Source organism: Kosakonia sp. PSU_27, from assembly GCF_039409795.1.
Classification (GTDB): Bacteria; Pseudomonadota; Gammaproteobacteria; order Enterobacterales; family Enterobacteriaceae; genus Kosakonia.
The window spans coordinates 57,672-173,014 of record NZ_JBCIVK010000001.1 but is presented as its reverse complement, the minus strand read 5'-3'; the positions used below and the strand labels follow the sequence as shown (position 1 = coordinate 173,014).

At 54.2% G+C, this 115,343-nt stretch carries 112 protein-coding genes and 1 pseudogene (2 of these 113 cut by a window edge); 41 read left to right on the top strand and 72 right to left on the bottom strand.

Annotated features, from left to right (window positions below; translation table 11 throughout):
- The 25 genes from tssI to AAIG26_RS00730 all read right to left on the bottom strand — a co-directional run.
- Positions 1-1,534 carry the 5' portion of a type VI secretion system tip protein TssI/VgrG gene (gene tssI / locus AAIG26_RS00850; protein WP_343179379.1) on the bottom strand. It extends 395 nt beyond the left edge of the window, so 1,534 of the gene's 1,929 nt are visible here — the first part of the coding sequence; it begins with the start codon at positions 1,532-1,534; its stop codon lies beyond the left edge, outside the window.
- A gap of 60 nt (positions 1,535-1,594) precedes the next feature.
- Positions 1,595-1,972, bottom strand: a complete 378-nt coding sequence (locus tag AAIG26_RS00845) for a DcrB-related protein (RefSeq protein WP_016495669.1) — start codon at positions 1,970-1,972, stop codon at positions 1,595-1,597.
- A 142-nt stretch (positions 1,973-2,114) separates the two neighbouring features.
- Complete coding sequence (locus tag AAIG26_RS00840) at positions 2,115-3,587, bottom strand: serine/threonine-protein kinase (protein ID WP_343179378.1); 1,473 nt, start codon at positions 3,585-3,587, stop codon at positions 2,115-2,117.
- Positions 3,588-3,613: 26 nt separating this feature from the next.
- Entirely contained in the window at positions 3,614-6,232 is a 2,619-nt protein-coding gene (tssH, locus tag AAIG26_RS00835; RefSeq protein WP_343179377.1) for a type VI secretion system ATPase TssH, read from the bottom strand.
- Between the two features lie 113 nt (positions 6,233-6,345).
- Complete coding sequence (gene tssG / locus AAIG26_RS00830; RefSeq protein WP_045509790.1) at positions 6,346-7,389, bottom strand: type VI secretion system baseplate subunit TssG; 1,044 nt, start codon at positions 7,387-7,389, stop codon at positions 6,346-6,348.
- Positions 7,386-9,257: a type VI secretion system baseplate subunit TssF gene (tssF, locus tag AAIG26_RS00825; RefSeq protein WP_269231191.1), complete on the bottom strand. Its 1,872-nt coding sequence runs from the start codon at positions 9,255-9,257 to the stop codon at positions 7,386-7,388. Before tssF ends, tssG begins: the two co-directional genes overlap by 4 nt.
- A gap of 2 nt (positions 9,258-9,259) precedes the next feature.
- Positions 9,260-9,829 (bottom strand): type VI secretion system baseplate subunit TssE, encoded by a 570-nt coding sequence (tssE, locus tag AAIG26_RS00820; RefSeq protein WP_160269750.1) that lies wholly within the window; start codon positions 9,827-9,829, stop codon positions 9,260-9,262.
- The gene (locus AAIG26_RS00815; RefSeq protein ID WP_343179376.1) at positions 9,822-10,634 is read right to left on the bottom strand and encodes a type VI secretion system accessory protein TagJ; all 813 of its coding nucleotides are present in this window, start codon (positions 10,632-10,634) and stop codon (positions 9,822-9,824) included. The genes tssE and AAIG26_RS00815 overlap by 8 nt, the downstream gene beginning before the upstream one ends.
- A 9-nt stretch (positions 10,635-10,643) precedes the next feature.
- Positions 10,644-11,633 carry a hypothetical protein gene (locus AAIG26_RS00810; protein ID WP_343179375.1) on the bottom strand — a complete coding sequence of 330 codons (990 nt, stop codon included), beginning with the start codon at positions 11,631-11,633 and terminating at the stop codon, positions 10,644-10,646.
- A 20-nt stretch (positions 11,634-11,653) separates the two neighbouring features.
- Entirely contained in the window at positions 11,654-12,448 is a 795-nt protein-coding gene (locus AAIG26_RS00805; protein ID WP_016495661.1) for a protein phosphatase 2C domain-containing protein, read from the bottom strand.
- Positions 12,445-14,250: a type VI secretion system-associated FHA domain protein TagH gene (tagH, locus tag AAIG26_RS00800; RefSeq protein WP_249881599.1), complete on the bottom strand. Its 1,806-nt coding sequence runs from the start codon at positions 14,248-14,250 to the stop codon at positions 12,445-12,447. Before tagH ends, AAIG26_RS00805 begins: the two co-directional genes overlap by 4 nt.
- Positions 14,251-14,379: 129 nt before the next feature.
- Positions 14,380-15,216 carry a lysozyme inhibitor LprI family protein gene (locus AAIG26_RS00795; protein ID WP_016495659.1) on the bottom strand — a complete coding sequence of 279 codons (837 nt, stop codon included), beginning with the start codon at positions 15,214-15,216 and terminating at the stop codon, positions 14,380-14,382.
- A gap of 97 nt (positions 15,217-15,313) precedes the next feature.
- A complete protein-coding gene (locus tag AAIG26_RS00790; RefSeq protein ID WP_045509804.1) occupies positions 15,314-16,108 on the bottom strand; it encodes a lysozyme inhibitor LprI family protein in 795 nt (264 codons plus the stop codon).
- Positions 16,109-16,111: 3 nt separating this feature from the next.
- On the bottom strand, positions 16,112-16,945 hold the full coding sequence (locus AAIG26_RS00785; protein ID WP_045509807.1) for a peptidoglycan-binding protein: 834 nt from the start codon (positions 16,943-16,945) through the stop codon (positions 16,112-16,114).
- Positions 16,946-17,148: 203 nt separating this feature from the next.
- Positions 17,149-17,631: a type VI secretion system tube protein Hcp gene (locus AAIG26_RS00780; RefSeq protein ID WP_016495656.1), complete on the bottom strand. Its 483-nt coding sequence runs from the start codon at positions 17,629-17,631 to the stop codon at positions 17,149-17,151.
- A 249-nt stretch (positions 17,632-17,880) separates the two neighbouring features.
- Positions 17,881-18,318 carry a Rap1a/Tai family immunity protein gene (locus AAIG26_RS00775; RefSeq protein ID WP_016495655.1) on the bottom strand — a complete coding sequence of 146 codons (438 nt, stop codon included), beginning with the start codon at positions 18,316-18,318 and terminating at the stop codon, positions 17,881-17,883.
- A gap of 39 nt (positions 18,319-18,357) precedes the next feature.
- On the bottom strand, positions 18,358-19,860 hold the full coding sequence (gene tssC, locus AAIG26_RS00770) for a type VI secretion system contractile sheath large subunit (protein ID WP_016495654.1): 1,503 nt from the start codon (positions 19,858-19,860) through the stop codon (positions 18,358-18,360).
- A gap of 3 nt (positions 19,861-19,863) precedes the next feature.
- Complete coding sequence (tssB, locus tag AAIG26_RS00765; protein WP_016495653.1) at positions 19,864-20,388, bottom strand: type VI secretion system contractile sheath small subunit; 525 nt, start codon at positions 20,386-20,388, stop codon at positions 19,864-19,866.
- Between the two features lie 74 nt (positions 20,389-20,462).
- Positions 20,463-21,476: a type VI secretion system protein TssA gene (gene tssA / locus AAIG26_RS00760; RefSeq protein ID WP_313627209.1), complete on the bottom strand. Its 1,014-nt coding sequence runs from the start codon at positions 21,474-21,476 to the stop codon at positions 20,463-20,465.
- An 11-nt stretch (positions 21,477-21,487) separates the two neighbouring features.
- Positions 21,488-22,198, bottom strand: coding sequence for a type VI secretion system-associated protein TagF (gene tagF, locus AAIG26_RS00755; RefSeq protein ID WP_016495651.1), 711 nt, complete (start codon positions 22,196-22,198; stop codon positions 21,488-21,490).
- An 18-nt stretch (positions 22,199-22,216) separates the two neighbouring features.
- On the bottom strand, positions 22,217-25,828 hold the full coding sequence (tssM, locus tag AAIG26_RS00750) for a type VI secretion system membrane subunit TssM (RefSeq protein WP_343179371.1): 3,612 nt from the start codon (positions 25,826-25,828) through the stop codon (positions 22,217-22,219).
- Positions 25,829-25,831: 3 nt separating this feature from the next.
- Positions 25,832-27,070 carry a DotU family type VI secretion system protein gene (locus AAIG26_RS00745; RefSeq protein WP_016495649.1) on the bottom strand — a complete coding sequence of 413 codons (1,239 nt, stop codon included), beginning with the start codon at positions 27,068-27,070 and terminating at the stop codon, positions 25,832-25,834.
- A 17-nt stretch (positions 27,071-27,087) separates the two neighbouring features.
- The gene (gene tssK, locus AAIG26_RS00740) at positions 27,088-28,431 is read right to left on the bottom strand and encodes a type VI secretion system baseplate subunit TssK (RefSeq protein ID WP_016495648.1); all 1,344 of its coding nucleotides are present in this window, start codon (positions 28,429-28,431) and stop codon (positions 27,088-27,090) included.
- Positions 28,432-28,455: 24 nt separating this feature from the next.
- Positions 28,456-28,962 carry a type VI secretion system lipoprotein TssJ gene (gene tssJ / locus AAIG26_RS00735; RefSeq protein ID WP_016495647.1) on the bottom strand — a complete coding sequence of 169 codons (507 nt, stop codon included), beginning with the start codon at positions 28,960-28,962 and terminating at the stop codon, positions 28,456-28,458.
- A gap of 23 nt (positions 28,963-28,985) precedes the next feature.
- Positions 28,986-29,477 carry a hypothetical protein gene (locus AAIG26_RS00730; RefSeq protein WP_016495646.1) on the bottom strand — a complete coding sequence of 164 codons (492 nt, stop codon included), beginning with the start codon at positions 29,475-29,477 and terminating at the stop codon, positions 28,986-28,988.
- Between the two features lie 982 nt (positions 29,478-30,459).
- On the opposite strand from AAIG26_RS00730, the gene AAIG26_RS00725 reads away from it, so the two are divergent.
- Positions 30,460-32,181 carry an alpha,alpha-trehalase gene (locus AAIG26_RS00725; RefSeq protein WP_097405797.1) on the top strand — a complete coding sequence of 574 codons (1,722 nt, stop codon included), beginning with the start codon at positions 30,460-30,462 and terminating at the stop codon, positions 32,179-32,181.
- Between the two features lie 69 nt (positions 32,182-32,250).
- On the opposite strand, the gene AAIG26_RS00720 is transcribed toward AAIG26_RS00725, so the two are convergent.
- Positions 32,251-32,505: a GlsB/YeaQ/YmgE family stress response membrane protein gene (locus tag AAIG26_RS00720; RefSeq protein WP_016495644.1), complete on the bottom strand. Its 255-nt coding sequence runs from the start codon at positions 32,503-32,505 to the stop codon at positions 32,251-32,253.
- A 210-nt stretch (positions 32,506-32,715) separates the two neighbouring features.
- Here AAIG26_RS00720 and AAIG26_RS00715 point away from each other — a divergent pair, with 210 nt between their 5' ends.
- Positions 32,716-33,447: a flagellar brake protein gene (locus AAIG26_RS00715; RefSeq protein WP_016495643.1), complete on the top strand. Its 732-nt coding sequence runs from the start codon at positions 32,716-32,718 to the stop codon at positions 33,445-33,447.
- Here the strand turns inward: AAIG26_RS00715 and emtA are convergent, their stop codons facing one another.
- On the bottom strand, positions 33,448-34,059 hold the full coding sequence (emtA, locus tag AAIG26_RS00710; protein ID WP_016495642.1) for a membrane-bound lytic murein transglycosylase EmtA: 612 nt from the start codon (positions 34,057-34,059) through the stop codon (positions 33,448-33,450).
- Between the two features lie 100 nt (positions 34,060-34,159).
- Between emtA and ldcA the strand changes: the two genes are divergently transcribed.
- Positions 34,160-35,071 carry a muramoyltetrapeptide carboxypeptidase gene (gene ldcA, locus AAIG26_RS00705; protein WP_343179370.1) on the top strand — a complete coding sequence of 304 codons (912 nt, stop codon included), beginning with the start codon at positions 34,160-34,162 and terminating at the stop codon, positions 35,069-35,071.
- A 123-nt stretch (positions 35,072-35,194) separates the two neighbouring features.
- Complete coding sequence (locus tag AAIG26_RS00700; protein ID WP_016495640.1) at positions 35,195-36,928, top strand: potassium/proton antiporter; 1,734 nt, start codon at positions 35,195-35,197, stop codon at positions 36,926-36,928.
- 15 nt (positions 36,929-36,943) lie between these two features.
- Here AAIG26_RS00700 and dadX read toward each other — a convergent pair whose 3' ends face one another.
- Together dadX and AAIG26_RS00690 are read right to left on the bottom strand one after the other, a co-directional pair.
- A complete protein-coding gene (dadX, locus tag AAIG26_RS00695) occupies positions 36,944-38,014 on the bottom strand; it encodes a catabolic alanine racemase DadX (RefSeq protein WP_097405795.1) in 1,071 nt (356 codons plus the stop codon).
- Between the two features lie 18 nt (positions 38,015-38,032).
- A complete protein-coding gene (locus AAIG26_RS00690) occupies positions 38,033-39,373 on the bottom strand; it encodes a D-amino acid dehydrogenase (protein WP_343180298.1) in 1,341 nt (446 codons plus the stop codon).
- A gap of 277 nt (positions 39,374-39,650) precedes the next feature.
- Here AAIG26_RS00690 and AAIG26_RS00685 point away from each other — a divergent pair, with 277 nt between their 5' ends.
- Positions 39,651-41,183, top strand: a complete 1,533-nt coding sequence (locus AAIG26_RS00685) for a SpoVR family protein (RefSeq protein WP_016495637.1) — start codon at positions 39,651-39,653, stop codon at positions 41,181-41,183.
- 33 nt (positions 41,184-41,216) lie between these two features.
- Here AAIG26_RS00685 and fadR read toward each other — a convergent pair whose 3' ends face one another.
- Positions 41,217-41,936: a fatty acid metabolism transcriptional regulator FadR gene (fadR, locus tag AAIG26_RS00680; protein ID WP_016495636.1), complete on the bottom strand. Its 720-nt coding sequence runs from the start codon at positions 41,934-41,936 to the stop codon at positions 41,217-41,219.
- A 332-nt stretch (positions 41,937-42,268) separates the two neighbouring features.
- On the opposite strand from fadR, the gene dsbB reads away from it, so the two are divergent.
- Positions 42,269-42,799 (top strand): disulfide bond formation protein DsbB, encoded by a 531-nt coding sequence (dsbB, locus tag AAIG26_RS00675; protein ID WP_016495635.1) that lies wholly within the window; start codon positions 42,269-42,271, stop codon positions 42,797-42,799.
- Positions 42,800-42,892: 93 nt separating this feature from the next.
- On the top strand, positions 42,893-43,138 hold the full coding sequence (locus AAIG26_RS00670; protein WP_343179369.1) for a hypothetical protein: 246 nt from the start codon (positions 42,893-42,895) through the stop codon (positions 43,136-43,138).
- A gap of 27 nt (positions 43,139-43,165) precedes the next feature.
- On the opposite strand, the gene AAIG26_RS00665 is transcribed toward AAIG26_RS00670, so the two are convergent.
- From AAIG26_RS00665 to AAIG26_RS00655, 3 genes are all read right to left on the bottom strand, one after another.
- Positions 43,166-43,612: a YcgN family cysteine cluster protein gene (locus tag AAIG26_RS00665; RefSeq protein ID WP_020454068.1), complete on the bottom strand. Its 447-nt coding sequence runs from the start codon at positions 43,610-43,612 to the stop codon at positions 43,166-43,168.
- Positions 43,613-43,704: 92 nt separating this feature from the next.
- Positions 43,705-44,364, bottom strand: coding sequence for a fumarylacetoacetate hydrolase family protein (locus tag AAIG26_RS00660; protein ID WP_343179368.1), 660 nt, complete (start codon positions 44,362-44,364; stop codon positions 43,705-43,707).
- Positions 44,365-44,510: 146 nt separating this feature from the next.
- Complete coding sequence (locus AAIG26_RS00655; RefSeq protein ID WP_045509846.1) at positions 44,511-44,786, bottom strand: YcgL domain-containing protein; 276 nt, start codon at positions 44,784-44,786, stop codon at positions 44,511-44,513.
- A 122-nt stretch (positions 44,787-44,908) separates the two neighbouring features.
- Between AAIG26_RS00655 and minC the strand changes: the two genes are divergently transcribed.
- Genes minC through minE form a run of 3 tightly spaced genes read left to right on the top strand, consistent with a single transcriptional unit; the run spans position 44,909 to position 46,706 of the window.
- The gene (minC, locus tag AAIG26_RS00650; RefSeq protein WP_020454071.1) at positions 44,909-45,601 is read left to right on the top strand and encodes a septum site-determining protein MinC; all 693 of its coding nucleotides are present in this window, start codon (positions 44,909-44,911) and stop codon (positions 45,599-45,601) included.
- A 22-nt stretch (positions 45,602-45,623) separates the two neighbouring features.
- Positions 45,624-46,436: a septum site-determining protein MinD gene (gene minD, locus AAIG26_RS00645; RefSeq protein WP_017456991.1), complete on the top strand. Its 813-nt coding sequence runs from the start codon at positions 45,624-45,626 to the stop codon at positions 46,434-46,436.
- 3 nt (positions 46,437-46,439) lie between these two features.
- Positions 46,440-46,706: a cell division topological specificity factor MinE gene (minE, locus tag AAIG26_RS00640; protein WP_017456990.1), complete on the top strand. Its 267-nt coding sequence runs from the start codon at positions 46,440-46,442 to the stop codon at positions 46,704-46,706.
- A gap of 89 nt (positions 46,707-46,795) precedes the next feature.
- Here the strand turns inward: minE and rnd are convergent, their stop codons facing one another.
- The 5 genes from rnd to AAIG26_RS00615 form a co-directional block, all read right to left on the bottom strand.
- Positions 46,796-47,923 (bottom strand): ribonuclease D, encoded by a 1,128-nt coding sequence (gene rnd / locus AAIG26_RS00635; RefSeq protein ID WP_114413865.1) that lies wholly within the window; start codon positions 47,921-47,923, stop codon positions 46,796-46,798.
- A 69-nt stretch (positions 47,924-47,992) separates the two neighbouring features.
- Entirely contained in the window at positions 47,993-49,678 is a 1,686-nt protein-coding gene (fadD, locus tag AAIG26_RS00630; RefSeq protein ID WP_020454073.1) for a long-chain-fatty-acid--CoA ligase FadD, read from the bottom strand.
- A gap of 206 nt (positions 49,679-49,884) precedes the next feature.
- Positions 49,885-50,478 carry a Slp/YeaY family lipoprotein gene (locus tag AAIG26_RS00625; protein WP_343179367.1) on the bottom strand — a complete coding sequence of 198 codons (594 nt, stop codon included), beginning with the start codon at positions 50,476-50,478 and terminating at the stop codon, positions 49,885-49,887.
- Positions 50,479-50,514: 36 nt separating this feature from the next.
- Positions 50,515-51,210, bottom strand: coding sequence for a tRNA (adenosine(37)-N6)-threonylcarbamoyltransferase complex dimerization subunit type 1 TsaB (tsaB, locus tag AAIG26_RS00620; protein WP_343179366.1), 696 nt, complete (start codon positions 51,208-51,210; stop codon positions 50,515-50,517).
- Positions 51,211-51,268: 58 nt separating this feature from the next.
- Positions 51,269-53,179, bottom strand: coding sequence for an ATP-dependent DNA helicase (locus AAIG26_RS00615; protein WP_343179364.1), 1,911 nt, complete (start codon positions 53,177-53,179; stop codon positions 51,269-51,271).
- Between the two features lie 113 nt (positions 53,180-53,292).
- Between AAIG26_RS00615 and AAIG26_RS00610 the strand changes: the two genes are divergently transcribed.
- Positions 53,293-53,637 (top strand): Rid family hydrolase, encoded by a 345-nt coding sequence (locus tag AAIG26_RS00610; RefSeq protein WP_020454077.1) that lies wholly within the window; start codon positions 53,293-53,295, stop codon positions 53,635-53,637.
- On the opposite strand, the gene AAIG26_RS00605 is transcribed toward AAIG26_RS00610, so the two are convergent.
- On the bottom strand, positions 53,638-53,820 hold the full coding sequence (locus AAIG26_RS00605; protein WP_017456983.1) for a YoaH family protein: 183 nt from the start codon (positions 53,818-53,820) through the stop codon (positions 53,638-53,640).
- 84 nt (positions 53,821-53,904) lie between these two features.
- Here AAIG26_RS00605 and pabB point away from each other — a divergent pair, with 84 nt between their 5' ends.
- From pabB to AAIG26_RS00585, 4 genes are all read left to right on the top strand, one after another.
- Positions 53,905-55,257, top strand: a complete 1,353-nt coding sequence (gene pabB / locus AAIG26_RS00600) for an aminodeoxychorismate synthase component 1 (protein WP_343179363.1) — start codon at positions 53,905-53,907, stop codon at positions 55,255-55,257.
- Positions 55,258-55,260: 3 nt separating this feature from the next.
- Entirely contained in the window at positions 55,261-55,839 is a 579-nt protein-coding gene (locus AAIG26_RS00595) for a CoA pyrophosphatase (RefSeq protein ID WP_020454079.1), read from the top strand.
- 174 nt (positions 55,840-56,013) lie between these two features.
- Positions 56,014-57,378, top strand: a complete 1,365-nt coding sequence (gene sdaA, locus AAIG26_RS00590; RefSeq protein WP_044489386.1) for an L-serine ammonia-lyase — start codon at positions 56,014-56,016, stop codon at positions 57,376-57,378.
- Between the two features lie 158 nt (positions 57,379-57,536).
- Positions 57,537-59,135 carry an EAL domain-containing protein gene (locus tag AAIG26_RS00585; protein WP_045509876.1) on the top strand — a complete coding sequence of 533 codons (1,599 nt, stop codon included), beginning with the start codon at positions 57,537-57,539 and terminating at the stop codon, positions 59,133-59,135.
- A gap of 3 nt (positions 59,136-59,138) precedes the next feature.
- Here AAIG26_RS00585 and yoaE read toward each other — a convergent pair whose 3' ends face one another.
- Positions 59,139-60,698 carry a CNNM family cation transport protein YoaE gene (gene yoaE, locus AAIG26_RS00580; RefSeq protein WP_097405783.1) on the bottom strand — a complete coding sequence of 520 codons (1,560 nt, stop codon included), beginning with the start codon at positions 60,696-60,698 and terminating at the stop codon, positions 59,139-59,141.
- Positions 60,699-61,155: 457 nt separating this feature from the next.
- On the opposite strand from yoaE, the gene manX reads away from it, so the two are divergent.
- The 5 genes from manX (at position 61,156) to mntP (ending at position 65,302) form a co-directional block, all read left to right on the top strand.
- Entirely contained in the window at positions 61,156-62,118 is a 963-nt protein-coding gene (manX, locus tag AAIG26_RS00575) for a PTS mannose transporter subunit IIAB (protein ID WP_020454083.1), read from the top strand.
- A gap of 63 nt (positions 62,119-62,181) precedes the next feature.
- Complete coding sequence (locus tag AAIG26_RS00570) at positions 62,182-62,982, top strand: PTS mannose/fructose/sorbose transporter subunit IIC (RefSeq protein ID WP_017456976.1); 801 nt, start codon at positions 62,182-62,184, stop codon at positions 62,980-62,982.
- Between the two features lie 12 nt (positions 62,983-62,994).
- The gene (locus AAIG26_RS00565; protein ID WP_020454084.1) at positions 62,995-63,846 is read left to right on the top strand and encodes a PTS mannose transporter subunit IID; all 852 of its coding nucleotides are present in this window, start codon (positions 62,995-62,997) and stop codon (positions 63,844-63,846) included.
- Between the two features lie 55 nt (positions 63,847-63,901).
- Entirely contained in the window at positions 63,902-64,360 is a 459-nt protein-coding gene (locus AAIG26_RS00560) for a DUF986 family protein (RefSeq protein ID WP_343179362.1), read from the top strand.
- A gap of 375 nt (positions 64,361-64,735) precedes the next feature.
- Positions 64,736-65,302, top strand: a complete 567-nt coding sequence (mntP, locus tag AAIG26_RS00555) for a manganese efflux pump MntP (RefSeq protein WP_045511389.1) — start codon at positions 64,736-64,738, stop codon at positions 65,300-65,302.
- On the opposite strand, the gene rlmA is transcribed toward mntP, so the two are convergent.
- From rlmA to mgrB, 6 genes and pseudogenes are all read right to left on the bottom strand, one after another.
- Complete coding sequence (gene rlmA / locus AAIG26_RS00550) at positions 65,299-66,114, bottom strand: 23S rRNA (guanine(745)-N(1))-methyltransferase (protein ID WP_343179361.1); 816 nt, start codon at positions 66,112-66,114, stop codon at positions 65,299-65,301. The two genes, mntP and rlmA, sit on opposite strands and share 4 nt — an antisense overlap.
- A gap of 140 nt (positions 66,115-66,254) precedes the next feature.
- Positions 66,255-66,464 carry a transcription antiterminator/RNA stability regulator CspE gene (gene cspE, locus AAIG26_RS00545; protein WP_001062678.1) on the bottom strand — a complete coding sequence of 70 codons (210 nt, stop codon included), beginning with the start codon at positions 66,462-66,464 and terminating at the stop codon, positions 66,255-66,257.
- A gap of 41 nt (positions 66,465-66,505) precedes the next feature.
- Positions 66,506-66,618: pseudogene (locus AAIG26_RS00540) on the bottom strand (DUF2627 domain-containing protein); the annotation flags it as partial.
- A 511-nt stretch (positions 66,619-67,129) separates the two neighbouring features.
- The gene (locus AAIG26_RS00535) at positions 67,130-68,119 is read right to left on the bottom strand and encodes an MBL fold metallo-hydrolase (RefSeq protein WP_343179360.1); all 990 of its coding nucleotides are present in this window, start codon (positions 68,117-68,119) and stop codon (positions 67,130-67,132) included.
- Positions 68,120-68,137: 18 nt separating this feature from the next.
- Positions 68,138-68,425, bottom strand: a complete 288-nt coding sequence (locus AAIG26_RS00530) for a YebO family protein (protein ID WP_269230801.1) — start codon at positions 68,423-68,425, stop codon at positions 68,138-68,140.
- Between the two features lie 74 nt (positions 68,426-68,499).
- On the bottom strand, positions 68,500-68,643 hold the full coding sequence (mgrB, locus tag AAIG26_RS00525) for a PhoP/PhoQ regulator MgrB (protein WP_017456969.1): 144 nt from the start codon (positions 68,641-68,643) through the stop codon (positions 68,500-68,502).
- 161 nt (positions 68,644-68,804) lie between these two features.
- Here mgrB and AAIG26_RS00520 point away from each other — a divergent pair, with 161 nt between their 5' ends.
- Positions 68,805-69,044, top strand: a complete 240-nt coding sequence (locus tag AAIG26_RS00520; protein ID WP_343179359.1) for a YobH family protein — start codon at positions 68,805-68,807, stop codon at positions 69,042-69,044.
- A 50-nt stretch (positions 69,045-69,094) separates the two neighbouring features.
- On the opposite strand, the gene kdgR is transcribed toward AAIG26_RS00520, so the two are convergent.
- Entirely contained in the window at positions 69,095-69,886 is a 792-nt protein-coding gene (gene kdgR, locus AAIG26_RS00515) for a DNA-binding transcriptional regulator KdgR (protein WP_045511376.1), read from the bottom strand.
- Between the two features lie 177 nt (positions 69,887-70,063).
- Between kdgR and AAIG26_RS00510 the strand changes: the two genes are divergently transcribed.
- Positions 70,064-71,437: an MFS transporter gene (locus AAIG26_RS00510; protein ID WP_343179358.1), complete on the top strand. Its 1,374-nt coding sequence runs from the start codon at positions 70,064-70,066 to the stop codon at positions 71,435-71,437.
- A gap of 178 nt (positions 71,438-71,615) precedes the next feature.
- Here AAIG26_RS00510 and htpX read toward each other — a convergent pair whose 3' ends face one another.
- The 4 genes from htpX to AAIG26_RS00490 all read right to left on the bottom strand — a co-directional run bounded on the left by htpX (position 71,616) and on the right by AAIG26_RS00490 (position 76,039).
- Positions 71,616-72,497, bottom strand: coding sequence for a protease HtpX (gene htpX / locus AAIG26_RS00505; protein ID WP_044489388.1), 882 nt, complete (start codon positions 72,495-72,497; stop codon positions 71,616-71,618).
- Positions 72,498-72,690: 193 nt separating this feature from the next.
- Positions 72,691-74,739 carry a carboxy terminal-processing peptidase gene (gene prc / locus AAIG26_RS00500; protein WP_045511371.1) on the bottom strand — a complete coding sequence of 683 codons (2,049 nt, stop codon included), beginning with the start codon at positions 74,737-74,739 and terminating at the stop codon, positions 72,691-72,693.
- Positions 74,740-74,758: 19 nt separating this feature from the next.
- Positions 74,759-75,445: an RNA chaperone ProQ gene (gene proQ / locus AAIG26_RS00495; protein ID WP_020454095.1), complete on the bottom strand. Its 687-nt coding sequence runs from the start codon at positions 75,443-75,445 to the stop codon at positions 74,759-74,761.
- Between the two features lie 96 nt (positions 75,446-75,541).
- Positions 75,542-76,039: a GAF domain-containing protein gene (locus tag AAIG26_RS00490; RefSeq protein WP_017456962.1), complete on the bottom strand. Its 498-nt coding sequence runs from the start codon at positions 76,037-76,039 to the stop codon at positions 75,542-75,544.
- Between the two features lie 132 nt (positions 76,040-76,171).
- Here AAIG26_RS00490 and yebS point away from each other — a divergent pair, with 132 nt between their 5' ends.
- The 5 genes from yebS (at position 76,172) to AAIG26_RS00465 (ending at position 82,229) form a co-directional block, all read left to right on the top strand.
- Positions 76,172-77,455: a membrane integrity lipid transport subunit YebS gene (gene yebS / locus AAIG26_RS00485; RefSeq protein ID WP_343179357.1), complete on the top strand. Its 1,284-nt coding sequence runs from the start codon at positions 76,172-76,174 to the stop codon at positions 77,453-77,455.
- On the top strand, positions 77,424-80,057 hold the full coding sequence (locus tag AAIG26_RS00480) for an MlaD family protein (protein WP_343179356.1): 2,634 nt from the start codon (positions 77,424-77,426) through the stop codon (positions 80,055-80,057). The genes yebS and AAIG26_RS00480 overlap by 32 nt, the downstream gene beginning before the upstream one ends.
- A 78-nt stretch (positions 80,058-80,135) precedes the next feature.
- The gene (gene rsmF / locus AAIG26_RS00475) at positions 80,136-81,575 is read left to right on the top strand and encodes a 16S rRNA (cytosine(1407)-C(5))-methyltransferase RsmF (RefSeq protein WP_343179355.1); all 1,440 of its coding nucleotides are present in this window, start codon (positions 80,136-80,138) and stop codon (positions 81,573-81,575) included.
- A 117-nt stretch (positions 81,576-81,692) separates the two neighbouring features.
- Complete coding sequence (locus tag AAIG26_RS00470; protein WP_017456958.1) at positions 81,693-81,932, top strand: YebV family protein; 240 nt, start codon at positions 81,693-81,695, stop codon at positions 81,930-81,932.
- A gap of 105 nt (positions 81,933-82,037) precedes the next feature.
- Positions 82,038-82,229: a YebW family protein gene (locus tag AAIG26_RS00465; protein WP_017456957.1), complete on the top strand. Its 192-nt coding sequence runs from the start codon at positions 82,038-82,040 to the stop codon at positions 82,227-82,229.
- On the opposite strand, the gene pphA is transcribed toward AAIG26_RS00465, so the two are convergent.
- Complete coding sequence (pphA, locus tag AAIG26_RS00460; protein ID WP_343179354.1) at positions 82,230-82,874, bottom strand: protein-serine/threonine phosphatase; 645 nt, start codon at positions 82,872-82,874, stop codon at positions 82,230-82,232.
- Between the two features lie 174 nt (positions 82,875-83,048).
- Here pphA and AAIG26_RS00455 point away from each other — a divergent pair, with 174 nt between their 5' ends.
- On the top strand, positions 83,049-83,996 hold the full coding sequence (locus tag AAIG26_RS00455; RefSeq protein WP_343179353.1) for a VirK/YbjX family protein: 948 nt from the start codon (positions 83,049-83,051) through the stop codon (positions 83,994-83,996).
- A gap of 895 nt (positions 83,997-84,891) precedes the next feature.
- Here the strand turns inward: AAIG26_RS00455 and AAIG26_RS00450 are convergent.
- The 3 genes from AAIG26_RS00450 to yobA are packed head-to-tail and all read right to left on the bottom strand — an operon-like array spanning position 84,892 to position 86,496.
- Positions 84,892-85,230: a YebY family protein gene (locus tag AAIG26_RS00450; RefSeq protein ID WP_044489676.1), complete on the bottom strand. Its 339-nt coding sequence runs from the start codon at positions 85,228-85,230 to the stop codon at positions 84,892-84,894.
- A gap of 18 nt (positions 85,231-85,248) precedes the next feature.
- A complete protein-coding gene (gene copD / locus AAIG26_RS00445; RefSeq protein ID WP_343179351.1) occupies positions 85,249-86,121 on the bottom strand; it encodes a copper homeostasis membrane protein CopD in 873 nt (290 codons plus the stop codon).
- The gene (yobA, locus tag AAIG26_RS00440) at positions 86,122-86,496 is read right to left on the bottom strand and encodes a CopC domain-containing protein YobA (RefSeq protein WP_020454105.1); all 375 of its coding nucleotides are present in this window, start codon (positions 86,494-86,496) and stop codon (positions 86,122-86,124) included.
- 137 nt (positions 86,497-86,633) lie between these two features.
- On the opposite strand from yobA, the gene AAIG26_RS00435 reads away from it, so the two are divergent.
- A complete protein-coding gene (locus AAIG26_RS00435) occupies positions 86,634-86,864 on the top strand; it encodes a DNA polymerase III subunit theta (RefSeq protein WP_020454106.1) in 231 nt (76 codons plus the stop codon).
- A gap of 11 nt (positions 86,865-86,875) precedes the next feature.
- On the top strand, positions 86,876-87,538 hold the full coding sequence (gene exoX / locus AAIG26_RS00430) for an exodeoxyribonuclease X (protein WP_020454107.1): 663 nt from the start codon (positions 86,876-86,878) through the stop codon (positions 87,536-87,538).
- On the opposite strand, the gene ptrB is transcribed toward exoX, so the two are convergent.
- From ptrB to AAIG26_RS00410, 4 genes are all read right to left on the bottom strand, one after another.
- Complete coding sequence (ptrB, locus tag AAIG26_RS00425; RefSeq protein ID WP_343179350.1) at positions 87,520-89,595, bottom strand: oligopeptidase B; 2,076 nt, start codon at positions 89,593-89,595, stop codon at positions 87,520-87,522. The two genes, exoX and ptrB, sit on opposite strands and share 19 nt — an antisense overlap.
- A gap of 78 nt (positions 89,596-89,673) precedes the next feature.
- Positions 89,674-90,333: a tellurite resistance TerB family protein gene (locus tag AAIG26_RS00420; protein WP_020454109.1), complete on the bottom strand. Its 660-nt coding sequence runs from the start codon at positions 90,331-90,333 to the stop codon at positions 89,674-89,676.
- A 94-nt stretch (positions 90,334-90,427) separates the two neighbouring features.
- Entirely contained in the window at positions 90,428-90,778 is a 351-nt protein-coding gene (gene yebF, locus AAIG26_RS00415) for a protein YebF (RefSeq protein ID WP_097405767.1), read from the bottom strand.
- Positions 90,779-90,836: 58 nt separating this feature from the next.
- Positions 90,837-91,175, bottom strand: a complete 339-nt coding sequence (locus tag AAIG26_RS00410) for a YebG family protein (RefSeq protein ID WP_313626170.1) — start codon at positions 91,173-91,175, stop codon at positions 90,837-90,839.
- A 131-nt stretch (positions 91,176-91,306) separates the two neighbouring features.
- Here AAIG26_RS00410 and purT point away from each other — a divergent pair, with 131 nt between their 5' ends.
- Positions 91,307-92,485: a formate-dependent phosphoribosylglycinamide formyltransferase gene (gene purT, locus AAIG26_RS00405; protein ID WP_269230794.1), complete on the top strand. Its 1,179-nt coding sequence runs from the start codon at positions 91,307-91,309 to the stop codon at positions 92,483-92,485.
- 219 nt (positions 92,486-92,704) lie between these two features.
- On the opposite strand, the gene kdgA is transcribed toward purT, so the two are convergent.
- The 3 genes from kdgA to zwf form a co-directional block, all read right to left on the bottom strand.
- Entirely contained in the window at positions 92,705-93,346 is a 642-nt protein-coding gene (gene kdgA / locus AAIG26_RS00400) for a bifunctional 4-hydroxy-2-oxoglutarate aldolase/2-dehydro-3-deoxy-phosphogluconate aldolase (protein WP_020454113.1), read from the bottom strand.
- A gap of 38 nt (positions 93,347-93,384) precedes the next feature.
- Complete coding sequence (gene edd, locus AAIG26_RS00395; RefSeq protein ID WP_269230793.1) at positions 93,385-95,196, bottom strand: phosphogluconate dehydratase; 1,812 nt, start codon at positions 95,194-95,196, stop codon at positions 93,385-93,387.
- Positions 95,197-95,430: 234 nt separating this feature from the next.
- A complete protein-coding gene (zwf, locus tag AAIG26_RS00390) occupies positions 95,431-96,906 on the bottom strand; it encodes a glucose-6-phosphate dehydrogenase (RefSeq protein ID WP_020454115.1) in 1,476 nt (491 codons plus the stop codon).
- Positions 96,907-97,248: 342 nt separating this feature from the next.
- Between zwf and AAIG26_RS00385 the strand changes: the two genes are divergently transcribed.
- Both AAIG26_RS00385 and pyk read left to right on the top strand, forming a co-directional pair.
- Positions 97,249-98,118, top strand: a complete 870-nt coding sequence (locus AAIG26_RS00385; RefSeq protein ID WP_017456940.1) for a MurR/RpiR family transcriptional regulator — start codon at positions 97,249-97,251, stop codon at positions 98,116-98,118.
- Positions 98,119-98,244: 126 nt separating this feature from the next.
- A complete protein-coding gene (gene pyk, locus AAIG26_RS00380) occupies positions 98,245-99,687 on the top strand; it encodes a pyruvate kinase (RefSeq protein ID WP_017456939.1) in 1,443 nt (480 codons plus the stop codon).
- Between the two features lie 50 nt (positions 99,688-99,737).
- Here the strand turns inward: pyk and lpxM are convergent, their stop codons facing one another.
- The 3 genes from lpxM to znuA all read right to left on the bottom strand — a co-directional run bounded on the left by lpxM (position 99,738) and on the right by znuA (position 103,128).
- The gene (gene lpxM, locus AAIG26_RS00375; RefSeq protein WP_343179349.1) at positions 99,738-100,709 is read right to left on the bottom strand and encodes a lauroyl-Kdo(2)-lipid IV(A) myristoyltransferase; all 972 of its coding nucleotides are present in this window, start codon (positions 100,707-100,709) and stop codon (positions 99,738-99,740) included.
- A 130-nt stretch (positions 100,710-100,839) separates the two neighbouring features.
- Positions 100,840-102,168, bottom strand: coding sequence for a murein DD-endopeptidase MepM (gene mepM / locus AAIG26_RS00370; protein WP_044489393.1), 1,329 nt, complete (start codon positions 102,166-102,168; stop codon positions 100,840-100,842).
- A 15-nt stretch (positions 102,169-102,183) separates the two neighbouring features.
- Complete coding sequence (gene znuA / locus AAIG26_RS00365; protein WP_343180297.1) at positions 102,184-103,128, bottom strand: zinc ABC transporter substrate-binding protein ZnuA; 945 nt, start codon at positions 103,126-103,128, stop codon at positions 102,184-102,186.
- 78 nt (positions 103,129-103,206) lie between these two features.
- Between znuA and znuC the strand changes: the two genes are divergently transcribed.
- Entirely contained in the window at positions 103,207-103,962 is a 756-nt protein-coding gene (gene znuC, locus AAIG26_RS00360; protein WP_313626174.1) for a zinc ABC transporter ATP-binding protein ZnuC, read from the top strand.
- On the top strand, positions 103,959-104,744 hold the full coding sequence (gene znuB / locus AAIG26_RS00355; protein WP_020454120.1) for a zinc ABC transporter permease subunit ZnuB: 786 nt from the start codon (positions 103,959-103,961) through the stop codon (positions 104,742-104,744). The genes znuC and znuB overlap by 4 nt, the downstream gene beginning before the upstream one ends.
- A 39-nt stretch (positions 104,745-104,783) precedes the next feature.
- Here the strand turns inward: znuB and ruvB are convergent, their stop codons facing one another.
- From ruvB to AAIG26_RS00340, 3 genes are all read right to left on the bottom strand, one after another.
- Complete coding sequence (ruvB, locus tag AAIG26_RS00350; protein WP_045511323.1) at positions 104,784-105,794, bottom strand: Holliday junction branch migration DNA helicase RuvB; 1,011 nt, start codon at positions 105,792-105,794, stop codon at positions 104,784-104,786.
- 8 nt (positions 105,795-105,802) lie between these two features.
- Complete coding sequence (gene ruvA / locus AAIG26_RS00345; RefSeq protein WP_020454122.1) at positions 105,803-106,414, bottom strand: Holliday junction branch migration protein RuvA; 612 nt, start codon at positions 106,412-106,414, stop codon at positions 105,803-105,805.
- A 98-nt stretch (positions 106,415-106,512) separates the two neighbouring features.
- The gene (locus AAIG26_RS00340; RefSeq protein ID WP_020454123.1) at positions 106,513-107,394 is read right to left on the bottom strand and encodes an SDR family oxidoreductase; all 882 of its coding nucleotides are present in this window, start codon (positions 107,392-107,394) and stop codon (positions 106,513-106,515) included.
- Positions 107,395-107,489: 95 nt separating this feature from the next.
- Here AAIG26_RS00340 and AAIG26_RS00335 point away from each other — a divergent pair, with 95 nt between their 5' ends.
- Entirely contained in the window at positions 107,490-108,308 is an 819-nt protein-coding gene (locus AAIG26_RS00335) for a helix-turn-helix transcriptional regulator (RefSeq protein WP_343179347.1), read from the top strand.
- 26 nt (positions 108,309-108,334) lie between these two features.
- Here the strand turns inward: AAIG26_RS00335 and ruvC are convergent, their stop codons facing one another.
- The 4 genes from ruvC to aspS all read right to left on the bottom strand — a co-directional run bounded on the left by ruvC (position 108,335) and on the right by aspS (position 112,005).
- Positions 108,335-108,856 (bottom strand): crossover junction endodeoxyribonuclease RuvC, encoded by a 522-nt coding sequence (ruvC, locus tag AAIG26_RS00330; RefSeq protein WP_020454125.1) that lies wholly within the window; start codon positions 108,854-108,856, stop codon positions 108,335-108,337.
- A gap of 37 nt (positions 108,857-108,893) precedes the next feature.
- Complete coding sequence (locus AAIG26_RS00325) at positions 108,894-109,634, bottom strand: YebC/PmpR family DNA-binding transcriptional regulator (RefSeq protein WP_045511314.1); 741 nt, start codon at positions 109,632-109,634, stop codon at positions 108,894-108,896.
- Positions 109,635-109,781: 147 nt separating this feature from the next.
- A complete protein-coding gene (nudB, locus tag AAIG26_RS00320; RefSeq protein ID WP_020454127.1) occupies positions 109,782-110,225 on the bottom strand; it encodes a dihydroneopterin triphosphate diphosphatase in 444 nt (147 codons plus the stop codon).
- A 1-nt stretch (position 110,226) separates the two neighbouring features.
- Complete coding sequence (aspS, locus tag AAIG26_RS00315; RefSeq protein WP_343179345.1) at positions 110,227-112,005, bottom strand: aspartate--tRNA ligase; 1,779 nt, start codon at positions 112,003-112,005, stop codon at positions 110,227-110,229.
- 263 nt (positions 112,006-112,268) lie between these two features.
- Here aspS and AAIG26_RS00310 point away from each other — a divergent pair, with 263 nt between their 5' ends.
- The 5 genes in view from AAIG26_RS00310 to cmoB are tightly spaced (at most 52 nt apart) and all read left to right on the top strand, a layout consistent with a single transcriptional unit that may run on beyond the window.
- Complete coding sequence (locus tag AAIG26_RS00310; RefSeq protein ID WP_343179344.1) at positions 112,269-112,835, top strand: hydrolase; 567 nt, start codon at positions 112,269-112,271, stop codon at positions 112,833-112,835.
- Positions 112,832-113,650 carry a DUF72 domain-containing protein gene (locus AAIG26_RS00305; RefSeq protein ID WP_343179343.1) on the top strand — a complete coding sequence of 273 codons (819 nt, stop codon included), beginning with the start codon at positions 112,832-112,834 and terminating at the stop codon, positions 113,648-113,650. Before AAIG26_RS00310 ends, AAIG26_RS00305 begins: the two co-directional genes overlap by 4 nt.
- Before the next feature lie 52 nt (positions 113,651-113,702).
- Positions 113,703-114,098 (top strand): MAPEG family protein, encoded by a 396-nt coding sequence (locus tag AAIG26_RS00300; protein WP_017456923.1) that lies wholly within the window; start codon positions 113,703-113,705, stop codon positions 114,096-114,098.
- A 39-nt stretch (positions 114,099-114,137) separates the two neighbouring features.
- The gene (cmoA, locus tag AAIG26_RS00295; RefSeq protein ID WP_045511305.1) at positions 114,138-114,878 is read left to right on the top strand and encodes a carboxy-S-adenosyl-L-methionine synthase CmoA; all 741 of its coding nucleotides are present in this window, start codon (positions 114,138-114,140) and stop codon (positions 114,876-114,878) included.
- Positions 114,875-115,343 carry the 5' portion of a tRNA 5-methoxyuridine(34)/uridine 5-oxyacetic acid(34) synthase CmoB gene (cmoB, locus tag AAIG26_RS00290; protein ID WP_020454132.1) on the top strand. The gene runs 503 nt beyond the window's last position, so only the first 469 of its 972 coding nucleotides appear in the window; it begins with the start codon at positions 114,875-114,877; its stop codon lies off the right edge, out of view. The genes cmoA and cmoB overlap by 4 nt, the downstream gene beginning before the upstream one ends.

The window sequence follows — 115,343 nt, the reverse complement described above, 5'->3', positions numbered from 1 at the left end:
TGTGCGTTTCATCATTCTCGACATCTACATCAAAATTTCGCTCTGCGTGCAGCCACACCTGCTCTTCGCCCGCCTTGTCTTCAAAGCGCAGGGCGTTGGCGTTATCGACCGAACCATCTTTCGAGCGGCTGAGGAAGCCCATCTGCGTGGCAGCAGCAGGTAATGCCCACGGCGGCATACTCGCTTCGTTATAGACACGCCCGGTAACGATCGGCCGGTCCGGGTCGCCATTGATAAAGTCGATCACCACTTCGTCGCCCACGCGTGGGATCTGCACCCCGCCGAAACCCTGCCCCGCCCAGGCACTCGACACGCGCACCCAGCAGGAGCTGGTGTCATCGCCTTTCGCCAGACGATCCCAGTGGAATTTCACCTTCACCCGGCCATATTTATCCGTCCAGATGCTCTCGCCCTGCGGGCCGACCACTTTCGCCGTCTGCGGCCCGTAGGTTTTCGGCCACGCCGTCACCGCCGCCGGGCGGAACACCACCGACGACGGAATGACGGTGAAATCGATGCGGTGCACCGTTTCGCCGTCGGAGCCGCTGGCATAGCGGTTTTCCTCGAAAAAGTAGTTCGCTTCGGTGGTCAGGTACTCGCCGTTATCGCTGAAAAACGGCGCGTTATACAGCGCAAAGGTGTTTCCCGGTGCGACACCAACCGCCGTGGCGGTGCCCTGAATCTGCTGGTGCTCCACCTGCCAGCGCTCCTGGCGGATACGCGCGTAATACTCCCCGTGACCGTGCTCAACAAAACGCCCCGGCCAGTCGTACACGTCAATGCTGCCCGGCTGCGGTGATGCCGGGTTCTGCCGCGCCTGGAACAGCCACGCGTTCGGCTTGCGGAAGTCGTAATCGTCGAGGCTGTAAATGCCCGGCGTCACGCTGTCCTCCAGCGCCCACTGGCTGATACCCTCTTCATCCGTGCTGCCGCCGGACGGCGTCTGGTGATAGGGAATGGTTTCATAGCCGCTGAAGGGCTGATGTTCGGTCGCCGCGTCGGTCAGCACCAGCACATGGCGGTCGGCTTCGTGGCGGAAATGGTAGGCGATGCCCTCAAGCTCCATCAGACGGCTGATGAAATCGAGGCTCGATTCCTGGTACTGCACGCAGTAATCCCAGGTGCGGTAACTGCCGGTCAGCTTATCTTCCACGTTCACCTGATATTCGCCGAGCAGCGTTTTCACAATCTGCGGCGCAGTCTGGCCCTGGAAGATACGCAGGTTGCGGTCGCGTTTCATCGGCCACAAATCCGGCTCCACGGTGAGCTGGTACACCGCGTAACGCGTCCCCGAAAGTTCAACGGCGCTCACCGCCACGCGGGTGATTTTGCCGTTGATATAGCGCGTGCCCGTTCCCTGGGTGGGAATATTGATGGTTGCGGATTGCCCCAGCAGCTTGCTGCGGTCTGCCCGCGCATCGGTGCCCAGTACCGTCAGCGCCAGCGTAAATGACTCGGACAGCGCTTCGCGCCCGGAGAGTTTCCAGAAAAGTAAGCCCCCGACGGGTAACGTCGCCGTGATTCTGTTCTGCATAACGAGAGATCCCTACTCAATGTCTGTCAACGGCAATCAGCGCACGGTAAAACCTGCACGCTATTTTGCGCGATGAAATTTAATACTCTGGATGATTTGTTGATATTGCTTTTGATGTTCTTCGCTGAATTCGCCAGGGCAGGTACCCACGTAGCTCACCATTTTTTTCCCGGCGGGATCGTCGAGCAAAATTAACGTCTGGCGCTGGAAGATAACGTGGTTGTCATTTTTAAACTGGTAGAAGAGCTCCACGGCGGGATAACCATCAACTTCCAGCATTTCCGACGATTCAAGATGAAAATCGATGAGCGTCATCTCCAGCTCACGCGTTTTTCGGGCAGCGAGGGCGTGAACTTTATCGTCAGCTTTTGCATTACTTCGCGATACGACAAACGTAAATTCACCGCCACCCTGATTGCTGTGTGTTAATAAATTCATAGTTCTGTCTTTTTAATATAACGAGCGAGACGAGCGTTGTTATTGCAACAAGAAGACATTGCATCAGCATGCAATGTGAAAAGTGACGCGCGCGGGAATGGCTTCCCGCGCGCTGCCGGGCGCTAGCCCGGAGGAACCATCACTATTGTGCTTGCGGGTTAATAAGCCAGGTGCCTGGCTGCCCAATAGTAATAGTCTGGCTGCGGGTCTGACCGTTGCCCTGCAGTACCAGGTTGTAACGCCCCGGTTGCAGCTTCAACGAGGCAAAACCGTTGGTGGCCGGAGAAACAGACTGCGCTTCGCCATTCAACGTCAGTTTTTCACCCTCGTTCATACGCACAAAAATCTGCGCTACCGGCTCCTGTACCGCAGGCGCAGTGGTCTGGCTTTGTGCCTGCGTCTGCGTGGTTTGCGAAGGCGTTGCTGCAGGTGCGGTGGTTGTCTCCTGCACGCTCTGGCGCAGCGGTTCAGCGGCCTGCTGCGTGGTCTGCTGCTGATCGCTGTTACTGGCGTTCTGCGTCGCCGCCGTGTCCGGCGAGGAATTCCCGCCAAACAGCACCGCCCCCGCAATCACCCCAACGATCACGCCAGCGGCTACCAGCCCCGGCACTTTGTAACGCTTCACGCTACTCAGCGCATCGGTTTTTTCCGTCGTTTCTTCCACCGGCACCAGCATGGTACCCGGCTGTTTTACGCTCATGACGTCGTCGATCCCGGCGACCGGCATTTCAATCAGCGCGGCGAATTCATCCACCGTTTGCGGACGGTCTTCCATTTTCAGCGACAGCGCGCGATCCACCGCCTGCAACAGCGTATGCGAATACCCCGGCAAACCACGCTGCGTCAGGGGAACATAGGTGTCCTGAATGCTGCGCACCACGCTTACCGGCGGCGGTGAGCCAATAATCAGCGTGTGCAGTACCGCGCCAAGGGCGTAAATATCGGTCCACGGCCCCTGCTCGCTTTCATTGTCGTCGGTGTATTGCTCAATCGGCGCATAGCCCGGACGCAGCATGGTTTCGGTTTCATCGGATACCGAACCAATACTGCGACGCGCAGAGCCGAAATCGAGCAACACCGGCAGGCCGTTATCCTGAATCTGGATGTTATCCAGCGAGATATCGCGGTGCAGATAGCCTTCGTCATGAATGGTTTTGATAGCACCCAGCAGCATCGGCAGCATGCGGCGGATCCACGCTTCATTAATCAGCGTCGGGTTCTTTTCACGCAGGCGGGAAAGCGTGGTGCCGCTGTAAAACACCGTTCCCATGTAGGCGGTGTCGTTCTGCACCCAGAAGCGCAGCACATGCAGCAGGTTCGGGTGGTTGAAGCGCGCCAGCAGACGCGCCTCCTGAATAAAACTGTTCAGCCCGGCGGTAAATGCTTTACTGAAGCGCTCGCTGCGCAGCACCAGCGTCATGTCATCATTACGTACCGCCAGCGACGACGGCATAAACTCTTTAATCGCGATGGTTCGCTCAAGCTGGTGATCCTTGGCGCGATAGACGATGCCAAAACCACCGCCGCCGATCACTTCTAAAATTTCAAACTCGTTGAAGCGATATCCCGGTGGCAGTGCATTCGGTACACTCCGGTTGTTATCGTGATCCGTCATATTGGAAAACTCTCTTGATAATGGCTTTACGCCGCAAACTGACAGTGAAACTCACCCTGCTCAAACGTGACCCGTAAGCGCTTATATTGCTCGTCGCGCGCGCTGGCGTCGAGTAATAGCTGGCTCATCAGCGGCAGCAGTGTATTAGTAAGGATGGCGTCCACCATACGGCCGCCTGATTCGACTTCCGTGCAGCGGGCAACAATTTGTTCCACCACGCTGTCGTCCACTTCCGACACAATCCCGTGGTTGTCCGCCAGACGGCGCTGAATGCGTTTAAGCTGCAGGCGCACAATCATCGCCAGCATCTCGTCGCTGAGCGGGTAGTACGGCACCACCAGCAAACGGCCCAGCAGCGCGGGCGGGAAAACCTGCAACAGCGGCGGGCGCAGCGCGTCGCGCAGGGCGTCCGGTTCCGGCATCAGTTCCGGATCGGCGCACATGCCGGTAATCAGCTCAGTCCCGACGTTGGAGGTGAGAATAATAATGGTGTTACGGAAATCAATATGGCGGCCTTCGCCATCTTCCATCCAGCCTTTATCGAACACCTGGAAGAAGATTTCATGCACATCCGGGTGGGCTTTTTCGATCTCATCGAGCAGCACCACGCTGTAAGGACGGCGGCGCACCGCTTCGGTTAACACACCGCCTTCGCCGTAACCCACATAACCCGGAGGCGCACCTTTCAGCGTGGAAACCGTATGTGCTTCCTGGAACTCACTCATGTTGATGGTGATAACGTTCTGCTCGCCGCCGTACAGTGACTCCGCCAGCGCCAGCGCGGTTTCGGTTTTACCGACACCGGACGGGCCGCACAGCATAAAGACGCCTACCGGTTTGTTCGGATCGTCCAGGCGCGCACGCGAAGTCTGCACCCGTTTGGCAATCAGTTCCAGGCCGTGGCGCTGTCCAATTACGCGTTCGTTCAGGGTATCGGCCAGTTTTAACACCGCGTCGATTTCGTTTTTCACCATCCGGCCCAGCGGGATGCCGGTCCAGTCGGAAACCACGGCGGCGACCACGTTGGCATCCACCGAGGTAAACAGCAGCGGCGCGTCGCCCTGTAGCGCACGCAGTTCGGCCTGCTGTTGCGTCAGCGTGGCGCGTAAATCGGCCAGCGCCTCTTCCGGCGAAGTGTGCAGCTGCGCGCGCAGCGCAATAATCGCGTCAACCAGCGCCTGCTCCTGCTCCCAGCGCGCCGTCAGTTCGTCGCGTTGTTGCGCCAGGTTTTCCAGCTCGACCTGCAATTTTTCCACGCGATCGCTTTCACCGGTCGCCATTTTCGCTTCACGGTTGGCTATCTCAACTTCCACGTCCAGCGCGGCGATGCGGTGCAGGCAATCTTCCAGCTGCGGCGGCGGAGAACTTTGGCTTACCGCGACGCGCGCACAGGCGGTATCAAGCAGCGCAACGGCTTTATCCGGCAACTGGCGCGCCGGAATGTAGCGGTGCGAAAGTTTCACCGCCGCGACAACCGCTTCATCCAGCAGCAGCACGCGGTGGTGTTTTTCCAGGGCGGAAACGGTGCTGCGCAGCATCAGAACGGCTTTTTCTTCGTCTGGTTCGGCGACTTGTACGGTCTGGAAACGGCGGGTCAGCGCCGGATCTTTCTCAATGTATTTTTTGTATTCCGCCCAGGTGGTCGCCCCGATGGTGCGAAGCTGACCACGCGCCAGCGCCGGTTTCAGCAGGTTGGCGGCATCGCCCGTACCCTGCTGGCCGCCGGCGCCAATCAGCGTGTGAATTTCGTCGATAAACAGAATGATCGGCGTCGGGCTGGATTGCACTTCGTTAATCAGCGACTGTAAACGCGCTTCAAATTCGCCCTTCATTCCCGCGCCCGCCTGCAACATGCCAATATCCAGCAGCCACAGTTGCACATCCACCAGCGGTTCCGGCACATCACCTGCGGCAATGCGCAGCGCCAGTCCTTCAACCACCGCGGTTTTACCGACGCCCGCTTCACCGGTCAGCAACGGGTTGTTCTGGCGGCGACGCATCAGGATATCGACCATCTGGCGGATCTCTTCATCGCGCCCCACTACCGGGTCGATTTTGCCGTCGCGCGCCCGGGCGGTCAGATCCTGACCATACTGCGCCAGCGTGCCTTGCTGCTGCGGTACGCCTGCGCCTGCGTCATCGTTCAGCGCCACGGTGACTTGCTGACTCTCTTTGCTGTTAGCGAAAATGGCGTCGAAGTTATCCAGCAACGCATCGGCGCTGATACGCTCAAACTGCGGCGAAATGCCTTTCAGCACGTTTGCCAGACTCCAGGTTTTCAGGATCCCGGCCAGCAGATGGCCGCCACGAATGCGCGTCACGCCATATTTTAACGAGCCATATACCCACGCGCGTTCAACGGCGGTATCAATGTGTTCTGACAAGTCGGAAACCGAACTTGCGCCGCGCGGCAGTTTGTCCAGCGCCGCGACGATATCGCGCGTCAGCGCCTCTTCATCCAGCGAAAAGTGGCGAATAACCTGTTGCAGATCGCCGTCCGTCTGTTGCATCAGTTGATGCAGCCAGTGAACCAGCTCCACATACGGGTTGCCACGCAGCTTGCAAAAGGCGGTGGCGCTTTCCAGCGAGGTAAATAACAGCGTATCGAGTTTGCCGAACAGAACGGCGCGGCTGATTTCTGACATGAGTTCATCCATTATTCATAATTAGTGTGCAGCCATCCTTACAAGCCAGCTCGTCGCGCGATACGACATGCAGGATGTGTGCGTACGTCAGACCAGGAAACTAACAACGGAGGTTACCCCTCCGGGCTGAAAACCAAATCTCCTCGCGCCTGTGGCCTGGGCTGTGTACCAAGCCAGGCGCTGTAACCCAGACGCCCGGCTCCACCAAGCGTGGCACCAGCGACATCTTCACTGCGCAAAATCACTTTCACCGCCCACTGGTACTCAATGCCCAGATACTGGCGCACCCAGTCGCGTAGCGCGGTAACCCACTTTTCACCCGGCATAAAGCGCCGGTAGGTATCGACGTTAAGCGGGCCAATTTCGATGCGAAACTTATGGCACACATCGCGTACAGCCTCGCCAAGAAACGCCGATTGCCCGAGGCGCGGCGCGTGTCGCCCGCCCTGTAAGCGCGCGCGTTCACGTTCACTGAGCGGCATCCACTGCGGCACGTTTTCGACAATGGTGACCGGCACGTTGAAATAGCTGCGCAGGATCTTCGCCAGCCCTTCCGGGTCGCGCCCGTTGCGGGTCAGATGCCCGGCCAGGGCAAAGCGGGCGTGCGGGCTTAAGCTGCCTTTTTCCAGTTGTCCTGGCTGCCCCATGCCGATCAGCGAGGCGATGTACTGCTCAAAACGTTTGTTATCCTGGCGATCCAGCGAAACGGTCGGCTGCGCATCGGCCCAGGCGCGGTAAAACAGCAGCGCCAGGCGGTGATGAAAAAGATCGGCGAAGGCGCTCAGGCTGTCATCCTGGTGGTGCGCGATACGTTCGCTGGCGTATTCAGTCAGGTGAACCGGCAGCGGGCCGTTGGGGCCAAACAGGCCAAAACTGAGAATCGAGACGTCATACAGCGACGAGTTTTCGCGTTGGCGCACGCTTGACAGCGTCGACGGCGCAAAGCCAAGTGAGGGGGTTTGACCAATGCGCAACGGCTCAAAACGCGGCAGCGGCGCGCGACCCAGCGGGTAACGCTCACCGCCACGCGCATCGACGCGGCGCAGCAGCGTAAACAGATCATAGCGCCACGGCGTCGCCATTACGTTTTGCCAGAATGCCTCCGGCAGCGCACTGGCGCGCGTAATGACCGGCGCGCTGCTCAGCGTTTCGGTCATATCAGCGCCCTCTTGCCCATGCGCGGCGGCCAGTAACCCACTTCCCCGCGCTGCTGGCTCTTAAGCGTGAACTCGGTAAAGCTGTTCATGCCCACCAGACGGGCAAAAACGCGCTCCAGCACGCTGCCAAACAGGTACGGACTGAAGCCGGAGAACGCCTGCTCATCGACCGTCAGGGTAATGCCAATACCGCGCGCGAAAACAATCGGTCCCGGTTCCGGCACGCGGCGATGTACCGGTTCGAGCACGCAGTGGCGCACGCCTTCGATCTGACGCGCGACCGGCGCTTCCGCCAGCCGGGTATAAAGCCCCAGCAACTGGCGCAGCGCCGCAGCGCCTTCGCCGTCTTCGCCATCCATCAGGCTTAAATAGTTCATCTGCAACTGGCTGATCAGCCGCCAGGTGCTCAACCCTTCTGCCAGCGCCGGACGCGGCGGTGTCGGGCCTTTGCGCAGTTGTAATGTTTTAACCGGCAGCGAATCCGGCAACACAAACTGACCAATCTCCTGCTGCAACATCAGCGGCAAGTCGCGGCTGGTGCACAGCACTTCGGCGGTGATGTAGCGTAACTCTTCCCGCCACGGCGCATGCTGTTCATCCACCAGCGAGGCGAACACTTCCGAACCGATGTAGCCGGTACGCGTGCCGTAACGCTGCGCATGTTCCGATAACGCACGCTGTTCACGGCGCAGCGAAAAGTAAGCCCCGTAGTTGCCTTCGTCCTGGCTCCAGCTACTCCAGAACGGGCGAAATGTTTGTTCATCACGCTGACCGTCGATGCTGGCGTGAATTTTGGTAACGGCGTAGATCTCGTAATCCAGCGGACGAATGTTATCGACCACCAGATGGTACTCATGCAGGCTGTCGCTCAGTTTCTGGCGTTCCGCCACTTTCGGGAACAGGTTAATTACCGGCGTGCAGTGCAATGCGAGGTGGCTTTTATCCACCACCCGTTCAAGCTGCGCATCGGCTTTGTCGAGCAGAATGATGATATCGAAAGACTTCGCTTCGCCACTTTGCGCCAGCATCGTGCGCAAGCCATGCAGGCTGATAAACAGGAAACGCGACGGAAAAGCAAAGTACTCCTGCAACAGGCGGTAGCCGTCAAAATTGCGCAGATCATCCGGCAGCAGTGCCTGGTCTGCGCTGAACCCTTCCTGGCGCAGCGCATCGTCGGCCAGCACCAGCGGCGGGGTTTTCTGCCCGTTCGCCTGGCACAGGATGCCGACCTGATGCTCCATCACCAGCTCGAGGAGCTTCAGCGCCTGCATATCCGGGCCGCTTAAAAAGAACTCCAGACGGTCGAAATCAAGATGGCTGAGGTTTACCGGGCCGTCGCAACTCAGGCGAATACGCAGTGCGCTTTGCGCCCCGCGCTGGCTTAAACCGACCTGCGCCAGCGGCAGATCGGCGGGCACGCCGCCCAGTTCCACCTGGCTGATTTTCAGCGGCAGCAGCGTGACATCATGCGCGGTGGTGTAACTACAGGTGACGCCGTTCTTTTTCATCACCTGGCTGTCCATCATGGTGCCGCGCGGCACCACAAAACCGTTGCTCAAATCGCCTTTCGCGCTGTCCGGTTGCAGTTCGGCAATCGCCATGGACGGCGTGGGCGCAAGGTAATTCGGCGCGACCATTTCCAGCAAACGCTGGGAGAAACGCGGGAACTCGGCGTCCATTTTTAACTGCACACGCGAGGTCAGAAAGGCAAAACCTTCCATCAGGCGTTCGACATACGGGTCAGAGACGTCCATGCCGCGCATACCCAGACGCCCGGCAACTTTCGGGTAGCGTGCGGCGAATTCCTGACCCATTTCGCGCAGCCAGGCCAGTTCGCGGTTGTAATATTCGAGTAATTTGCTGTCCATCGTTACCCCGCGTCTTTCAGCTCGAAATGCCCGTTTTCCAGATCCACATCGGTACGAAACAGGAACTCCAGCGGATAAGGCACGCACCACAGGCGGCCTTTGATCTCAATCGACAGGACGTTATGCAGATCCAGCGATTTAGTATCGGAGATGCAGCGCACCTGCAATCCTTGCGGAAGAATGCGCGGTTCAAAATGCAAAATCGCGTCGGTCAGTTTGCGCTGGATATCCTGCCATTCGATATCCGACATGCGCTTGCCCGCCAGCGGCGACACGCCAAAGTTCACCACCGAACGCCGCACCTGGTCAAAACCGGAGAGATCCTGTTGCGCCTCGTTATTAATGGTGTTGAACAGCCACTGCAAATCGCGCAGCACATGGCGGCGCAGCGCGGAGTGCGAAACCAGATTGTTGTTCACCGGCTCCTGCACTTTATCCGGCGCGTCATCCGTGAGGCGATCGAGCAGCGAAGGCTGCATTTTATCGCGCGCGCCAACGGTCTCTTTCCCGCGCCGCGAGCGCCAGCCGCTACGCAGCAGGTCGCTCTCTTCATCATGCGCAGAGTTACTCATCTGCGGCTTCCACGTTAAAGCTGACGGTGGCGAGATCGAGCAGCGAATATTCGGCGCTGTCGTTAAGCCACACTTTTTGCCCCTGCCCGATATAGTGCGGCGCACCACCTGGCAACGGCTGCCATTCGGTGACGCGACACAGCTTAAAGCGGTCATCGGCATTCGCATCCAGCGGGTAACGCGCCGGGATCTGGCACACCTGTTCGCTGCCATCCTGCAAGCGCACCAGCGTGTGACGCCATACTAAATCGGTGACGCTGGCCGGGGGCTGGAACTGCATGGCGGAAATGGCGCTGAACGGCAGCCAGAAATAACGGCCATTGACGATAGCTTCGCAGACCGGGCCAAAGCGGCAATCACCGTCCATCAGCCAGTCAAAGTGCAGCGTTTGACCGTCCTGCGTCGTCAACTGCCCGGGGTTGGCGTCGGCCATTTCCAGCGCGGCTTCACGATCTGCGCTGGCATTCGCCGCTTCCGGCTCCAGCGCGCTGACCATTGATGCCAGCCACGGCCATTGTTGATCCGGCGTAACCGGACGCGCGCGACCGGCCATCACGTCCGCACGCTGGCGTTCGCCTTCAATGGCTTGTTCCAGCAGCGTAACGGTTGGCTGTGCCTGCGGTTTTAACGCCTGCCAGCTTTTTAACTGCGCCAGCGCGCGCGACCAGTTGCCATCAAGGCACAACAGTTGGGCGAACGCGGCGCGCAGATCGGCGTCGCCCGGCTGCGTGCGGATACGGCTTTCGAGCTGCGCCAGGCTTTCCCGCAACGATTCGCCCGCCAGTTGTTGAAACAACGTGTTCATCGCCGCTCCTTAATTAACCGTTTTATAGGTGCCAACCGCCGGGTTGCGCAGCTGCGGGTGCAGCGAGTCAATCAGCAAAATATTCAGGTGCGTACCCGGTTCAAACCACGGCGTCCACGCTTTGCGCACTTCTTCAATACGCGCCTGTAAACGCGCCGGGTCATTTGCCACGTCGCGTGAGATTTCCACCGCCACGGTGCCATTCGCCTGCCAGCCATTCAGGCTGTCAACATACGGCAGGATCATCCAGCTCTGCGCCAGCGTACCTTCGCTGACCACCATACGTTCGTTGTTGACGGTGGTGATCAACAGGCGATCTGCATCGACACTGGCATTCAGGCCACTGACCGGGAAACCGTGTACGAAGGTCATGGTGATTTTCTTTTCCACGCCGTTGCTGAGTTGCGTCACCACGCTGCGACCGTTCAGCCAGCCGCCCTTCTCACACTTGCCATCTTCTTTGGCGGGAATAAACAGCGCGGGCGTACCAGCGCCGCCCTGCCAGAAGGTGCGCAGGTGGCAGCCATCCTGCAAGGTGAACTCCTGCCACGGCGCACGGCTGGCGGGCGGCGAGAGATCTTCGGCGCGTCCGGTAGGGGCAACCAGCCCGGCGCTCGGGGTTGCGGCAGGCGCGGTAGTCGCACCGGTTGAGGTGACTACCGGATCCCACTCTTTGGCTTTATCGGCGGTGCCTTCAGCCAGTGTCGTGCCTTGTGGGTCGGTCAGTTTCCAGCGCACCTGCGTCAGCGTGCCGCACTGGTTTTCCAGCAGCGCGCCAAGACGCGGTAAAAAGCTATTCAGTACCGAGGGTTTTTTATCGCCGCTGGCGACAATGCGCAGCGGCAGCGTCTTCGCACACCAGCTTTTTGGCGTGTTATCGGCGACGTTATCGATCCAGACATCCAGTTTTTGCGAAGGCGATTGCACGATGCGGTAGTTTTCTGCCTGCACGCTGCCACACACTGCCAGCAGGGCCAAACCCGGTAGCCAAAGTTTCATAAAAGTCCTTGTAAGCTGTATCAATCACGAAGAGGGAAAAACTGCGCGGCTTCAGAGAGCGTATGCAAAAGCGTCGTCTCCTGAGGCGTGCCCATCCACACCGCTACGGCGCTATAGTTGTCCTGCTGGGTCTGCGCCCCGACACCGTTTTTCAGCAGGATTTGATTCATCAACGTCAGCCACTCATCCGGCGTGTTCACCATGTGCAGCGACTGTTGCATCTGCTCCTCGGTGACGCCGTGCCAGAAACCATCCGTGCACAGCAAAAAAGCATCGCCATCTTCAATCGGCACCACATCACTGTAGCTCGGTTCACGCTCATCCTCGCCCAACCCCAGCGCGAAATAGAGCAAGTTACCGTTGATACCTTCGGTCTGGTGCCCGGCGTCTTTCATCTGCTGGACGAGGCTGTGATCGGTGGTGACGTGGTAAAGCCAGCCGCGACGAAACAGATATAACCGGCTGTCACCCGCGTGCGCCCAGTAGGCGAGCTGGTAATCGCGATCGATAAACAGGCTCACCATGGTGGTGCCCATGCGGTGATAATCCTGCACCGCTTTTTGCTCTTCGCGGATGGCGCGGTTCGCGCCATTCACGTACTGACGAATGTACTGGGCATTGAGGTGCTCGTCACCGTCGAACCGGGTGATAATGGCGTTTCGCGCCAGTTTCGCCGCCACGTCACCGCCGGGTAAACCGGCGATGCCATCGCAGACCACAAAGCAGGCGGCGCGCTCGCCGATGGTTTCCCCGGTCTGATCCTGATTACTGGCACGTTCGCCCTGTCGCGAAATAGAGGCCGTGCTGATATTCATTCTTCCGATCCGCTTTGTGAGTCTTTGTACTGGTTGACTTCCATGTCGTAAGCGTGGAGAAACGCTTCGCCAAACAGGGTGTGGAAGTCATCGTCAATCTCACCGGCCGTCTGGGCGTAAGTACGAACGTAGTAATCCCATAGCGCGGCTTTACGGTTGGAGAGCACGCCAAGCCGCGCGGTTGCGCCGTCGCGTTTGGCGTCATCTTCCAGTTGCTCCGGATTAAACTGCTGCAACATGGCGGCGATAATGGCGCGAATACCGGAGATCATCCCCAGCTGGTGCGCCTGTAAATCGATCAGCGCGTCACGCACCGATTTTTTCGGCGGCATAAAACCAGGCATACGCGTACCGAACATCTGCATTAATACGGTTTTACCCGACGGCAGCAGTTTGAACGGGTTGTTGGCGTCATCCAGCACCATGGTCATGTCCGCTTTTACACCGCGTTTCAGAATAGAACGCGACGACAACAGCGCAACCGTGCCCTGCGAGAACATGCTCAGCATCTGACCGAACTGGCGCATGTTTTCTTTATCGAACTGCGGCACCGGCTGCATGTCGCTCAGTCCCATGCCTTCAAGCAGCGCATCAAGCAGCTCACCCTTCAGCACATCACCGCTGTCGCCGGTGCTGACTGATGGCGTGCTCTTCGTGCCATTGCTCTGGACCGGATCGATACGCAGACGCCCTTTCGGCGTTTGCGCCGCGCTGCGCTGCACCGCCTGCGGTGTTGGCAGCGTGATACCAGCATAATCCTGCGGCTCCTGCACCTCTTCCGGCGCGGAGAGCGGCGCGTCGTCGGCAAACAGCGGCGTCGAACTTAAATCTTCCGGGCGCAGCTCGGTAATAATCGGCTGAGCGGTTGGCGGCGGTTCCGGCGTGTTGAGATCGGTAATGATCGGCTGCGGTTCAGCCGGTTTCTGCGCCGCCAGTTCATCGGCATGCGCCAGCGGCACCGCGCCGCTCAGCAGGCCAAGCGGATCGTCGCTGCGGGTTTGCTTCGTGCTACCGCTACCGCCAAACAGCGCCAGCGGATCGAGTTCGTCGCTATCCGGCGTGTGCGATTTTTGTGTCGGTTCAACCGGCGGCACCAGCGCAGAAGGCGTGGAATCGTTGAAGATGCTGTCGTTTTTAAACAACTGCTCGTCGTTAAACAGCTGATCCGAGGCCAGCGATTTCGGCGTCACCAGCGGTTCATTGTTATTGAGCAGCGACAGCGGATCTTCCGGGTTGCGCTCCGGCCCTTTCGGCGCGGCGAACGGGTTAAGATTTTGCGCTTCCTGCGGTTTCGCACGGCTGCTGGAGATGCTGTCGGAGATGGAAAACTCCTGCATCAGGCTGTCCCAGATTTCCGTCGGCACGGACGCCGGTGCACCTTCTGGCGCGTTTTTCTGCGCCGGAGCAGGTGCCGGTTTCGCCACCTGCGGCTGCGCTGGCTTCGGATACATCTCTTCCGCCATACGGGTGACAGGACGGGTATCCTGGATCAGATCGGTGACTTCAATACGGTACTCATCGATGCCAAGAATATCGCCATCCTGCAGCTCAACCTGACGCCCACGTTCAAGGGGGATGTCATTCAGTACGACGCGGGTCACGTTGCCACGGTTGGTGACGCGGCACTCGCCATTGCCGGCGATATGGACAATCGCCTGCAAACGTGAAATGGAACGGTCGTTGTCCGGCAGCACCAGATTGTTGTCCGTGCCGCGGCCAATGGTGCCGCCCGGGGGATAAAAGTCGCAGCTACTTTGTGGCGGCTGATGACCGGGTTTACTGGTAATAATAGTGAATCGCATCGCGTATTCCTGCTGGAGTTATGTGCACTCAAACGGTGCCGCTTTAGCTAAAACGGCTGCGTTTGAAGACAAGCGAAAAGAAGGTCGACGTTCGCGAACCCGGCGCAGCCACCGGATAAGTCTCTTGTTTTACTGGATTTTACTGACCAATTCAAAGGTCCGTTCTTGCATCGATTTTGTTAAGCAGGCGGCGTCTGTCTGGCACTGGTTGCGTTTTTTAAGCCAGTCGCGCTGCGCTGCTTTCATGCCCGCCAACGTGGCTTTATCCGCCGGGTCAATTTCTTGCTGTTGCTGCAACTGAATAGTGTAGGCATCGGTCACGCTGCGATCCCAGGCCGCCAGTTCATTGTCACCACAAATCGCTTGCTCGGTGGCGCTTAGCTTAGCGTTACAGGAAAAACGGGGCGTAATTTTTTCATCAGCCGTCACGCGTTTCAGCACAAAATAGCTGTTGTCATTCCCGTACATCAGCAGCTTATCGGCAGATAACAACGCTACCCAGTTACCGATGGATTCGCCATCCGGCCCCAGGTGTCCTTGCTGGCATTGCAACACAATTGGGGTGATTTTCTGCATGCCTTGCCCGTTCAAACCGAAATCTTCTGCAACAGGAATTTTGGGCGGAAAACGGCGCTCGCCGGAGGTTTTTACTATCGCTTCATTAAGCGTCATCGGCGATTGCTGAAGGTATGCGGGTTGCTGGCAATCAATGTTCAGCGCCGCGTCGCCACTTACCGCGTGGTTATCAAAACGAACCACGCGGCCAACATAGCTGGGATCGTTGACTTTGGTATAGAAGGAGATGGTGGCTTGCGTATCCGTTGAATTGGCAATAATGCGCCAGGGTCCCGAAATAGAGGCTGGCGCTTCTGCTGCGCTGGCCGCGCAGTGACTCAACGAAACCAGTGCGGCTAAGGCGACACACTTTACGCGCGCCGGGGTGAACCGAATGATGCTTCCTGTCATGTTTTTCCCTGCCATCTCATCCAGTGGCGTACATGCAATACCGACAACGTCTTACTGCTTACAGGGATGGCAGCCCGCCATCCCCTTATGACACGACTCAGACCCCATCCAGGCTGTGCGCCAGCGTTTCCAGTCGATCGTTCATCGATTTTTTCAGACATTGCACATCGCCATTGCAGCTATTGCGCTGGCTTAACCAGGCTTTCTGTTGCGATTGCAGTTTGTTTTCCAGATCGTTATTGCCAAGCGAGGCGGCTTCTTTACGAAACGCTTTGTACGAACGGGCAACGCTGTTATCCAGGGCCGCCAGCTCGCGATCGCCGCAAATCGCTTTTTCCGGCGCGGAAGCGGCTTTTGCACAATCAAACGATGCCTGCGGTTTGCTGTTTTTATCCACCGGCTTGAGCAAAAGGATGGTGCCATCCGTCCAGTTCAGCAGTAAGCGCTGGTTGACGAACGCCAGGCTGGCATCGCTGCCCGCATCACCGTTGGCAAAGTGACCGGATGCGCAGGTAATGTTCTCGACCTGCGTTTTCGCGCTCCCGTCTAATCCCAGCTCATAGGTTTTTGCCGCGTCTTTCTCCGGGATGGACTGCGTGGCAGCAACCCAGGCATCCAGCGTGCTGCTGCTTTCTTTCATCGCGGGTGACTGGCAATTCGAGCCGCCCGGCAGCGTAGTGCTGATGCCTTGCGGTGTCACGCTCAGAAAGCGCCCGACAAGGCGATCATCGTTGAACTGATAGTTCAGGGTGCGTTCTGTTTCGGTATTAATAAACGCTTTCTCAACCTGCCACTCGCCCTGTACCGGTGAATTGCCTGCCTGCACCGCCGAAGAGAACAACGCCAGGCAAGTCATGGTTGCCGCTACGATCTGTTTAGTGTGAGTCGTCATTGATCAATTTGTCCCGTAGTCGCCGTTTAAGAAAAGATTCACTTCAAAATTACGACGATTAATCAAACCCTTCATAACTTTGTGTTTACTGGTGTTCGCGCGTTTAATTTCCGTCATCGCATCAGAGATCTGCCCGCGATTGATAAAACCAAACACGTTGTTCAGCCGCCCACCTGGGTTATACGCAAAGGAGACCAGCGCGTCGAATTCATACTGCTTCAGCGGCACAAAAATACCATTTCTCACCGCGTTAACGTACGGCGGAACGGTGGCGCGCAGTAAATTTGTCTCCTGATCGGCGGTAAGACGCACCAGTTTCGCGTTATCGGCGACAAACTGGCTGGCCTGGTCATCATGCAATCTGGCGGCTTTACTGATTTTTTCCGCGGTTATCGCATCGATGCCGATTTCAATCATTTTCGCTTTGATAGATTGCTCTGAGCGCTCTTTCATGTCGTAGCCCGGCCCGAGCGTCACGCCGCTTGCGCCGCCTGGCCAGTGCAGGTAACAACTTTTGTTTGCCCAGGCTTCGCGATGAAAAATAAAGGTCATGCCACTGGCGGAGATATCCATCGCACCGACAGCCTGTCGCCCGGCGCTGCCGGAAATCGGCGGCTGTGGCGCGCGGGTGGTGACCGGTTTTCCCAGTGCAGCAAGGGTGCGTCGCCCGACAATTCCATCGACGTGTAAATTCTGTTTCGCCTGGAATTGTTTGACAGCCATTTCGGTTTTTAAGCCGAAAATACCATCTTCACCGACTTTCGCTCCCGATTTATTCAGCAGCTGCTGTAGCTCTTTAACATTCGTACCACGATCACCCTTGCGCATAACACTCATTCGTTCATCCTCAAATTATTCTTTAATTTTTATACGCACTCAAAAGAAACAGCTTTCATAAAAGCGGCTGCGTTTGAGTAGCAAATTATTTTGTTGGGGATAACGCGACTAACCCGATATAAAAAAGAGAGAAAAAATTAATAATTAAATCGTCATTTGCCAGAAAAAAAACAAGGTGAGCCCTTGCGGGCTCACCACAGCGATTACGCTTCTTTGTTTTCTTTGATGTTCCAGCCAGCGGTGGTTTCAGCACCTTTACCGCCGGAGGAGGACTGCTCCCAGTACTGCTGTTTCACTTTCGCAGCCTGGAATGCATAGGTCACACCTACGGTGTCGCCGTTGTCAGCACCGGTGTACTGAACGGAAGTCACCAGCACGTCTTCCAGCGTGATGCGCGCATACTCAACCTGCTGGCCGCCTGCTTTGCAGACAGACAGCTCAACTTTGGTCAAGTGTTTGCCGCTGGCGCAATGTTTCAGGATAGCCGTCGTGGATTTATCAATGAGTGCGTTAACATGCAGGTCATTAAAATTGACTTTACCGGCACCGCCGCCACCGCCAACGCTCATGTTCCCAGGTTGTGAAGCACCCCAGGAAAAAGATGTGATATCAGTCCAGCCGGTGTGGTTAGAGTCTTTAGATTCACCCGTAACTCCATCGACCTTCAGAAACATATCAATAGCCATAATATTTACTCTTCGTTAATGATAAATATTGCTTTCGAAAAAGCGCTTATATGGCAAACGGGTAAGCATGGGGCCGAATAAAACCGTCCATATTTTACCTCTGCCTCGTTCGATTCTGAAAAGATTATGCATCTGTTCAGAAACACTCATTCCCTCGGGGGAGAGAAAGAATTCATCACATCCTGACGCCAATATAACGCCGTGGCGTTACGGAAATAGCACTATCAGCGCTCAGATAATTCGCTCGCGTTATTTATTTTGCGATGATTTGCTATTTTCGCAGCCGCCGTGATGCTGAGTCATCGCTTCGATAATTAACCTCGACGCGCGCTCCTGCTTCAACCTTTGCGGTGGCAAGTCGCGAAAATAGCGATACACAATTTCATGTAGCGTGGTGGATTTAAACCGTCGGTAACTGCACCAGACCGTCCCTTCCGTGGTATCCAGCACACCCAGTAAATAGAGATCGGCTTTAATGCGCTCGCGCTCGTTGCTTTTGGATGTCCAGGCGTTAAAAAAACGCTCGCCGCGCATATTCACATCCTGGCTGGTAAGCAACGTCGGGTCGCGCAAAAAATTGGCCGTATCATCTTGCGGCAACGCCTGTGCGCGCGGTGTGTAATCCTGTTCTGCCCAACCGAGCGTTGAGCAGAACAACAGACCGACTAACATAATACGATGTCGCATCGTCACATCCTTGTGGTGAGCGGTGTCAGCCTGTCTGGCTTACGCCTCTTTGGTTTTCAGCGACGGCAGTTTGGATACCAGACGCAGAGAAACGGTCAGACCTTCTAGCTGGTAGTGCGGACGCAGGAAGAATTTCGCCGCGTAGTAACCAGGGTTATCTTCGATTTCCTGCACCTGCACTTCTGCCGCAGCCAGCGGTTTACGCGCTTTGGTTTCCTGCGAGGAGTTCGCCGGGTCGCCGTCGACGTAGTTCATCACCCAGTCGTTCAACCAGCGTTCCATTTCGTCACGCTCGCGGAAGGAGCCGATTTTGTCGCGCACAATGCACTTCAGGTAGTGCGCAAAACGGCAGCAGGCGAACAGATACGGCAGACGGGAAGCGAGACGTGCGTTAGCGGTCGCGTCGGCGTCGTGGTACTCCATCGGTTTTTGCAGCGACTGTGCGCCAATAAAGGCGGCGAAGTCGGAGTTTTTACGATGGATAAGCGGCATAAAGCCGTTTTTCGCCAGTTCTGCTTCGCGACGGTCGCTGATGGCGATCTCGGTCGGGCACTTCATGTCCACGCCGCCGTCATCGCTCGGGAAGGTATGGCATGGCAGGTTTTCTACCGCACCACCGGATTCCACACCGCGAATCGAGGTACACCAGCCGTACTCTTTGAAGGAACGGTTGATGTTGGTCGCCATCGCGTAGGCCGCGTTCGCCCACGAATAGTTGTTGTGGTTCGCGCCATCGGTCTCTTCTTCGAAATCGAAGCTGTCAACCGGGTTGGTGCGGATACCGTACGGCAGACGCGACAGGAAGCGCGGCATGACCAGGCCAAGGTAACGGGCATCTTCAGATTCACGCAGTGAACGCCAGGCGGCGTATTCGGTGTTCTGGAAGATTTTTGTCAGATCGCGCGGGTTCGCCAGCTCCTGCCAGGACTCCATCTGCATCACGCTTGGTGCAGTACCGGTAATGAACGGGCAGTGTGCCGCCGCGCCGATGCGCGCCATTTCGCCCAGCAGTTCGACATCCTGCGGGCTGTGGTCGAAGTAGTAGTCGCCAACCAGGCAGCCAAACGGTTCGCCACCGAACTGTCCATACTCTTCTTCATAGATTTTTTTGAACAGCGGGCTCTGGTCCCAGCCCACGCCTTTGTAGCGTTTCAGGTTACGGCCCAGTTCCTGCTTGGAGATGCTCATAAAGCGAATTTTCAGCATCTCGTCGGTTTCGGTGTTGTTCACCAGATGACTCAGACCGCGCCACGCGCTTTCCAGTTTCTGGAAATCTTCGTGGTGGATGATCTGGTTAATCTGCTGCGACAGCTTTTCATCAATCCCGGCAATCAGGTTCTGAATGGTGCGATAGGTATCGCTGGAGAAGGTGACGGTGTTTTCCAGCGCCTGTTGCGCCAGCGTTTTCACCGCGCTTTCTACCGCTGAACGCGCCTGATCCGTTTTCGGACGGAACTCTTTGCTGAGCAGCGCGCTGAATTCATCCTGGCTGAAGGCCTGTGCGCCCTGCTGCAATTCTTGCTGTTGAGAAGGGTTGCTCATGGTTTACTCCTCTTTACCTTGCGCACTGTCTTCACTGTTCGGTAACTGGCTGAGCGATTTCAGCAGGGTTGGATCCTGCAACACTTTGGCAATCAACTCTTCCGCGCCGTTTTTGCCGTCCATGTAGGTCAGCAGGTTGGAGAGCTGAGTACGCGCTTCCAGCAGCTTGTTCAGCGGCTCAACTTTGCGCGCCACCGCGTCCGGCAGGAAGTCATCCATGCTGTCGAAAGTTAAATCGACGTTCAGACGGCCTTCGCCGGTCAGGGTGTTGTCGACGTTGAACGCCACGCGCGGTTTCAGCGCTTTCATGCGTTCGTCGAAGTTGTCGACGTCGATTTCGAGGAATTTACGATCCTCAATAGAAGGTAAGTTCTCCACCGGTTTCCCTACCAGATCCGCCATTACGCCCATCACAAACGGAAGCTGGATTTTGCGCTCCGCGCCGTACACTTCCACGTCGTACTCAATCTGTACGCGGGGGGCACGGTTGCGGGCGATAAATTTCTGACCACTGTTACTTATTGCCATGATGTTCTCCATCGAATATGCGCGGTGAAGGTTTGACGACCGGCAACGCGCCTGCCGTCATAACTCGGTACGCGTCAGTCCTGACGCCCAAAGATGTTTTGCAGTTGATTCACGCCATCGGGCGCCAGATCGCGAATAATCTCCATAAAGTCCAGTTCGATTAGCCGCTGTACGCGGTCAATCATCAACGGTGCGGGGTGGCTCGGCTCGTGCTGGGTGAAATACTGCTTCACTTTTTCCAGCATCAGTTGCGCATCAGCACGCGTGGTGACCTGCGCGGTTCGCCAGTCGGTATGCGCCGCAAGCGGTGTCGCGACAACCGGTTGCGGTGCGCTCTCCGCAGGTGCCGTTTGTTCTGTCGCCTGTTGCTCTTCCGTGCGGTTAGCGCGGCTGACGCCGGCGATTAACCCGACCGTTTTGAGTAACTGTTCCATTTCCGGCACCCCGCTTTCGCCCAGTTGTTCGAGCAACCATGTACGGATCGTTTGCAGACGCCCTTCGATTTGGCAGATAGCCTCAATGCCAGGCTGACCGCCGCGCGTGAGTTCATCAATCAGACGCACCCGACCGCCAGGATAGCCTGCACATTCCGTTTTGCTGCCGTCAAGCAACGCCTGCGCGTCGCGCACGTTTAGCTCATCACCGTTGCTGCGCAGCAGCGTCGACTGGCGCAGCGTGGTGGTCAGCGAAGATTTATCGCTTAACCCCGCCAGCGCATTAATGCGATAGAACGGGTCGAATTCACCGCCGTCAGTCAGCGAAGGCCAGAGTTGATCCCAGTACAGCGCCAGCGCCTGGCCTAACAGCATTAAACCATCAGCATAGCCTTCCAGCCCGCGACGTCGAGTCCACGCATGGGTTAACGCCATCATCACGCGGATATCTTTAGTGCGCGCCAGCAGCCCGGTGGCCAGTTTTTCCACCCGCGTCCAGTCTGCCGGTTCGGCGGGAATAATGGTGCTGCCAAACTGCTGCTCGGCTTTGCCGAGGCTCGCCTGCTCCATCGCCTGGAAATCGGCGTCGTACTCCAGATTCTCACCGCAAGGCTGCTCCGGGCTGACCGGAGCGAGTAACGATTCTATAGTCATCCGCAACCTGCTTATTCTTCAAACATCGGTGGGTAGAGGCCATGGCGACCGGGTCTTGCGCCACCCGCCGGCTCAAACAACAGCGTGAATAACTGGCCGGTAAAATTGCCGCTGTGCACATGGGTGTAGAGCGGGTAGCCATCGCTGCGGTTGGTCCACCAGAAACTGATCTGGCGCAGCGGATCAAAACATTCGGCGGCCTGTCGCCAGCCGATGGTGGATTCGCCGTCGCCGTCATAACCAATCACATCCAGAATTTCCGAGCGCGTTTCCGGCTCCACCAGTTGCACGGGTGGAATGGAGAGCAGCGCCTGGTCGAGCTGTTCGGGTGAAAACCCATTGCGCACGGCATGCAGCATGGTGCGCCCGAGTTGTTCATACCAGTCGCCCGCCTTCGCTAAATGGCGTGGCGACCACTCCAGCGGGTTAATCGCCATCAACGCACACAGTGGATACTGACGACCAACGCTGTCGCGCCCTGGCAGCAGACAGCCCATTTGCACCTGCTGCCCGCCGAGCATCGGCGGCACAACAAAATTCCAGATCGGCGCATTGCTGAACTGCCGGTCGTTTGTACGCTGTTCTTCTTTCTGCCAGTTCATCAGCCCCACCTGAAACCAGTGGGACCACTGACGCTGAAGCGCATCAGGAAAGCGGCGTTGTAAAAAATCGCCCGCACTGGGCAGTTTGCCATACCAGCTAATTGCAGAAGTCGTAGTCATTAGGCGTTCCTTTGCAGTTCAAGGACATGCGAAACGTGGAAGCTGGAACGGGTTGCGGATGCTGTTCGGCGCGAATTCCAGCGTCACCTGATGTCCGTCAACCGTGAATGTCGCCTGGCGGCTCAGGCTGCTGCTGCCGGGGCTGACGCGCGCTTTATCGAAAAAGCGGTTCAGCGCCCAGGCGCCGTTGGTCACCAGCGTAGCGGTTGTACCGTTGGCCAGCCCTAACTGCATCCGCACCTGGTTGGTGCCGCCGGAACCCGGCCAGCTAACGATTTGCACCGCCTGCGGGCCGTGGCTGTAGCGAAGGATTTGTCCGTCTACATCCAGCGTCATATTCAGGATGGTGTTATCCATGCGCACCGTACGCACCGTAGTGCGAAACGACGGTGTTGCGCTGCCGTTGGCAAAGAACGCGTCACGAATCGATTGCGCTTGCTGAAACGGCACCAGCACCCCTTCGCTGCCCGGCAGGGTTTTGCCATCGATGCCCGGCATAAAACGCCATGTCGCCTGAGTGGTATCGACTTTGTTGGTCAGGTTGTCGCGAAAAAAGACATCCATCAGGCCGGTACCAGGGGCAAACATGCGTGCCAGATCGTCGGGGGTAACTTCGCTGCTGGCGGAACGCACTAACGGGTAGCGTCCGGCAATCGCCTGGCGGCAAAAGCTGCCCACTTCCACGCTAATGCGCTTGCGCACGTTTTCCATATCCCGGCGCTGGGTATCACTGCTCGCGCCAACCGCCATGTTGCTGAACATGGTTTGCAGCCCGCCAGGTAAACGCCCGGCACTGGCCTGCAAACGGCTGATCGCTTCGCCGCCCGGCGGTGGCATACCGCTGTTGGCGGCATCCTGCACGGCGGTCAGGTAACGATAAAGCTCATCAACCTGTTTGAGAAAATCATCAAACACAATGGTCTTGCCGCCCTTTTCCAGCGGCTGCGCCAGTTCGATGATCGGCGCGAAATGTTCGGTGACACGCTGTTCCGGCGTCTGGCTGGCGGCGGCGTTTGCCGTGGCGGAAGCGCCATCATGGTTGCTAAACAGCGTTTCGAGCATCTGCGTACCACGGTTGCTGCTCTCCGGCGCTTTCTCTTTACCATCCGCCACGCCATCACGGCTGAGTTTCAACTGCTGGCTGAGATTGATAACCAGCCGGCGCAGCGGTGAGTTGTTTCCGGAAAGCAGACGCGCGGTATTGATGCGCTGGTTCAGATCCGCGCTGTTATTAAGCTGAATGTCACTTAAGAAGTTATCCCAGATAGCGATAAAATCCCGCGCATACAGCTGGCGCACCGCGTTATCGGTTTGCTGTTTGTCTTCCGCTTGCGTGGTGGAACCAAGCACCCAGACATCATCTTCATGCAGCGAGGCGGTGACCGGCGCGATTTGCGCATTGAAACTGTTCCAGTACCCATCCGGGGTATACAACCCCGGCAACCCTTCACCGACCGGCTTACCGCTTTTGCGGGAAAAGACCAGTTCACTCTGCGGGCCGCCAAGCGACGCCAGCGAAACCTGCTTCAGGTTTTCATCGCGCTCCAGCAGGCGTTTCAGCCGCCCGTAAACGCGGGTGGAGAGCGGTTGCTGGTTGATCAATGCCTGTTCGCGGCTAATCAGCGCCTCGTCTTTGGCATACGGCGACGACTGAATTTGCGGCTCCAGCAGTTGCGTCAGGTGCCACTCAAGCTGGCTTAACTGCGCTTTGGTGACGTTCTGCGGCAGGTTACGTTGCAGATTGAGCATCACCCACGAGTGCAGGAACTTACCGTCGTAATGCTTCGGCTGATACAGCATCTGATAGGCTTTCAGCGCTTCATAGCTGTATTCCACATCGCTGCCGTTGTCGTTACGCAACCAGGTAGTGATGCGCATCGCCACTTCCGGCAGCAGCATCTGTTGCAGCGCTTTCTGGTACAGGGTTTGCGAGGCGTCAGCCACATCGTTACCGCGATAGAGCCCCATACGGCGGGTGATCGGTGGGTTATTGACGTCAAACTTCTCGCTTTCCGGCAGCGCAGAGAGGCCATTAAGCAGCGGCAGCAAGGCAAAGAGATCGCCCTGCTGGCGGTTACGCAGCGCTTTGATCTGCTGGTCAAGGGCCGGTACTTTGGCCTGCACTTCATCCAGATAATCACGGTTGTTGCCGTAGCTGGTAAACCACAAGGCGCTGATAATAATCAGCAGCGCCAGCAGCGCCGCATAACCGGACCAGATCACCGCCCGGCTGCGCAGTTCCCACCAGCGGTTTTGCCCGGCGATACCGGCTTCCTGGAAGATCACGTTTTGCAGCAGATGCTTGATAAAGAAGCTCTGCCCTTTCCCGCCCGGCACCGGTTCCTCTTTGCTGACCGAATCCCAGTTATCGCCTGATTTACCCTGCGGCAGCGACAGCGCGCGGCTAAGCTCGCCCATTACGCGGTCAAACGGCAGGCCTTCCTGCGTACCGCTGGCAAAATAGATGCCGCGCGGGGAGAACTCGGTTTCAAAGTTAGAGCGGGCAAAAATGGTGTTCAGGTAATCTGCCAGCAGCGGACGCAGCGCGGCGAACTCCTGCGGGAACAGGAAACATTCCGCGCGGGCTTGCGCATCGCTTTCACGCAGTAGCGTATCCGGCAGGGCCGCATCCAGACGCTGTTGCAGCAGCGCGAATTCCTGAATAAAACTGCCCTGCAGGTCGAAATCCGCCAGTTTGGCTTTTTCCCACGGGAAGGTGAAACCCCAGATTTGATCGCGCTGCGCTTTATCAAACCCGGCAAAATACGCGCGAAAACCTTTCAGCAAGTCCGCTTTGGTCACCAGCACATACACCGGGAAACGGATCCCCAGTTGTTCATGCAACTCGGTCAAACGCTGGCGCAGGTTAAGCGCCTGTTCGCGCGATGCCTCGGCTGACTGGGTGAGCAGATCGGCAATGCTGACCGTCACAATCACGCCGTTGATCGGCTGACGGCGGCGATACTTTTGCAGCAGGCCAAGAAACTTCAGCCATTCGCTCGCATCCTGAACCTGCTCGCTCTCCTGCGTGGTATAACGCCCGGCAGTATCGAGCAACACAGCCTCGTTGGTAAACCACCAGTCACAGTTACGCGTACCGCCAATACCGCGCAGCGCGGTTTTACCGAAGCGATCCGCCAGCGGGAATTGCAGGCCGGAGTTGACCAGCGCAGTGGTTTTACCGGAACCCGGCGCACCGATAATCACATACCATGGCAGTTGATACAGATACTGGGTGCTGAAGCGCTGCGCCCACTGTCCGCGCTGACCTGGCTGGTTGAAGTGCGCTTTTTTCAGTACCTGCGCGGCTTCTTCGAAACGCTCGTTCAGCACCTGATCTTCGTTATTGAGGCGTTTGCGCTCAACCGGATCTTTTGCCTCTTCGCTTTTCAGGTTGTCCATCAGCTTGCGGTTGAGCCAGGCGTTGTAAAGACGCGGCACAATGTGGCTGTGAACCCAAATCAGGTACATCACCGCAATGGTGATCATGCGGTTTTGCTCAGACTCAAGCGGGCGGGAATCCACGACGGAGAGCAGCGGGCCAATCATCCAGATAACCGCGGCCAGCCCCGTTACGCCAAGGAAACCCCACAAAATGCGGTTGGTCAGCAATGAAAGCAACATATTCATCCTTTAGTTTCCTTGCGGCAATCCGTTCAGCTCGGCGGCCGTATTTCCCGGCGACACCAGCAAAGTAATCTCTACGCGGCGGTTACGGGCGCGGTTTTCAGCCGAGTTGTTCGGCGCTATCGGGTTCATCTCCCCTCGCCCTTCCGCTTTCACACGCGCCGGTTGCGACAGGTGTTTTTGCAGCAGCGACTGCACAGAACGCGCGCGCTCAAGCGACAGCTCGTAGTTCGAGGCGAAACGCGCACTGCGGATCGGCACGTTGTCACTGAAACCCACCACCAGAATTTTGCCGCTGACGTTATTCATCGCCTGCGCAACACGGTCGATAACCGGTTCATAGCTTTCGCGTGCCACCGTCGATCCCGAGGCAAACAGGCCATCGCCTTTGAGTGTTACCACGCTGCGATCGGCTTCATCGCGCACCGCCACCAGGCCTGCCTGAATTTCCGGGCGCAGAAACGCGCGCAGGTTAAGTACCGGCTGCACGTTTTGTACCGGCTGCTCAATGGCCGCTTCCGGCAACTGGGTTTGATAAATTTTCGCCAGCACCGGGTTGGTGCTGTCACCCAGACGCCAGTTGAGCACGATATAGAACAGGCAGGCGAGAAATCCCGCCAGCCCGACACACGCCCATAGCGGAATAACCGGCCGCCACAATTTGCGCATGACCGGTTGATCTTCCGGGTGCGGCGACAGCGGCGGCGGATAGTTGCCACGCACACCGCGAATCATCTGCCACAAGCGCTGTTTGATGGTTTCCAGTTGCGTACGGCCGTTGTCCATCACCCGGTAACGTCCTTCAAAACCGAGTAACAGGCAGAAGTTGATCAGCTCCAGCAGCGCGATATGTTCGCGCGGGTTTTGCGATAAGCGCGCCAGCAGCTGGAAGAATTTCTCCCCGCCCCAGGTTTCGTTGTGGAACGTCACCAGCAGACCGCTACCGGACCAGACGCCACGGCTTCCCCACGGCGTGAGCGCCGCCGCTTCATCCAGCGCGGTGCATAAACAGTAACGGGCGCCGACGATCACTTCGTAGGCCAGCCCGGATTGCTGGCAGCGCACTTCAAAACGGCGAATTTCATCAATCAGGTGCTGGCGCAGACCGCTTTGATCATCATGAGAAACGGAATAGCGGATCTGCGGTATCGCGTTAAGTAACGGGTTGGCGGCCGCGACCAAAGGATTGTTGCCACTTGCTCCTGCCAGAGCGGCATCGCTGCCGGAGGCTTGTTGTTCCTGCATATTGTGCGCTCGCTGTATTATTCAGTCGGGCTACGGATGGCCCAAAACTCCATATCAAGACCCGGGAATTCACCTGCCAGATGCAGCGCGAAAGCCCCCGATTTTTCCATTTCGTTCCACAGCTCGCCGCCCTTTTCCAGTTCGAAATAGTTGTAACCGGCATGCCACGGAATTTGCGGCGGCGCGACCGGCATGGTGCGCAACTTCATACCCGGCAGTTGCAACTGCACCAGGTCGCGGATTTTGGTGACCGGCGCGACTTTCATCTGGGCCGGGAAATGGGTTTGCAGGATTTCGCCAGGGACACTGGCTTTCACTGCCAGCACGAAACCAAACTCGCGCGCCATGGTGGTGGTCGGCAACGTGGCGATATTCAACCCGTGCGTGCGTTCGGTAAGCGGCAACTGAATGGCGTGCTCTTCCATCACCAGAGACAACCCGTTGCGCAGCATCAGTTGTAACTTGCCAAAACACCCAGCCAGATCGTCATGGTCGTAAACCGGCAGCGTCTCTTCCGGCGAGCGCGACGCGGTCCAGGTAGTCAGCTCGGTGGCAAACGCCAGCCAACTGCGCCACAACTCTTCCGGGTGGATCATCGGCAGCGTTTTCAGATGGGAAACCTGGCCGACATGGTGGTTAATCAACGCCAGCAGCGTGAATTCCACCATTTCGGAGGTATTAAAACGCCCCGGCTGGCGCAGACGCTGGCCAATCTGCTGGCTACGCTGCATCAGCAAACTTTGCAGATCGTTGATAATGGCGTAAATCGCCGGGTTGTTAACCGCATTCAGCATCGGCGGAATATAACGGCTATCAATTCGAACGTGGTTATCGTTACGTTTTTCTACGACATGCGCGACACCGATCGCCGTCCACTCTGCCGAGAGATCTTTTTCCAGCATCAGTTTCAGACGCAGACGGCCAAACTGCACCGCCGCCGGCCCGACGGACATGGCGTTATCGTCATCGACTTCGCTTTCCCAGGTGACATAACGCGCCAGCGAATCTTTCTCTTCGCTAAAGATCACCTCATCACGCCCGCCGCGACGGGCAGGCAGCGCCAGCACCACGCGCTCATTGTTGATGTTGTCAGGGATAGCCAGCGGTGTGGGCGCCTGGCGAGCATCGTGGAATGAGAAGAACGTGCCATCCGGCAGTAAACCGCTGGCATAACTCAGGGCAATACAGCCCTGGCGCAGCATGGCATCGTCGAGCTCGATATCAAGGTAGCCCCAAAGATACGGGCGCTGCAGTGTCCCCCACTCGCGAATATGGTGTTGCAGATAGCTTTCCGCTCGCTGAAAGTGATGAGGGCGCAGAAACATACCTTCGGTCCACACGACCTTTTCTGCTTTGTTCATACGGTTTTCCTGTTAAGACTGGCGCTATTTGGAAATCACACGGATGCCATTGACGTCGAGGAAGATGTTGGCTTCCAGTTCGTCTGACGACGATTTCCAGAATTCGTAGAAGTGCGTCTCTCCCTGCACCGGGAGCGGTAAGGACATCCGCCATTTTTTGCCATCCAGCGCCTGATACTCCGCCATTACGCCGATGTAACGCGCGTCGGGCGCGCTTTTACCGCTCAGCGTTTTCGACAGCTGGCCGGGCATCAGGAAAAATTCATCACTGTTCAGCAGGTTGGCGCCAAGTACGCTATCTGCGTTGTTTTGCAGCGACCAGAAATCGGCGGACATAAATGTCGCGTCCGATTTCAACAGCAACACCCTGACTTTAAGGGGAGCGGACTCATTGATTTGCGGATGAGCCCTGAACTGAAGGTTATAGCTGGTAGGTACGCTGTGTGAAGAGGAGCCACAACCGCTGGCCAGGGTGGCCAGCACAAAGAAAAACACCAGGCTAATCTGGCGTACAACCGAATTATTATTCATACCAGGTACTCGTCACGGCTGGATTAATTGATGATCCACGTTCCGGAGTTGGCGTTTTTGCAAGCCTTACCGCTGCCATCGACAGTCACGCAGGTCTGTTTTTTACGTTTCAGTTTGCGTGCGTCATCACGCAGGGTTTTTTCGTACAGCTCGCTTTTCACGACGGCACGCATCGGTACATAACCAATCAGCTCTTCCTGACCTTCATCGGCCAGCGCCATCCAGAAGTGTTCAACCTGCCCCAGAACCACATAGGTTTTACCGGCTTGCAGCTGGCGAATCACTTTGCCGCCGAAATCCGGTGTGCTCATCACCGACGCCGGGTAAAGCGCGCGATAGTCTTGTTTGATAGGCTGGAATTCCTTCGGCGGAATAACCGCGTAGCGGTGTGTCAGCGTGACACCGTTCACTTCGCTGGTGACGATGGTGTCATCGGTTGGGGCGGGTTTAGGTGGCGCTTTACAAGCCGAAACGCCAAAGACAAAAAGAAGAGCCAATACCATTCGCATGTTCATAACGTTTTTTTCCATTGCAAATATATTACTGTGTTGACCTGGAGCGTTTTGGAAAGGGTATTTAAATCGCTCTAAATGACGCAAATCCATGTCCAGTTAAACGCTCAGATAATGAATAAAAGGCATAGCTACCGCACGAGTCTGTCGCAGGGACAGGCCGCAATAATATTACTTTTCATTGACTATCGTGACACAATTTTACAGATCAGATTATTCAATTCAATATGATCTCCGACCTGTTGAAATACTATTATTTAATTTTTTTGCAAATTAGGACAATTCTCAAGAAAGAATTTCACTTTAGATGATAATCCGTAAAGATGCCAACCCACCCATTTTGTAACGGTGCGCAATCTTTGCATAAATCGCTGATTATTAATCAATATTAGTGACAACAAGGCAATAGCATATATTTTAAAATGCGAGATAGGATGAATCCTAAAAACTAATTTAATGTGATAAACCCTACAATATTTAGTAGTGAAATTACCTGAATAAAAGTGCGGATTAACGTACAAGATAAGCAACGGCGTTATTTTGGCTTTGATAGGCAAAATATATTGAACAAATAAACATTATTTCCACAGCACGATAGTCAAGTGTGTAACAGTCCCTGGCAGGAAACATTCTTTACTTTCATATGAAATTTCAACCCACCTTAAATTGTGTAGTCAGACTTAATTTTTGTGAACCGACAATAAACGAACCCTTTCAGCAAAATTGATACAGCGCACTATTTACCCATTTCGGGCCCTGTCGCAAATAAATAAAAAGCCCCTGACGGACAGGTATGCAGCCGGTGCTGATTATTTGTGCAGCGAGAGCATAAAATCCGCCCCCTGCTCTGCCAGCCAGACGGGGAAATTGTCTGGAATCGTGCAAAATGCCAAACGCGACACACGATTTGTTTCAGATTCGACTATGGTTTTGTGCAAGGTTGATTGCGGCAGCACCGCTGTGCACCCGCTAAGGAGAATAATCGATGACAAGACCTGTTCTACACCGACCGCGCGCTCTGCTGCTGGTCATGCAAATCGCGTTAGGCGGCGCGTTACTCGCCACAGCTCCCCACTCTTTCGCCGCCGAGGCGCAAAATACGCCGCAGCCACCGGATGTTCTGCTCGGTCCGCTGTTCAGCGATGTGCAAACCGCTAAGCTCTTTCCCGATCAAAAAACCTTTGCCGATGCCGTGCCGAAAGGCGACCCGCTGATGATCCTCGCGGATTACCGCATGCAGCGCACGCAAACCAGTTTCGATTTACGCCACTTTGTCGATGTGAACTTTACGCTGCCCAAAGAGGGGGAAAAGTATGTTCCGCCTGAAGGACAAAACCTGCGTGAGCATATTGACGGGCTGTGGCCGGTGTTAACACGCACTACCGACAGCGCAGGGAAATGGGATTCGCTGCTGCCGCTGCCAAAACCTTATGTCGTGCCGGGTGGACGTTTTCGCGAAGTCTATTACTGGGATAGTTATTTCACGATGCTCGGCCTCGCCGAGAGCGGCCACTGGGACAAGATTGAAGACATGATCAGCAACTTTGGCCATGAAATCGATACCTGGGGCCATATTCCTAACGGCAACCGCAGCTACTACCTGAGCCGCTCACAGCCGCCCTTCTTCTCGTTGATGGTGGAATTGCTGGCCACGCACGACGGTGACGAAGCGCTGAAAACCTGGCTGCCGCAAATGGAAAAAGAGTACCAGTACTGGATGGAAGGTGCAGATACGCTGCAGCCAGGCCAGGCCAATAAGCGCGTGGTTAAGCTCAGCGATGGCAGCATCCTGAACCGCTACTGGGACGATCGCGATACGCCGCGCCCGGAGTCGTGGCTGGATGATGTGACAACGGCCAAAAATAACCCCAATCGCCCGGCAACCGAGATTTACCGCGATTTGCGTTCTGCCGCCGCGTCGGGCTGGGATTTTAGCTCCCGCTGGATGGACGATCCCAATCAGCTTGGCACCATTCGTACCACCAGCATTGTGCCGGTTGATCTGAATGCGCTGATGTTCAAGATGGAAAAAATGCTCGCCCGTGGTTATCAGGCAGCCGGCGATAGCGCGAAAGCAAGTCAGTACGATGCGCTGGCGAACGCGCGTCAGAAAGGTATTGAGGCCAATCTGTGGAATGAAAAAGAGGGCTGGTACGCTGATTACGATCTGAAGACGAAGAAGGTGCGTAATCAGCTGACAGCCGCAGCGCTTTACCCGTTGTTTGTTAATGCCGCCGCCAAAGATCGCGCCGATAAAGTGGCCAGCGCGGCCAAAGAACGGTTGCTGAAGCCGGGGGGTATCGCTACCACCACGGTGAAGAGCGGTCAGCAGTGGGATGCGCCGAACGGCTGGGCGCCGCTGCAATGGGTGGCAACAGCGGGCCTGCAAAATTACGATCAGCAGAAACTGGCAATGGAAGTGAGCTGGCGTTTTCTGACTAATGTGCAGCACACTTACGATCGTGAGAAAAAACTGGTCGAGAAATATGATGTCAGTACCACCGGCACCGGTGGCGGCGGTGGCGAATATCCGCTGCAGGACGGTTTCGGCTGGACCAACGGTGTGACGCTGAAAATGCTCGATCTGATCTGCCCGAAAGAGAAACCGTGCGACAGCGTACCGCAAACGCAGCCCGCACAGCAGGCTGCCGCGAAGGTTGAACCAACGACTCAGCCGCAAAAACAGCAGCAAGCCGTCGCGCAGTAACGCGCACAGTAAAAAGCCGCAACAATCATGTTGCGGCTTTTTTGTCTCAAAAAACGGATGAACTGGCGGTTAATTTCGTCTGAACAACCGGAAGACGGCCAGCACGACAATCGAACCCAGCACCGCGATCAGGAAACTGTGCCAGTTGAAGCCGGTAATATCTCCGCCATAACCAAATTGTGTCGCGAGCCAGCCGCCGACAACGGCCCCGACGATCCCAAGTATACAAGTCAGAATGAAACCGCCCCCATCCCGTCCTGGCATAATCAACTTAGCAATAACGCCAGCAATCAGGCCAAAAACGATCCACGCGAGAATGCCCATGTTTCTCTCTCCTTCTGTTAGTCTTGTTGACGCGCACATACCACTTCGGCGACGCGTTAGCTACAGTATAGATGTCGGTCATAAAACATTTTCATCTCACAGACTTAATTCAAACGGATTACGAAAATAATTACGTTATTTGTATTAAGTTCTTGCCGGGAATGCCGATAAAGCAACGAAGGTGTGTCAGCCATCAAGGAGCCATTCGGCGTGAGCAATTACAGTGAGCAGTTCCTGAAACAAAATCCTCTGGCCGTGCTGGGCGTTTTACGCGACCTGCAAAAGAACCAGGTACCCGTTTGCATCACCTGGGGTAGCGGTCAGTTCATCAGCAAGATACTGGAAGTGAATCCAGAAGAGCTGGTCATGGATTTTGGCAGCCAGGAGTACGAGAACAACGCAGTACAGCGTGCGGGAAAGGTTACCGTGACCGCTGAAACACATGGCGCCAAAGTCGAATTCACACTGACAAAGCTTTCTGCAGGCGATTTTCAGGCTTTACCTGCTTTTATTACTCCGCTTCCGGAAACGCTGTGGTTTATTCAGCGCCGTGAATATTTTCGCATCAGCGCCCCGCTCCACCCGGCCTATTTTTGTAAGGCGTTTATGCCGGACAAAAGCGAGATTCGCTTTCGTCTGTTCGACCTGTCATTAGGCGGCATGGGCGCGCTGCTGGATGGAGAAGCGCCTGCCGCGTTGCAACCGGGCATGCGTTTTTCCAAAGTGGAACTGGATATGGCGTCGTGGGGGCAGTTCTATTTTGACGCGCAGTTGATTGCGATTGGCGAGCGTAAAGTCGTTGATGGTAAAAATGAAACCATTGTCACGCCGCGTCTGAGTTTTCGCTTTTTGAATGTCAGCCCGGGCGTGGAGCGCGAGCTCCAGCGCATTATTTTTGCCCTGGAGCGCGAGGCGCGCGAACGCGCCAGCCGGGTACGCTAATTACATCGCATCCATCGCTTTTTGCACTTTCCAGATATAGCGCGGCGCCTGCGGCGCGGGGTGGTTTTCCGCCACATGCTTCATAAACGCGTCTGCGCTTAACTCGTTTATCTCTTCAATGGCTTCGCTTCTGTCGGACGAGAAAGTCCGCAGTAGCGCGCCTGCACCATTCACATACGAGACCACCAGCGCGTACTGCATCACTTTCGGATCGCGGATGCCTGCCAGCGCCCCGTGCTCGAGAATACTCAAATAAGCCGCCCCCATGGAGATGTTGCGCTCCGGGTTTTTGAGTTCGCTGGTGGACGGTTGCCCGCTCCAGCCCATATGACGGTAAACTTCGCGCCCGGCGGTGGAGGCTTTAAGCTGCATCAGGCCAACGGCGTTGGATTTGCTGACCAGATTCGGGTTACCGCCGGATTCCACGGCGATCATCGCGGTGATCAATTGCGGGCTGACGCCCCAGGCTGCACCGGCTTTTTCGGTGATGGGCATCCACTGCATTGCGCGTTTTACCGGCACTTCCGGGTTCCAGTCCGGGTTACGATAATCCTGTTTTGAACTACATCCGGCGAGCAGTACCACTAAAAAAGCAAACCATCTCAATTTCACGCAAGCTAATCCTTCTATAAGTGTCATCGGCTACGGATGACAACGACACAGGTTAGCGGCATGATAACTGTTTCCCTATAGATGTCAGCAAGGAATTGCCATGTCCACCTTCCATCTGATTGCCCCTTCCGGCTATTGCATTAACCAGCACGCCGCAGCGCTTGGCGTCGAACGACTCACTTCGCAAGGCCATCATGTTAACAATCAGCACGTCATCACCCGCCGTCATGAGCGTTTCGCAGGACATGACGAAGAGCGCCTGGCGGATATCAACGCACTGGCGCAATTGCCGGGCGACAACATTATCGTGATGCCGGTGCGCGGGGGGTACGGCGTCAGCCGTCTGCTCGCGGATATTGACTGGCAGGCGCTGGTGGCGCGCCAGCAGCATCAACCGTTGCTGATTTGCGGCCATAGCGATTTCACCGCCATTCAACTTGGGTTGCTGGCATACGGAAAAGTCATCACGTTTAGCGGGCCAATGCTGGCGGGTAATTTCGGTGCCGAAACGCTGGATGCCTTTACGGCAGAGCACTTCTGGCGCGCCATCAGCAATGAAACCTTTACCATTGAGTGGGACGGTGAAGGCCCGCAATGTGACGTGGCAGGCACGGTGTGGGGGGGAAACCTGGCGATGTTAACCTCGCTGATTGGTACGCCCTGGCTGCCTTCCATACCCGGCGGCATTCTGGTGGTGGAAGACATTAATGAACATCCCTACCGCGTGGAACGTATGCTGTTGCAGTTGTTGCACTCAGGCATTCTGGCGCAGCAGCAGGCGCTGATCCTCGGCAGTTTCTCGCTGGCGCAACCCAACGATTACGATGCGGGCTACAATCTTAATAAGATGATCGACTATCTGCGCGCGCAATTGACGATCCCGGTAGTCAGCGGGCTGGCGTTTGGTCATGAACCGCAGACCGTCACACTGCCGCTCGGTGCGCATGCCCGGTTGCAACATGCTGAAAAGACGCAACTGACCTTAACGGGTCATCCCACGATCTTGAGGTAAAAAAAGCGCTTTATGCTCTTATTAAAGCCTTGTTTCTGCCGTTATTATATGACGCACTAATCAACCCGGCCGGTTACTGCCGCCCGGGATCCCCCACGGTGAGGATTAAGGAGAAGCACACCATTGGACGCTGAGGCGATAATCAGTCTGTTTATTCTGGGTTCAGTTCTTGTAACCTGCAGTATTTTATTAAGTTCTTTCTCCTCCCGCCTTGGTATTCCCATTCTGGTGATCTTTCTGGCAATCGGTATGTTGGCCGGTGTCGACGGTATCGGCGGTATTCCGTTCGATAACTACCCTTTTGCTTACATGGTCAGTAACCTCGCGCTGGCGATCATTTTACTCGATGGCGGCATGCGTACCCGCGCCAGCTCGTTTCGCGTCGCGCTTGGCCCTGCGCTTTCCCTGGCGACTATTGGTGTGCTGGTCACTTCCGGTTTAACCGGGATGATGGCCGCCTGGCTGTTCAAGCTCAACATTATGGAAGGCTTTTTGATCGGCGCGATTGTTGGCTCCACCGATGCCGCCGCGGTGTTCTCGCTGCTCGGCGGTAAAGGGCTGAACGAGCGTGTCGGTTCTACCCTTGAAATCGAATCCGGCAGCAACGATCCGATGGCGGTGTTTCTTACCATCACGCTGATTGAGATGATCCAGAAGCACACGGCAGACATCGACATCATGTTCCTCGTGCATATTGTGCGGGAGTTTGGCCTCGGTATTCTGCTCGGCGGCCTGGGCGGCTATCTGTTGCAGCAGATGATTAACCGCATCTCTCTGCCGCCGGGCCTTTATCCGCTGCTGGCACTGAGCGGCGGGATTCTGGTTTTCGCCTTAACTACGGCCCTGCACGGTAGCGGCATTCTGGCGGTCTATCTGTGTGGTTTTGTGCTGGGCAACCGTCCTATCCGCAACCGTTACGGTATCCTGCAAAATTTCGATGGGCTGGCCTGGCTGGCGCAAATCGCCATGTTCCTGGTGCTGGGTCTGTTAGTCACACCGTCTGATCTGTTGCCGATTGCGGTTTCCGCACTCATCCTCTCGGCGTGGATGATTTTTGTTGCTCGTCCTCTGTCCGTGTTTGCCAGCCTGTTACCGTTTCGCGGTTTTAACCTGCGCGAACGCATTTTTATCAGTTGGGTGGGGTTGCGCGGCGCGGTGCCGATTATTCTCGCCACCTTCCCGATGATGGCCGGGCTTGATCACGCGCGCCTGTTCTTTAATGTCGCCTTCTTCGTGGTGTTAATCTCGCTGCTTTTTCAGGGAACGTCGCTCTCGTGGGCGGCGAAAAAAGCCAAAGTTGTCGTGCCACCGGTTGGCTGGCCGGTCTCCCGCGTCGGTCTGGATATTCACCCGGACAATCCGTTTGAGCAGTTTGTTTATCAACTCAGTGCGGATAAATGGTGCGTGGGGGCTGCGCTGCGTGATTTACACATGCCTGCGGATACGCGTATTGCCGCACTGTTTCGTGACAACAGCCTTCTGCACCCGACCGGCAGTACCCGGCTGCGTGAAGGCGATGTGTTATGCGTGATTGGTCGCGAAAGCGATCTCCCCGCGCTCGGGAAACTGTTTAGCCAGTCTCCGCCGGTGGCGCTGGATCAGCGCTTCTTCGGTGATTTTATTCTTGAAGCGGATGCTAAATTTGCCGATGTGGCACTGATTTACGGTCTGGAAGAGGGGCTGGAGTATCGTGAAAGCCAGCAAACGCTGGGCGATATTGTGCAGCAACTGCTGGGTGCCGCGCCGGTCGTGGGGGATCAGGTCGAGTTCGCCGGGATGATCTGGACGGTGGCGGAAAAAGCCGATAATGCGGTACTGAAAGTCGGCGTTCGCGTGGCGGAAGACGAGGCGGAATAACCGCCTCGCGTTAAGTTACACTGTCACAACAGGCACGCGCGGCGCCAGGGCGCACATCAATTCGTACCCTACTGTTCCGGCCGCCGCCGCCACTTCATCGATTTTTATCTCGTTACCCCATAGCTCAACCGGCGTACCAATCCCGGCCTGCGGGCACGGGGTTAAATCCACCGTCAGCATATCCATTGAGATCGCGCCAACAATGCCGGTACGAATGCCGTCCACCAGCACTGGCGTGCCGGAAGGCGCGATGCGCGGATAGCCGTCGGCATACCCGCAGGCGACAACACCGATACGCTGCTCGCTCTGCGCGCGGTAACGACAACCGTAGCCCACCGTTTCACCGGCTTTCAGCGTCTGCACGGCAATGATCTCACTGCTCAGCGTCATTACCGGGCGGATCCCGCTGTTCGCGACATCCTGCCACGCGCCCGATGGCGAAGCGCCATACAGCACCACGCCGGGGCGCACCCAGTCATAGTGCGTTTCCGGATGCCACAACGTGGCGGCGGAGTTAGCCAGTGAGCGCGGCGCGTTAATGCCTTCCGCCGCCTGCTCAATACGCGCCAGCGGCGCGGCGATACCGTCTGCCCGCTCCGCTTCAGCAAAATGTGACATCAGCGTCACGGTTGCCACATTGGTTAAGGCATTGAGTTGCTGGTACACGGTGTGCACGCGTTCAGGCATAAAGCCGAGCCGGTTCATGCCGCTGTTGATCTTCAGGTAAACGTCGAGCGGCGCTTGCAGACGCGCGTCCTGCAAGGCTTTGATCTGCCAGTTGCTGTGCAGGCTGGTCGTCAGGCGGTATTTGTCAAACAGCGGTAGTTCATCGGCATGGAAAAACCCTTCCAGCATCAGAATCGGCCCTTTCCAGCCGCGTTCGCGTAGCAAAATGGCTTCTTCAAGATTGAGCATCGCGAAGCCATCTGTGCTGTTGAGCGCGCGCCAGATGCGATCCAGACCGTGACCATAAGCGTTCGCCTTCACAACCGACCAGACTTTTGCGGCAGGTGCCGCGCGGCGCACAACCTGTAAGTTATTGCTCAGCGCCGTTAAATCAAGCGTGGCGAGAACCGGACGAGACATTCCTATTCCTTCTTCGAATCAGTTATGAGCACCGTGTAAATGGTGCGCGCGCACAGGGGTAAAGCCAGGCGAATAACGCGCCACGCTTAAATCATCAGCAGCAATCGCAGGAGTACTGCCGGACATCAGGTCGCTTAACAGCTGGCCGGAACCGCAAGCCATTGTCCAGCCAAGGGTGCCGTGCCCGGTGTTCAGCCACAGGTTTTTATACGGCGTGCGTCCGACAACGGGCGTACCGTCTGGCGTCATGGGGCGCAGGCCGGTCCAGAAAGTTGCTTGCTCGACAAATCCGCCACGCGGGAAGAGATCGCGCACCACCATCTCCAGCGTTTCGCGGCGTGGTTTCAGCAGTTCCGTATTAAAGCCAACGATTTCCGCCATGCCGCCGACGCGAATACGCTGTTCAAAGCGGGTAATGGCAATTTTGTAGGTTTCATCCAGGATCGTTGAAACCGGTGCGCCGTCTTCTTCGGCAATCGGGATCGTTAATGAATAACCTTTCAGCGGGTATACCGGGATATCGACGATGTTTTTCAGTAAGCCGGTAGACCACGAGCCAAATGCCATCACGTACGCGTCGGCTTTGACCACCTCTTCTCCGCACTTCACACCGTAGATGTTTTCGCCTTCATACAGCAAGCGATCCACCGGGGTGTTAAAACGAAACTCCACGCCCGCCTGCGCCGCCATCTGCGCCAGTTGCTGGGTGAAAAGCTGACAGTCGCCAGTTTCATCATTTGGCAGACGCAAACCACCGGTCAGTTTGTGTGCAACTTCCGCCAGCGCGGGTTCGACTTCCGCCAGCCGCGCAGACTCCAGCAGCTGATAAGGCACGCCGGCATCCTGTAATACGGCAATATCACGCGTGGCGTTTTCGTACTGCTCCGCGGTGCGAAACAGCTGCAATGTACCGCCTTGCCGCCCTTCATACTGAATACCGGTAGTTTCGCGCAGCAGTTTCAGGCAATCACGGCTGTATTCCGCCAGACGCACCATGCGGCCTTTATTTTCCATATAGTGGCGCGTGTCGCAGTTGCGCAGCATCTGCCACATCCATTTCAGTTGCGATGAGGTGCCGTCGAGGCTGATTGCGAGCGGCGCATGGCGCTGGAACATCCATTTAATGGCTTTTAACGGCACACCTGGCGCCGCCCAGGGCGCAGCGTAGCCTGGTGAGATCTGCCCGGCGTTACCGGCGCTGGTTTCCTGCGCGGGACCCGGCTGGCGATCAATCACCGTGACGTCATGCCCGGCCTGGCGTAAATACCAGGCGCTGGTGACACCCACCACGCCACTTCCTAACACAACAACTCGCATATCCCTCTCCTGTGAGTAAAGCACGATCATCTGATTACAAATTGATAACCCAGATGAAAATATTATTCAACATATGGCTTTTTTATGGTGAGCTTCCTCACAGCTTCGCCGTATGACAAGGGTTTCTGTTATTTAGCATCTCCTGCTGCGCGACTTTTCGCCGCAGCATAATATTTCGAAACACTTGCTATTTACGCCGCTGATATGATGAAAAATCGCGAAGAAAAATTTATGGCTTAGGTACAGATTTAATTGCGTGTTCTATGCTTGAAATGAGACGCTCCATACAGAGAGTGTCGTTAACAACGAGGGCGCGCTAATGGCTACGATTGACTCAATGAATAAGGATTCTATTCGTCTGAGCGATGGACCCGACTGGACTTTCGAACTGCTGGATGATTACCTGGCGGAGATTGACCGGGTGGCGAAACTTTATCGGCTGGATACCTATCCGCACCAAATCGAAGTGATCACCTCAGAGCAGATGATGGACGCTTACTCCAGCGTCGGCATGCCGATCAATTACCCTCACTGGTCGTTCGGGAAGAAATTTATCGAAACTGAGCGGCTTTATAAGCATGGGCAACAAGGGCTGGCCTACGAGATAGTCATCAACTCTAACCCCTGCATCGCTTATCTGATGGAAGAGAACACCATTACTATGCAGGCGCTGGTGATGGCGCACGCCTGCTATGGGCACAACTCTTTCTTTAAAAACAATTACTTATTCAAAAGCTGGACCGATGCCAGCTCAATCGTCGACTACCTGATTTTCGCGCGTAAATACATCACCGATTGCGAAGAACGCTACGGTGTGGACGAAGTGGAAAAGTTACTCGACTCGTGCCACGCGCTGATGAACTACGGCGTCGATCGCTACAAACGTCCGCAGAAAATCTCGTTGCAGGAGGAGAAAGCACGGCAGAAAAGCCGTGAAGAGTATCTGCAAAGCCAGGTGAATATGCTGTGGCGCACGCTGCCCAAACGCGAAGAAGAAATAACCATCGCGCAGGCGCGTCGCTACCCGGCGGAGCCGCAGGAAAACTTGCTCTATTTTATGGAAAAAAACGCGCCGTTACTGGAGTCGTGGCAACGCGAGATCCTGCGCATCGTGCGTAAAGTGAGCCAGTATTTCTATCCGCAAAAACAGACGCAGGTGATGAACGAAGGATGGGCGACGTTCTGGCACTACACCATCCTTAACCACCTGTATGACGAAGGCAAAGTGACCGACCGCTTTATGCTGGAATTTTTGCACAGCCACACCAACGTGGTGTTCCAGCCGCCCTATAACAGCCCGTGGTATAGCGGCATTAACCCGTATGCGCTGGGCTTTGCGATGTTCCAGGATATTAAGCGTATTTGCCAGTCGCCAACGGATGAAGACCGTTACTGGTTCCCGGATATTGCCGGTTCGGACTGGCTGGAAACGCTGCATTTCGCGATGCGCGATTTCAAAGATGAGAGTTTTATCAGCCAGTTTATGTCGCCGAAGATCATGCGTGATTTCCGCTTCTTTACCGTGCTGGATGATGACCGTAACAATTATCTTGAGATTGCCGCTATCCATAATGAAGAGGGTTACCGGGAGATCCGCTCGAAACTCTCCTCGCAATACAATCTCAGCAACCTTGAGCCAAACATCCAGGTGTGGAATGTGGATCTGCGCGGCGACCGTTCACTGACGCTGCGCTATATTCCGCACAACCGTGCGCCGCTGGATAAGGGGCGCCGCGAAGTGCTGAAACATGTGCATCGTTTGTGGGGTTTTGATGTGTTGCTGGAACAGCAAAACGAAGATGGCAGTGTGGAGTTACTGGAGCGTTGTCCGCCCCGCGCCAACAGCCTGTAATGAAAAACCCCTCTGTTGAGGGGTTTTCTTTGCTTATCGGCTTTGTAAGGCTAAATCACCCGGCATCGTTTTCTGCATCCGATGCCAAATCTCACCACTATCATGACCATAGCGGCGCACAACTTCGTAGACTTTGTCATGCTGCGCCTGTTCGCACACTTGCGCCAGTTGGTGGTAGAAACCGAGCGCCAGGCTGCGGGCTTCCGGGCTTGAGAAATAGTGGCGACCAATTCGCGTATACAACCCTTTCATGCCGTTAAGGATCAAACCATAAATTGGGTTACCGGACGCAAAGGCCAGACCGCGGAAAATGTTGTAATCGAGGTCAGCGAAGGCATCAGCATGATCTTCAACTTCACGCGCGCTGGCCAAGACTTTCAGCGCGTCTTCCGGATGCTGACGAAACGCGGTGCGAATAAAAATCGTGGAAATGTTGGTACGCACTGAAAGCAGATTATCGATCAGTTGCGGAACACTCTCGTGATCCAGACGCGCCAGCGTTTCCAGAATATTCAGCCCGGAGGTTTCCCAGAAGTTGTTCACTTTCGTCGGCTTGCCGTGCTGAATTGTCAGCCAGCCATCACGGGCGAGGCGCTGTAAAACTTCACGCAATGTGGTACGAGTGACGCCAATCAGTTCAGAGAGTTCGCGTTCAGCCGGAAGAATCGACCCCGGAGGGAAGCGACTATTCCAGATACTTTCAATGATGTACTCTTCCGCGAAACCCGCCGGGCTCTGCGCCTTAATGACCATAGAGAGATTTCCATTACACAGCTAAGCAAAGGACACTCATCATACCAGACCGCACCCGGTGCAGGTAGCGTACCTCATGAAGAAAAAAGGGGATCGGGGATCCATTTTGGCGATTTAACAACGCTTATCCGCGATAGTAACAGGGCTTTGATGCGCAATATTTACCCCACAGCACGGAGGATATTTTGTTGCGTAAATGGCAGCACTTTGTTGCCAGGTTTGACTTTTCGCATGATAAACATTCGATTACGCATTATTTTCTTGCCCGCTAGTGGCCTGCGCAATGATTTCGTTTACACTGCTTTGTCTACGCATCTCCCAGGGAAATGATTATGTTGCGATATTTAAACGGGTGCTCACGCGGGCGCGGCGCCTGGCTTTTGATGGCGCTAACAGCGTTTGCGCTGGAAATGGTCGCATTGTGGTTCCAGCATGTCATGCTGCTTAAACCTTGCGTCCTGTGCATTTATGAACGCAGTGCGCTCTTTGGCGTAATGGGCGCGGGTATTGTCGGGGCGATTGCGCCGAAAACACCATTACGTTATGTCGCTCTGGCTATCTGGATCTACAGCGCGTGGCGCGGCATCCAGCTGGCCTGGGAACATACCATGATCCAGTTACATCCTTCGCCGTTTATGACCTGCGATTTTGCCGCTCGTTTTCCGGGCTGGCTGCCGCTGGATAAATGGCTGCCGCAGGTGTTTGTTGCTTCTGGTGACTGTGCCGAGCGCCAGTGGTCATTCCTGACGCTGGAAATGCCACAATGGTTGCTGGGCATTTTTGTCGCCTATCTGGTTGTGGCACTGCTGGTGCTGATTGCTCAGCCGTTCAAACCGAAAAAACGCGACCTGTTTGGTCGCTAACAGAACGCTCCTTCGGGAGCGTTTTTTTTGACTGATTCAGGATCAAGGCAACATCCGCAAAGATGAATACTGGCAGGGAAAAGGACGATTCGGGTGGCTGGAGTTATCGCACTTATTTACTTCGCTTCAGGTACGCTCTTTTTTACGCATAAGATCAGGCTGTTCGCGATTGTTTCTTCTTTTATTCTCTATATTGCTCTGCATATCGCTGCTGCCAATACGCTTCTTAGCGGGCTGTTGCTGGCCTCTTTGCTCATCACGTTCGTCGTCTTACTGACCCTGAAGCGCCCGCGTACACGAAGGCGGTTCTTCACTTTTCCCTGCCCTGCTGGCGGCTGACTGTCCCGGTGATGTATGACGTTTTCGTTAGTCAGCCCATTCCGGCTTATTAAGGATATGCTCCTGCCAGTCGCGGACTTCTGACTCTTTCACCGCAATATGGCGCACCGAAATACGCTCGGCATGCATGGCGGCTTTCGAGCCTGTACGCAACGGGTGCCACAGCGGCAACGCCTTTCCTTCCGCCAGCAGGCGGTAAGCACAGCTTGGCGGCAGCCATTCGAAAGTGGGGAGATTTTCACGGGTCAGCTTGATGCAGTCCGGCTCGTACTCGAAGCGACGTTCGTAGTTGCGGCACTGGCAGGTTTTTATGTTTAGCTGGCGGCAGGCAACGTTGGTGAAATAGATTTCGTCAGTGTCTTCATCCATTAACTTATGCAGGCAGCACTGCCCGCAGCCATCGCACAGCGACTCCCACTCCGCGTCCGTCATTTGCTCAAGGGTTTTGCTTTGCCAGAAAGGAGTGTCGCTCATGATGAAATCCGCCGTTGAAATCCAGGGTGCACCTTATAACCAGTCTGGCATGCGGATGCAAGTTTTGCCGCCAGGAAAGGCGGCAAACTGCTTTAAAGGACGCGAGTCGTCAACGAAAGCCCGTCGAAACTCACTTCCAGCTCATCACCACTGTGCAATGGCCCCACCCCTTCTGGCGTGCCGGTCAGAATGACATCGCCGGCTTTTAAGGTAAAGAAGCGGCTCATATAGGCAATCAGCGGAATAATTTTATGGATCATATCCGCTGTGGTGCCTTGCTGGCGCACTTCGCCGTTGATTTTCAGCCCAAGCGTGGTGTTTTGCGGATCGCTCTGGAATTCCGCCGCCGGGATAAATCCCGAGATGGGGCAGGAATTATCAAACCCTTTCGCTTTTTCCCATGGCTGCCCGGCTTTTTTCATTTTGCCTTGCAGATCGCGCAGCGTCAGATCGAGCGCGACACCATAACCGGCAATCGCTTTTTTCACATGATCTTCCGTCGCCTGACGCAGCGTTGCGCCAATCAGCACCGCCAGCTCAACTTCATGGTGAACCGAACCAAAATCCTGCGGCAACGCCAGCGGCTGGCGAAGATCGCACAACGCCGTTTCAGGCTTAATAAACAGTACCGGCTCTTCCGGGGTAGCGCTCCCCATCTCTTGAATATGTTTCGCATAGTTGCTGCCAACGCAAACCACTTTACTCACCGGGAAATCCAGCAGAGCGCCCTGCCAGTTATGATGTTGATACATGGTGTACGACCTCCGGTAACACATTGAACATGAGCGAAAAATGACTATCCGCGCCACCCGGCGGTTTGTCAAATGCCAATATGTTACGGCGATACAATAGCCATAATTAAGAAACGGCGGAGCGATCCGCCGTTACTGCCGTAGGATTATTCTTTACCCTGAGCGGCGAGATGCTGCTTCAATAAATTTTCTTGCGGCGGAGGAAGTTGCAAATAATAGCCCTGCGAAATTAACGCCTCTTTTACTTTTTCTAAATCTGCACCGACTAATTTTTTACGGCCATCGAGCGGCAGAATCATTGCCAACTGAGGCTGACCGAAACTTTGCATTAATGCTTCCGGCACGCGGGAAAAATCGTCTCTTTTTTCGACGTACAGATAAGTCTGATCGCGTCGGGCACTTCGGTAGATCACACAAAACATACTTTTACTCGGAATTATCGGGAGGTTACTTGCCTGAAAATAATAGTGACTATAACATGCCTGATAGTCTTCGGAATATCACTCAAGATGCGGGTGATAATAGCAAAATGAGTAAGGTCAGGATGTCAAATACGCCCATCGAGCTAAAAGGCAGTAGTTTTACCTTATCAGTGGTTCACTTGCATGATGCAAAACCCGAGGTTATTCGTCAGGCGTTAGAAGACAAAATCGCTCAGGCTCCCGCTTTTTTGCTGCACGCTCCTATTGTTGTCAATGTTTCCGCGCTGGAAGGCGCTGTTAACTGGCCCGCGCTGTTGCAGGCTATTACCACGACAGATTTACATGTGGTTGGCATTAGCGGTTGCAAAGATCCAGAACTGAAGGCTGAAGTTGAACGCGCCGGTCTTCCGCTGCTGACGGAAGGAAAAGAGAAAGCAGCGCGTAACGAGCGCGCACCCGAACCGACGCCGGTTGCGGCGCCGATCACAAAAACACGCTTAATTGACGCGCCGGTGCGTTCCGGCCAGCGCATTTATGCGCCAAATTGTGATTTGATTGTGACCAGCCACGTCAGCGCGGGCGCAGAACTCATCGCCGATGGCAACATTCATGTCTATGGCATGATGCGCGGCCGGGCGCTGGCAGGCGCCAGTGGCGATAAAGACGCCCAAATATTCTGTTCTCATCTCACGCCGGAGCTGGTCTCCATTGCGGGGGAATACTGGCTGAGCGATCAAATCCCGGCCGAATTTTATGGCAAAGCGGCGCGTTTGCAGTTGGCCAACGACGCTTTGACAATTCAACCCTTAAATTAAGCCCTTTTAACAAGGAACTCCTATGGCACGCATTATTGTTGTTACTTCGGGTAAAGGGGGCGTTGGCAAGACCACCTCCAGCGCGGCCATCGCTACTGGTTTAGCCCAGAAGGGCAAAAAGACCGTTGTTATCGACTTCGATATCGGCCTGCGTAACCTCGACCTGATTATGGGCTGTGAGCGCCGCGTGGTTTATGATTTCGTTAACGTTATTCAGGGCGATGCCACACTCAATCAGGCGTTAATCAAAGATAAACGCACTGAAAACCTCTACATTCTCCCGGCATCGCAAACGCGTGATAAAGACGCCCTGACTCGCGAAGGCGTCGATAAAGTGCTGGAAGACCTGAAGAAAATGGACTTCGATTTTATCGTCTGCGACTCCCCGGCAGGCATTGAGACAGGCGCATTGATGGCGCTCTACTTCGCTGATGAAGCGATTATTACCACCAACCCGGAAGTCTCTTCCGTACGCGACTCTGACCGAATTCTCGGTATTCTGGCGTCGAAATCCCGCCGCGCGGAAAATGGCGAAGAGCCGATTAAAGAGCACCTGCTGCTCACCCGTTATAACCCGGGTCGCGTAAACCGTGGTGACATGCTCAGTATGGAAGATGTACTTGAAATCCTGCGTATCAAACTGATTGGCGTGATCCCGGAAGATCAGTCGGTGTTACGTGCGTCGAACCAGGGTGAGCCGGTTATTTTGGATACCAATGCTGACGCCGGCAAAGCTTATGCCGATGCCGTGGAACGTCTGCTGGGAGAAGATCGTCCTTTCCGCTTCATTGAAGAAGAGAAGAAAGGTTTCCTCAAACGCCTGTTCGGAGGATAAGTTATGGCATTACTCGACTTTTTTCTCTCCAGAAAAAAGAACACCGCTAGCATTGCGAAAGAGCGTCTGCAGATAATTGTTGCTGAACGCCGCCGCAGCGATGCTGAACCGCATTATTTACCGCAGTTGAAGCGGGACATTCTGGAAGTGATCTGCAAATATGTGCAAATCGATCCGGAAATGGTGTCGGTGCAACTGGAGCAAAAAGGGGATGATATTTCCATTCTGGAACTGAACGTCACCCTACCGGAAACCGAAGAGACAAAATAGATTTCCCAGATACCGGGATAAAAAAAGGCAGAATATTTTCTGCCTTTTTTATTTTATTTCCGCAGATAAGCTGTATTTATTTACAGTATTTAACGCGGGTATTCCGCAAGTAATATTTTCAGCTGATCGGCCATCAATTCCCCACGCCAGCCGCTAATTAATTCCGGCAACGAATTTTGCGGTTTCAATTTCCAGTGCCAGTTGAGTAATTGATTAATTTGCCGGCGTGATGCCAGCAGCTCAGCGCTAATCCCCTGACTCTCGCTGATGGTTTGCACCAGCGCTTTGATAGCTTTGAACGCTTTACGATAACCCGGCATATCCATCAGATTAAGCAGCGGCTCTGGCAGCGCCTCTTCCGGCAATGCCTGCGCCTGGGCAACCAGCGCCAGCAGCGTTTTGCCATGGAAGCGGATTTCGCTCCCGGAAAGACCAATACTGTCCAGTTCGCCCATACTGCCAGGCATATAACGCGCCACGGCCCACAGGTTCTCTTCACGCACCACAAAGTTGACGGCTAAATCGCGCTCACGCGCTTTGCGCAGCCGCCAGTCGGCAAGTAAGCGCAGACAGGCAAGCTGGCGCGTACGTAATTGCCATGCGTTGGTAATCTCGCGCCACGCCTCTTCCGGGGCTAACACTTCCTGGCGGCGTTGCATCATCAGGCGGCACTCATCCAGCGCGGCATCCAGTCTTCCCGCCTGATCGGTTTCCGCCAGCAATTTACCGGCGATAGGCAGCAGATACCACACATCGGCGGCGGCGTAATCGCACTGGCGTTCGGTCAGCGGACGCGCCAGCCAGTCAGTACGGGATTCGCTCTTATCAATCACCAGCCCGGTAAACTCTTCCACCATCGCTGCAAAGCCCCACGACAGCGGGCGGCCGCAGAACGCGGCGAGGATCTGCGTGTCAATCATCGGCTGTGGCTGTACACCAAACGCATTGAGGAACACTTCCAGATCTTCACTTCCCGCATGCAAATATTTGGTCACGGCGGTGTTGATGAGCAAATCGCGAAACGGCGTCCAGTCGGTGATGGTCAGCGGATCAATCAGCGCCACATGTTCACCGTCATACAGCTGGATCAACCCCAGTTGCGGATAATAGGTGCGGGTGCGGACAAACTCGGTGTCCAGGGCAATCGCTGGAAATGCGCGGGCGGCTTCACATACTGCTGCCAGCGCATCGTTCGTCGTTATCATCTGGTAATTCACGTCATTTTCTCTTTAGTTGCGCCCATAAAAAACGCCGGCTTAACCGGCGTTAGGGGACTCACGCATAGCTCAGGCTTTATTGTCCACTTTGCCACGCGCTTCGTCACGCAATTCTCGCCTTAAAATCTTACCGACATTCGATTTTGGCAGTTCATTGCGAAATTCAACCAGCTTCGGCACTTTATAGCCGGTCAGTTGACGGCGACAGAAAGCGATCAACGCCTCTTCGCTCAGCGAAGCGTCCTTTTTCACCACGAAAATCTTCACCGCTTCGCCGCTGTTTTCCGACGGTACGCCGACAGCCGCCACTTCCTGCACGCCGGCATGTTGCATCACCACATCCTCGATTTCATTCGGATAGACATTAAAACCGGAAACCAGAATCATATCTTTTTTGCGATCGACGATGCGCAGGAAGCCTTCGTCATCCATCACCGCAATATCGCCAGTGTGCAGCCAGCCGTCACGCAGGATCTCATCCGTGGCGTCCGGGCGCTGCCAGTATCCCAGCATGACCTGCGGCCCTTTCACGCACAACTCGCCCGGTTCGCCCGGTGAGACTTCATTGTTGTCGTCATCGACCAGTTTGGCTTCCGTTGAGGGAACCGGCAGGCCAATGCTGCCGCTGTGGTAGTCAATATCATGCGGGTTCACACTGACCAGCGGCGCACATTCGGTCAGACCGTAACCTTCCAGCAGATACTGCCCGGTTAATTTCACCCACCGATCGGCAACCGCCTGCTGAACAGGCATCCCGCCACCGGCGGACAGGTGCAGCGAGGAGAAGTCCAGCTTGCGGAAATCGTCGTTATTCAGCAAGGCATTGAACAGCGTGTTCACGCCGGTCATGGCCGTAAACGGATATTTGCCAAGCTCCTTCACCAGCCCCGGAATATCGCGCGGGTTGGTGATCAATAAGTTTTGCCCGCCGAGCTCAATAAACAGCAGGCAGTTCATAGTCAGGGCGAAAATGTGGTACAGCGGCAGCGCAGTGACCACCAGCTCTTTCCCGCGATGCAGCAACGGCCCGTAAGTCGCGTTCACCTGTTCAAGGTTTGCCAGCATATTGCGGTGCGTCAGCATTGCCCCTTTTGCCACGCCGGTTGTGCCGCCAGTGTATTGCAGGAAGGCGAGATCGTCGGCGACCACTTCCGGTTTGATGTACTGCATGCGGTAACCGGTCTGCAGCGCCCGACGGAAGGAGATGGCGTCCGGCAGATGATACTTGGGCACCAGCCGTTTCACATATTTCACCACGAAGTTCACCAGCGTCCCTTTTGCCGGGGAAAGCTGGTCGCCCATGCGCGTCAAAATGACATGCCGCACCTGAGTTTTATCAACGATCTTTTCCAGCGTATGGGCGAAATTCGACACAATAACAATCGCGGCAGCACCGCTGTCATTAAGCTGATGTTCCAGTTCACGCGGCGTATAAAGCGGGTTGACGTTCACCACGATCATCCCGGCGCGCAAGATACCAAACAGCGCGACCGGGTATTGCAACAGGTTCGGCATCATCAACGCGACGCGATCGCCTTTTTGCAGCCCCAGCCCCTGCTGTAAGTAAGCCGCAAACGCCCGGCTGCGCTCTTCAAGTTTACGGAACGTCATGACCTCGCCCATGTTGATAAACGCAGGCTGGTCGGCGTAACGCGCCGTGGAGTGTTCAAATAATTCAACCAGGGATTGATAACGGTCAGGATTGATCTCCGCCGGAACATCGGCGGGATACCGGTTTAGCCAAACCTTCTTCAATGCATCACCTCTAAAATGAGTATTCTTGGTCATCACAACCCCAGTTAATAAACAAGTCGTTAACATAATATTAACTCAGCGTACCAGTTTATTAATTAAGCGGATTGAAGGTTGCGAAGCGCGTCACTAATTATTTTTCTTATACAAAGCCCAATATAAAAAACAGCGGCTTAGCCGCTGTTTCGTTTTCCTGATAAAACAAGAAATTACTCTGTTACGACCGTCTCAACTCGTGCAGGTTCAGGGGGGAACCAGCCCCATCCACCGTACCCGCCGTGCCACGTACGCGGATGCGGCCCCGGCCCCCAGTACCACGGGTCGATTGGCTGCGGCGGTAACATCACCTGCTGGGTTAACCGCCAGCGTTTGTAACCATTTGCCTGCATCACCATAAATTTATACGGCGCGTTGCCAATTTTGCCGTCTGCCGTGCCGGTTATCGGGCCAACCACGGTGACCAGCTGATTGCGGAAATCGACCGGATCGAGAAAACCGTTCACATCAGCAAAAATTCGCCCAACGGATGGCTCGCCCAGCACCGGACGCGCGCCGCTGTCGAGCGGTACGGCAGCGATCTCAAGCCGGGTTTTCCCCTGCTGATTCTGAATATCCACCACTTTGCCACCGAAGCGGGCTTCCTGGCCGACATACAGCGACGGCGCACTCATCACGCGCACTAAATCATCCTGCGGCGTGGGACTGGTTCCTTTAATCGCGTCAGGCACAGAAACACAACCGCTTAACACCGCAATTGCCAGCCCTGCCAGCAATCCGCGCACACCCTTTTTTTGACCCGCCATGATGCGACTCCTTACCCCAGTGGATACTACTGAGATTCATTCCCGGCCAGGAAGTTTCTTCCATGCCACTTCGTTACGCAAATAAACCGGCTCGGCATGCTCGACGGCGACGGTTTTCTGCTCAGCCAACAGTTGACGAGCGATGGGCAGCATATCTTCCGCGGCGGGTAATAAGATCTCACCATCACGCAGGGTTGCCGTACTGTTGTTGCCCATCTCAGGCCATGCGGGCCAGCCAGTGCCGACCATCGCCCACTCGCCATCCAGCTGCTGCAAACGTTCAGTGACGGCTTGCGGTTTTAATACCGCTTCCGTCTCTTCGCCGTGCCAGACACCATTTTCATCGCGCTGATATTCAGCCCAATAGACTTCGCCCATACGTGCGTCAATCGCCGCCAGCACGCGGGTCGCGCCCGTTTTGCGCCACGCGCCCTGCGCCATCGTCGCCAGCGTTGAAACGCCAATCATCGGCAGGTCAGCGCCGAGCGCCAGCCCCTGCGCAATGCCAATGCCGATACGCACGCCGGTAAAACTTCCCGGACCACGACCAAACGCCAGTGCGTCCAGTTGCGTCAGGTTAAGTTCAGCGTCGCCAAGCACATCCCTGACCAGTGGCAGGATGCGTTGCGTGTGTTCGCGTGGGCAAAGTTCGAAGTGAGCGAAGGTGGTTCCATCGTTCCATAAGGCGACAGAACAAGCCTCTGTGGCAGTATCAATAGCCAGAATGCGCATGGGTATAGCGGTCCATGAAAAACAAAATGGCGCGCATCTTACCACAGTCCACAGAAAATTACTGCGCCGGGGGAGAGGCAAGGAATTCAACCGCGCGGCGAATATCACGGGTTCGCGGTGCAGGCGGCAGGCTGGCGAGAAACACCGCGCCATAGGGGCGCATCACCAGACGGTTATCGCAAATGACCAGCACGCCGCGATCGTCAATATCACGTATCAGGCGCCCGACACCTTGTTTCAGGGTAATCACCGCGTCCGGCAGCTGAACTTCATCAAACGGATCGCCTCCACGAAGACGGCAATCTTCCATCCGCGCTTTTAACAACGGATCTTCCGGAGACGTAAACGGCAGCTTATCAATAATGACCAGCGATAACGTGTCACCACGCACGTCCACCCCTTCCCAGAAACTGCTGGTTGCCACCAGTAACGCGTTACCGGCATTCACAAATTGCTGCAACAGTTGCCCTTTGCTGGTTTCTCCCTGCAGCAAGACCGGCAGGCTCATGGTGGCGCGAAATTGCTCGGCGAGGTCACGCATCATGGCGTGCGAGGTGCACAGCATAAAGCAGCGGCCATTGTTGGCTTCGATCATCGGTCTGAGCATCGCCACCAGCTGGCGCGCAGCGCCTGGTTGATTGGTCTGCGGAAGATTGCGCGGTACGCACAGCAATGCCTGGCGCTCATAATCAAAGGGGCTTGGCAGCAACAGCGATTGCGCCCCTTCAATGCCAAGTCGCGCGGTAAAGTGGTGCAGATCGTCATTCACGGAAAGCGTTGCAGAGGTGAAAATCCAGCTACCCTTTTTCTGCGCCATTACCTCGGTAAACTTATCCGCTACGGTCAGCGGCGTTAACGCCAGCGTGAAGTTACGTGAAGTACATTCATACCAGTAGCTGTAACCTGGCTGGTTGATCTCTTTGAGCCGTTTCAGCCTGGCACGATATGTCGTCGCGCGTTCGAACGCGGCATCCAGCAGTGCGGAGCGGCCCAGCGACAGCTTCGCCACGTCGTAACAGAGTTCCAGCGCATCATCGAGCAGCAACAGCGCACGTTGAATATGCGCATCTGCCAGTAGCTCGCGCAGGTTACCGCGATAACCCGGCTCACCTAACTGCAAGCGAAAATCCTGCGTGCTCTGCGCCAGACGATCGGCGCACTTCTGTAACTGCGCGGTATCTTTCAGTTCGGTGCGGTAGGCAATGGTGAAATCTTTAGCGAGATCAAGAAGCTGGCGGCTGGAGAGTGACTGACCAAAATACTGGCTGGCGATATCAGGAAGCTGGTGCGCTTCGTCAAAGATCATCACTTCGGCTTCCGGGATCAGCTCCCCGAAGCCGCTCTCTTTCACCACCATATCGGCAAGAAACAGGTGATGGTTGACCACCACCACGTCGGCATCCATCGCTTTTTTACGTGCTTTGACCACGAAACAGTCTTTATACATCGGGCAGTCGCTACCCAGACAGTTATCGTTGGTACTGGTCACCAGCGGCCACGCCTGCGAATCCTCCGCCACACTGACACAGGTACTGATGTCACCATCGGTGGTTTGATTCGACCAGGAGCGCAGCAAAATCACATCGCTTAACGTTTGTACCGGCAGATCGCCACCGGCCAGCGCTTGCTGCTCCAGACGTTCAATACAGAGGTAGTTGGAGCGCCCTTTCAGCAGCGCGGTACGCCCGGTGAACTCAAGCGCCTTGGCGACGGTAGGTAAATCGCGACTGTAAAGCTGATCCTGCAAGGCTTTCGAACCGGTGGAGATGATCACTTTTTTCCCGGCGCGCAGCGCAGGCGCGAGGTAGGCGTAGGTTTTACCGGTACCGGTTCCCGCTTCCACCACCAGCGGCTGCGTATTCTCAATCGCCTGTGTGACGGCTTGCGCCATCTGGCGCTGCGGTTCACGCGGTTTGAATCCCGCAATGGCTTTGGCTAACTGGCCGTCTGTTGCAAAATCGTCCGTCACACTACCCCCTGGTTAAATCGCCAGTGATTATGTCAGGGTGAGCGGATTTACGCCAGCCAGGTTTTTATGGCACTCTTGCCCGCGAATTCATGGCCAATAAGAAGGAAAAGACAATGACAATTGTGCGTATTGATGCGGCAGACCGCTGGTCTGATGTGGTTATCCACAATCAGACGCTTTACTACACTGGCGTGCCGGAAAACCTCGATGCCGATGCGTTTGAACAGACGGCCAACACGCTGGCGCAAATTGATGCGGTTCTGCTCAAGCAAGGCAGCGATAAAACGCGCATTCTTGATGCCACCATTTTTCTGGCCGATGGCGACGACTTCGCCGCCATGAATAGAGCGTGGGATGCCTGGGTTGTTGCGGGCCATGCACCGGTGCGTTGCACCGTGCAGGCAAAACTGATGAACCCGCGTTATAAAGTGGAAATCAAAATCATCGCCGCGGTGTAATTACTCGTCATCGTCATCTTCAAAGCGCGCCACGATCCGTTCGCCGGTATGACTGGCGCGTAACTCTTCAGCAACCTGTGCAATCGCCTGCCCACTGCTCATGCCGCCCGACATTAATTCCTGGATACGCTCTACCGCTTTTTGCTGCTGCTCGTGGCTGAGGGAAGGTAAACCTGCAAACATTGTCAACTCCTGCTAAATTGTTGGCGCTAATTATTCCATGCGTCGGCGCGCTTCACCAGCGCAGACGCACATGAGTCAGGATCAATGAAGACGTTATCCCCCGCCGTTATTTCGCTGCCGTGGCGCCAGGACGCCTCCGAACACTACTTTGCGCCACTCAGCCACCAGCCCTGGGCCATGCTGTTGCATTCTGGCCATGCTGAACATCCGCATAATCGTTTTGATATTGTGGTTGCCGATCCGCTGGAGACACTGACGACACACGGCGAGGCCACTACCCTTAATGGTAGCGAGATATCGCAGGAAGATCCGCTACACCTGCTGCAACAACGTCTGGATGCTTACCCGTTTCGATGCGAACCTCATGCCGATCTGCCGTTTCAGGGTGGTGCGCTGGGGCTGTTTGGCTATGATTTAGGCCGTCGTTTCGAAAAGCTGCCCGCGATTGCCGAACAGGACATTCGCATCGCGGATATGGCGGTCGGAATTTATGACTGGGCGCTGATTGTCGATCATCAATTGCAGCGTGTGACATTGCTCAGCCATAGCGATGTTAACGCCAGGCTGGCATGGTTACAGGCGCAAAGTGAACCGCAGCGCCAACCGTTTCGGCTGACTTCCGCCTGGCAGGCCAATATGACGCGTAGCGAATATGGCGAAAAATTCCGCCAGGTTCAGGCATGGTTACACAGCGGCGACTGCTACCAGGTCAATCTGGCGCAACGTTTTACTGCCGACTATTGCGGGGATGAGTGGCTGGCGTTTAGCCAACTCAATCGCGAAAACCGCGCGCCGTTCAGCGCTTTTTTACGCCTTGAACACGGCGCGATCCTGAGCCTGTCGCCGGAGCGTTTTATTCGCCTCGAACGCGACAATATCGAAACACGGCCGATTAAAGGCACGTTGCCAAGGCTTGCCGACCCGCAGGCCGATGCGCAGCAGGCACAGAAACTCGCCGCCTCACCCAAAGATCAGGCCGAAAACCTGATGATTGTTGATTTGATGCGCAACGATATCGGTCGCGTGGCGACACCGGGGTCGGTGCGCGTGCCGGAACTATTCGTGGTCGAACCTTTTCCTGCCGTGCACCATCTGGTCAGCACTGTAACGGCGAAATTGCCCGCCGGACGCCATGCCAGCGACCTGCTGCGCGCGGCGTTTCCGGGCGGCTCGATCACTGGCGCACCGAAAGTGCGGGCGATGGAAATTATCGATGAGCTTGAACCGCAGCGGCGTAACGCCTGGTGCGGTTCGATTGGTTATCTCAGTTTCTGCGGGAACATGGATACCAGCATCACCATTCGCACACTCAGCGCCTGTGCGGGGAAAATTTACTGTTCCGCAGGCGGCGGCATTGTGGCCGACAGCCAGGAAGAGGCGGAGTATCAGGAAACTTTTGATAAAGTTAACCGTATCCTGCGGCAACTGGAGAGATGATTCGTGGAGCAACCGGCTTTAACTCTGGATGATTTTTTATCGCGCTTTCAGCTTTTACGCCCGCAACTCAACCCGGCGGTGGCAAATACACGTCAGGCGGCGGTACTGGTGCCGGTCGTGCGCCGTGAGCAGCCCGGCTTATTACTGACGCAACGCTCGCCTCTGCTTCGCAAGCATGCCGGTCAGGTAGCGTTCCCCGGTGGTGCGGTTGACAGCACGGATGCGTCGCTAATCGCTGCGGCACTGCGCGAAGCGCAGGAAGAGGTCGCCATTCCGCCTGAGGCCGTCGAGGTGATTGGCGTTTTGCCGCCGGTTGATAGCGTGACCGGTTTTCAGGTTACGCCGGTGGTCGGCATTATCCCGCCGGATTTGCCCTATCACGCCAGTGAAGATGAAGTGGCGGCGGTGTTTGAAATGCCGCTCGCCGAAGCACTGCGTCTTGGCCGCTATCATCCGCTGGATATCCACCGCCACGGCAATGCGCATCGGGTGTGGTTATCCTGGTATCAGCATTATTTTGTCTGGGGCATGACGGCAGGAATTATTCGCTCGCTGGCGCTGCAGATAGGGCGCAGACCTTGACTATACTTTACATATAGCACTTTTGTGACAGCGTACGCGCTATTAGTAAAATCAGGGTTAGCCATTAGTTTAATTCATGTGAATAGTTAAGCTGATGATGGCCTTCCCTCTTACACTATGCGCAGTTATTACATCGTTACTGGAAACGCCGGTAACCCTGTCAGGAGCGTTAATGTGATTAGTCTATTCGACATGTTTAAGGTGGGGATTGGTCCCTCATCTTCCCACACTGTAGGCCCGATGAAGGCCGGTAAGCAGTTCGTCGATGATCTGGTCGAAAAAGGATTGCTGGATGACGTCACCCGCGTGGTAGTGGATGTGTACGGCTCGCTCTCCCTTACCGGGAAAGGCCACCATACCGATATCGCGATCATTATGGGACTGGCGGGTAACGAACCGGCCACAGTCGATATCGATGCAATCCCGGGTTTTATCCGTGATGTGGAAAATCGCGGGCGACTGTTGCTGGCGCAGGGGCGTCATGAAGTCGATTTCCCGAAAGATGACGGGATGCGTTTTCACAGCGATAACCTGTCGCTGCATGAGAACGGCATGCGTATCACCGCGCTGAATGGCGAAAGCGTCATTTACAGCAAAACCTATTATTCCATCGGCGGGGGGTTTATCGTCGATGAAGAACATTTTGGTAAAGAGACCACCAGCTCGGTCGATGTCCCTTATCCGTTCAATTCCGCTACCCAGATGCTGGAGTATTGCAAAGAAACCGGCCTGTCGCTTTCTGGCATGGTGATGCAAAACGAACTGGCATTGCACTCGAAAAAAGAGATTGAAGAGTACTTCGGTAATGTCTGGTCCACCATGCGCGCCTGTATCGATCGCGGCATGAATACGGAAGGCGTATTACCGGGGCCGCTGCGCGTTCCGCGCCGCGCTTCCGCACTGCGCCGCATGTTGGTTGCCAGCGATAAGCTCTCCAGCGATCCAATGAACGTTATCGACTGGGTGAACATGTTTGCGCTGGCGGTTAACGAAGAAAACGCCGCCGGTGGACGCGTGGTAACCGCACCAACTAACGGTGCCTGCGGTATCGTTCCGGCGGTGCTGGCCTATTACGACCACTTTATTGAATCCGTCAGCCCGGATATTTATATCCGCTATTTTCTCGCCGCTGGCGCTATCGGCGCATTGTATAAAATGAACGCTTCCATTTCCGGTGCCGAAGTTGGCTGCCAGGGCGAGGTGGGCGTTGCCTGTTCGATGGCTGCGGCGGGTCTGGCAGAACTGCTGGGTGCCAGCCCGGAACAGGTCTGCGTGGCGGCGGAAATTGGCATGGAACACAACCTTGGCCTGACCTGCGATCCGGTGGCCGGGCAAGTCCAGGTGCCGTGCATTGAGCGTAACGCTATTGCTTCAGTGAAAGCGATTAACGCCTCACGCATGGCAATGCGGCGAACCAGCGCGCCGCGCGTTTCTCTCGATAAAGTGATCGAAACGATGTATGAGACCGGTAAAGATATGAACGCCAAATACCGTGAAACATCGCGTGGCGGGCTGGCCATCAAAGTACAGTGTGATTAATTCTTGCTTATCAACGCCGTTCAGCCGAACGGCGTTTTTTCATATTTACTGCAGTTGAGTGAGCTTTCACCGATTTATCGTCGCTCCGGTAATTCCCCACTACACTTTGAGTGTTCTGGCATGGAAATCAGGCCAGGGATTTTACAGGCGGCAGCGGCATGCAGACGGCTCAACGGATCATTAAAAGTTACCGACGACGGCGCGCCATTGTTTGCGTGCTGGTTGGCGCTGTCGCACTATTTTTAACCCTCACGTTTCGCTTTATTTCGGAGCGTAATTTAAATCATCAGCGTATTTATGCCTTTACCAACCACGCGGTTAAAACCCTTGAGCGATTGATGCTGCCGCTGGAGGCGGGTCGCAGTGTGCTGGTGCCGCTGGTTGGCATTCCCTGTAGCGATATTCACCTGCAGCTTCGCAAGCTGGCAGCAAGCCTGCAAACCGTGCGCTCTATCGGCCTGATTCAGAACGGAACGCTCTACTGTTCGAGTATCTTTGGCCAGCGCGATGTTGCCATTCACCAGCTTCAGCCCTCGCTGCCTTCACGTTCGCAAAAGCTGGTGCTCACCACCGATCAGTCACTGCTAAAAGATCGCCCTATCTTGATCATGTGGTATCCCACCAGTGAGGACGGACAAAGTGGCGTGATGGAGGCGGTAAATATTGAGCTGCTGAGTAATTTAATGCTGGAGCCGCAAGCGCCATTGATTACCAGCGTCAGCCTCAGCGTCGGCGGCAAACATCTGGTTGAGGGCAAAGGTGTGCTGGATAACTTGCCGCCGCTGGAAAACGAAAAGCGCTACCAGCGTACATCTGCCCATTTTCCTTTTACCATTAGCGTAACCGGGCCGGGTTCTACGCGACTAGCGCTGTGGCATTTGCCTTCGCAGTTGCCGCTGGCGCTGATGATGAGTTTATTGACCGGTTTTATTGCCTGGTTTGCCACCGCCAGCCGGATGAGCTTTTCCCGCGAGATAAACCTCGGGCTTGCCGGGCATGAGTTTGAGCTGTTTTGCCAGCCATTACTCAATGCACACAATATGCAGTGTGCGGGCGTCGAAATTTTGTTGCGCTGGCACAATCCGCGTCAGGGCTGGATCCCGCCGGAGATATTTATCCCGATTGCCGAAGAGCAGCATCTGATTGCCCCACTGACACGTTATGTGCTGGCTGAAACCCAGCGTCAACTGGCGCTCTTTCCTGATGATCCTCACTTTCATATCGGCATCAACGCCGCACCAAGCCATTTGCGCCACGGTGAATTGTTAAAAGATCTCGTCCAGCTCTGGTTTAACAAAAATCCTGCCCAGCAGTTAACCATTGAACTCACGGAGCGCGATGCGTTGCTGGATGTCGAATCACGCATGCTGCGCGAGCTTCATCGCCATGGCGCGAAGATTGCCATTGATGATTTCGGTACGGGTAATAGTTCGCTTTCGTGGCTGGAGAAATTACACCCGGACATCCTGAAAATTGATAAGTCTTATACCGCGGCTATTGGTACGGATGCGGTGAACTCGACGGTGACCGATATGATTATCGCGCTCGGCCAACGGCTGAATATTGAGCTGGTCGCGGAAGGAGTGGAGACAACGCAACAAGCGCTGTATTTACGTCAACAGGGTGTACATATGTTGCAGGGTTTTCTTTTTGCAGCACCGATGCCGGTGAAGGATTTTCCGGCCTGGCTGGCGGGGAATATCTCCCCGCCGCCGGAACGGCATAACGGCCATGTCGCGCCGTTAATGCCGGGGTAAAGATTACTCTTCTTCGTCGTGAGCAGGTTGCTCTTTAACAATACGGACCAGATCAACACGGTAATCGTTGGCTTCCAGCACGGTGATATGCAACGGTGCCATTTCGAAGGTTTCGCCCACTGGCGGGATTTGCCCTCGCGCGGCAATCACCAGACCCGCCACGGTGGCAATGTCTTCGTCTTCATCGATGAAGTTGTCCAGACCCAGCGTGTGTTGCAGCGCATGCAAGTCTGTGGTGCCTTTCACCAGCCAGCCGTCACCATCGGCAACGATTTCTGGCGTTTCATCTGCGTCCGGGAATTCACCGGCGATAGCTTCCAGCACGTCCAGCGGCGTTACCAGGCCTTGCACGACACCAAACTCATTGGTGACGATAACAAAACTCCCGCGCGCCCGGCGCAATACGGCCAGCAGCTTAATCGGATCCAGCGTCTCCGGCACCACAATCGCCGGTGTTGCCGAAGCGATCGCCGCAACATCCACGCCCTCTTCCAGCGCCACCAGTATCTCTTTCGCGCGCACAATGCCAATGACTTCATCCAGCTCACCACGGCAAACCGGGAACAAGCTGTGCGGCGAGGACAGCAGTTGCTGGCGGATCTGTTCAACACCGAGGTTGGCATCCACCCAACTGATATCACCGCGCGGCGTCATAATGCTGCGAAGCGAGCGTGAAGCCAGCGTTAATACGCCGTTAATCATATAACGCTCTTCTTCCGCAAACGCCCCTTCCGGCACCGGTACAGAAGCCTGGCTATCAGCTTCAATTTGCGGGTTCGACTGACGGCGACCGCCCATTAAACGCAGGATGGCATCAGCCGTACGGGCGCGCAGCGGCAGATGCGACTGATGGCGAATAAAGTTGCGGCGCGCAATCTGGTTAAAGAACTCAATGATGATAGAGAAACCAATCGCCGCGTACAGGTAACCTTTCGGAATATGGAAGCCAAAACCTTCAGCCACCAGGCTCAAACCAATCATCAGCAGGAAGCTCAGACAGAGCACGACCACCGTGGGATGTTGGTTGACAAAACGCGTCAGCGGTTTTGACGCAAGCAACATCATTGCCATCGCAATAACGACAGCCGCCATCATTACCGGCAGGTGATTGACCATGCCTACTGCGGTGATGACCGCATCGAGTGAGAAGACGGCGTCAAGAATAACGATCTGCACGACCACTACCCAGAAACTGGCGTAGCCTTTGCCATGCCCGCTGTCATGCTCACGGTTTTCCAGCCGTTCGTGCAGCTCCGTCGTCGCCTTGAATAACAGGAACACACCGCCGAATAACATAATCAGATCGCGCCCGGAGAAGGTGAAATCCCAGACGGAAAAAAGCGGTTGTGTCAGCGTGACCATCCACGAGATCAGCGATAACAGCCCCAGTCGCATCACCAACGCGAGCGACAGACCAATGAGACGCGCTTTATCACGCTGTTTCGGCGGCAGTTTGTCGGCAAGGATGGCAATAAACACCAGGTTGTCGATACCGAGAACAATTTCCAGAACAACCAGCGTCAATAATCCCGCCCAAATCGAGGGATCCATTAAGAATTCCATGACAGGCTCCTGAGAAGAGATGCGTTATTCAGTGTGCACAAACGCACAAATGTGACATTGAACGTCGTTGGGAAATGGCGGAAAACGCCGGGCTGCGTGGCACGAGAAGGCCAAAAAGTGAACTGACGTCGGTGACGATCCATACGGTGGGCTGCTGCCCTATACTCCTGACTCATTAAACGGAGGATAAACATATCAGAGAGACTTTGGCATTTGCAAAGATTTACCGGAATTTGCAATTTGTGTGGATATTTTGCGCTTCGAAATTTCACGAAGAGGAAACCTAAATTACGGATCTTCATCACATAAATTATTTTTTCGCTATCTAAAATAATTCCCGAAAGTCATAGGTGTTCTCTTTAACCCTTATCTGAATCGATTCGGTTTACCGTTACCGGGACAGATTCACAATACATCAATTAATGGTGTGTTAACGACAAGAAGAAGGAGGTAGCAAGTGACCATTGCTATTGTTATAGGCACACATGGTTGGGCTGCGGAACAGTTGCTCAAAACCGCCGAGATGCTGCTGGGCGAGCAGGAGAACGTCGGTTGGATTGATTTTGTTCCCGGTGAAAATGCGGAAACGTTGATCGAAAAGTACAACGCACAGCTGGCGAAGCTGGATACCGGCAAAGGTGTGCTGTTTCTCGTTGATACATGGGGCGGCAGTCCGTTTAACGCTGCCAGCCGTATTGTCGTCGATAAAGAGCATTATGAAGTTATTGCTGGCGTCAATATTCCGATGCTGGTGGAAACACTGATGGCCCGGGATGACAACCCGACCTTTGACGAACTGGTGGCGCTGGCGGTGGAGACCGGACGTGAAGGCGTGAAAGCGCTGAAAGCACAACCGGTGGCAAAACCCACACCGGCTCCTGTGGCACCGAAAGCGGCAGCACCGGCCAAACCCATGGGGCCTAATGATTATATGGTTATCGGCCTTGCCCGTATCGATGACCGTCTGATCCATGGCCAGGTTGCTACCCGCTGGACAAAAGAGACTAACGTTACGCGTATTATCGTCGTGAGCGACGAAGTGGCAGCAGATAATGTCCGTAAAACCCTGCTGACTCAGGTTGCGCCTCCAGGTGTGACGGCGCATGTCGTTGATGTCGCCAAAATGGTGCGTGTGTACAACAACCCTAAATACGCGGGCGAGCGCGTGATGCTGTTGTTCACCAATCCGACTGACGTGCTGCGCGTCGTTGAAGAAGGGGTAAAAATCACCTCCGTCAACATTGGCGGTATGGCTTATCGTCAGGGTAAAACCCAGGTGAATAACGCAGTTTCGGTGGACGAGAAAGATATTGCCGCCTTCAGGAAATTGAACGAACGCAATATTGAGCTGGAAGTCCGCAAAGTTTCAAACGATCCGAAACTGAAAATGATGGATTTAATCAGCAAAGTGGCGAAATAACCGCGGCGGCCTGATTGACTCAGTTTTCACACTTACGTCTGATTTAGCTATAGGAGAAGTACAATGGAGATTACCACTCTTCAGATTGTGCTGGTGTTCGTCGTCGCGTGTATTGCCGGTATGGAGTCGATACTCGATGAATTCCAGTTCCACCGTCCGTTGGTGGCATGTACGCTGGTGGGCATCGTTCTGGGTGATATGAAAACCGGTATTATTATCGGCGGTACGCTGGAAATGATTGCTCTGGGCTGGATGAACATCGGTGCGGCGGTCGCTCCCGATGCGGCGCTGGCGTCGATTATCTCGACCATTCTGGTCATTGGCGGTCATCAGAGCATCGGTGCTGGTATCGCGCTGGCCATTCCGCTGGCGGCGGCAGGCCAGGTTCTGACCATTATTGTTCGTACCATTACCGTCGGCTTCCAGCATGCCGCGGATAAGGCAGCCGAAACCGGCAACCTGACGGCACTTTCCTGGATCCACGTCTCTTCCCTGTTCCTGCAAGCTATGCGTATCGCTATCCCGGCGGTCATTGTCGCTATCTCTGTCGGTACCAGTGAAGTTCAGAGCATGCTGAACGCCATTCCTGAAGTCGTGACCAGCGGTCTGAATATCGCCGGTGGTATGATCGTGGTGGTAGGTTATGCGATGGTCATCAATATGATGCGCGCAGGCTACCTGATGCCGTTCTTCTATCTCGGCTTCGTGACGGCGGCCTTCACCAATTTCAACCTCGTCTCGCTGGGTGTTATTGGTGCAGTCATGGCGATCCTCTACATTCAGCTCAGCCCGAAATATAACCGTTCAGCAGGCGGCGCTGCTCCGGCTGCGGGTTCCAACGATCTTGATAACGAACTGGATTAACAGGTGAACGACATGGTTGATATGACAAAAACTCCGACTGAGAAAAAACTCACCCAGAGTGACATTCGTGGCGTGTTCCTGCGTTCTAACCTGTTCCAGGGGTCATGGAACTTCGAACGTATGCAGGCATTGGGCTTCTGCTTCTCGATGGTGCCGGCGATTAAACGCCTGTACCCGGAAAATAACGAAGCGCGCCGTCAGGCTATTAAACGTCATCTGGAGTTCTTCAACACCCATCCATACGTGGCAGCGCCGGTACTGGGCGTTACGCTGGCAATGGAAGAGCAGCGTGCGAATGGTGCAGAGATCGACGATGGCGCGATTAACGGTATTAAAGTTGGTCTGATGGGGCCGCTGGCCGGTGTCGGTGACCCGATTTTCTGGGGTACGGTGCGCCCGGTATTTGCAGCGCTCGGAGCAGGGATTGCCATGAGCGGTAGCCTGCTCGGGCCACTGCTGTTCTTCGTCTTGTTCAATATCGTCCGTCTGGCAACACGTTATTACGGCGTGGCGTACGGCTACCGTAAAGGTATCGATATTGTTAAAGATATGGGCGGTGGTTTCCTGCAAAAACTGACCGAGGGGGCGTCAATTCTCGGCCTGTTTGTTATGGGGGCGTTGGTTAACAAGTGGACGCATGTGAACATTCCACTGGTGGTATCAGAAATTACCGATCAGACCGGTAAAACCAACGTTACGACAGTACAAACCATTCTCGATCAATTGATGCCGGGCCTGGTACCGCTGCTGCTGACTTTCGCTTGTATGTGGCTGCTGCGTAAGAAAGTTAACCCGCTGTGGATCATCGTTGGCTTCTTCGTCATCGGGATTGTGGGTTACGCTATCGGTCTTCTGGGTCTTTAATATGTGATGTGATAACCGGGGGCTTGCCCCCGGTTTTTTTATGTAAGGAGAAACAATGACGATTACGGATATCGTATTGGTACTGTTTATCGCCGCCCTGCTGGCTTTCGCCATCTATGATGAATTCATCATGCCACGCCGCAATGGTGCCACGCTCCTGGCGGTTCCCCTGTTACGCAGAAGCCGTACCGATGGGGCTATTTTTGTCGGCCTACTGGTGATCCTTATCTATAACAACACAGCCAATGGCGGTTCATCATTAACCATGTGGTTATTATTTGCCCTGGCTTTGCTGGGTATTTATCTATTCTGGATCCGCGCCCCCAAAATCATCTTTAAAATGCGTGGTTTTTTCTTTGCTAATGCCTGGATTGAATATAGCCGTATAAAAGAGATGAATTTATCGGAAGATGGTGTGTTAGTGATGCAATTAGAGCAACGACGTTTGCTTATTCGCGTACGAAATATCGACGACCTGGAAAAGATCTCAACAGTTTTACTTAAAAGTCAGTAATTTAGCATTTGACAGGGCGAAAATCGCTCCGCGTAAATAATCAGCAGAGTTATAGCCGTTGCTATATTGATGGGAGATTTACTTATATTTATTAACGTAACTTTCACCAATAAATCTAAATGCTAATCGTTATCACACGGCAAGCAACATTATATATTGCCGTTGTTGTTTTATATTCTCAAAATATGTTAAGGTGCGTCCGTCGTTGGGGAGTAGCCGATTTCCACCACCCGGAAATGTACGTGTCAACATACTCGTTGCAAAACGTGGCGCGTACGGACTGAAACCATCAGTCAGGCGAGACCATTGGCACATCAACTGCTGTTTACTGGGGGCAGAGATGTGTTATATGGAATTCCCGGTCAGGACGCTCACATGAATTTATCTGCCACTCTTCTCCTCGCTTTTGGCATGTCGATGGATGCTTTCGCGGCTTCTATCGGTAAGGGTGCCACCTTACATAAACCGAAGTTTTCCGAAGCATTGCGCACTGGCCTTATCTTTGGCGTGATTGAAACCCTGACGCCGCTGATTGGCTGGGGGCTGGGCCTGCTGGCCACAAAATTCGTCCTGGAATGGAACCACTGGATAGCGTTTGTGCTGCTGGTGTTTCTCGGTGGTCGAATGGTGCTTGAGGGAATACGTGGCGATGACGACTGTGAAGCGGAAACGCCCCATCGTCATGGTTTCTGGTTGCTGGTAACCACTGCAATTGCTACCAGTCTCGACGCGATGGCTGTTGGCGTTGGCCTCGCGTTCCTGCAAGTCAATATTCTCGCAACTGCGCTGGCGATTGGCTGCGCCACTTTTATTATGTCCACATTAGGAATAATGATTGGTCGCTTTATTGGCCCCTTGCTTGGAAAGCGCGCCGAGATCCTCGGTGGGATCGTACTCATTGGCATTGGCGCGCAGATCTTGTGGAGCCACTTCGCCGCTTAACTTTCCCGCTGTAAGCAGTGGATTGTAAAGTCGGTCTGGCAGTGGAACTGCTCCATTGCCGCTAACTTTTCCCATACCTCCGGTTTTGCCCGCCAGGCAAAAGGCGTCATCTGCAATAACGCAACGGCTTGCTGGCCCGTCAATGTCATCTCATAAGAGAGCGATTGCTGTTCCAGCAGTTTGAATCCCGCAATATCGCCGCTGTTTTCCGCATGTAAATGCACCTCATCATAGATAAGCCCCTTAAGTTCCATCAGATGGCGCGGCCCAGGTGATGCAGTGATAACAATACCTTCTGGTTTCATTACGCGTGCCAGTTCTTGCGCCTTACAGGGCGCATAAATACGCACCAGCCCGTCAATGCAACCATCCTCAAAAGGCAAGCGGTGGCTGGATGCAACACAAAACATGATCGCCGAATAGCGTTTTGCCGCCGCACGGATCGCCGCTTTTGAAACATCCAGCCCTAACATTTGTGCCCCATGTTGCTGAGCAATCGCGGCAAACGCCTGGGTGTAATACCCTTCTCCACAGCCTATATCCAGCACCGCATCGGCTAACGACGGTAGCCGCGCATGCAAAATGTCGCCAATCGCATCACGCAGTGGCTGGTAATGCCCCGCATCCAGAAAGGCACGGCGCGCCTGCATCATCTCCGCGCTGTCACCCGGATCTTTCGAGCGTTTATGCTGAACGGGCAAAAGATTGACATACCCCTCTTTCGCAATATCAAACTGATGTCGCTGTGCGCAAAAGAAGGATTTATCTCGACGGTACAAAGGTTCGTGGCAGAGCGGACAACTGAAAGCCATAAAAACTCCGGGGCGTTCTTAAAGGGCGAAAGTGTACCGCCATTTGTTATGCCGTGGAAATTAAAAAGCCCCGCACGAAGGCGAGGCTTTATGTCTGACATTGATGCGCTACACGCGCTTCAAGCTCAGGGGTGTCGAAATCAGATAGCAGTTACGTTAACTGCAGCCGGGCCTTTCTGGCCGTCCTGAATTTCAAACTCAACGTTCTGGCCTTCGGCCAGAGTTTTGAAGCCGTTACCCTGGATTGCAGAGAAGTGTACGAATACATCTTTGCTGCCGTCAGCCGGAGTAATGAAACCAAAACCTTTAGACTCGTTGAACCACTTAACTTGACCTTTAATCTTTGCCATTTGCAAAATTCCTTAATGTATATACTTCGCCCGCAGGCATTGACTGAGAAAACTGAGACATTACTGCTTGAGGCACTAATATAAGGTTCGGCAGAGAAGCTGTATTCAACGAAACGTGTTTACTCAGGACTTCTTTACTGAAAATGCCACACATAAACAGAACTGTACCTCGATTGACCCAAAACGTGTTATCACATAATACGTAAATTATGGCAAGCCATTTTTAAACATGTCTGGATCCGTCGCACAAATTCAACAGGAACCGAGACTAGTTGTGCACGTTTATGCATAGAATTGAACGCTATAACAGACGCTCTGAACACCAATACCAATACTCAAAGCAGCCAATTTATTACTATAGCTCAATAAGTTCCGTTGCTCCATGTCAGCTCCCTCCTCGCTATGCATATAGCGTATATCGTAAGAACTTTTTGCGCATACTTATGCTTTTTTCTAAGACTAGGAAGATTCTTAAACAAATATACGCATCGGAGAAACTATTACCTTAAACCGGTATGGATATTTCTTGTGCAAATAAGCAAAGTTGTGCACCAAAATAATGAAATTATGATGACACTGCCTCATAAAAAGGCAAAGAAAACGTTTCGATATAAATAAAACAACATGATTATAAAAGATCTCATCTTTTTGGAGGAGAGTCTGAATTAACAAAAGGGCAAATACTGCCCAATTTTTAAGATCCTAAAATTGTCATTCTCTGCTGCCGTTTCGGTTAATGCTTGCTGTAACTCTGTTACAGGCTCATCAAGCGATTCGTCCGCCAGCTCAAATACACCCCAATGAATGGGAATCGCAAGTGGTGCCCCCAGTTGTTGCCAAAGCGCGACAGCGCTTTGTGGATCCATATGATTCATTGCCATAAACCAGCGTGGCGCATAAGCTCCAATCGGCAGCGCGATAGTATCCAGTTGACCTAATCGTTGAGGAATGGTGAGCAATTCTGGCGTGTAACCTGTATCACCAGCAAACCAAAAACGCTGCGTGGATGATTCAATGACCCAGCCGCACCACAGCGAGCGATTGCGATCCCACAAAGTGCGCATGCTCCAATGTTGTGCAGGCACCGCGGTGTAGGTCATTCCCTGGAATGTAAAACTTTGCCACCAGTCTAACTCAGTAACATGCTGCGCACCGCGACGACGAAGCCAATAGCCCACCCCCAGAGGCACAAAGAAATGCACATCCGGAAAGCGACGCAGCAGCGCACACACCGTCCACGCGTCCAGGTGATCGTAGTGGTTGTGGGAAATTAAGATCGCGTCCAGTTGCGGAATGTCGGCAATCGCGAGTGCTGGCGGTGTACACCGCTGAGGACCCGCAAAACTAACAGGTGAAGCACGGTGGGAAAAGACGGGATCGGTGAGGAGATATTGGCCCTGCAGGCGCAAGAGCATACTGGCATGGCCTAACCACCAGAGGCCATCATCATCACCAGTAATATTGGCTTTTTGCCACCACTGTTCGATAAACCCCGGGTAACCGCTGGAGGGTGGTCTGGGAAGACCGGCGGCTTTGCGCTCTTTCCGCCAGCGCTTAACATCTCCGGCTTGATGGGCGACAGAGGCCGAATTGTTAAAACCTTCCGGCGTGTGGTGCGAGATTGCAGGGTTATACCAGGGGTTTCTCCACGCCATCTCGCACTCCCGGTCTGGCTAGCGCTCTGCGACCAGGCGAATGAAATCATCATCGCCTTTTTGTTGCGCTTTTGCTGGCTCAACCGCTTCTTCTTTTTCAGGTTCATTTGACTCGCACAGCCGGCGCAGCAAGGCATTTTGTCGTTTTTGCTGATCCAGCAGAGCTTCGAGTAACTCGATTTGTTCATTCGTACGTGAACTGGCACGATTGATAAAGAACCACAAAACCAGACCGACAAGCAGAACCACCAAAGAAAGGACTATGGACGCAAGGTTGATCGCGCCTGAATTTAATACTTCGTTCATTTCACCACCTCTATATAGACGCGGCATTCTACCACTGACGTCAAGGAAGGAAATCTCTCACTGAAAAAATGCCATTACCAGGGGATGAATTTATTGATGACGCAGATGCCGCTGAAGAATTGTACATCTTGATCACACATTACGTTAAGCATTTGAGTCCAGAGCAGCAGGCAGACTACCAATACGGCAGCCAGAATCAGCCATCTATATTTTCTCACTCCACTCTCCGATACGTTGCAAGGTGTAACCAGGTTATCATGGCTTCCTTAAACCGCGACTAACTGTATCTCCTTTCGGTATTTTTAGGAATGCTGGACTTGTTTCACCAGGTAAATACCGTAGCCTTGTGATACAGTCTACCGATGTGCAAGGAGCAAATATGCGTACACTCATACGAAGCGTTATTATTCTGGCGCTGCTGTGGATTGGGCTCTTGCTGAGCGGTTACGGGGTGTTGATTAACAGTACGGAAAACGCTGCTGGGCTGGGCTTGCAATGTAAATATGCTACTGCACGAGGCACCAGTACCGCACAATATATGCATTCCAGTAATGGTTTTTTGGGTCTGGCAAACTGCCCGCTGTTGCGTAAAAGCGATACCGTAGTCGATAACGGCTAATCCTTTACATAAAAAAAGCCGCCTCTTCAGGCGGCTTTTTTTATCTTCATTCAGAACGGATAGTCGTTATAACCCATCTGTTCGGAAATTTTACGCGCGGCATTGTGCAGCATTTCTACGTACTCATGCAGGCGTTCTTCCGAAAAGCGCAATGTCGGGAAAGAAATACTTAAACCAGCAATCACAACGCCGAAACGGTCAAAAACCGGTACGCCAATACAGCGTAAGCCTTCTTCCTGCTCTTCGTTGTCTTCGCCATAGCCCTGCTGACGCACAATATCCAGCATCGGCAACAGATCTTCGGTGCTGGTGATAGTGCGCTCAGTGCTGCGCTTATATTCAACACCTTCAAGAATCTGCTGCACTTCTTCACGATCGCGCCATGCCAGAAGGACTTTACCAATCGCGGTACTGTACAGCGGATTACGGCGACCAATGCGCGAATACATGCGCAGATTGTACATTGAATCAATTTTATGAATGTAGACGATGCTATCTTCATCCAGCGCACCCAGGTGGATGGTCTCTTTCGTCAGACGAGAAAGCTCACGCATTTGGATATCCGCGCTGCGGATCAAATCAACGTTTTGCAATGCGCGCGCGCCAAGCTCAAAAAGCTTCAGCGTCAGGGAATATTTTTCAGACTCCCCTTCCTGCGCGACATAACCTAACGATTTCATGGTTTGCAAAAAGCGATAAACGGTGCTTTTCGACATCATGACACGTTGCGAAAGCTCGGTGATGCCGATTTCACGCTCTTCTCCGAGCGCCTGCAGAATGCCAAATACCTTCAATACAGAAGAGACAGAATCTGGCTGCTTGTCCAAATCTGCGATTGCCATTAATCACCTCATCGCCTGTGTTTTATAAAATTCAGAATCGGTTTTTATTATAAATTCGTCATCCGGTCACCGCAATGCGCGTTTGTCAACTTCGTTACAAATCTGCGACATAAAACCGGAATGCCAATGATAGAATTATTATACAAATAACTTTGTGACATTAGCCCTGAAATTTCCATGGATAAAACTTCCCTTGATGGCTTGCCCATTCCACAGCGTTACGGCGCAATTCTGACAATTATTATTGGCATCGCCATGGCCGTGCTGGACGGTGCAATTGCAAATGTTGCTCTGCCAACCATTGCCCGGGATCTCAATGCTTCCGCTGCCAGTTCAATCTGGATTGTGAATGCCTATCAAATTGCGATCGTCGTTTCACTACTGACCCTTTCATTCCTTGGCGATATGTTTGGTTATCGCCGGGTTTATCAATGCGGCCTGGTGCTCTTTACGCTTACCTCGCTATTTTGCGCGCTTTCCGACTCGTTATTGACCTTAACGCTGGCGCGTGTTGCGCAGGGCTTTGGCGGTGCCGCACTGATGAGCGTTAATACTGCGCTCATTCGGCTGATTTACCCCTATCGAAGCCTGGGACGCGGCATGGGCATTAACTCGTTCGTTGTCGCCGTATCATCCGCAGCAGGGCCGACCATTGCAGCAGCCATTCTTTCTGTTGCTTCCTGGCAATGGTTATTCCTGATCAATGTACCGCTGGGTATTCTCGCCTTGCTGCTGGCAATAAAATATTTACCTCCCAATGCGACACGCAGTGCAAAACCTCGATTCGACCTGCCCAGCGCAGTGATGAACGCGCTGACATTCGGCCTGTTAATCACTGCTCTTAGCAGCTTCGCACAGGGGCAATCCACGGTGTTAGTGTTGGTGGAGTTGGCCGCATTGTTGCTGATTGGCTCACTTTTTATTCGCCGGCAGTTGAAATTACCCGTGCCCTTATTACCAGTAGATTTGCTGCGGATCCCGCTTTTTTCTTTGTCGATTGGCACTTCGGTCTGTTCATTTTGCGCACAGATGCTGGCGCTGGTTTCCCTGCCCTTCTTTTTGCAGACGGTGCTTGGGCGCAGTGAGGTGGAAACAGGTTTGCTGTTAACGCCCTGGCCGCTGGCGACAATGGTAATGGCTCCGCTGGCAGGATATCTGATTGAGCGCGTTCATGCCGGGCTTCTGGGTGGGTTAGGAATGGTCATGATGGCGGGCGGGTTATTTGCACTGGCGTTGCTACCATCGGCACCGGCTGATACTGATATCATCTGGCGAATGGCATTATGCGGTGCAGGTTTCGGCCTGTTTCAGTCACCCAACAATCACACTATTATCACTGCAGCGCCACGCCAGCGCAGCGGTGGTGCCAGCGGCATGCTGGGTACGGCGAGGTTACTGGGACAAAGCGCCGGTGCTGCGCTGGTAGCGTTGATGTTTAATCTTTTTGAAACACATGGGACGCATATCTCGTTGCTACTGGCAGGAACACTCGCCACGATCGCCGCCGTAATCAGCAGTCTACGAATTACACAGCCGCGCGCCAGTGAGTAAAGAATCGCTTGTATAGCACACCATCGAAGGAATTAACTCCCTGCCCGTTCGGTAAGCTTTAAATCCAGATGCCGTAGGGCAAAACTCAATCTATTGCTTACCGCATCCACAGAACGTGGTTTTAGCTGGGCAATAAAAAACGCGTCATTCGACGCGTTTTTTTATTCCAGGTAACCTGTTATTTCAGATATTCGCCAGAACGCAATGCTTCAATACGTTTATCCAGCGGCGGGTGAGTCATGAACAGTTCACTCAGCGATTTAGACTTACCGTTGATACAGAAAGCCATCATGCTGCTTGCTTCCTGCGGTTCATAACTGGTTTTCAAACGCTGGAGGGCAGCAATCATCTTCTCACGACCAACCAATTTTGCAGATCCGGCATCGGCATGGAATTCGCGGTAACGCGAGAACCACATGGTGATAATGCTCGCCAGAATACCAAACACCAGCTCCAGTACGGTTGCAACAGCGAAGTAGATCAGCGGGTTGCCGTTAGTTTCTTCGCCATCATCACGGTTGCCACTGAGGAAGCCTGACGCAATTTGCGCAATGATACGTGAAATGAAGATAACAAAGGTGTTCACGATACCCTGAATCAGCGTCATGGTGACCATGTCGCCATTCGCAATATGGCTGATTTCATGGGCGATAACGGCTTCGGCCTCATCGCGGCTCATGTTTTGCAGCAGGCCGGTGCTGACAGCAACCAGCGAAGCATCACGGCGCGCACCAGTTGCGAAGGCATTGATATCTGGCGCATGGTAAATAGCCACCTGCGGCATCGCGATACCCGCCTGGCGAGACTGCCGGGCAACGGTGTCAATCAGCCAGCGCTCCATATCGTTACGTGGCTGTTCAATCACTTCACCACCGACAGATTTCAGCGCCATCCATTTCGACATCAACAGCGAAATGAACGAGCCGCCAAAACCAAACAGCAGCGCCATAATTAACAAGCCCTGAACGCTGCTCGACTGAATGCCCGTCAGGCTAAGTACCAGACCGAACACCAACATGACGGCCAGGTTAGTCAACAGGAAGAGCGCGATTCGCATCATAATTTTCTTTTAACCTCGACTTAACAAAACGCACTATGCGATTACCCACATCGTATGGGCATAGCGGTTATTTTCAAGCATCCGAGCGGCGTAAGTCACGAGAAAAACACAACTTTACATTTTGTAGTACATTGCTTACGCCAGAGAGGAGTTGTTAAAAAAAACAGGCACAATTTCTTGTGCCTGTTTTATTTTACTTGGCGGGAGCGGGCTGTTCCGCTGGTTGATCTTTTTCCAGATGCGCCAGATCCAGGGCAATATGAACCGTTTCATCGAGATACGGATCGGGCTCCTGATAATCCTTTGGCAAATCATCCAGTTTTTTCAGTAACGGTTTGCCTTCGCGTTTGAAGCGATCGTTGAGACGAGAGAGACGAATGGCATCATCTTCCGCATTCTCTTTCTCACGCTGCGCCAGGTTAAGAGAAACGATGTTACGTTTATCTTTCAACGCATCGAAACGCGCAATGTCTTTCATGATGTACTGGAACTCAGGATCTTTGGCGATCCGTTCCTCATGATCTTTGAGCAGCTCCGCGCCAAACGGTTTTAAATCGCCAGACTTGACGAACGTAGCCGCGTTAATGCTGTCCCACGGCAGTGCGTTGTCTTCAAATTTTTCACCGGTTTCAGTAACCTGCGTCCCCGTCGGCATAATAATGTCCGGCGTTACGCCTTTGCGCTGCGTGCTCCCACCGTTAACACGATAGAATTTCTGGATGGTGTACTGCACCGATCCCAGCGCCGGCCACTCAGGACGAAGCATCTGATCGTAAATACGGTTGAGCGAGCGATATTGCTGAACAGTGCCTTTACCGAACGTCGGTTCGCCGACGATCAGCGCGCGACCATAGTCCTGCATTGCAGCCGCAAAGATTTCTGATGCAGAGGCGCTAAAGCGGTCAACCAGCACCACCAGCGGGCCTTTATAATAGACCACGCCGTCGGTATCGCTGTCTTCACGCACTTTACCGTTGTTATCACGAACCTGTACTACCGGGCCGGACGGAATAAACAGACCGGAGAGCGATACCGCTTCCGTCAGCGCGCCGCCGCCGTTAGTACGCAGGTCGATAACCACGCTGCTAACGTTTTGTTTTTCAAGTTTTTGCAACTGGACTTTGACATCGTCAGTCAGACCAACGTAGAAGCCAGGGATGTCGAGAACGCCAACTTTTTCTTTGCCGACGCTCTTCACTGACATTTTCACAGCGCGATCTTCGAGACGAATCCGTTCGCGCGTCAGGGTAACAATACGCGTTTTGGTGCCCTTACCCGCCGGCAGGATTTCGAGGCGCACTTTACTGCCTTTTGGTCCTTTAATCAGCGCAACCACATCGTCAAGACGCCAGCCGATAACATCAACCATGTTCTGGCCAGTTTGACCTACACCTACGATGCGATCGCCAACGCTGATAGCTTTGCTTTTCGCCGCCGGGCCGCCCGCGACCATAGAGTTGATCACGGTATAGTCGTCATCTCCCTGCAACACCGCGCCAATCCCCTCAAGAGACAGGCTCATCTCGGTGTTAAATTGCTCGGTATTACGTGGAGAAAGGTAGTTGGTATGCGGGTCAATTTCACGCGCAAAAGAGGTCATGGCTAACGAGAACACGTCTTCGCTATTGGTTTGCGCCAAACGGCGAATCGCAAACTTATAACGACGCGTCAGTGTGTCGCGGATCTCTTTCTCGTCTTTCCCGGTCAGCTTCAGGCTAAGCTCATCGTACTTAACTTTGCCGTCCCACAGCGCATTCAGTTCCGCTTCATCTTTTGGCCATGGCGCTTTGCTACGGTCAAGGTTAAAGGTGTCATTGCCGGAAAAATCCATTGGGCGCTCAAGCACCTTCAGCGCGTACTGGTAGCGCTCAAAACGACGTTTCTGCGCCAGGTTGTACAGGTCGTAAAATACGTCCAGTTTACCGCTGCGCAGTTCGTCGCCAATCAGGCTTTTTTTCTGGGAGAACTGTTCAACATCGCTCGCCAACAGCACATTGTGGCTGTAGTCGAGCAGATTGAGATAACGATTGAAAATCTTCGCCGAAAAAGCGGCGTCTAAATCAAACTGACGGTAGTGAGAGCGGGTGAAACGCGAGGTAACGCGTTCGCTCACCGTCGCGTGCTGGGTCTCTTCCTTTAATACCGGAATTTGATCGGCACGGGTAATATCTTCCACAGCCAGAGCGTGGCCTGTTACGAATAACAGACCAGCCAATGCTGTGCGCTTAAACAAAGTGTTCATGCCAGGCCAGGCCTCCGTTTCAGAACATTAAATGTTCTGCGCGTACAATCATCGACATACCCGAGCTAAGCTGTACGCGAACGCCATCTTTAGTGATTTCCAGCACCGTGGCGTCCATCGCATTATTCCCTGCTTTCACCTTCAGGTTTTGCCCAACGCTCAGCACAGATAAATCTGAAACTGGTGTATGGCGCTCTTCCTGCTGAGGTGCACGCTGGGTTTTCGCGACAGGTTTGTCAGTACGAGGTTTGCGTTCAGCGCCCTCTTTACGACGCGGAGCCGGGCGAGCTTTGCGCTCACGGCGCGGCGTCTCTTCTTGACCTGCGGCAGCAGCGGCTTCTCGTTTTTTAGCTTGCTGTTCAGCACGTTGTGCCTGAACGCGCGCTTTGGCTTCTTCAAGCTGTTTGCGGGCATGTTCTACGTGTTGCTCATCCAGCACGCCACACGCGTTGCCATCGAGATCCACACGCGCCGCACCCGCTTTGATACCATAGAGGTAACGCCAGCTTGAAGTATAAAGACGTAAAGCGGAACGAAGTTGGGTTTTGCTGAGATTCATCTCACCCTCAACACGCTCGACGAGATCCTGAAAAATACCGATTTTCAGGGGGCGTGCTTCGCCTTCAGCACTGAAACAGTGTGGGAAACGTTCGGCCAAAAAAGCGATAACTTCTTTACTGCTATTCAACTTAGGTTGATTTTCCATGAAATTTCCTGATTACAACGGACGTTGCCAACAAGCGCAGGCATGAACAGGCGTCATTATAATGACGCTATCGGTAAATGCTACGTTATCCGTTGATTATCCTGCGACGGGTGCAAAGATTTTTTGATAATCGGTCGCCGCAAGAACGTTTTCAAGATGCGAAACCAGTTCGCGCAGCCCCTGTTCATCCTCGGCGGTGAAGCGAGAAAAGACGACGCTGTCGATATCCAGCACGCCAATAATCTGATTATTTACCGTTACCGGCAGTACGATTTCAGAATTACTTGCCGCATCACAGGCAATATGACCATCGAACTGATGCACATCTTCCACACGCTGTACGCGATTTTGCGCAACCGCAGTGCCGCAAACTCCTCGCCCAACCGGAATGCGCACACAGGCAATTTTGCCCTGGAACGGCCCTAACACCAGCGTATCCGCTTCCAGAAGATAAAAACCGGCCCAGTTCACCCCATCAAGGCGTTCAAATAACAGCGCGCTAGTATTCGCGAGCGTCGCTAAAAAACTGGTTTCACCTGCCATTAACGCCTGAAAATCGCGGTTTAAATCCGCGTAAAATTCTGTTTTGTTCATTATCCAACCATTTTGGTGTCTTACTTCGAAAAACTGCTTAGCCTATTAAAATAAGCATTAAATGCGTTGATGCTCAAGATGTTCCATTCATGAGTTAAGATAGATGCATCTAAACATTTTCTGATACCCGCAATGGCACTAAAGATACAACAAATTACGCCGGGGAAAAAAATCGCCGTTTATCGCGTGGGTGAAGCACTGCCACGCGCACATTACCAGCGCTGCCCCCAGTGCGATACGCTTTTTGCGTTACCGGTTATGAAATCGCACCAAAGTGCATTTTGCCCCAGTTGTGATGCGAAAGTTCGTGACGGACGGGACTGGTCATTAACGCGCCTCGGTGCGATGGCGGTGACTATGATCCTCTTGATGCCCTTCGCCTGGGGTGAACCGCTGCTACATCTCTATTTACTCGGTGTTCGTATTGACGCCAATTTGTTGCAGGGTATCTGGCAAATGACCGCGCAAGGCTCGCCGATCACCGGCGCGATGGTGCTGTTTTGCACCGTTGGCGCGCCGCTGGTGCTGGTTACCGCTATCGCCTATTTATGGCTTGGCAACATCCTCGGCATGAATCTGCGCCCGGTGTTGTTAATGCTGGAAAAACTCAAAGAGTGGGTGATGCTGGATATCTATCTGGTTGGTGTTGGCGTCGCCTCGATTAAAGTGCAGGACTATGCCTACATCCAACCGGGTATCGGGTTGTTTGCGTTTGTCGCACTCGTAATTTTAAGCGTAATGACGCTCATCCATTTGAACGTTGAACAGCTGTGGGAGCGCTTTTATCCGCAACGCCCGGCGAGACGCCCCGATCCCAAGTTACTGATCTGTCTGGGTTGCCATTTTACCGGTTATCCGGACGTTCGCGGTCGCTGCCCTCGCTGCCACATTCCATTAACGCATCGTCGTAAACAGAGTTTGCAGAAATGCTGGGCATCACTTCTCGCATCATTGATCTTTCTGTTTCCGGCAAACCTGCTCCCAATCTCCGTTATTTACGTCAACGGCACACGACAAGAAGATACGATTATGTCGGGGATAATTTCGCTGGCGCACAGCAATGTTGCCGTGGCGGGTGTGGTGTTTATCGCCAGTATTCTGGTGCCGTTTACCAAAGTGATCGTGCTGTTTACACTGCTTCTTAGCATCCATTTCAAATTTGAACAGGGGTTACGCACTCGTATTTTACTTTTGCGCTTTGTGACCTGGATTGGGCGTTGGTCGATGCTCGATCTGTTTGTCATTTCATTAATGATGTCACTGATTAACCGCGACCAACTCCTCGCTTTTACTATGGGACCCGCTGCGTTTTATTTCGGTGCAGCGGTAATTTTGACTATTCTTGCTGTGGAATGGCTGGACAGCCGCTTACTTTGGGATGCACATGAGTCAGGAAACCCCCGCTTCGCCGACTGAAGCGCGTATTAAAACAAAACGGCGCATTTCGCCTTTCTGGTTGCTCCCGGTCATCGCCCTGCTCATTGCGGGCTGGCTTATCTGGAGCAGTTATGAAGATCGCGGCAACACCATCACGATTGATTTTATGTCCGCCGATGGCATTGTTGCAGGGCGTACCCCTGTCCGCTATCAGGGCGTTGAAGTCGGCACGGTGCAGGACATCCGCCTGAGCGAAGATCTGAAGAAAATCGAAGTCCGCGCCAGCATCAAATCCAATATGAAAGACGCCTTGCGCAGTGAAACTCAGTTCTGGCTGGTTACGCCGAAAGCGTCGCTGGCGGGCGTTTCAGGGCTCGATGCGCTGGTAGGCGGTAACTATATTGGCATGATGCCAGGCAAAGGCGAACCGCAGGAGCACTTCACCGCGCTGGATACGCAACCGAAATATCGCCTGAACAACGGCGAATTAATGATCCATCTTCATGCTCCGGACTTAGGGGCGCTGAACAGCGGTTCACTGGTCTACTTCCGTAAAATCCCGGTCGGGCGCGTGTATGACTATTCGATCAACACCAATAAACAGGGCGTCACCATTGATGTACTGATCGAGCGCCGTTTTACCAATCTGGTGAAAAAAGGCAGCCGTTTCTGGAACGTTTCCGGCGTGAAAGCCGATGTCGGCTTGAGCGGTGCAAAAGTCGAACTTGAAAGTCTGGCGGCACTGGTCAACGGTGCAATCGCTTTTGACTCGCCTGAAGCCTCGCAACCCGCCGCCCAGGACGACGAATATGGCTTATACGAAGACCTGGCGCACAGCCAGCGCGGCGTACTGGTGAAACTCGATTTGCCGGGCGGCCAGGGATTAAAAGCCGGTTCAACACCGCTGATGTATCAGGGGCTGGAAGTGGGGCAACTGACTAAAATTAACCTCAACCCTGGCGGCGCTGTCAGCGGCGAGTTAACGGTTGATCCGAGTGTGGTGAACCTGTTGCGCGATAATACGCGCATCGAAATGCACAATCCCAAAATTTCACTGAGCAATACCAATCTTAGCTCCCTGCTGACCGGCAGCACGCTGGAGCTGGTACCGGGTGAAGGTCAACCGCGTAATCAGTTTGTTGTCCTGCCGGCGGACAAAAACCTGTTGCAGGAACCCGGTGTGGTAACCCTGACACTCACCGCACCGGAAAGCTACGGTATTGACGCCGGACAACCGCTGGTGCTCCATGGCGTGCAGGTCGGCCAGGTGCTGGAGCGCAACCTGACGAACCAGGGCGTTACGTTTGCTGTCGCTATTGATCCGCAGTATCGCGATTTAGTGCACGGCGACAGTAAGTTCGTCGTCAACAGCCGTGTTGATGTCAAAGTAGGACTTGATGGCGTTGAGTTCCTCGCCGCCAGCGCTAATGAGTGGCTCAGCGGCGGCATCCGCATTCTGCCTGGTGCCAAAGGCGAGATGAAAAACAGTTACCCTCTGTTCGCCAACCTCGATAAGGCTCTCGAAAACAGCCTGAGCGACCTGCCAACCACCACGCTGACGCTGACGGCGGACACGCTGCCGGACGTTCAGGCCGGTTCAGTGGTGCTGTACCGCAAGTTTGAAGTCGGCGAAGTGATTACCGTGCGTCCACGCGCGAATGCGTTTGATATTGAACTGCATATCAAACCGGAATACCGCAACTTACTGACCAGCAATAGCGTTTTCTGGGCTGAAGGTGGCGCGAAAGTACAACTGAACGGGAGCGGCCTCACCGTGCAGGCCGCCCCGCTCTCGCGCGCCATCAAGGGCGCTATCAGTTTCGATAACCTTAGCGGTGCCAGTGGACGTGTGCGCAAAGGCGATAAACGCGTACTTTATGCTTCAGAAACCGCGGCTCGCGCGGTCGGTGGGCAGATTACATTACATGCATTTGACGCCGGAAAAATGGCGGCGGGCATGCCTATTCGTTATCTGGGAATCGATATCGGGCAAATTCAGGATTTGCAACTGATTACCGATAAGAACGAAGTCCAGGCGAGCGCCGTGCTGTATCCGGAATATGTCCAGACATTTGCCCGCGCCGGGTCACGCTTCTCGGTGATCACCCCGCAAATCTCCGCTGCGGGTGTCGAACACCTCGATACCTTGTTGCAGCCCTATATCAATGTGGAGCCGGGCCGCGGCGACGCGCGGCGCGACTTTGAAATTTCAGAAGCCACCATTACCGATTCCCGCTACCTCGATGGTCTGAATATCGTTGTCGAAGCGCCGGAAGCGGGTTCGATCAACATCGGCACCCCGGTGTTATTCCGCGGTATCGAAGTTGGCACCGTTACCGGCATGATGCTGGGAACGCTTTCCGATCGCGTGATGATTGGCATGCGGATCAGTAAACGCTATCAGCACCTGGTACGGAATAACTCGGTGTTCTGGCTCGCTTCCGGTTACTCGCTGGACTTTGGTCTGGTTGGCGGTGTGGTGAAAACAGGGACTTTCAACCAGTTTATTCGCGGTGGTATCGCCTTCGCTACACCGCCGGAAACACCGCTGGCGCCGAAAGCGCAACCGGGTAAACACTTCCTGCTGCTCGAAAGCGAACCCAAAGAGTGGCGCCAGTGGGGCACCGCCCTGCCGCGTTAAGCCAGCAGGCTCCGGCGTGCTTGCGCCGGAGCCTTTGTGTTACACTGCGCGCCTGTTTTTACTCCTGTGGTACGCCCCGTGGCTCAAAACGCTGTCTATCTTCCGGATGAATTTCTGGCGCAAATGCGTCAAGCCATGCCGGAACATCTCTCATTCGATGAATTTATTGCTGCCTGTCAACGCCCACTGCGGCGCAGTATCCGCGTCAATACGCTGAAAATTGCCGTTAACGACTTTCTGGAACTGGTCGCGCCTTATGGCTGGCAATTAACGCCGGTACCATGGTGTGCGGAAGGTTTCTGGATCGAGCGCGATGATGAAGACACATTGCCACTGGGCAGCACCGCAGAGCACCTGAGCGGCCTGTTTTATATTCAGGAAGCCAGTTCAATGTTGCCCGTAGCAGCGCTGTTTGCCGACGGGGAAATGCCGCAGCGGGTGATAGATGTCGCCGCAGCCCCCGGTTCTAAAACCACGCAGATTGCCGCACGGATGGGTAACAAGGGCGCGATCCTCGCAAATGAGTTTTCCGCCAGCCGCGTAAAAGTATTGCATGCCAACATCAGTCGCAACGGCATCAGCAACGTGGCGCTGACCCATTTTGACGGACGCGTATTCGGTCCGGCATTACCAGAAATGTTCGATGCCGTTTTGCTTGATGCGCCCTGCTCAGGCGAAGGCGTGATACGTAAAGATGCTGACGCGCTAAAAAACTGGTCTGTTGCCAGTAACCTTGAGATTGCCGCCACCCAACGCGAGTTGGTCGACAGCGCATTCCACGCCTTAAAACCCGGGGGAACCCTGGTCTACTCAACCTGCACCCTTAATCGTGACGAAAACGAAGCGATCTGCCACTGGCTGCAGGCTAAGTACCCGCATGCTGTCCAATTTTTGCCGCTCGGTGAACTGTTCCCGCAAGCCAGCCAGGCGCTCACCGTAGAAGGTTTTCTGCATGTGTTCCCGCAGATTTACGACTGTGAAGGTTTTTTTGTCGCCCGCCTGCGCAAAACCGCCGCGATAGCGCCGTTGCCCGCGCCAACTTACAAGGTCGGTAATTTTCCCTTTACCCCGCTGAAACCCAAAGACGCCGCGCAGGTGGCAGCTGCTGCTGCGCAGGTTGGTCTACAATGGAGCGACGAGCTGCATTTATGGCAGCGGGATAAAGAGATTTGGCTGTTCCCGGCGCAGATCGAGCCACTGATTGGCAAAGTCCGTTTTTCGCGTATTGGTATTCGTCTTGCTGAGACCTATAACAAAGGGTATCGCTGGCAGCATGAGGCCGTGATTGCTCTCGCCGGTCTTAATAATCCGCTGGCGTTTGCGCTGACGCTCGCGGAGGCGGAAGAGTGGTATCGCGGGCGCGATATTTACCCGCAAAATCCTCCCAAAAATGATGAAGTGATTGTCACTTTCCAGGGCCAGCCTCTGGGGCTTGCCAAAAAAATCGGTTCGCGACTGAAAAACAGTTATCCCCGTGAACTGGTACGTGATGGGCGATTGTTCGCCGGTAGTGCGTGACAGTGCGCTAAAAAAAACGCATTTTTTGACTGGCGACTTGCTCATTGTTGTACCAGGCTGAAATGTGGGTGACCTTACTGGTCATACCACATTTTTTGACGATCAACGGAGAGCATTATGACGAAAACCAGCGTGCGTATTGGCGCATTTGAAATCGATGATGCCGAGTTGCAGGGAGATAATCAGGGCGAGCGAACGTTACGCATTCCCTGCAGTTCTGACCCGGATTTATGTATGCAGCTTGATGCCTGGGACGCGGATACCAGCATTCCCGCGATCCTGAATGGCGAACACTCGGTGCTTTATCGCGAACATTACGATCAGAAATCTGATACCTGGGTTATGCGTCTTGCCTGACCCAAAGGGAACCCGTCCGCAAGACGGGTTATTTACCTGCCTGATTTCCCCTGCCCTCATTCATCCCCTACACTTATCGTTACGTTGTACAGCGCTGAGGATGGAATGTTCGCTCTGGTTTTATTTGTTTGCTACCTGGACGGTGGATGCGATGACATCGTGGTTGATGTCTATAACACGGAACAGCAGTGTCTCATCGCAATGAACGATCAGCGAATGCGCCACGGCGGCTGTTTTCCGGTAGAAGAGTTTATCGATGGTTTCTGGCACCCGGCTAACGAGTTCAGCGATTTCTGATCACTGAAGCTGTACCAGCGTCAGTTCGCCGCCAAAAACCGCCCCGGTATCGATATAGTGCTGATTGTGCCCATCAAAACGCTGCTTAAGCGGAGTATGGCCAAACCAGAAATGATCGGCCCCCGCGATGCGATTGCCTTTACCGGCTAAAAGCTGGTTAAGCCGGTCGCGCCGCCAGAGCACGGATTCACTGTCCACCTCCTGTTCCCACAGATACTCCTCTGCCGGATAGTCTGCATGGGCAATCACATTCACCTCCCCCCTGCAGCGCAACTCCATAATGTATGGCAATTCAGCGCAAGTACGCAGTGCTTCGAGCGCCTGTTGCTGCTGTGCTTCATCAAGCGTGCTAAACCAGGTGCCGCCATTAAGCTGCCACATTGCCATCTCGCCGTAACGCAGCGCGTCGATAGCCATCTGTTCATGATTGCCACGCACGGTACGAAACCAGGGTTTGTTGAGTAATTCAAGGCATTGCAGGCTCTGCGGACCACGATCGATTAGATCCCCGACACAGATGAGTAAATCCTGATAGGGATCAAAGTGGCGTTCCCGTAAGGCTTGCATTAAACGCTGGTGGCAACCGTGTAGATCGCCGACAATCCAAATATGTCGCCAGTGAATGCCTTCAATACGTTGATACATATTCATTCCCCCTGTCTCACCAGTATAGGAAAATCCTGCCCGAAGAAGAGAGAATCGGTTTTGTCTCTATTTCTAAATAGAACTTAAACAGAACGGAAATAAAGCTGGCAGCAAGGTTAATTTGTCTTTCCCTCACCTCTAAACTAAGCGCTGAACTTTTAGAGGTCTTTCTCCGTGTCAAATCCCAGCCTGCAAACAGAACTTAACTCAAATCATAATGCGCATATTATTTCCGACCTGGTAAGCGGACGTCTTGTGCCAGGCCCCATCTGGAAAAAACGTAATTACCGCATTAAGTTTTTGTTGCGTTCGCTGCTGTTCTGGTCGTCCACAAACCGGATGCTTACCGCACTTTCGCAGCGCCCGGATTTTAGCCGCTTACTTGACGCGCAAATAACGCTACCGAGCAAATCGCATCGCCAATATTTAACGCTCGGGTTAAATGCTTCGCAACGTGCGAATGCCATTATTAGCCACTACGCCTGGCTTGATGAAAAAGTATCGCCAAAACTGGCTGAAGCGCTGAGCTCACCCGTACCGGTGCAGATTATTGAATTTACTGGCAAAGATGATGCGCGTTTTAGCGTCTATGCCTCTTGTGCCAGCAAAGCTGAGCGCGAGGGAGAAACCACCCTGTGGATGTATGATAGCGAGCAAACCTTGCTGGCAAGCGTGACCTTTAGTGTGGTGGGTGGAGAAGGCCATCGCTCGCTGGTGATTGGTGGTTTGCAAGGCCCGCGCCGAAGCGTCAGCCACGAAGTGATTAAAATCGCAACCCGCGCCTGCCACGGTATCTTCCCGAAAAAGATGCTGCTTGAAGTCATCAGCCAGATTTCCCTGCTTTCCGGCGTTTCGGCAATTTATGGCGTCAGTGATAACGGGCACGTCTTCCGTGCGTTGCGTTATCGCCTGAGCAAAGGCCGCCATTTCCACGCCAGCTATGATGAGTTTTGGGCGTCAATTGAAGGCGAAAAAGAGAGTGCATGGCGCTGGCGTTTACCGCTGCAATTCGCGCGTAAACCGCTGGAAGCGATCGCCAGTAAAAAACGTGCTGAATACCGCCGCCGTTTCGAATTACTGGACGATGTGATTGCAAAAATTAACGACTTATTTTCGGCATAACAGCATTTGTCTGTAACCGTCCAGCTAACCTGATTTGCAGACCGGGCTGGACGGTTGAAATTCGTTAGCGCCAGTTCTGGTGCTTTTTTACATCCCTCTCCGGGCACCCGAAGCGCTTTTCTGATACTTTGCGCTACTGACCTCCCCGGAGAAGCCCACCCAAATGTCGCTGTTTAATATTGACGCTCGCACCAAGGACTATTTCTGAGCCGTGACACATCGCCGTGCCCGGATGCAAGATCCGCGCAGAATATCTGGCAATTATCGAGCGCTAATACCTGCAAGCCTAAAGGCAAATATCGCTATTAAGTTTATTAAAGGAACCAATCTCCCGACGGTATTCTGCAATCGTAAACGGGTTTTAACGGCCCCCTGGTTCAGAACCTCTGCTGAGTAGGCGATTTATCTTCTGTGCCTCGGAAAACCGTAAGCCCGAGGCACGTGACGGTTTACCCTGGCTTACTGGCAGGCTATGTGATGCAGCGCATGGAGGACACATTATTCTGGTCATAAAAACTTCGTAATGACAAAAAAATACCTGGACGTACGCGGTGCAGAATATGTTATGGTTTGTGGCGATGTACGGTTTTGGGAATTTTCATGACGAGATTAAGAAACCTGCATGACGTAGAGATAAAAAAAGACCGAACACGATTCCTGTATTCGGTCCAGGGAAATGGCTCTTGGGAGAGAGCCGTGCGCTAAAAGTTGGCATTAATGCAGGCTAAGTCGCCTTGCACTTTAAGAATAGATGACGGCGTCAGGTTTTCCAGTCCGCGACAAAAGTGGTCAGAAAAATTGGGTTACCGTCACGCTTATGAAAAGTAAAAACCGCAAAGCTTGTGTATTCAGGCTTGCGGTTTTTTATTGTGGATCAGCGGATTAGCGCTGGCTTTTAACAAAGTGTCTCAGCTCGCGTAATAAAAGGCGCAAGGCTCATCTTTTCACCAGGTTTGGCGGGATTATCGATCTGAATAATGCTAATCGGCTGAGCAATAGTCTTACCGCTGGCCACCTCTTTTTCAGCAACGTCATTCAACGGGTATTGCACCAGCGTGCTGGGGTTGATGGCATACAATGCATGACCTGGCCGGCAGGTCAGCATGACTTCCTCACGGTTAAATGCCCATTTGTCTTTGCCAATCTCAAAGCGGCTTACGGTAATGACCTGCGGCGAAGCCAGTGCCGTACCTGAACATGCCAGCATTACCAGAACTAATAAACTCTTCTTCATTTTTCCCGCCAGGTTCATTCAAAAAGGTTCCCATGTTGCAAACAAACTTACCGCTGCCAGCACCAATGCGCCCAGCCCGACTTCGACCCAGGTCAACGCGATAAAACGTTGCCGCGCGGTGTCGCTTTGCTGATTCAGCTGCGGCACCAGAACATACCGATTCATCACAGCAATTACTACCATCAGCGCCACAAGCGCACATTTCAACAATAACCCCTGCCCCCAGTGGCTCTGCCATGGCCAGACCAAACCCTGGATTAAGAGTGTATTGATAACGCCAGTGAGGATCACCCCTGCGACGGCGAAATGACCGTACCAGGAAAAGCGCATCATGGTGGCAATTGCTGCCGCACGCCAGCGACCATGGGCCAGTTTCATGCAGAATAATACGGGCAATAACCCGCCCAGCCACATTGCGGCACATAATAAATGCAAGGCATGATTACCCCGCTGCACCACGCCCATCGCGCCTTCGCGCATCGCGGCATGCCCAGTGCCGGCGGCCAGGACAAACTGCAGGATCACCAGTAGCAGTATTTTACGTTGCTGTAGCGGTTGCATAAGCACGACAACAAGCGCCAGACACGCAGCAACAACTTGCCACGCCAGCACGGCTCCGGTTTGCGTGCCGGCGACTGCCAGCCAGATTTCAGTACGCACTACATCAGGCCAGCCATCGCCCATTACACCGCCCTGCGCGGCAAACATCGCAGCTGCACTTACTGCGGCAAGCCATAAACAGCCCCGCTGCCAAAAAAGAAAGCGTTGCGCGAGAAGGCGTTGCAGACTGCCCGGCGCGAACCACACGCTAAATAACGTGCAGCCAAATACCAACATCAGAGCCGCAAAATGCACAAAGCGCAATCCGACCAACACGGCTGCTAACATCATTCACTTCACGGAAAATGCGTATTGGCCACTGGTTTTGTGGCCGTCAACCGAAACGACATGCCAGTTAACGGTATAGTTGCCCGGCGGCAGCGACTCCTCCAGCGGAACAATCATCTGCTTGTTGTCATTCTCATTGCGCTTTACCGCGCCAGTCTTGATAATTTGCTGCTGTGCGTTGGTCACCGCGATGCCGCTAAATTTAGGCTCAATGCCTTCAGAGAAATTCAGCGTTAATGCTTGTGGTGCGGCGGTAACAGCGGCGTTGGCGGCAGGATACTGCCCTTTAAGATGGGCATGCGCCAGAACAGCAGGCGTAGCGAACAGGCTGACTAGCAATGCGATGGCTCGCCAGTGGCGACAGGATGCAACAGGCATATTGTTCATTCCTTTTAGTTATGCATATGGCACAAAGAATAACGCTGTACAATAATCGCGTCGAGTATCATCGTCGGCGCGCTTGTCTTTCTGCAACAGGCTTAGTAACTTTTGCCGCGTGAACCCAGGAGAACATCATGATTACCAATCTAGCGCAGCTCGAACAACAAGAGATGGACAAGATCAACGTCGACCTTGCTGCGGCTGGTGTCGCGTTTAAAGAGCGTTACAACATGCCGGTAATTGCCGAAGCCGTTGAACGCGAGCAGCCGGAACATCTGCGGAACTGGTTTAGAGAGCGGTTGATAGCCCACCGTCTGGCCTCCGTATCGCTCTCCCGCCTGCCTTACGAGCCCAAAGTGAAATAATGGAGCCGGGCATGTTACGCGTTATCGATACCGAAACCTGCGATTTACAGGGGGGGATTGTTGAAATTGCCTCCGTTGATGTCGTCGACGGGCAGATCGTCAACCCGATGAGCCATCTGGTACGCCCCGACAGGCCAATCAGTCCGCAGGCCATGGCGATACACCATATCACCGAAGCGATGGTCGCTCATCAGCCGTGGATTGAGGAGATCGTACCGCACTATTACGGGAGCGACTGGTATGTGGCGCACAACGCCAGTTTTGATCGCCGGGTGCTGCCTGAAATGCCAGGGGAGTGGATTTGTACCATGAAGCTGGCGCGCCGCCTGTGGCCCGGCATCAAATACAGCAATATGGCGCTGTATAAATCCCGCAAGCTGAGTGTTCAGACCCCTGCCGGATTGCATCACCACCGGGCGTTATATGATTGCTACATCACCGCTGCGCTGTTGATCGACATTATGCAGGTGTCTGGCTGGACACCCGATCAGATGGCCACAGTAACCGGACGCCCTGCTTTGCTGACAACATTTACGTTTGGTAAATACCGGGGGAAAGCCGTCTCTGAAATTGCCGATCGCGATCCGGGCTACCTGCGCTGGCTGTTTAACAACCTGGAGCGCATGAGCCCGGAACTACGCTTAACCTTAAAACACTACCTGGGCGAAGAGTAACCGTTCCCTTTTCCGGGCAATGTTCCCTGCGCCAGGGCGATTAAGAACGCATATTCCAGCGCAACACCTTCGTAGGATTTAAACCGGCCTGATTTCCCACCGTGCCCGGAATCCATATCCGTGCACAGCAACAGCAAATTATCATCGGTTTTATATTCACGCAGTTTCGCGACCCATTTTGCAGGTTCCCAGTATTGCACCTGCGAATCGTGAAGTCCGGTCGTTACCAGCATATGCGGATAGGCCTGCGCGGCAATATTGTCGTACGGGCTATAACTTTTAATGTAGTGATAATAGGTCTCATCCTGCGGATTGCCCCACTCTTCAAATTCCCCGGTGGTCAATGGGATCGACTCATCAAGCATGGTGGTCAGGGCATCGACAAACGGCACCTGGGCAATGACACCATGGAATAGCATTGGACGTTGATTAATCACCGCGCCCATCAGTAATCCACCTGCACTTCCTCCCATGCCGTAGCAAAACAGGGGCGAGCCATAGCCCTGCGCCAGCAGGCTGTCAGTGACATCGATAAAATCATTAAAGCTGTTTTTCTTGTTGAGGAACTTCCCGCCCTCATACCATGAATGGCCCAATTCACCGCCACCGCGAATATGCGCGATAGCGCAGACAAATCCACGATCCAGCAAGCTGAGCCGGCTGCTGCTAAAATCTGCGTCCATACTGGCGCCGTAAGAACCATAACCATACACCAGTAACGGATTCTCACCTTTGCGGAAATGTTTATGGTTATAAACCAGCGACACCGGTACTTCGACACCATCTCTGGCGTGGATCCACAGGTGCTCGCTGCGATAATCGCTGGCATCAAACCCTGCCACTTCCATTTGTTTCAGAACACGCCGTTCTCCGGTATCCATGTCCAGTTCAAACAGCGTGTCCGGCATGGTCATTGATGAATAGCCATAACGCAGGCGCGATGTTTCCGGCTCCGGGTTGTAAGCAAGCCAGGTGACATAGGCGGGATCATCAAACGCGATGCCGATAACTTCCCGGGTTTTGCGGTTAATCTGGCGCAAACTGGTCAGGCCGCGCTGGCGTTCTTCCACAACCAGCCAATCAGTAAACAGCGTAAACCCTTCAAGCATCACATGCTCGCGCGCCGGGATCAGCACTTCCCAGCGCCGTTCATCACGCACTTTGGTGCGATACAGACCAAAGTTTTTACCATCACGATTGGATCGCAAATAAAAGGTGTGCTGGTAGTGATCAAGGCTATATTCGTGATCTTTGCGCCTTGGCAGAAAACGCAACGGCTGAGCGTCCGGCAGTTCGGCATCCAGCAGGAGTACTTCACTGGTGGTCGCGCTGGCGAGATGAATAGTAATGTAGTGCTGGGAGGTGGTTTTACTCAGGCCAACATAAAAGGTCTCGTCCTGCTCTTCATACACCAGTTCATCCTGTTGCGAAGGCGTGCCAACGGTGTGTCGCCAGACCTGGTACGGCAGTAATGTTGTGGCATGTTTGCGCACATAATAGAGCGTTTCTGAATCGTTAACCCAGACAAATTCCGGCGAGACATTATCCAGCATTTCCGGATACCAGTTGCCCGTCTCAAGATTGCGGAAACGCAGACCATACTGCCTGCGGGAAAGATAATCTTCAGCAATCGCCATAATGGTGTTGTCGGGTGAGACTTCCATGCCGCCAAGGGTATAGAACTCACTGTGTGAGGCACGCTGGTTGGCGTCCAGTAACACCGACCACTCATCCCACTCGGAACTGAGAACCGACTGACGTTGATAAATCGCATATTCGCTTCCCGGCTCGTAGATGTGCCGGTAACGATAGCCATTTTTGATATAAGGCGCGGAGACTTCGCGCTGCGGTATTCGCGAGATAATTTCTGCCAGCACGTCGTCCTGTAACGCTTGCTGGGAAGCCATCACTTCTCGCCCGTAATCATTTTCCTGATGGAGGTAATCCAGAACATCTGGCTGTGAGCGCGTATCGTCCCGCAGCCAGTAATAGTTGTCGATACGCGTATCACCATGCATTGTCATGGCGTGCGGGATTTTTTTTGCTTTTGGCGACATAGCACAATTCTTATTTGGTTTTACATACCTATAAGGGTGGCAAAACCCACGCGCGATGCAAGCGAAACGTAATTTAAATCATGAGCTAAGCGCTAATTTCTGCTTTTTGAGATCCGCCTCGATATCTTCTCGCACATCTTGCGGAATTTTTAACGCATCGCCCAGCGCGTTCAGATAGCTGCGTTCCATAAAATGATCGATATCGATAACGGCGCAGCTCAGGAAGTAAACTTCCAGCGCTTCTTCTTCGTTTTGCACTCCCTGCGCCAGACGCGCGGGGTCCAGCGGTTGGTCTATAGCATTCGCTACCAGTTGCTGCCCTTGCGCTTCCACACCTGCTTCACGCAACTGCTGTTCTATCGCCGCACGTTCTTTATCATCAATGTGTCCGTCGCTTTTAGCGGCGAACACCAGCGCCAGGATCAGCCGCTCAGTGCGGACATCCAGAGGCGTATTGTGCTGACCAAATTGCGGCTCACCTTGATGCGCATCCCGGATGCGATCTTTATACTTATTCCACAACACGCTGCCCGCAACGGCTCCCCCACCCACCAGCAAAGCGCCGGTGCCATATTTCGCGAGCAGTTTGCGCGATGATTTACTGGCGACCAGCAGGCCCGCCAGGCCACCTAATGCACCCGGCACCAACAAATTGTTGAGTCCATGGCCACCGGGAGACGGCGTCTGCGTATCACCTTTTTGACCAAGCAATGACTGCAGTTGATTTAACCAGCTCATAGAACCCTCGCTTATCATGACAGTTGTGCGCACAGAGTAAGCGAGGGGGATGTCAGGAAGTGTCTATATCTGAAAAGAATGGGAAAATGCGGTGTTACGATCGCGGCTGATACTCTGCGGTTCCGCCTTTACAATCGACAGTCACTCGATAGTGAAGGTCCGCGCTTTTCCCGCGTACGGTTAACGGCACAACCCATTTATCATTCTTGCCGGTAATTTCCTTCGGATTGACCCATGCGACTGGATCGGCCTGACCCAGTTTCTTTTGATCATCAGCCCATCGGACAATGCGATTCTGCAGATAATCCCGCTTAACACTGGCGGCAATGCCGTCTGCCTTGAGTCCCTCGCACGAGGGAAATTTCACCGACTTATCCGTAACGGCATGCGCCGCCATACTGCCTGCCAGCAAAAGCAAACCGGCGAAAACTCCTGCTATTTTCATGCTTATCTCCTGGTTTTTACCCCTTCAAAGCATGGTACAAATTGCTGGCAGTGCAAGGTCAGGCGACTTTCACGCGCTTCGTTGCAGTTTTGATATCCACAGCGTCAGTCGCTTCCGAATCAGAAGAGTCGACCGGCGCTACCGCTTCTTCAGCTTCCGTGCCCGGTAATTTGCCTGATTTCAGGATGCCGTTAAGCGCCTCTTTTTGCTCAGCAAGCCACAGCGCCATCTGATCGCGCGCGTTGTCTTCCAGATCTACCGGCCCTGTTGCAAGCCAGTCACCAAGGACTTCGGCCAGATCGAGCATCTTATCGTAAGCATCGGCTTCCTTTTTACTGGCAAAAGACATTTTTTCCTCACCTTCACGAATGACTACGTATTTAACTTCTACCGCCATGATGCAGCCTCATTTAACTGTGTATTTATACAGTATAGTAGCGCGATGAAAAAACCACCGCAAGTGATAAAAGACAGACGCAAACGTTTTCGTTTATACTGCGCGCAAATTTTTTCTAACGGTACAATGCTATGACTCTTTTAGGAACTGCGCTGCGCCCCGCAGCAACACGCGTGATGTTATTAGGCTCTGGTGAACTGGGCAAGGAAGTTGCCATCGAATGTCAGCGTCTGGGCATTGAAGTGATTGCCGTGGATCGCTATCCCGATGCACCTGCGATGCATGTTGCGCATCGTTCGCATGTGATCAATATGCTTGATGGCGCGACGTTGAAGGCACTGGTTGAACAGGAAAGACCTCACTTTATCGTGCCGGAAATCGAAGCTATCGCCACCGATACGCTGATTGAGCTGGAAGCGCAAGGTCAGCATGTCGTCCCCTGCGCACGCGCCACCAAGCTAACGATGAACCGTGAAGGCATCCGCCGCCTGGCGGCTGAAGAGTTACAACTACCCACCTCCAGTTACCGCTTTGCCGATAGTGAAGCTGCATTTCAGCAAGCCGTCGCGGAGATAGGTTTACCTTGTATTGTAAAACCGGTGATGAGCTCCTCCGGTAAAGGGCAGAGCTTTATTAAAAGCGCCGATCAATTAGCAAGCGCCTGGGAATATGCCCAACAAGGCGGCCGCGCCGGTGCCGGGCGTGTCATTGTTGAAGGTGTGGTCAATTTTGATTTTGAAATCACATTACTGACCATCAGCGCCGTCGACGGCGTTCATTTCTGCGCGCCGGTCGGGCATCGCCAGGAAGATGGCGACTACCGCGAATCCTGGCAACCGCAGCAAATGTCGCCCCTGGCGCTAGAGCGCGCGCAAGCTATCGCCAGCAAAGTGGTGCTGGCGCTTGGCGGCTACGGCCTGTTTGGCGTTGAGCTTTTTGTTTGCGGCGATGACGTTATCTTCAGCGAAGTTTCGCCGCGCCCGCACGATACCGGCATGGTGACTTTGATTTCGCAGGACCTTTCCGAGTTTGCCCTGCATGTCCGCGCGTTTCTCGGCATGCCCATTGGCGCTATTCGTCAGTATGGTCCTTCCGCTTCGGCGGTGATCCTGCCGCGCCTGACCAGTCAGAATGTCACCTTTGATAAGGTGGACAGCGCCGTAGGTGCTGGCGTGCAGTTGCGCCTGTTTGGTAAGCCAGAAATTGCGGGCTCCCGCCGTATGGGCGTCGCGCTGGCCGTGGCAGATAACGTTGAAAAAGCGGTGGAATACGCCGTTGCGGCGGCGGCGGCGGTGAAGGTCAGCGGGTAAACAGCCTTCCCGACAGGTTGCATTGATTGCTTCCTGAAGGCGAACAAATCCCTCACAGCCGCATCTGCATCTGCCGGCCCCCTGAGAGTTAAATCGGGGGGCAATAAAGCAGAATCAGTCACTTAGCGGCCGTCACCCTGGACGAGTGAGAGAAAAAAAAGCCCGGTCGGCATGTATGCGACCGGGCTTTTATCAGGCGGGCTTTAACCCCGCTGAAAATTACAGCTTCGCGCCTTCAACGGCTTCGCGAGCCAGTTTAGTGATGCGATCGTAATCACCTGCTTCCAGCGCATCAGCCGGCACCAGCCAGGAACCACCGATGCACAGCACGCTTTTCAGCGCCAGATAATCACGGTAGTTAGCCGGAGAAATGCCGCCAGTCGGGCAGAAACGAACCTGCGAGAACGGACCCGCAATCGCCTGCAGCGCTTTGGTGCCGCCATTAGCTTCCGCCGGGAAGAATTTAAACTCTTTCAGACCGTAGTCCATACCCAGCATCAGTTCAGAAACGGTGCTGATCCCCGGGATCAACGGGATAGTGCCTTCGGTCGCGGCTTTCAGCAGCGGCTCAGTCAGGCCAGGGCTGATGGCGAACTGTGCGCCAGCGGCGGTCACTTCTGCCAGTTGCTGCGGATTCAGCACGGTACCAGCGCCGATAATCGCGTCCGGCACTTCCTTCGCGATAGCGCGAATAGCGTCGATAGCGCAAGCCGTACGCAGAGTCACTTCCAGAACGCGAACACCACCTGCCACCAGCGCTTTCGCCATCGGTACGGCGTGCTCCAGTTTGTTCACTACGATTACCGGCACTACCGGACCCGTTTTCAGGATTGCTTCTGCACTCGTTTTCCAGTTTTTCATCAGTGTTTTTCTCTCGCCAGAACTAAAATCTTGTCGTCTTAAAAAGTGATACAGGTCGCGCCCTGCTCCGCGCCGGAAAGTTTTTCCCGCAGCGCACCAAACATTTCGCGCCCTGTGCCCACGCGCATCGCGCTAAGGTCAGGAATATGTGGCTGACGTGCGGCAAGAACGTTGTCATCAACCAGCAGCGTTAATTCTCCAGTCTGCCCGTTAACCCGAATCATGTCGCCATCATGCACTTTTGCCAGCAACCCACCATCATATGCTTCTGGTGTAACGTGGATTGCCGAAGGCACTTTACCTGATGCCCCTGACAGCCGTCCATCAGTAACTAATGCAATTTTGAAACGGCGGTCCAATAATACACCAAGTGGCGGCATGAGTTTATGTAATTCTGGCATACCGTTCGCTTTTGGCCCCTGATGACGAACAACGACCACACAATCGCGATCCAGCAGCCCAGCCTCAAATGCGGGCAGCACGTCATGCTGGCTTTCAAAAACCACTGCCGGCGCTTCAATCACCTGGTTTTCTACCGGAACGGCGGAGGTTTTCATTACCGCACGCCCGAGGTTGCCGCTCAGCACTTTGGTGCCGCCATGTTGAGAGAACGGTTTATCAATGCTGGCGATCACGTTGTCATCCAGCGACGCGACCGCGCCTTCGCGCCAGTCCAGTTCGCCATTATTGAGCCACGGCTCGTGGGTATAACGCGCCAGACCAAAGCCTGCGACAGTATTAACATCTTCATGCAGCAAACCGCCTTTCAGCAGCTCACGCAGTAATACCGGCACACCGCCCGCCGCCTGGAAGTGGTTAATATCCGCCGGGCCATTCGGGTAGAGACGCGCCAGTAAAGGAACAACATCAGAGAGATCGGAGAAATCATCCCAATTAATGATAATGCCCGCTGCACGCGCCATCGCCACCAGATGCATCGTGTGGTTTGTGGAACCGCCGGTCGCCAGCAGCGAAACGATACCGTTAACCACCACTTTTTCATCGATCATTTTACCAAGCGGCATCCATTCGTTGCCGTTGCCCGTCAGACGAGTGACCTGGCGAGCCGCCGCTTCTGTCAACGCTTTGCGCAGCGGCGCATCCGGGTGTACAAACGAGGAACCCGGCAACTGCATGCCCATAAACTCAATCACCATCTGGTTGGTGTTGGCGGTACCGTAGAACGTACAGGTGCCTGGTGCGTGATAGGACGCGGCTTCAGATTCCAGCAGTGCCATCCGATCGACTTTGCCCTCAGCATAAAGCTGGCGGATACGCACTTTCTCTTTGTTGGCCAGACCGCTCGCCATCGGGCCTGATGGTACAAACACTGCCGGCAGGTGGCCAAACGACAATGCTGCCATTGCCAGCCCCGGGACGATTTTATCGCACACGCCCAGATACAGCGCGCCATCGAACATGTTATGCGACAGGCCGACCGCAGCAGACATGGCAATCACTTCGCGGCTCAGTAAGGATAACTCCATCCCGTCCTGACCTTGCGTTACGCCATCGCACATGGCCGGAACACCACCAGCCACCTGCCCCACTGCATTCACGGTATGCAGCGCTTTACGGATGATATCCGGATAGACCTCGTAAGGCTGGTGCGCAGAGAGCATGTCGTTATAAGAGGTGATGATCGCAATGTTGTTGCGCAACATGCTTTTGAGGGAGGCTTTATCGTCGGGCTGGCAAGCAGCAAAACCGTGCGCCAGGTTACCGCAAGCGAGTGTTGAGCGGCGTACGGTATCGCTTTTCGCTTGTTCAATACGCGCCAGATAGGCTGAGCGGGTTTCGCGCGAACGTTCGATAATACGATTTGTTACGCGTAACATTGTCGGGTTCATAGAGGCTCCTGAAATTTATCTGTCCGGGGAAGCCGCGTTAACAGTGCGATTAGCTTTACGTAACAAGCTGAAAACACCAGAGCGCCGCGCCCCAAAGGCAAAATCGCTTCAGCCAGTGTAATAAAAAAAGCCCCGCTGGTGAATCCAGTCGGGGCCTGAAAGATGAAAAATTGTTCGGATAGCTGAGTTAGATCATGTTACCGGTAAAATTGCGCAACATTAACCTGCAGCGAATCACTCAAACTCGTTCCAGGAACGGCCGTCACGGGTGATCATCGCTACCGAGGCCACAGGCCCCCAGGTTCCCGCCTGGTAAGGTTTCGGCGAGTCGTTATCCGCCGCCCAGGCTTCCGTGATGGAGTCCACCCATTTCCAGGCTTCTTCCACTTCGTCACGGCGCACAAACAGCGCCTGAATGCCGCGCATCGTTTCCAGCAACAGACGCTCATAGGCATCGGCCAGATGCGTCTGATTGAACGTTTCGGAATAACTCAGATCGAGCTTGGTGATTTGCAGATTGTGTTTGTGATCGAGACCCGGCACTTTGTTCAGCACCTGGATATCCACCCCTTCGTCCGGCTGCAGGCGAATGGTCAATTTGTTCTGCGGCAAATCCTGCCAGGACTCTTTGAACAGATTCAGTTCCGGTGTTTTAAAGTAAACAACCACTTCAGAGCACTTGGTCGGCAGACGCTTACCGGTGCGCAGGTAGAACGGCACACCAGCCCAACGCCAGTTATCAATGTCGACACGGATCGCAACGAACGTTTCGGTGTTGCTGGTCTTATTCGCGCCCTCTTCTTCCAGGTAACCCGGCACTTTTTTGCCCTGGGCAAAACCGGCGCTGTACTGGCCGCGGACGGTTTTTTCACGCACGTTGGTGCGATCAATACGGCGCAGCGACTTCAGTACTTTTACTTTCTCGTCACGAATGCTGTCAGCGCTTAGATCGGACGGCGGCGACATGGCAATCATGCATAGAATTTGCAGCAGGTGGTTCTGGATCATATCGCGCATCTGCCCGGCCTGGTCGAAATAGCCCCAGCGCCCTTCAATGCCTACCTCTTCCGCCACGGTGATTTCAACGTGGTCGATGGTGCGATTGTCCCAGTTATTGACGAAAAGAGAGTTCGCAAAACGCAGCGCCAGCAGGTTGAGTACCGTTTCTTTACCGAGGTAGTGGTCGATACGATACACCTGGCACTCTTCGAAAAACTCGCCCACCTGGTCATTGATTTCCCGCGACGTGGCAAGCGAGGTGCCCAGCGGTTTTTCCATTACCACGCGCGCCGGTTTAGCGTTCAGCTTCGCTTCACCCAGACCTTTGCAGATTGCGCCAAAGGTGCTCGGCGGCATGGCGAAGTAATTGATGGTGGTGCGATTTTTTTGATCCAGCATCTCGCCGAGACGTTTGAATGCCGACGTATCGTTGACGTCCAGATTGCAAAAATCCAGACGACCACTCAGCTTGTCCCACAGGCTCTCGTCGATCTTCTCCTTCATAAAGGTTTCAAGCGCTTCGCGAACAACCTTGGTATACGCTTCCTTATCCCAATCAGCGCGGCCCACGCCCAGGATTCGTGTCTCCGGGTGAATCTGGCCCGCTTTTTCCAGTTGGTACAGGGAAGGCAGCAATTTCCGGCGGGCGAGGTCGCCCTTGGCGCCGAAAATGACCAGGTCACACGCCTGGGCTGTTTGTATTACCGCCATGTCTTTCTCCTCAGTTGGCTATCCTGGAGCTTCAGCCAGGCCTCAGTTGTAATTTTATTACAGTGCACTGTACTGCTTTTACGTAATTCCCGAAACTGTTAAGCCTTGTCAGGACGTGCGTTATTCTGTTGTGACGAAAAAACTGTTCTTTCGCCCTGATAAAGCGGGATATTTGCCCAATACGCGTTGGGTAAAATCCGACTCTGATCATGTAATGAAAAAAAACAACAACATTTCTCATCACGACTTACCTTTCTGCGCGCCGCAGGGGTAATATCTAATTAAATTGCATCACGATTCCATCTATCGGTGTAATCGTTTTACCATGAGCGTTTATCACCCATGAATATGCTGGAAAAAATCCAGTCACGGCTGGAACACCTTAGCAAATCCGAGCGTAAAGTGGCGGAAGTGATCCTCGCCGCGCCGGACCAGGCCATCCACTCAAGCATTGCCGCACTTGCGCAAGAAGCGGATGTCAGCGAACCCACAGTGAACCGCTTCTGCCGCAGCCTCGATACCCGGGGCTTTCCCGATTTCAAACTGCATCTGGCGCAAAGCCTCGCCAATGGCACGCCCTATGTTAATCGAAATGTTGATGAAGATGACAGTGTTGAAGCCTATACCGGCAAAATCTTCGAATCCGCGATGGCCAGTCTCGACCATGTGCGCCAGTCACTCGATATGGCCGCGGTAAACCGCGCCGTAGATTTACTGACGCAGGCGAAAAAAATTGCCTTCTTTGGCCTTGGTTCCTCTGCCGCCGTTGCACACGATGCCATGAACAAATTTTTCCGCTTCAATGTGCCGGTGGTCTACTCCGACGACATTGTCTTGCAACGCATGAGTTGTATGAATTGTAGCGACGATGACGTGGTTGTGTTGATTTCGCATACCGGAAGAACCAAGAATTTAGTGGAACTTGCGCAACTGGCGCGTGAAAACGATGCCATGGTGATAGCCCTTACGTCCGCAGGCACGCCGCTGGCGCGTGAGGCAACACTTGCTATCACCCTGGATGTTCCGGAAGATACAGATATTTATATGCCAATGGTTTCTCGTCTTGCGCAACTCACGGTGATTGATGTGCTGGCAACAGGGTTCACATTGCGTCGGGGAGCAAAATTCAGGGATAACTTGAAGCGAGTCAAAGAAGCACTGAAAGAATCGCGCTTTGATAAAGAGCTGCTTATTAAAAGTGATAATCACTAATAGTAAATATAAAAACGGTAACCTCTTACGCTGTCCGATCTGACGCATCGCCCTTCACAGCAGGGCGCCAAATGACCGGATTTATGTTCACGCAACACCAAGTTGTTTCAGTCAACGGAGTATTACATGTCCAGAAGGCTTCGCAGAACCAAAATCGTAACCACCTTAGGCCCGGCTACTGACCGCGATAACAACCTTGAGAAGGTGATCGCTGCCGGTGCTAACGTGGTACGTATGAACTTCTCACACGGAACACCTGAAGATCATAAATTACGTGCGGATAAAGTGCGTGAGATTGCGGCAAAACTGGGACGTCATGTTGCTATCCTTGGCGATTTACAGGGGCCAAAAATTCGTGTTTCCACCTTTAAGGAAGGCAAAGTTTTCCTGAACATCGGGGATAAATTCCTGCTCGACGCCAACCTCGGTAAAGGTGAAGGCGACAAAGAAAAAGTGGGCATCGATTATAAAGGTTTGCCTGCCGATGTGGTTCCGGGCGATATCCTGCTGCTGGACGACGGTCGCGTACAGCTAAAAGTGCTGGAAGTTCAGGGCATGAAAGTGTTTACCGAAGTGACCGTCGGCGGCCCGCTGTCGAACAATAAAGGCATCAACAAGCTGGGCGGCGGCCTCTCTGCTGAAGCGCTGACTGAAAAAGACAAAGCGGACATCGTAACAGCAGCATTGATCGGCGTTGACTATCTGGCCGTCTCCTTCCCGCGCTGCGGCGAAGATCTTAACTACGCTCGCCGTCTGGCGCGCGATGCCGGTTGCGATGCCAAAATCGTGGCAAAAGTTGAGCGTGCTGAAGCGGTATGCAATCAGGATGCGATGGATGATGTGATCCTCGCCTCCGACGTGGTAATGGTCGCACGCGGCGATCTCGGTGTTGAAATCGGTGACCCGGAGCTGGTTGGTATCCAGAAAGCGCTGATCCGCCGTGCGCGCCAGCTGAACCGGGCAGTAATCACTGCGACGCAGATGATGGAGTCGATGATCACCAACCCAATGCCAACGCGTGCGGAAGTGATGGACGTAGCCAACGCCGTGCTCGATGGCACCGATGCGGTCATGCTCTCTGCCGAAACGGCCGCTGGCCAGTATCCGTCCGAAACCGTTGCTGCAATGGCGCGTGTATGTCTGGGTGCTGAGAAGATTCCAAGCATCAACGTCTCCAAACACCGCCTGGATATCCAATTCGATAACGTGGAAGAAGCGATTGCCATGTCGGCGATGTATGCGGCAAACCACCTGAAAGGTGTAACCGCTATCATTTCAATGACAGAATCGGGTCGCACCGCGCTGATGACCTCGCGCATCAGTTCCGGGCTGCCGATTTTCGCTCTCTCTCGTCATGAACGTACCCTCAACCTGACAGCTCTGTATCGCGGCGTCACCCCGGTCTATTTCGACAGCGTAAATGACGGCGTGACGGCAGCTCACGACGCAGTAAATCTGCTGCGCGATAAAGGCTATTTGCTCTCCGGTGACCTGGTTATCGTGACTCAGGGCGATGTGATGAGCACCATCGGCACGACGAACACCACGCGCATTCTCACCGTTGAATAAGCGGTAACAGGAAGCAAAAAGGCCTCTCAGTGAGAGGCCTTTTTTATGGGCTATTTTTTCGGAAATAAATCTTTGCGCTGGTAAGGCTCGGTTTCACCTGGTTTTCGCGTTTTTAGCAATTTGAGGATCCAGGTGTATTGCTCAGGACGCGGACCGACAAACTGTTCAACTTCTTCGTTCATACGGCGGGCAATCATGTTGTCATCGGCGGTGAGCAGGTCGTCCATCGGCGGACGCACCTGAATAATCAGCCGGTGTGTTTTCGCATCATAAACCGGGAACAGCGGCACCACGCGCGCACGGCACACTTTCATCAGACGGCCAATCGCCGGCAGGGTCGCTTTATAGGTCGCAAAGAAATCAACAAATTCGCTGTGCTCCGCACCGTGATCCTGGTCCGGAAGGTAGTACCCCCAGTAGCCCTGGCGAACCGACTGGATAAAGGGTTTGATCCCATCATTACGCGCATGTAAACGCCCGCCAAAACGACGACGCACGGTGTTCCATACATAATCGAACACTTTGTTGCCCTGATTGTGGAACATCGCCGCCATTTTTTGGCCTTGCGATGCCATTAACATCGCCGGGATATCAACGCCCCAACCGTGCGGAACAAGGAAAATCACCTTCTCTTCGTTGCGGTGCATTTCATCAATAATTTCCCGGCCCTGCCATTCCACACGCGGAAGAACCTTTTCCGGGCCACGTAACGCCAGTTCCGCCATCAGAACCATGGCTTGTGGCGCAGTGGCGAACATCTCATCAATAATGGCCTCTCTTTCCGCATCGCTTTTTTCAGGGAAGCAGTAGTAGAGATTGATCTGCGCACGGCGGCGCGCGCTTTTGCCGAACTTTCCGGCCAGACGCCCAAGTTTGCCGAGTACAGGATCGCGCACCGACGGCGGGATCAATGCAACGCCCGCAAAAGCCAGCACTCCCAGCCACGCGCCCCAGTTACGCGGGTGGCGAAATTCGTTTTCAAACTCAGGAATGTATTCAGCGGTATTTTTTTTCGTTTCCATGCATCTTCCGCAGACGAGAAATCAGTTCACATAAAATAATGAGATAGTGTAGCGAGGCGCCATCTTTCGCACAAAAGAAAAAGCCGACGCGGTTGAGGCATCGGCTTCGGACGCACATTTGTTAAACGAATCAGTCTACTTTTAACTGAGGCAGAATCTCTTTAACCTGTGCCAGATAATCTTTGCGATCCGACCCGCTTAATCCTTCGGTTCTCGGCAGCTTCGCCGTTAACGGATTAACTGCTTGCTGGTTGATCCACACTTCATAGTGCAAATGCGGCCCGGTAGAACGCCCGGTGTTCCCGGAGAGCGCAATACGATCGCCGCGTTTCACTTTCTGCCCTGGTTTTACCAACAGTTTGCGCAGGTGCATATATCGCGTGGTATAGGTGCGTCCGTGACGGATAGCGACATAGTTACCTGCCGCTCCGCTGCGTTTCGCCACGACGACTTCACCATCCCCTACCGCCAGCACAGGCGTTCCCTGCGGCAACGCGAAATCAACGCCTTTGTGCGGCGCAACCCGACCTGTAACCGGGTTCAGACGACGGGGGTCAAAATTTGAAGATACGCGGAACTGCTTGGATGTCGGGAAACGCAAAAACCCTTTTGCCAGGCCAGTACCGTTGCGATCGTAAAATTTGCCGTCTTCTGCGCGGATTGCATAATAATCTTTGCCGTCGGAACGCAAACGCACACCAAGCAACTGGCTTTGCTCTTGCTTGCCTTCCAGCATTTCGCGGGACATGAGTACGGAGAATTCATCGCCTTTTTTCAGTTTACGGAAATCCATTTGCCACTGCATGGCTTTGATCACCGCGCTGATTTCACCGCTGGTTAACCCGGCGTCGCGCGCGCTGGAAACAAAACTCCCGCCGACAGTCCCTTTCATCACCGAGTTTACCCAATCGCCCTGCTGCGTTTCGCTACTCATTTTGAAGCCGCCATCAATGCGGTCATAAGTACGGGTCTCGCGGCGGGACATCTCCCAGGTCAACCGCTGCAAATCGCCATCCGCGGTCAGAGTCCAGGAGATCTGTTGGCCAATTTTCAGGTTACGCAGTTCTTTATCCGCAGCGGCAAGCTGGCTGATATCACCCATATCGATGCCGTACTGATTAAGAATGCTGCTCAGCGTATCGCCCGTCGATACGACATATTCATGTACGCCGGCTTCACTGGAAGTTTTCTCATCGAGTTCATCCTGCGGAATAGCGTCAACATCGTCATCCGAGGCAGTCTGGTCGATAGGTTCGCTGGCTTCCGGCAATAAAGAACGAATTTCGCTCTTCGGCAGCTCGATAGCTTTAACAATGGGGGTAACGGATTCGGGGTGGTAAACGTACGGACGCCAAACGGCGACCGTGAGAGTGAGAACTGTAAGCGACCCCAGCATAACGCGGTGGGGTCGGGGCAGATTATTAAATGCCAGGGCGACAGAGCGGGCTATCTGTTGCACGTATTCACTTCCTCGTTATTCTCCTTTCAGGCAGCTCGCATACTGATGTGAAAGTTGGGCAAGGAACTGCGGATAGCTCTCTTTGCCTAACTTGATGCCGATACCGAGCGGATCCAACGTTCCCATTCGAACGGATGTCCCTCTGGCAACAGCTTCTACGACCGCTGGCCTGAACTGTGGCTCAGCAAAAACGCAGGTTGCTTTTTGCTCAACCAACTGTGTTCTGATTTCATGTAAACGCTGCGCACCAGGCTGAATTTCGGGGTTGACGGTAAAGTGACCCAGCGGAGTCAGTCCGTAGTGTTTTTCAAAGTAGCCATAGGCGTCATGAAAAACGAAATACCCTTTCCCTTTCAGCGGTGCCAGCTCGTTACCGACCTGCTTATCGGACTGGGCTAATGATGCCTCAAATGCTTGCAGGTTGGCGTCCAGCTTGGCTCGACTTTGCGGCATAACTTCCACTAATTTATCGTGGATTGCAACCGCTGACAGCCGCGCAATCTCCGGGGAAAGCCACAGATGCATGTTGTACTCACCGTGATGGTGATGTTCATCACTTTTTTCGTCCTGATGATGTCCATCATCATGGTCGTGCTCATCGTCATCCGCCCCTTTCAGGAGTAGCGTTTTCACGCCATCCAGATCCGCCATCGTCACTAATTTTTTCGCCGGGATTTGCTGCGCGGAACGCACCATAAATGCTTCCATTTCAGGCCCGACCCAAAATACTAAGTCCGCGTTCTGTAAGCGTTTTACATCCGATGGACGCAGGGAATAATCGTGCTCTGACGCACCGTCCGGAAGCAATACTTCCGTCGGTGTCACCCCATCGGCTATTGCTGACGCGATAAACCCCAGCGGCTTTAATGACGTTACAACGGCGGCGTTAGCAGTTTGTGCTGCTCCACTGAGAAGCGCAGCGGATAACGCTGCGCAAAGAAGCGTATTTTTATGTAACATAATGCGACTATTAATCGTAATGAATGAGTGGAATGTGATATTATAACATTCGACAACTTGTGCAACCCCATAAATGCTATGACGAATCTTGTAACGCTCGAAAAAATCACCGTCGCATTCGGCCAACGTCGCGTCCTGTCTGATATTTCGCTGAATTTACGCGCTGGTAAAATTTTAACCCTGCTGGGCCCTAATGGCGCGGGCAAATCAACGCTGGTGCGCGTTGTGCTTGGGCTGGTAGCACCTGACTCCGGGTTAATCAAGCGTGACAAAACACTGCGCATCGGATACGTGCCGCAGAAATTACACCTTGACGCGACTCTGCCGCTCACCGTTGGCCGCTTTATGCGCCTGCGTCCTGGCACCAGTAAAGACGATATTGTTCCGGCACTGAAACGTGTTCAGGCCGCACACCTGGTCGATGCGCCAATGCAAAAACTTTCTGGTGGCGAAACCCAGCGTGTATTGCTCGCGCGAGCGCTGCTTAATCGCCCCCAATTACTGGTTCTTGATGAGCCAACCCAGGGCGTTGATGTGAATGGCCAGGTAGCGCTGTACAACCTGATCGACCAGTTGCGTAAAGAGCTGGACTGCGCTGTATTGATGGTTTCTCACGATCTGCATCTGGTTATGGCAAAAACCGATGAAGTGCTCTGCCTGAATCACCATATTTGCTGTTCTGGCACGCCGGAAGTGGTTTCGATGCACCCGGAATTTATCTCCATGTTCGGCCAGCGTGGCGCGGAACAGCTGGGAATTTATCGCCACAATCACAACCACCGCCACGATTTACAGGGCCGCATTGTGCTGCGCCAGGGTAATGGACACTCATGATTGAATTATTACTACCCGGCTGGCTTGCCGGGGTTATGCTCGCCTGCGCGGCAGGTCCGTTGGGCTCATTTGTTGTCTGGCGCAGAATGTCCTATTTCGGCGATACGCTCGCGCATGCTTCTCTTTTGGGTGTCGCTTTCGGTTTGTTACTGGACGTCAATCCCTTTTATGCGGTGATCGCGGTTACGCTGCTGCTGGCCGCCGGGCTGGTATGGCTGGAAAAACGGCCTCATCTGGCCATTGATACCCTGCTGGGGATCATGGCGCACAGCGCATTGTCGCTGGGTCTGGTTGTTGTCAGCCTGATGTCAAATATCCGTGTCGATTTAATGGCCTATCTGTTCGGGGATTTGCTGGCAGTGACACCAGGCGACCTGGTGGCGATCGCTCTGGGCGTTGTCGTGGTGCTGGGGATTTTGTTCTGGCAATGGCGCAATCTGCTGTCGATGACCATCAGCCCCGAGCTGGCCTTTGTCGATGGCGTGAAGCTGCAGCGTGTGAAGCTGTTACTGATGCTGGTCACTGCATTAACGATTGGCGTTGCCATGAAATTCGTCGGCGCACTGATCATCACCTCCCTGTTGATTATCCCTGCCGCGACATCGCGACGCTTCGCACGTACGCCGGAGCAAATGGCGGGCATCGCGGTCGGGATCGGGATGATCGCCGTCACCGGCGGGCTGACATTTTCAGCCTTTTATGACACGCCCGCGGGCCCATCCGTGGTGTTGTGCGCGGCGCTGCTGTTTATCTTCAGCATGATGAAGAAACCCGCCAGCTAAAGCGAAAGGCCGGAAGCAAATGCTCTCCGGCCTTTAATGTTATGGCATTTGCGGTGGCGTAATGCCGAAGTGGTTCCATGCTCTGACTGTTGCCATCCGACCACGCGGTGTACGCTGCAAAAAACCCTGCTGGATAAGATACGGCTCCAGCACATCCTCAATCGTTTCGCGCTCTTCGCCAATGGCTGCCGCCAGGTTGTCCAGCCCGACCGGGCCACCGAAGAACTTATCGATAACGGCTAACAGCAGCTTACGATCCATATAGTCGAAGCCTTCGGCATCGACATTCAGCATGTCGAGCGCCTGGGCCGCGATATCAGCGGTAATATCACCATCGTGTTTCACTTCGGCGAAATCGCGCACACGCCGCAGCAGACGATTCGCAATACGTGGCGTACCGCGTGAGCGGCGCGCCACTTCCAGCGCACCCTCGTCGCTCATCGCCAGCCCCATATAGCGCGCGCTGCGCCCGACAATGTGCTGTAAATCCGCAACCTGATAGAACTCCAGACGCTGCACGATACCGAAACGATCGCGCAACGGCGACGTAAGCGAACCCGCACGCGTCGTCGCGCCGATCAAGGTAAACGGCGGTAAATCGATTTTTATCGAGCGCGCCGCTGGCCCTTCACCGATCATGATATCCAGCTGGTAATCTTCCATCGCCGGATAAAGCACCTCTTCAACAACCGGCGAGAGGCGGTGAATTTCATCGATAAACAGCACATCATGCGGTTCGAGGTTAGTGAGCATCGCGGCAAGATCGCCCGCTTTTTCCAGCACTGGCCCTGAAGTCGTGCGCAGATTGACACCCATCTCGTTTGCCACGATATTCGCCAGCGTCGTTTTACCTAAGCCCGGTGGGCCGAAGATAAGCAGATGGTCCAGCGCGTCACCGCGCAGCTTTGCCGCCTGGATAAAGATCTCCATTTGCGAGCGCACCTGCGGCTGACCGATATACTCGTCGAGCATTTTCGGACGAATAGCGCGGTCTGCAACTTCCTCTATATTGGTGCTGGCGGGCGTTACCAGACGGTCTGCTTCAATCATCCTCTACCTCACAACGCCGCGCGCAGTGCTTCGCGGATCAGGGTTTCACTGTTGGCGTCCGGACGCGCAATCTTGCTTACCATCCGGCTGGCTTCCTGAGGTTTATAGCCCAACGCCACCAGCGCAGCAACGGCTTCTTGTTCCGCATCATCCGTCGCCGGGCTCGCCGGTGAGGCCAGCACCAAATCTGCAGCCGGGGTGAAGAGATCGCCATGCAGACCTTTAAAGCGATCTTTCATCTCGACAATCAAACGCTCGGCGGTTTTCTTCCCTATTCCCGGCAACTTGACCAGCGCCGCAGGATCTTCGCGTTCTACGGCGTTAACAAACTGTTGCGCCGACATACCGGACAAAATCGCTAGCGCCAGCTTCGGCCCAACGCCATTGGTTTTGATGAGCTCACGAAACAGCGTCCGTTCCTGCTTGTTATTAAAGCCGTACAAGAGCTGAGCGTCTTCGCGAACCACAAACTGTGTAAAAACAACCGCCTCTTTTCCGGCGTCCGGGAGCTCATAAAAGCAGGTCATCGGCATATGGACTTCATATCCCACGCCCCCCACTTCCAGCAGAACCAACGGGGGTTGTTTTTCTACAATAATGCCTCTGAGTCTGCCTATCACGTGACGCTCCTGCGTTAACGGCTGAAAGTGTAATGCCGTATGATAAAAAAAGGCTGGATAGATATCCAGCCGAATATACAGGAAAACGCTAGCGCGGTTCAGGAATTCGCGTAATAGGCCGCATCCGCAAGATCGGTGAGCAAATCGCGTTGCTCAGGATGCCAGCCTAAGACCTCGCGGGTTCGCTCGCTGGACGCTGACATATCCGCTGCGGCAAAGGTGGCAAACCAGCCAAAATGGTCAGCACCGCGTGATTCAGCGGGCAGGCCCAGCATGTTGCCGATGGCGATAGCAATCTCCCGCATCGCGATCCCCTGCTCCGCTACCGCATGGTATACCGTTTCCGTGACGCCACTTTCCAGCGCCAACCGGTAGAGCTTCGCCGCATCAAGGCGATGCACCGCCGCCCAGCGATTATTGCCCTCGCCCGGCCAGGCGGATACACCGGTTTTCTTCGCCAGCGCGATCAAAATCGGGATAAAACCGTGATCGCCTACACCATGAACAGTTGGAGCCAGACGCACACTGGCAGCCCGGACACCTTTTTCGACCAGAGCCTGTGCCGCCTGTTCGGAACGGCGCAGATAGTCCGGCGCGCTGACAGGATGATCCTTTTCAGTTGCTGGCCGTCCCTGAACCAACCTTGCCAGCCCCGAGGTCACCAGCAACGGACGGTCACTACCGATCAGCGCCTCCCCCATCACTTCAATGGCGCGACGGTCCTGTTCGCTATTTTCCGCAAAACGGGAAAAGTCGTGATTAAAGGCGGTATGGATCACCGCATCCGCACGCGAAGCCGCGTCAAACAAGAGAGAATGGTCATCCAGCGTTCCGGAAACAACCTGCCCTCCCGCAGCCAGCAACGCCTGTGCTTTATCCGCGTTTCTTGCCAGGCCGCTCACCTGGTGCCCGGCAGCAATCAGCTCTGCCGCCACTTTTGCGCCGACCCAACCGGTCGCGCCCGTTAGAAAAACATGCATGTGTGTGTCTCCTGATGTTGACTCGCGCCGTTATCCTTATAAATATCCTCTGTAGTGAAAAGTAGTGACGTTATCGGGGTATAAGGACTAACAGGATGCAAAGCGTTACTCAGCCTAAAGATCTGGGCAGTTACCTGAAGTCGCGCCGGGCGCAGCTTGACCCTGTGGCGCTGGGATTTCATACCGCACGGCGGCGTACGCCGGGGCTGCGCCGTGAAGAGGTGGCGCATCTGGCCTGTATTAGTGCTACCTGGTACACCTGGCTTGAGCAAGGTCGCGGGGGGACGCCTTCGGCGGAAGTGCTGGAGCGCATTTGCCAGGCGCTGCGCCTTTCTCAGCGCGAACGCGAACACGTTTTTCATCTGGCATTAGGCCGTGCTCCGGGCATGCATTACCCGGCCAGAGGAACCGTGACAGAAAGGCTGCAAAAGGTGCTGGACTGTATGCATCTGAGCCCGGCGATGATCCGCAATGCAACCTGGGATGTGCTCGCCTGGAACAAAGCCGCCACGGTGGTGTTATCCGATTACGCCAGCCAGCCTGCACATGAACGTAACATTCTGCGGCGTATTTTCCTTAATCCCCAGGCACGCGCCGCGCAGGTGGACTGGCACTCGCTCGCCCGCTTTCTGGTGGCCGCTTTTCGTGCTGATGCAACCCGCGCGGGTGCATCGGTTGAAATTCGTCCGCTGGTGGAAGAACTCAGTACAGCTTCTGCTGAGTTCGCCGAGCTTTGGCAGAATAACGATATTGCGGTCATGGAAGAAGGCACCAAAATCCTGCTGCATGGTGCGGTCGGTCGGTTATCGCTGGAGTATTCGAGTTTTTCGGTGGAAGGGCAACCGGACTTAACAATGGTGGTCTATAACCCGTCGACCGACGAGGACGCACGCAAGATAAGTTCACTGTTATAAAAAAAGCGCCGGTAAACCGGCGCTTTTTAGCGTAATCGTCCGCGAGCCAGATTGAGCCTTGTGCTGCTCACCTGCAACGCATTCTGGCTGACATGGCAATGCGTGATGGCGATAGCCAGCGCATCTGCCGCATCCGCCTGCGGGTTAGCGGGCAGTTTCAGCAGCGTGCGCACCATATGTTGCACCTGGCTTTTTTCCGCGCTGCCAATCCCCACCACCGTCTGTTTTACCTGCCGTGCGGCATATTCAAACACCGGCAAGTCCTGATTGACGGCGGCGACAATCGCCACACCGCGCGCCTGCCCCAGCTTGAGTGCCGAATCAGCGTTTTTCGCCATAAACACTTGCTCGATAGCGAAAAAATCCGGTTGGAACTGGGTAATGATCTCCGTCACGCCCGCATAAATCAGCTTCAGACGCGACGGTAAATCATCCACTTTGGTACGGATACAACCGCTGCCGAGATAGGTCAGTTGTCGTCCCGTCTGGCGGATCACGCCGTAACCGGTGACGCGCGAACCCGGATCGATACCGAGAATGATCGCCATTATGCGTCTCCGGTGACAGGCAAGTTAATCAGCGACATTAGAGTGTCGCCGCAACCTCATCAGAGATCTCACCGTTGTGGTAAACCTCCTGCACGTCGTCGCAATCTTCCAGCATATCGATCAGACGCAGCAGTTTCGGCGCGGTTTCCGCGTCCATGTCGGCTTTGGTCGACGGGATCATGGAGACTTCAGCGTTGTCCGCTTTCAGACCCGCGGCTTCCAGTGCGTCACGCACTGCGCCCATCTCTTCCCACGCGGTATAAACGTCAATTGCGCCATCATCAAACGTCACAACGTCTTCAGCACCGGCTTCCAGCGCCGCTTCCATAATGGTGTCTTCGTCGCCTGCGTCGAAGGAGATAACCCCTTTTTTGCTGAACAGATACGCGACAGAACCGTCAGTACCGAGGTTACCACCGCATTTGCTGAAAGCATGACGCACTTCCGCCACGGTACGGTTGCGGTTGTCACTCAGACACTCCACCATCACCGCCGTGCCGCCAGGACCATAACCTTCATAAATGATGGTTTCCATGTTCGCGTCATCATCACCACCCACACCACGCGCGATAGCACGGTTTAAGGTGTCGCGGGTCATGTTGTTAGACAGCGCTTTATCAACCGCCGCACGCAGGCGCGGGTTAGAACCGATATCACCGCCGCCCAGACGCGCAGCCGTTACCAGTTCACGGATGATTTTGGTAAAGATCTTACCGCGTTTAGCATCCTGTGCCGCTTTGCGGTGTTTGGTGTTGGCCCATTTACTATGACCTGCCATAAAAAACTCTCCAATAAAGCCTTTTCCCGGCGGCTTTCAGTCCTCTGGCGCGTTAGCTGCCCCCGTTCGCACCCGTTGCTTACCACGGTAAACACCTGGCGACGCCGGGGATTGCCACCTTCCTGAGAACTGAAATTCCAGGGGAAATTAGTCGGCGTTAATAACAAATTCTTCAATCGCCTGCCGGTTGCTCCACGACTTGGTTAATGCCGCCGCTGCCGGGGCATCAAGCCAGCGGTACGCCAGATGTTCACTAAAAACGATCTGGCGTTCATGGGGCAGCGCAAGACAAAACCAGGATTCGGTATTGTGCGTGACGCCCGGCGCATAGCGATGACGTAAATGACTAAATATTTCAAATTCCACCGTGCGCTGACAGTCGACTAAGGTCAGTTGCTCGCAAGCAATATCGATGTCGACCTCTTCCTTTACTTCACGCATGGCGGCTTGCGACGCTACCTCTCCAGCTTCAAGACTGCCGGTAACCGACTGCCAGAAATCAGGATCGTCGCGTCGCTGCAACATCAGCACCCGTTTCGTGTCCTCGGCGTAAATCACCACCAGTACAGAAACAGGGTGCTTAAAGGCCATCTTATTTATTCTCCGGCGTCTCTTTTTTGACGACGGAAATACCCAGCTCAGCCAGCGATGCCGGGTTGGCGAAACTTGGCGCTTCGGTCAGCAGACAGGCCGCCGCCGTGGTTTTCGGGAACGCAATCACGTCACGGATGTTATCGGTGCCGGTCAGTAACATGGTCAGACGATCCAGACCAAACGCCAGACCCGCGTGCGGCGGCGTACCATACTTCAGCGCATCCAGCAGGAAGCCGAACTTCTCACGCTGTTCCTGCTCATTGATGCCCAGAATGCCGAATACAGTCTGCTGCATTTCGCCGTTATGGATACGCACCGAACCGCCGCCCACTTCATAACCGTTGATAACCATATCGTAAGCATTCGCTACGGCCTCTTCCGGTGCCGCTTTCAGCTCAGCCGCGGTCATATCTTTCGGTGAGGTGAACGGATGGTGCATCGCGGTCAGGCCGCCTTCGCCGTCATCTTCAAACATCGGGAAGTCGATCACCCACAGCGGCGCCCATTTGGCTTCGTCGGTCAGATTCAGGTCTTTACCCAGCTTCAGACGCAGCGCGCCCAGCGCATCAGCCACCACTTTCTTGTGATCCGCGCCGAAGAAAATCATGTCGCCATCTTGTGCGCCAGTGCGCTCAAGGATCGCGCTAACGATTTCAGCGTTCAGGAACTTCGCGACCGGGCTGGTGATCCCCTCCAGTCCTTTTGCCGCTTCGTTGACCTTAATGTAAGCAAGGCCTTTCGCCCCGTAGATTTCGATAAACTTGCCGTAGTCGTCAATCTGTTTACGGCTAAGTTGTGCGCCACCTGGCACACGCAGCGCGGCAACGCGGCCTTTCGGATCGTTTGCCGGGCCGGAGAAGACTTTAAACTCGACCGTTTTCAGCAAGTCGGCCACGTCTACCAGCTCCATCGGGTTACGCAAATCGGGTTTATCGGAACCGTAACGGCGCTCGGCTTCAGCAAAGGTCATAATCGGGAACTCGCCCAGATCCACACCACGAATTTCCTGCCACAGCTCGCGAACCAGCGCTTCCATCACTTCACGCACCTGCGGCGCGGTCATAAAGGACGTTTCCACATCGATCTGGGTGAATTCCGGCTGGCGGTCAGCACGCAGGTCTTCATCACGGAAACATTTGACGATCTGATAGTAACGGTCGAAGCCGGACATCATCAGCAGTTGTTTAAACAGCTGTGGGGATTGCGGCAGCGCGTAGAATTTGCCTTTATGCACGCGCGACGGCACGAGATAGTCACGCGCGCCTTCCGGCGTCGCTTTGGTCAGCATCGGGGTTTCAATATCGAGGAAACCGTGGTCATCCATAAAGCGACGCACGAAGCTGGTGATCCGGGCGCGGGTTTTCAGGCGCTGAGCCATTTCCGGGCGGCGCAGATCGAGGTAGCGGTATTTCAGACGCGCTTCTTCGGTATTAACGTGGTTGGAGTCCAGCGGCAGCACGTCAGAACGGTTGATGATATTCAGCCCGGTGGCGAACACTTCCACTTCACCGGTTGCCATATCTTTGTTGACGTTTTTGCCGTCGCGCGCACGCACGGTACCGGTAACCTGAATGCAGAACTCATTACGCAGTTCAGAGGCGAGCTGGAACGCATCCTGACGGTCCGGGTCGAAAAACACCTGCACGATGCCTTCACGATCGCGCATATCAATAAAGATAAGGCTACCGAGGTCACGACGACGATTGACCCACCCACAAAGCGTTACTTGCTGTCCCACATGGGACTGATTGAGCTGCCCGCAATATACTGTACGCATGAGATATCCCTTAATTAGCTGCGCGCGACCCGCCTGCGGGGCAGGCACTCTGGTGGCAGCTATTTTCGTATGTCACAACTGGATGAAAAAAGGGGGCTATTATACTGGAAATTCTGACTGACGATAAGCCCGCGACCGACTGTACGCGCGTTTGCTGCGCGCTTATTGCGCATTCTCACAAAATTTAACAAAATTTGTAAACCGTCCGCACCTGCATAACGCGTAAGGTATCCGCCGACGTCATTCATTTTTCAGGAGTTATTATGCTGGAACTCAATGCTGAGAAAACCGCACTGGTGGTGATCGATTTACAGGAGGGTATTTTACCTTTCGCCGGTGGCCCGTACACAGCGCAGGACGTGGTTCAACGTGCCGCAACGCTCGCGGAAAAATTCCGTGCCAACGGTTCGCCGGTCGTATTAGTGCGCGTTGGCTGGTCAGCAGATTTCGCCGAAGCGCTGAAACAGCCGGTTGACGCGCCAACAGGCGGTCATACTCTACCGGAAAACTGGTGGGTTTACCCGCAGGCCCTGGGTAAAAAAGAGAGCGATATTGAAGTGACCAAACGCCAGTGGGGCGCGTTTTACGGCACCGATCTTGAGCTGCAACTGCGCCGCCGTGGCATCGACACCATTGTGCTGTGCGGTATTTCCACCAATATTGGCGTGGAATCCACCGCGCGCAACGCGTGGGAATTAGGTTTTTCGCTGGTGATTGCAGAAGATGCTTGCAGCGCAGGCAGCAACGAGCAACATCAGGGCAGCCTGAAGTATATCTTCCCGCGCATTAGCCGTGTTCGCAGCACGGACGAGATCCTCAGCGCGTTATGATGTATGTCGGCCTGCCGCAATGGTCGCACCCCAAATGGGTGCGCCTTGGCATCACCAGCCTCGAAGAGTACGCCCGTCACTTTAACTGCGTCGAAGGCAACACCACGCTTTACGCGCTGCCAAAAGCTGAGATCGTGGCGCGCTGGCGCGAACAAACCACCGATGATTTCCGCTTTTGCTTTAAATTCCCCGCCACCATTTCGCACCAGGCGGCGCTGCGTAACTGCCGCGATCTGACAGACGAGTTTTTTCAACGAATGTCGCCGCTTGCCAACCGGATAGGCCAGTACTGGTTACAGCTTCCGGCAACCTTTGGCCCGCGCGATCTCCCCGCGTTGTGGGCATTTCTGGACGCGCTGCCGGCTGATTTCACCTATGGCGTTGAAGTGCGCCACCCAGGCTTTTTCGCCAAAGGCGAAGAGGAAAAAGCGCTCAATCAGGGCTTACATGCGCGCGGGGTGAATCGCGTGATCCTTGATAGCCGCCCGGTGCACAGCGCCATTCCGCACAGTGAAGCGATCATCGAAGCGCAGCGCAAAAAGCCGAAAGTCCCGGTGCATGCGCTGATAACCGCCAGCCATCCGATGGTGCGTTTTATCGGCAGCGACAATATGGAACAAAATCGCCAGCTGTTTGCCGTATGGCTGCAAAAACTCCCGTTGTGGGAACAGACCACCACCCCCTATTTGTTTTTGCATACGCCCGATATCGCGCAAGCGCCGGAACTGGTGGAAACCCTGTGGCAGCGGTTGCAGGTTGCCGTCCCGAGCGTTGGCGACGCCCCTTCTCTTCCGCTGCAATCTTCTCTTTTCTGAACGAACCACCTATCATTGTTTAGCGGTCACCAGAGCCTTAAAGGGAGTTAGTATGGTTAGCGCGCTTTACGCCGTGCTGGGTGCATTGTTACTCATAAAATTTTCTTTTGACGTTATTCGCCTGCGCACGCAATACCGTGTTAGCTATGGCGACGGCGGGTTTAGCGAGCTGCAAAGTGCGATACGCATTCATGGCAATGCGGTGGAATACATTCCCGTCGCCCTGATCCTGCTTCTTTTTATGGAGATGGACGGTGCGCAAACCTGGTTAGTGCATGTTTGTGGGCTGCTGCTGATCGCCGGTCGCCTGATGCATTATTACGGCTTTCACCACCGCCTGATCCGCTGGCGTCGTTCCGGCATGGGCGCAACCTTTTGCTCGCTGCTGTTGATGGTGCTGGCAAATCTGTGGTACATGCCCTGGGAGTTGGTTTTCTCCCTGCATTAGCGCACAATACGCCCCTTTGTTTTCCCGGATATTTACACTATGTCTCACCGCGACACGCTTTTTTCTGCGCCTATCGCCAGCCTGGGCGACTGGACTTTTGACGAACGGGTAGCCGAAGTCTTCCCGGACATGATCCAGCGTTCCGTACCGGGTTACTCCAATATTATCTCGATGATCGGCATGCTGGCGGAGCGCTTTGTCCAGCCTGCCACGCAGGTTTACGATCTCGGCTGCTCACTGGGCGCGGCCACGCTCTCAGTGCGTCGCAACATTCACCATGCTGATTGCAAAATTATCGCCGTCGACAATTCACCCGCCATGGTGGAGCGCTGCCGTCGTCATATCGATGCCTATAAAGCGCCAACGCCGGTTGAAGTGATTGAAGGCGATATTCGCGATATTCAGATTGAAAACGCCTCGATGGTGGTACTCAACTTCACCTTGCAATTCCTGCAGCCGGACGACCGCCTGAAACTGCTGCAGAAAGTTTACCAGGGGCTGAATCCTGGCGGCGCGTTAGTGTTATCGGAAAAATTCAGTTTTGAAGACCACACCGTCGGCGAACTGTTGTTCAATATGCACCACGATTTTAAACGTGCTAACGGCTACAGCGAACTGGAGATCAGCCAGAAGCGCAGCATGCTGGAGAATGTCATGCTGACGGATTCTGTTGAAGCGCATAAAACCCGCCTGCGCACTGCCGGGTTTGAGCACAGCGAACTGTGGTTCCAGTGTTTTAATTTTGGTTCGCTGGTGGCTCTGAAGGCGGTTGCAGCATGATTGAGTTCGGCCGTTTTTATCAGCAAATAGCCACCGGTACGCTCGCGCACTGGCTGGAAACGTTACCCGCCCAGATCGCCGCCTGGCAGCGTGAAGCATTGCACGGGCAGTTTAAGCAGTGGAACAACGCGGTAGAATTTCTGCCGACCATCACCCCCGCAAAGCTGGATCTGCTGCACAGCGTCAGCGCGCAAAGCGCCGAACCGCTCAGCGCCGGGCAGCTTAAAGGTATGGAAACGCTGCTGCGTAATCTGATGCCGTGGCGCAAAGGGCCATTTTCACTGTATGGCATTGATATCGACACCGAATGGCGTTCCGACTGGAAATGGGAGCGCGTCCTGCCGCACCTCTCTGACCTGAAAGGCCGCACCATTCTGGATGTCGGCTGCGGCAGCGGTTACCACCTGTGGCGCATGGTCGGCGCGGGTGCGCAGCTTGCCGTTGGTATCGATCCAACGCAGTTGT

Bases quoted from the DNA above. Each gene is read 5' to 3' on its own strand.
- AAIG26_RS00585 (WP_045509876.1), top strand. From the start codon at position 57,537: ATGCAGACGGCTCAACGGATCATTAAAAGTTACCGACGACGGCGCGCC.
- AAIG26_RS00795 (WP_016495659.1), bottom strand. From the start codon at position 15,216: ATGACAGGAAGCATCATTCGGTTCACCCCGGCGCGCGTAAAGTGTGTC.
- AAIG26_RS00340 (WP_020454123.1), bottom strand. From the start codon at position 107,394: ATGCATGTTTTTCTAACGGGCGCGACCGGTTGGGTCGGCGCAAAAGTG.
- znuA (WP_343180297.1), bottom strand. From the start codon at position 103,128: ATGTTACATAAAAATACGCTTCTTTGCGCAGCGTTATCCGCTGCGCTT.
- AAIG26_RS00625 (WP_343179367.1), bottom strand. From the start codon at position 50,478: ATGGCGGGTCAAAAAAAGGGTGTGCGCGGATTGCTGGCAGGGCTGGCA.
- AAIG26_RS00660 (WP_343179368.1), bottom strand. From the start codon at position 44,364: ATGTATCAACATCATAACTGGCAGGGCGCTCTGCTGGATTTCCCGGTG.
- fadR (WP_016495636.1), bottom strand. From the start codon at position 41,936: ATGGTCATTAAGGCGCAGAGCCCGGCGGGTTTCGCGGAAGAGTACATC.
- AAIG26_RS00335 (WP_343179347.1), top strand. From the start codon at position 107,490: ATGCAAAGCGTTACTCAGCCTAAAGATCTGGGCAGTTACCTGAAGTCG.
- pabB (WP_343179363.1), top strand. From the start codon at position 53,905: ATGAAGACGTTATCCCCCGCCGTTATTTCGCTGCCGTGGCGCCAGGAC.
- AAIG26_RS00565 (WP_020454084.1), top strand. From the start codon at position 62,995: ATGGTTGATATGACAAAAACTCCGACTGAGAAAAAACTCACCCAGAGT.
- AAIG26_RS00655 (WP_045509846.1), bottom strand. From the start codon at position 44,786: ATGTTTTGTGTGATCTACCGAAGTGCCCGACGCGATCAGACTTATCTG.
- tssC (WP_016495654.1), bottom strand. From the start codon at position 19,860: ATGAGCAACCCTTCTCAACAGCAAGAATTGCAGCAGGGCGCACAGGCC.
- cmoA (WP_045511305.1), top strand. From the start codon at position 114,138: ATGTCTCACCGCGACACGCTTTTTTCTGCGCCTATCGCCAGCCTGGGC.
- copD (WP_343179351.1), bottom strand. From the start codon at position 86,121: ATGATGTTAGCAGCCGTGTTGGTCGGATTGCGCTTTGTGCATTTTGCG.
- minD (WP_017456991.1), top strand. From the start codon at position 45,624: ATGGCACGCATTATTGTTGTTACTTCGGGTAAAGGGGGCGTTGGCAAG.
- yebS (WP_343179357.1), top strand. From the start codon at position 76,172: ATGGCACTAAAGATACAACAAATTACGCCGGGGAAAAAAATCGCCGTT.
- ruvB (WP_045511323.1), bottom strand. From the start codon at position 105,794: ATGATTGAAGCAGACCGTCTGGTAACGCCCGCCAGCACCAATATAGAG.
- tssJ (WP_016495647.1), bottom strand. From the start codon at position 28,962: ATGAATAATAATTCGGTTGTACGCCAGATTAGCCTGGTGTTTTTCTTT.
- AAIG26_RS00720 (WP_016495644.1), bottom strand. From the start codon at position 32,505: ATGGGCATTCTCGCGTGGATCGTTTTTGGCCTGATTGCTGGCGTTATT.
- minE (WP_017456990.1), top strand. From the start codon at position 46,440: ATGGCATTACTCGACTTTTTTCTCTCCAGAAAAAAGAACACCGCTAGC.
- AAIG26_RS00420 (WP_020454109.1), bottom strand. From the start codon at position 90,333: ATGAGCTGGTTAAATCAACTGCAGTCATTGCTTGGTCAAAAAGGTGAT.
- AAIG26_RS00560 (WP_343179362.1), top strand. From the start codon at position 63,902: ATGACGATTACGGATATCGTATTGGTACTGTTTATCGCCGCCCTGCTG.
- AAIG26_RS00325 (WP_045511314.1), bottom strand. From the start codon at position 109,634: ATGGCAGGTCATAGTAAATGGGCCAACACCAAACACCGCAAAGCGGCA.
- tssF (WP_269231191.1), bottom strand. From the start codon at position 9,257: ATGGACAGCAAATTACTCGAATATTACAACCGCGAACTGGCCTGGCTG.
- proQ (WP_020454095.1), bottom strand. From the start codon at position 75,445: ATGGAAAATCAACCTAAGTTGAATAGCAGTAAAGAAGTTATCGCTTTT.
- AAIG26_RS00480 (WP_343179356.1), top strand. From the start codon at position 77,424: ATGAGTCAGGAAACCCCCGCTTCGCCGACTGAAGCGCGTATTAAAACA.
- AAIG26_RS00535 (WP_343179360.1), bottom strand. From the start codon at position 68,119: ATGGCGTGGAGAAACCCCTGGTATAACCCTGCAATCTCGCACCACACG.
- exoX (WP_020454107.1), top strand. From the start codon at position 86,876: ATGTTACGCGTTATCGATACCGAAACCTGCGATTTACAGGGGGGGATT.
- ldcA (WP_343179370.1), top strand. From the start codon at position 34,160: ATGTCCACCTTCCATCTGATTGCCCCTTCCGGCTATTGCATTAACCAG.
- tssG (WP_045509790.1), bottom strand. From the start codon at position 7,389: ATGACCGAAACGCTGAGCAGCGCGCCGGTCATTACGCGCGCCAGTGCG.
- tagH (WP_249881599.1), bottom strand. From the start codon at position 14,250: ATGCGATTCACTATTATTACCAGTAAACCCGGTCATCAGCCGCCACAA.
- mntP (WP_045511389.1), top strand. From the start codon at position 64,736: ATGAATTTATCTGCCACTCTTCTCCTCGCTTTTGGCATGTCGATGGAT.
- dadX (WP_097405795.1), bottom strand. From the start codon at position 38,014: ATGTCTCGTCCGGTTCTCGCCACGCTTGATTTAACGGCGCTGAGCAAT.
- AAIG26_RS00305 (WP_343179343.1), top strand. From the start codon at position 112,832: ATGATGTATGTCGGCCTGCCGCAATGGTCGCACCCCAAATGGGTGCGC.
- cspE (WP_001062678.1), bottom strand. From the start codon at position 66,464: ATGGCAAAGATTAAAGGTCAAGTTAAGTGGTTCAACGAGTCTAAAGGT.
- tagF (WP_016495651.1), bottom strand. From the start codon at position 22,198: ATGACTACGACTTCTGCAATTAGCTGGTATGGCAAACTGCCCAGTGCG.
- minC (WP_020454071.1), top strand. From the start codon at position 44,909: ATGTCAAATACGCCCATCGAGCTAAAAGGCAGTAGTTTTACCTTATCA.
- pyk (WP_017456939.1), top strand. From the start codon at position 98,245: ATGTCCAGAAGGCTTCGCAGAACCAAAATCGTAACCACCTTAGGCCCG.
- prc (WP_045511371.1), bottom strand. From the start codon at position 74,739: ATGAACACTTTGTTTAAGCGCACAGCATTGGCTGGTCTGTTATTCGTA.
- znuC (WP_313626174.1), top strand. From the start codon at position 103,207: ATGACGAATCTTGTAACGCTCGAAAAAATCACCGTCGCATTCGGCCAA.
- AAIG26_RS00840 (WP_343179378.1), bottom strand. From the start codon at position 3,587: ATGACGGATCACGATAACAACCGGAGTGTACCGAATGCACTGCCACCG.
- dsbB (WP_016495635.1), top strand. From the start codon at position 42,269: ATGTTGCGATATTTAAACGGGTGCTCACGCGGGCGCGGCGCCTGGCTT.
- tsaB (WP_343179366.1), bottom strand. From the start codon at position 51,210: ATGCGCATTCTGGCTATTGATACTGCCACAGAGGCTTGTTCTGTCGCC.
- AAIG26_RS00465 (WP_017456957.1), top strand. From the start codon at position 82,038: ATGTTCGCTCTGGTTTTATTTGTTTGCTACCTGGACGGTGGATGCGAT.
- tssH (WP_343179377.1), bottom strand. From the start codon at position 6,232: ATGTCAGAAATCAGCCGCGCCGTTCTGTTCGGCAAACTCGATACGCTG.
- kdgR (WP_045511376.1), bottom strand. From the start codon at position 69,886: ATGGCAATCGCAGATTTGGACAAGCAGCCAGATTCTGTCTCTTCTGTA.
- purT (WP_269230794.1), top strand. From the start codon at position 91,307: ATGACTCTTTTAGGAACTGCGCTGCGCCCCGCAGCAACACGCGTGATG.
- AAIG26_RS00520 (WP_343179359.1), top strand. From the start codon at position 68,805: ATGCGTACACTCATACGAAGCGTTATTATTCTGGCGCTGCTGTGGATT.
- AAIG26_RS00685 (WP_016495637.1), top strand. From the start codon at position 39,651: ATGGCTACGATTGACTCAATGAATAAGGATTCTATTCGTCTGAGCGAT.
- AAIG26_RS00725 (WP_097405797.1), top strand. From the start codon at position 30,460: ATGACAAGACCTGTTCTACACCGACCGCGCGCTCTGCTGCTGGTCATG.
- tssK (WP_016495648.1), bottom strand. From the start codon at position 28,431: ATGAACAAAGCAGAAAAGGTCGTGTGGACCGAAGGTATGTTTCTGCGC.
- AAIG26_RS00490 (WP_017456962.1), bottom strand. From the start codon at position 76,039: ATGAACAAAACAGAATTTTACGCGGATTTAAACCGCGATTTTCAGGCG.
- AAIG26_RS00775 (WP_016495655.1), bottom strand. From the start codon at position 18,318: ATGCGACATCGTATTATGTTAGTCGGTCTGTTGTTCTGCTCAACGCTC.
- ptrB (WP_343179350.1), bottom strand. From the start codon at position 89,595: ATGTCGCCAAAAGCAAAAAAAATCCCGCACGCCATGACAATGCATGGT.
- edd (WP_269230793.1), bottom strand. From the start codon at position 95,196: ATGAACCCGACAATGTTACGCGTAACAAATCGTATTATCGAACGTTCG.
- htpX (WP_044489388.1), bottom strand. From the start codon at position 72,497: ATGATGCGAATCGCGCTCTTCCTGTTGACTAACCTGGCCGTCATGTTG.
- znuB (WP_020454120.1), top strand. From the start codon at position 103,959: ATGATTGAATTATTACTACCCGGCTGGCTTGCCGGGGTTATGCTCGCC.
- AAIG26_RS00805 (WP_016495661.1), bottom strand. From the start codon at position 12,448: ATGAATATCAGCACGGCCTCTATTTCGCGACAGGGCGAACGTGCCAGT.
- AAIG26_RS00745 (WP_016495649.1), bottom strand. From the start codon at position 27,070: ATGCAGGAACAACAAGCCTCCGGCAGCGATGCCGCTCTGGCAGGAGCA.
- yebF (WP_097405767.1), bottom strand. From the start codon at position 90,778: ATGAAAATAGCAGGAGTTTTCGCCGGTTTGCTTTTGCTGGCAGGCAGT.
- AAIG26_RS00510 (WP_343179358.1), top strand. From the start codon at position 70,064: ATGGATAAAACTTCCCTTGATGGCTTGCCCATTCCACAGCGTTACGGC.
- AAIG26_RS00780 (WP_016495656.1), bottom strand. From the start codon at position 17,631: ATGGCTATTGATATGTTTCTGAAGGTCGATGGAGTTACGGGTGAATCT.
- tssA (WP_313627209.1), bottom strand. From the start codon at position 21,476: ATGACTATAGAATCGTTACTCGCTCCGGTCAGCCCGGAGCAGCCTTGC.
- AAIG26_RS00845 (WP_016495669.1), bottom strand. From the start codon at position 1,972: ATGAATTTATTAACACACAGCAATCAGGGTGGCGGTGAATTTACGTTT.
- AAIG26_RS00435 (WP_020454106.1), top strand. From the start codon at position 86,634: ATGATTACCAATCTAGCGCAGCTCGAACAACAAGAGATGGACAAGATC.
- aspS (WP_343179345.1), bottom strand. From the start codon at position 112,005: ATGCGTACAGTATATTGCGGGCAGCTCAATCAGTCCCATGTGGGACAG.
- AAIG26_RS00810 (WP_343179375.1), bottom strand. From the start codon at position 11,633: ATGAAACTTTGGCTACCGGGTTTGGCCCTGCTGGCAGTGTGTGGCAGC.
- zwf (WP_020454115.1), bottom strand. From the start codon at position 96,906: ATGGCGGTAATACAAACAGCCCAGGCGTGTGACCTGGTCATTTTCGGC.
- AAIG26_RS00610 (WP_020454077.1), top strand. From the start codon at position 53,293: ATGACAATTGTGCGTATTGATGCGGCAGACCGCTGGTCTGATGTGGTT.
- ruvC (WP_020454125.1), bottom strand. From the start codon at position 108,856: ATGGCGATCATTCTCGGTATCGATCCGGGTTCGCGCGTCACCGGTTAC.
- AAIG26_RS00815 (WP_343179376.1), bottom strand. From the start codon at position 10,634: ATGAACACGTTGTTTCAACAACTGGCGGGCGAATCGTTGCGGGAAAGC.
- yoaE (WP_097405783.1), bottom strand. From the start codon at position 60,698: ATGGAATTCTTAATGGATCCCTCGATTTGGGCGGGATTATTGACGCTG.
- AAIG26_RS00785 (WP_045509807.1), bottom strand. From the start codon at position 16,945: ATGAGTGTTATGCGCAAGGGTGATCGTGGTACGAATGTTAAAGAGCTA.
- AAIG26_RS00530 (WP_269230801.1), bottom strand. From the start codon at position 68,425: ATGAACGAAGTATTAAATTCAGGCGCGATCAACCTTGCGTCCATAGTC.
- tssB (WP_016495653.1), bottom strand. From the start codon at position 20,388: ATGGCAATAAGTAACAGTGGTCAGAAATTTATCGCCCGCAACCGTGCC.
- AAIG26_RS00310 (WP_343179344.1), top strand. From the start codon at position 112,269: ATGCTGGAACTCAATGCTGAGAAAACCGCACTGGTGGTGATCGATTTA.
- nudB (WP_020454127.1), bottom strand. From the start codon at position 110,225: ATGGCCTTTAAGCACCCTGTTTCTGTACTGGTGGTGATTTACGCCGAG.
- kdgA (WP_020454113.1), bottom strand. From the start codon at position 93,346: ATGAAAAACTGGAAAACGAGTGCAGAAGCAATCCTGAAAACGGGTCCG.
- AAIG26_RS00300 (WP_017456923.1), top strand. From the start codon at position 113,703: ATGGTTAGCGCGCTTTACGCCGTGCTGGGTGCATTGTTACTCATAAAA.
- AAIG26_RS00605 (WP_017456983.1), bottom strand. From the start codon at position 53,820: ATGTTTGCAGGTTTACCTTCCCTCAGCCACGAGCAGCAGCAAAAAGCG.
- AAIG26_RS00790 (WP_045509804.1), bottom strand. From the start codon at position 16,108: ATGACGACTCACACTAAACAGATCGTAGCGGCAACCATGACTTGCCTG.
- yobA (WP_020454105.1), bottom strand. From the start codon at position 86,496: ATGCCTGTTGCATCCTGTCGCCACTGGCGAGCCATCGCATTGCTAGTC.
- tssM (WP_343179371.1), bottom strand. From the start codon at position 25,828: ATGAATATGTTGCTTTCATTGCTGACCAACCGCATTTTGTGGGGTTTC.
- pphA (WP_343179354.1), bottom strand. From the start codon at position 82,874: ATGTATCAACGTATTGAAGGCATTCACTGGCGACATATTTGGATTGTC.
- tssE (WP_160269750.1), bottom strand. From the start codon at position 9,829: ATGAGTAACTCTGCGCATGATGAAGAGAGCGACCTGCTGCGTAGCGGC.
- lpxM (WP_343179349.1), bottom strand. From the start codon at position 100,709: ATGGAAACGAAAAAAAATACCGCTGAATACATTCCTGAGTTTGAAAAC.
- AAIG26_RS00730 (WP_016495646.1), bottom strand. From the start codon at position 29,477: ATGAACATGCGAATGGTATTGGCTCTTCTTTTTGTCTTTGGCGTTTCG.
- AAIG26_RS00450 (WP_044489676.1), bottom strand. From the start codon at position 85,230: ATGAAGAAGAGTTTATTAGTTCTGGTAATGCTGGCATGTTCAGGTACG.
- AAIG26_RS00470 (WP_017456958.1), top strand. From the start codon at position 81,693: ATGACGAAAACCAGCGTGCGTATTGGCGCATTTGAAATCGATGATGCC.
- AAIG26_RS00665 (WP_020454068.1), bottom strand. From the start codon at position 43,612: ATGAGCGACACTCCTTTCTGGCAAAGCAAAACCCTTGAGCAAATGACG.
- rlmA (WP_343179361.1), bottom strand. From the start codon at position 66,114: ATGGCTTTCAGTTGTCCGCTCTGCCACGAACCTTTGTACCGTCGAGAT.
- AAIG26_RS00385 (WP_017456940.1), top strand. From the start codon at position 97,249: ATGAATATGCTGGAAAAAATCCAGTCACGGCTGGAACACCTTAGCAAA.
- AAIG26_RS00410 (WP_313626170.1), bottom strand. From the start codon at position 91,175: ATGGCGGTAGAAGTTAAATACGTAGTCATTCGTGAAGGTGAGGAAAAA.
- AAIG26_RS00570 (WP_017456976.1), top strand. From the start codon at position 62,182: ATGGAGATTACCACTCTTCAGATTGTGCTGGTGTTCGTCGTCGCGTGT.